At 72.2% G+C, this 94,553-nt stretch carries 69 protein-coding genes, 1 tRNA gene, 2 pseudogenes and 1 riboswitch; of the genes and pseudogenes, 14 read left to right on the plus strand and 58 right to left on the minus strand.

What is annotated here, in order from left to right:
- Positions 1–169: 169 nt before the first annotated feature.
- On the minus strand, positions 170–682 hold the full coding sequence (locus AB0E67_RS26670; RefSeq protein WP_362031226.1) for a CGNR zinc finger domain-containing protein: 513 nt from the start codon (positions 680–682) through the stop codon (positions 170–172).
- 150 nt (positions 683–832) lie between these two features.
- Between AB0E67_RS26670 and AB0E67_RS26675 the strand changes: the two genes are divergently transcribed.
- Entirely contained in the window at positions 833–1,195 is a 363-nt protein-coding gene (locus AB0E67_RS26675) for a VOC family protein (RefSeq protein WP_362031228.1), read from the plus strand.
- Between the two features lie 130 nt (positions 1,196–1,325).
- On the opposite strand, the gene AB0E67_RS26680 is transcribed toward AB0E67_RS26675, so the two are convergent.
- The 3 genes from AB0E67_RS26680 to AB0E67_RS26690 all read right to left on the minus strand — a co-directional run bounded on the left by AB0E67_RS26680 (position 1,326) and on the right by AB0E67_RS26690 (position 4,399).
- Positions 1,326–2,564: a dipeptidase gene (locus AB0E67_RS26680; protein WP_362031334.1), complete on the minus strand. Its 1,239-nt coding sequence runs from the start codon at positions 2,562–2,564 to the stop codon at positions 1,326–1,328.
- A 105-nt stretch (positions 2,565–2,669) separates the two neighbouring features.
- Complete coding sequence (gene purE, locus AB0E67_RS26685; protein WP_351525051.1) at positions 2,670–3,209, minus strand: 5-(carboxyamino)imidazole ribonucleotide mutase; 540 nt, start codon at positions 3,207–3,209, stop codon at positions 2,670–2,672.
- Entirely contained in the window at positions 3,206–4,399 is a 1,194-nt protein-coding gene (locus AB0E67_RS26690) for a 5-(carboxyamino)imidazole ribonucleotide synthase (RefSeq protein ID WP_362031230.1), read from the minus strand. The genes purE and AB0E67_RS26690 overlap by 4 nt, the downstream gene beginning before the upstream one ends.
- A gap of 298 nt (positions 4,400–4,697) precedes the next feature.
- Here AB0E67_RS26690 and AB0E67_RS26695 point away from each other — a divergent pair, with 298 nt between their 5' ends.
- The gene (locus AB0E67_RS26695; protein ID WP_362031232.1) at positions 4,698–5,264 is read left to right on the plus strand and encodes a GtrA family protein; all 567 of its coding nucleotides are present in this window, start codon (positions 4,698–4,700) and stop codon (positions 5,262–5,264) included.
- 119 nt (positions 5,265–5,383) lie between these two features.
- On the opposite strand, the gene AB0E67_RS26700 is transcribed toward AB0E67_RS26695, so the two are convergent.
- Positions 5,384–6,649, minus strand: a complete 1,266-nt coding sequence (locus AB0E67_RS26700; RefSeq protein ID WP_362031234.1) for an ATP-binding protein — start codon at positions 6,647–6,649, stop codon at positions 5,384–5,386.
- A 76-nt stretch (positions 6,650–6,725) separates the two neighbouring features.
- Positions 6,726–7,403, minus strand: a complete 678-nt coding sequence (locus tag AB0E67_RS26705) for a response regulator transcription factor (RefSeq protein WP_073791328.1) — start codon at positions 7,401–7,403, stop codon at positions 6,726–6,728.
- Positions 7,404–7,893: 490 nt separating this feature from the next.
- Here AB0E67_RS26705 and AB0E67_RS26710 point away from each other — a divergent pair, with 490 nt between their 5' ends.
- Complete coding sequence (locus AB0E67_RS26710; RefSeq protein WP_362031236.1) at positions 7,894–9,384, plus strand: oligopeptide:H+ symporter; 1,491 nt, start codon at positions 7,894–7,896, stop codon at positions 9,382–9,384.
- 226 nt (positions 9,385–9,610) lie between these two features.
- Here AB0E67_RS26710 and AB0E67_RS26715 read toward each other — a convergent pair whose 3' ends face one another.
- The 6 genes from AB0E67_RS26715 to AB0E67_RS26740 all read right to left on the minus strand — a co-directional run bounded on the left by AB0E67_RS26715 (position 9,611) and on the right by AB0E67_RS26740 (position 15,693).
- Positions 9,611–10,987, minus strand: a complete 1,377-nt coding sequence (locus AB0E67_RS26715; RefSeq protein ID WP_362031336.1) for a hypothetical protein — start codon at positions 10,985–10,987, stop codon at positions 9,611–9,613.
- A 35-nt stretch (positions 10,988–11,022) separates the two neighbouring features.
- Positions 11,023–12,132 carry a hypothetical protein gene (locus AB0E67_RS26720; RefSeq protein ID WP_362031238.1) on the minus strand — a complete coding sequence of 370 codons (1,110 nt, stop codon included), beginning with the start codon at positions 12,130–12,132 and terminating at the stop codon, positions 11,023–11,025.
- A gap of 62 nt (positions 12,133–12,194) precedes the next feature.
- On the minus strand, positions 12,195–13,298 hold the full coding sequence (locus AB0E67_RS26725; RefSeq protein ID WP_362031239.1) for a hypothetical protein: 1,104 nt from the start codon (positions 13,296–13,298) through the stop codon (positions 12,195–12,197).
- 200 nt (positions 13,299–13,498) lie between these two features.
- Positions 13,499–14,167: a peptidase gene (locus tag AB0E67_RS26730; RefSeq protein ID WP_362031241.1), complete on the minus strand. Its 669-nt coding sequence runs from the start codon at positions 14,165–14,167 to the stop codon at positions 13,499–13,501.
- 213 nt (positions 14,168–14,380) lie between these two features.
- Positions 14,381–14,896, minus strand: coding sequence for an ATP-binding protein (locus AB0E67_RS26735; RefSeq protein ID WP_362031243.1), 516 nt, complete (start codon positions 14,894–14,896; stop codon positions 14,381–14,383).
- Between the two features lie 428 nt (positions 14,897–15,324).
- Positions 15,325–15,693 carry an STAS domain-containing protein gene (locus AB0E67_RS26740; RefSeq protein WP_362031245.1) on the minus strand — a complete coding sequence of 123 codons (369 nt, stop codon included), beginning with the start codon at positions 15,691–15,693 and terminating at the stop codon, positions 15,325–15,327.
- A 298-nt stretch (positions 15,694–15,991) separates the two neighbouring features.
- Here AB0E67_RS26740 and AB0E67_RS26745 point away from each other — a divergent pair, with 298 nt between their 5' ends.
- Positions 15,992–16,999, plus strand: a complete 1,008-nt coding sequence (locus tag AB0E67_RS26745) for an RNA polymerase sigma factor SigF (RefSeq protein WP_362031247.1) — start codon at positions 15,992–15,994, stop codon at positions 16,997–16,999.
- A gap of 116 nt (positions 17,000–17,115) precedes the next feature.
- Here AB0E67_RS26745 and hutI read toward each other — a convergent pair whose 3' ends face one another.
- The 6 genes from hutI to AB0E67_RS26775 all read right to left on the minus strand — a co-directional run bounded on the left by hutI (position 17,116) and on the right by AB0E67_RS26775 (position 24,784).
- Positions 17,116–18,288 (minus strand): imidazolonepropionase, encoded by a 1,173-nt coding sequence (gene hutI, locus AB0E67_RS26750; protein ID WP_362031249.1) that lies wholly within the window; start codon positions 18,286–18,288, stop codon positions 17,116–17,118.
- Positions 18,289–18,566: 278 nt separating this feature from the next.
- Positions 18,567–19,961 carry a formimidoylglutamate deiminase gene (locus tag AB0E67_RS26755; RefSeq protein ID WP_362031251.1) on the minus strand — a complete coding sequence of 465 codons (1,395 nt, stop codon included), beginning with the start codon at positions 19,959–19,961 and terminating at the stop codon, positions 18,567–18,569.
- Positions 19,952–21,172 carry an allantoate amidohydrolase gene (locus tag AB0E67_RS26760; protein ID WP_362031338.1) on the minus strand — a complete coding sequence of 407 codons (1,221 nt, stop codon included), beginning with the start codon at positions 21,170–21,172 and terminating at the stop codon, positions 19,952–19,954. Before AB0E67_RS26760 ends, AB0E67_RS26755 begins: the two co-directional genes overlap by 10 nt.
- A 230-nt stretch (positions 21,173–21,402) precedes the next feature.
- Complete coding sequence (gene hutU, locus AB0E67_RS26765; protein ID WP_362031253.1) at positions 21,403–23,064, minus strand: urocanate hydratase; 1,662 nt, start codon at positions 23,062–23,064, stop codon at positions 21,403–21,405.
- A gap of 140 nt (positions 23,065–23,204) precedes the next feature.
- Entirely contained in the window at positions 23,205–23,741 is a 537-nt protein-coding gene (locus AB0E67_RS26770) for a hypothetical protein (RefSeq protein ID WP_362031340.1), read from the minus strand.
- 197 nt (positions 23,742–23,938) lie between these two features.
- Complete coding sequence (locus AB0E67_RS26775; RefSeq protein WP_073792104.1) at positions 23,939–24,784, minus strand: MurR/RpiR family transcriptional regulator; 846 nt, start codon at positions 24,782–24,784, stop codon at positions 23,939–23,941.
- A gap of 328 nt (positions 24,785–25,112) precedes the next feature.
- On the opposite strand from AB0E67_RS26775, the gene AB0E67_RS26780 reads away from it, so the two are divergent.
- Complete coding sequence (locus AB0E67_RS26780) at positions 25,113–25,532, plus strand: hypothetical protein (protein WP_362031255.1); 420 nt, start codon at positions 25,113–25,115, stop codon at positions 25,530–25,532.
- A 412-nt stretch (positions 25,533–25,944) separates the two neighbouring features.
- On the opposite strand, the gene AB0E67_RS26785 is transcribed toward AB0E67_RS26780, so the two are convergent.
- Entirely contained in the window at positions 25,945–27,351 is a 1,407-nt protein-coding gene (locus AB0E67_RS26785; RefSeq protein ID WP_362031257.1) for a cystathionine beta-synthase, read from the minus strand.
- A 167-nt stretch (positions 27,352–27,518) separates the two neighbouring features.
- Between AB0E67_RS26785 and AB0E67_RS26790 the strand changes: the two genes are divergently transcribed.
- From AB0E67_RS26790 to AB0E67_RS26800, 3 genes are all read left to right on the plus strand, one after another.
- On the plus strand, positions 27,519–28,613 hold the full coding sequence (locus AB0E67_RS26790) for an SGNH/GDSL hydrolase family protein (protein WP_362031342.1): 1,095 nt from the start codon (positions 27,519–27,521) through the stop codon (positions 28,611–28,613).
- A gap of 335 nt (positions 28,614–28,948) precedes the next feature.
- Entirely contained in the window at positions 28,949–30,169 is a 1,221-nt protein-coding gene (locus AB0E67_RS26795) for an acetyl-CoA C-acetyltransferase (RefSeq protein ID WP_362031259.1), read from the plus strand.
- A 592-nt stretch (positions 30,170–30,761) separates the two neighbouring features.
- The gene (locus tag AB0E67_RS26800) at positions 30,762–31,601 is read left to right on the plus strand and encodes a hypothetical protein (protein WP_362031261.1); all 840 of its coding nucleotides are present in this window, start codon (positions 30,762–30,764) and stop codon (positions 31,599–31,601) included.
- 155 nt (positions 31,602–31,756) lie between these two features.
- Here AB0E67_RS26800 and AB0E67_RS26805 read toward each other — a convergent pair whose 3' ends face one another.
- From AB0E67_RS26805 to AB0E67_RS26825, 5 genes are all read right to left on the minus strand, one after another.
- Positions 31,757–32,074 carry a hypothetical protein gene (locus AB0E67_RS26805; RefSeq protein ID WP_362031263.1) on the minus strand — a complete coding sequence of 106 codons (318 nt, stop codon included), beginning with the start codon at positions 32,072–32,074 and terminating at the stop codon, positions 31,757–31,759.
- A 156-nt stretch (positions 32,075–32,230) separates the two neighbouring features.
- On the minus strand, positions 32,231–33,118 hold the full coding sequence (locus AB0E67_RS26810) for a Bax inhibitor-1/YccA family protein (protein ID WP_362031265.1): 888 nt from the start codon (positions 33,116–33,118) through the stop codon (positions 32,231–32,233).
- 152 nt (positions 33,119–33,270) lie between these two features.
- Entirely contained in the window at positions 33,271–33,618 is a 348-nt protein-coding gene (locus AB0E67_RS26815) for a metalloregulator ArsR/SmtB family transcription factor (protein ID WP_362031267.1), read from the minus strand.
- Between the two features lie 247 nt (positions 33,619–33,865).
- Complete coding sequence (locus AB0E67_RS26820; RefSeq protein ID WP_362031269.1) at positions 33,866–34,915, minus strand: PP2C family protein-serine/threonine phosphatase; 1,050 nt, start codon at positions 34,913–34,915, stop codon at positions 33,866–33,868.
- 34 nt (positions 34,916–34,949) lie between these two features.
- Positions 34,950–35,035, minus strand: a tRNA-Leu gene (locus tag AB0E67_RS26825).
- A 721-nt stretch (positions 35,036–35,756) separates the two neighbouring features.
- On the opposite strand from AB0E67_RS26825, the gene AB0E67_RS26830 reads away from it, so the two are divergent.
- Both AB0E67_RS26830 and AB0E67_RS26835 read left to right on the plus strand, forming a co-directional pair.
- Complete coding sequence (locus tag AB0E67_RS26830; protein ID WP_351517204.1) at positions 35,757–36,527, plus strand: ABC transporter ATP-binding protein; 771 nt, start codon at positions 35,757–35,759, stop codon at positions 36,525–36,527.
- A gap of 154 nt (positions 36,528–36,681) precedes the next feature.
- Positions 36,682–39,210 (plus strand): FtsX-like permease family protein, encoded by a 2,529-nt coding sequence (locus tag AB0E67_RS26835; RefSeq protein WP_362031271.1) that lies wholly within the window; start codon positions 36,682–36,684, stop codon positions 39,208–39,210.
- A 191-nt stretch (positions 39,211–39,401) separates the two neighbouring features.
- Here AB0E67_RS26835 and AB0E67_RS26840 read toward each other — a convergent pair whose 3' ends face one another.
- The 15 genes and pseudogenes from AB0E67_RS26840 to AB0E67_RS26910 form a co-directional block, all read right to left on the minus strand.
- Complete coding sequence (locus AB0E67_RS26840) at positions 39,402–40,706, minus strand: cyclopropane-fatty-acyl-phospholipid synthase family protein (RefSeq protein WP_362031273.1); 1,305 nt, start codon at positions 40,704–40,706, stop codon at positions 39,402–39,404.
- 384 nt (positions 40,707–41,090) lie between these two features.
- A complete protein-coding gene (locus tag AB0E67_RS26845; protein ID WP_362031275.1) occupies positions 41,091–42,476 on the minus strand; it encodes an NAD(P)/FAD-dependent oxidoreductase in 1,386 nt (461 codons plus the stop codon).
- Between the two features lie 484 nt (positions 42,477–42,960).
- Complete coding sequence (locus tag AB0E67_RS26850) at positions 42,961–43,911, minus strand: Ppx/GppA phosphatase family protein (RefSeq protein WP_362031277.1); 951 nt, start codon at positions 43,909–43,911, stop codon at positions 42,961–42,963.
- Between the two features lie 118 nt (positions 43,912–44,029).
- Complete coding sequence (locus AB0E67_RS26855) at positions 44,030–44,563, minus strand: DUF501 domain-containing protein (RefSeq protein ID WP_360109787.1); 534 nt, start codon at positions 44,561–44,563, stop codon at positions 44,030–44,032.
- A 161-nt stretch (positions 44,564–44,724) separates the two neighbouring features.
- Positions 44,725–45,195 (minus strand): septum formation initiator family protein, encoded by a 471-nt coding sequence (locus AB0E67_RS26860; RefSeq protein ID WP_362031279.1) that lies wholly within the window; start codon positions 45,193–45,195, stop codon positions 44,725–44,727.
- Between the two features lie 162 nt (positions 45,196–45,357).
- Entirely contained in the window at positions 45,358–46,638 is a 1,281-nt protein-coding gene (eno, locus tag AB0E67_RS26865) for a phosphopyruvate hydratase (RefSeq protein WP_362031281.1), read from the minus strand.
- A gap of 334 nt (positions 46,639–46,972) precedes the next feature.
- Positions 46,973–47,713, minus strand: a complete 741-nt coding sequence (locus AB0E67_RS26870) for a transglycosylase family protein (RefSeq protein WP_362031283.1) — start codon at positions 47,711–47,713, stop codon at positions 46,973–46,975.
- 2 nt (positions 47,714–47,715) lie between these two features.
- Positions 47,716–47,887: riboswitch (cyclic di-AMP (ydaO/yuaA leader) on the minus strand.
- 303 nt (positions 47,888–48,190) lie between these two features.
- Positions 48,191–49,216 (minus strand): transglycosylase family protein, encoded by a 1,026-nt coding sequence (locus tag AB0E67_RS26875; protein ID WP_362031285.1) that lies wholly within the window; start codon positions 49,214–49,216, stop codon positions 48,191–48,193.
- Positions 49,217–49,333: 117 nt separating this feature from the next.
- Complete coding sequence (locus tag AB0E67_RS26880) at positions 49,334–50,731, minus strand: cytochrome P450 (RefSeq protein ID WP_362031287.1); 1,398 nt, start codon at positions 50,729–50,731, stop codon at positions 49,334–49,336.
- Positions 50,732–50,802: 71 nt separating this feature from the next.
- On the minus strand, positions 50,803–51,795 hold the full coding sequence (locus AB0E67_RS26885) for a nucleoside triphosphate pyrophosphohydrolase (RefSeq protein WP_362031289.1): 993 nt from the start codon (positions 51,793–51,795) through the stop codon (positions 50,803–50,805).
- A gap of 211 nt (positions 51,796–52,006) precedes the next feature.
- Entirely contained in the window at positions 52,007–52,669 is a 663-nt protein-coding gene (locus AB0E67_RS26890) for a SurA N-terminal domain-containing protein (RefSeq protein WP_362031291.1), read from the minus strand.
- A gap of 664 nt (positions 52,670–53,333) precedes the next feature.
- Positions 53,334–54,914: a serine/threonine-protein kinase gene (locus AB0E67_RS26895; protein WP_362031293.1), complete on the minus strand. Its 1,581-nt coding sequence runs from the start codon at positions 54,912–54,914 to the stop codon at positions 53,334–53,336.
- Positions 54,911–55,666, minus strand: coding sequence for a hypothetical protein (locus AB0E67_RS26900; protein WP_362031295.1), 756 nt, complete (start codon positions 55,664–55,666; stop codon positions 54,911–54,913). Before AB0E67_RS26900 ends, AB0E67_RS26895 begins: the two co-directional genes overlap by 4 nt.
- An 82-nt stretch (positions 55,667–55,748) precedes the next feature.
- Positions 55,749–56,297: pseudogene (locus AB0E67_RS26905) on the minus strand (transposase); the annotation flags it as partial.
- Between the two features lie 143 nt (positions 56,298–56,440).
- Positions 56,441–58,606, minus strand: a complete 2,166-nt coding sequence (locus AB0E67_RS26910) for an N-6 DNA methylase (RefSeq protein ID WP_362031297.1) — start codon at positions 58,604–58,606, stop codon at positions 56,441–56,443.
- 234 nt (positions 58,607–58,840) lie between these two features.
- Between AB0E67_RS26910 and AB0E67_RS26915 the strand changes: the two genes are divergently transcribed.
- Together AB0E67_RS26915 and AB0E67_RS26920 are read left to right on the plus strand one after the other, a co-directional pair.
- On the plus strand, positions 58,841–59,680 hold the full coding sequence (locus AB0E67_RS26915; RefSeq protein WP_362031299.1) for a DUF4190 domain-containing protein: 840 nt from the start codon (positions 58,841–58,843) through the stop codon (positions 59,678–59,680).
- Positions 59,681–59,720: 40 nt separating this feature from the next.
- On the plus strand, positions 59,721–60,350 hold the full coding sequence (locus AB0E67_RS26920; protein WP_362031301.1) for a hypothetical protein: 630 nt from the start codon (positions 59,721–59,723) through the stop codon (positions 60,348–60,350).
- A 112-nt stretch (positions 60,351–60,462) separates the two neighbouring features.
- On the opposite strand, the gene AB0E67_RS26925 is transcribed toward AB0E67_RS26920, so the two are convergent.
- From AB0E67_RS26925 to mfd, 3 genes and pseudogenes are all read right to left on the minus strand, one after another.
- On the minus strand, positions 60,463–61,224 hold the full coding sequence (locus tag AB0E67_RS26925; RefSeq protein WP_362031344.1) for an HNH endonuclease family protein: 762 nt from the start codon (positions 61,222–61,224) through the stop codon (positions 60,463–60,465).
- A gap of 549 nt (positions 61,225–61,773) precedes the next feature.
- Positions 61,774–62,007 (minus strand): annotated as a pseudogene (locus tag AB0E67_RS26930) (UTRA domain-containing protein); the annotation flags it as partial.
- Between the two features lie 428 nt (positions 62,008–62,435).
- Positions 62,436–65,969, minus strand: a complete 3,534-nt coding sequence (mfd, locus tag AB0E67_RS26935; RefSeq protein WP_362031303.1) for a transcription-repair coupling factor — start codon at positions 65,967–65,969, stop codon at positions 62,436–62,438.
- A 745-nt stretch (positions 65,970–66,714) separates the two neighbouring features.
- Here mfd and AB0E67_RS26940 point away from each other — a divergent pair.
- On the plus strand, positions 66,715–67,713 hold the full coding sequence (locus AB0E67_RS26940; protein WP_362031305.1) for a helix-turn-helix transcriptional regulator: 999 nt from the start codon (positions 66,715–66,717) through the stop codon (positions 67,711–67,713).
- 14 nt (positions 67,714–67,727) lie between these two features.
- Here the strand turns inward: AB0E67_RS26940 and AB0E67_RS26945 are convergent, their stop codons facing one another.
- Positions 67,728–68,015, minus strand: a complete 288-nt coding sequence (locus tag AB0E67_RS26945; protein WP_362031307.1) for a hypothetical protein — start codon at positions 68,013–68,015, stop codon at positions 67,728–67,730.
- The gene (locus AB0E67_RS26950; protein WP_362031309.1) at positions 68,012–69,364 is read right to left on the minus strand and encodes an amidohydrolase; all 1,353 of its coding nucleotides are present in this window, start codon (positions 69,362–69,364) and stop codon (positions 68,012–68,014) included. The genes AB0E67_RS26945 and AB0E67_RS26950 overlap by 4 nt, the downstream gene beginning before the upstream one ends.
- A 245-nt stretch (positions 69,365–69,609) precedes the next feature.
- On the opposite strand from AB0E67_RS26950, the gene AB0E67_RS26955 reads away from it, so the two are divergent.
- Positions 69,610–69,786, plus strand: coding sequence for a thiazolylpeptide-type bacteriocin (locus tag AB0E67_RS26955; protein WP_073790073.1), 177 nt, complete (start codon positions 69,610–69,612; stop codon positions 69,784–69,786).
- A gap of 155 nt (positions 69,787–69,941) precedes the next feature.
- Here the strand turns inward: AB0E67_RS26955 and AB0E67_RS26960 are convergent, their stop codons facing one another.
- The 14 genes from AB0E67_RS26960 to AB0E67_RS27025 all read right to left on the minus strand — a co-directional run bounded on the left by AB0E67_RS26960 (position 69,942) and on the right by AB0E67_RS27025 (position 94,380).
- Positions 69,942–72,116, minus strand: coding sequence for a TOMM precursor leader peptide-binding protein (locus AB0E67_RS26960; protein ID WP_362031311.1), 2,175 nt, complete (start codon positions 72,114–72,116; stop codon positions 69,942–69,944).
- On the minus strand, positions 72,113–72,868 hold the full coding sequence (locus AB0E67_RS26965) for an ABC transporter permease (RefSeq protein ID WP_360109845.1): 756 nt from the start codon (positions 72,866–72,868) through the stop codon (positions 72,113–72,115). The genes AB0E67_RS26960 and AB0E67_RS26965 overlap by 4 nt, the downstream gene beginning before the upstream one ends.
- A 291-nt stretch (positions 72,869–73,159) precedes the next feature.
- A complete protein-coding gene (locus AB0E67_RS26970) occupies positions 73,160–74,146 on the minus strand; it encodes an ABC transporter ATP-binding protein (protein WP_362031313.1) in 987 nt (328 codons plus the stop codon).
- A gap of 98 nt (positions 74,147–74,244) precedes the next feature.
- Positions 74,245–75,414 carry a M50 family metallopeptidase gene (locus AB0E67_RS26975; RefSeq protein ID WP_362031315.1) on the minus strand — a complete coding sequence of 390 codons (1,170 nt, stop codon included), beginning with the start codon at positions 75,412–75,414 and terminating at the stop codon, positions 74,245–74,247.
- Complete coding sequence (locus tag AB0E67_RS26980) at positions 75,411–76,544, minus strand: lantibiotic dehydratase C-terminal domain-containing protein (protein ID WP_362031317.1); 1,134 nt, start codon at positions 76,542–76,544, stop codon at positions 75,411–75,413. The genes AB0E67_RS26975 and AB0E67_RS26980 overlap by 4 nt, the downstream gene beginning before the upstream one ends.
- Positions 76,541–79,327 carry a lantibiotic dehydratase gene (locus AB0E67_RS26985; RefSeq protein ID WP_362031319.1) on the minus strand — a complete coding sequence of 929 codons (2,787 nt, stop codon included), beginning with the start codon at positions 79,325–79,327 and terminating at the stop codon, positions 76,541–76,543. The genes AB0E67_RS26980 and AB0E67_RS26985 overlap by 4 nt, the downstream gene beginning before the upstream one ends.
- A gap of 115 nt (positions 79,328–79,442) precedes the next feature.
- On the minus strand, positions 79,443–81,017 hold the full coding sequence (locus tag AB0E67_RS26990; RefSeq protein ID WP_362031321.1) for a nitroreductase family protein: 1,575 nt from the start codon (positions 81,015–81,017) through the stop codon (positions 79,443–79,445).
- Positions 81,018–81,123: 106 nt separating this feature from the next.
- The gene (locus AB0E67_RS26995; protein WP_362031323.1) at positions 81,124–83,157 is read right to left on the minus strand and encodes a TOMM precursor leader peptide-binding protein; all 2,034 of its coding nucleotides are present in this window, start codon (positions 83,155–83,157) and stop codon (positions 81,124–81,126) included.
- Entirely contained in the window at positions 83,147–85,489 is a 2,343-nt protein-coding gene (locus AB0E67_RS27000; RefSeq protein WP_362031325.1) for a TOMM precursor leader peptide-binding protein, read from the minus strand. Before AB0E67_RS27000 ends, AB0E67_RS26995 begins: the two co-directional genes overlap by 11 nt.
- Before the next feature lie 4 nt (positions 85,490–85,493).
- Positions 85,494–87,455 carry a BTAD domain-containing putative transcriptional regulator gene (locus tag AB0E67_RS27005; protein ID WP_362031326.1) on the minus strand — a complete coding sequence of 654 codons (1,962 nt, stop codon included), beginning with the start codon at positions 87,453–87,455 and terminating at the stop codon, positions 85,494–85,496.
- Between the two features lie 9 nt (positions 87,456–87,464).
- Positions 87,465–87,770: a hypothetical protein gene (locus AB0E67_RS27010; RefSeq protein ID WP_362031328.1), complete on the minus strand. Its 306-nt coding sequence runs from the start codon at positions 87,768–87,770 to the stop codon at positions 87,465–87,467.
- A 392-nt stretch (positions 87,771–88,162) separates the two neighbouring features.
- A complete protein-coding gene (locus AB0E67_RS27015) occupies positions 88,163–90,751 on the minus strand; it encodes an ABC transporter permease (protein ID WP_362031330.1) in 2,589 nt (862 codons plus the stop codon).
- A complete protein-coding gene (locus AB0E67_RS27020; RefSeq protein ID WP_360109878.1) occupies positions 90,748–91,536 on the minus strand; it encodes an ABC transporter ATP-binding protein in 789 nt (262 codons plus the stop codon). The genes AB0E67_RS27015 and AB0E67_RS27020 overlap by 4 nt, the downstream gene beginning before the upstream one ends.
- Positions 91,537–91,974: 438 nt before the next feature.
- Entirely contained in the window at positions 91,975–94,380 is a 2,406-nt protein-coding gene (locus tag AB0E67_RS27025; protein WP_362031332.1) for a DUF11 domain-containing protein, read from the minus strand.
- Positions 94,381–94,553 lie beyond the last annotated feature (173 nt).

The raw sequence follows: 94,553 nt of genomic DNA on the forward strand, positions 1-94,553 counted from the left end.
CGGGAACGTCCCGCTTCGCGGGACGTTCCCGAAAACCAGCGCCACCCCAGGGAACCGACCTGACAGGGTTGACGAAACAGATAGGGGCACCCCCCCCGCCCGGCCCCGTGCCGCATGACGCCCGGCCGCCGTCCGACGGCGGTGTCCGGGCCGCCGGAGCGGGCCGGGCTCAGCCCTGTCTGGCGCGGTAGGCACGCATCTTGGCGCGGGCGCCGCACACCGACATGGAGCACCAGCGCCGCCGCCCCGCCGGGCTGCGGTCGTAGTACGCCCACCGGCAGTCATCGGCCTCGCACACCTTGAGCCGGGCCCAGGCGCCGTCGGCCGCCGCCTCCGCGATGGCCCGCGCGACCCGGGCGGTCAGCCCGGCCGGTTCCTCTACGGGCCGCAGCGCCGCCGTGCCCGCCGCGTCCACCGTCACGCGCAGGGGCGCGGCGGCGAGGAGGTGGTCGAGTTCGGGGACTTCCGCGTCCTCGGCCGGGCGATGGCCCGCATGGGCGAGACAGGCGGCGCGAAGCGCCTCGCGCAGGGCGCGGGCGTCCGGGACGTCCGCTTCCACGAGGCCGAAGGCGGCGCGCCCTTCCGCCGTGTCGAGCGTGTCCGCACCGGTCTCGATGTCCAGCGTGTTGACCAGGGCCTCGATCAGCGCGAGTCCGCCGGGCGCGGCGTTCTTCGCGCTCATGGTGCGGAATCCTTCGCTTTCATGGTTGCGACGTTACCTCCGTTGAGGCAGCATGCAGTAACGGTTACCGGTTGAGCCGCCTTAGCGGTAACGACCGATGGTGACCAGCCGCTTTCAGCGGTGCCGAACCGCTTACGAGGAGGAAGTGTCATGGCTGTCGCCACTCTGGGTGCCGTCGTTCTGGACTGCCCCGACCCCGCCGCACTCGCGGGCTTCTACGCCGGGCTGCTCGGCGGAACGGTCGAGGACGACGGCGCCGGCTGGGTGGAGCTGACCGGGACCGGGGGCACGCTGCTCGCGTTCCAGGCGGCACCCGGTCACGTGCCGCCGCAGTGGCCGGGCGAGGACGGTGCGCAGCAGTTCCACCTGGACCTGACCGTGCCGGATCTGGACGCGGCGGAGCGTGAGGTGCTCGCCCTGGGTGCGACCGCACTGGACGCGGAGGACCGGAATCGGAGCTTCCGCGTTTACGCGGATCCCGTGGGGCACCCGTTCTGTCTGTGCAGGGGCTGACCGTCCGCACGGCGCACCGCCCGCGCGAGGTGCACGGGCGAAGGCCCTGGGCCCGAACGACGGCCCGGAGCCTGAACGACGAAGTGCGGGGCGCCCCCAGGGACGCCCCGCACTCGCCGGTTCCGGCCGCTCAGCCGGCCTGGGCCGGTGTGTCCAGCTGCTCGATGGTCGCGTGCGACGGGCCCCGGCGGGCGCTCAGGTCACGCGCCACGGCCTCGGCGTCGCGCAGGACCCGCACCGCGTTCCGCCAGGTGAGCTTGGCGAGGTCGGCGGTGGACCAGCCGCGGCCGAGCAGTTCCGCGATCAGGTTCGGGTAGCCGGAGACGTCCTGGAGGCCGTCCGGGAGGAAGGCCGTGCCGTCGTAGTCGCCGCCGATGCCGATGTGGTCGATCCCGGCGACCTCGCGCATGTGGTCGAGATGGTCGGCGATGGTCGCCGCGGTGGCCACCGGGCGCGGGTTGGCCGCCTCGAACGCGGCGTGGAGCTCCATGGCCCGCGCACTGGTGTCGAGGTGGTGCAGACCGTGGGCGCGCAGGTTCGCGTCCGCGGCCTCGGTCCAGGCGACGGCCTCCGGCAGGACGAACTTCGGCACGAAGGTGGCCATGGCGATGCCGCCGTTGGCCGGGAGCCGTTCGAGCACGTCGTCGGGGATGTTGCGCGGGTGGTCGCAGATCGCGCGCGAGGAGGAGTGCGAGAACATCACCGGCGCCACGGAGGTGTCGAGCGCGTCGCGCATGGTCGTGGCCGCCACGTGCGAGAGATCGACGAGCATGCCGGTGCGGTTCATCTCCCGTACGACCTCGTGGCCGAACGGCGAGAGACCGCCGACGCCCGGTTCGTCGGTCGCCGAGTCCGCCCACGCGATGTTGTCGTTGTGGGTGAGCGTCATGTACCGGACGCCGAGCGCGTGCAGCCCCCGCAGGGTGCCGAGCGAGTTGTTGATGGAGTGGCCGCCCTCCGCACCCATCAGGGAGGCGATGCGGCCCTCGGTCCGGGCCGCCTCCATGTCGTCGGCGGTCAGGGCGCGCCGCAGGTCGGCGGGGTGGCGGGCCAGCAGCTCGGCGACGACGTCGATCTGTTCGAGGGTGGCGCTGACGGCCTCGTCGCCCGTCATGTCGGACCGTACGTAGACCGACCAGAACTGGGCGCCGACGCCCCCGGCGCGCAGCCGGGGGATGTCGGTGTGCAGGTGGGCGGACTGGTCGGTGGCGATGTCCCGGGCATCCAGGTCGTAACGGACCTGCTCGCGCAGCGCCCACGGCAGGTCGTTGTGTCCGTCGACGACGGGGTGCTCGGCGAGGAGTTCCCTCGCCCGCTCCAGCTGCCGTTCGTCGGACCGACGCTCCGCCACGATCAGCTCCTCCACCATCAGCTCCTCCCCGAGCCGCCGCTCCACGAGCCGCCGCTCCTCCGCGCTCTGCTGTTCCTCTGTGCTCCGCGTCTTCTCCACGCCCTGCCACCGCTCCGCGGCGGGCTACTTCCCGAAGCCGAAGGAGTCGGAGCCCTCGACCTTGGCGCGCAGCCGCTTGCCCTTCTCCGTCGCCTGGTCGTTCAGCTCCTGCTGGAACTCGCGCATGCGGGCCAGCAGGTCGGCGTCGTGGGCGGCGAGGATGCGCGCGGCGAGCAGGCCCGCGTTGCGCGCGCCGCCGACGGAGACGGTCGCGACGGGCACACCGGCGGGCATCTGGACGATGGAGAGCAGGCTGTCCATGCCGTCCAGGTACTTCAGCGGGACCGGCACGCCGATCACCGGCAGCGGGGTGACGGAGGCGAGCATTCCGGGCAGGTGGGCGGCGCCGCCCGCGCCCGCGATGATCGCCTTGAGGCCCCGGTCGGCCGCCTCCTCGCCGTACGCGACCATCTCGCGCGGCATGCGGTGGGCGGAGACGACGTCGACCTCGTAGGGGATCTCGAACTCGTCGAGGGCCTTGGCCGCGGCCTCCATGACGGGCCAGTCGGAGTCCGAGCCCATGACGATGCCGACGACCGGCGCGGCGGTGGCGGGAGGGGTCATTCGGTGATCGTTCCTCGCAGGTAGTCGGCCGCGTGCCGGGCGCGCTCGCGCACGTCCGCCAGGTCGTCGCCGTAGGTGTTGACGTGTCCGACCTTGCGGCCGGGCTTCACGTCCTTGCCGTACATGTGGATCTTGAGCTGCGGGTCACGGGCCATGCAGTGCAGGTAGCCCTGGTACATGTCCGGGTAGTCGCCGCCGAGGACGTTGCACATGACCGTCCAGGGGGCGCGGGGGCGCGGGTCGCCGAGCGGCAGGTCGAGGACGGCCCGCACGTGGTTGGCGAACTGCGAGGTGATCGCGCCGTCCTGGGTCCAGTGGCCGGAGTTGTGCGGGCGCATCGCGAGCTCGTTGACGAGGATGCGGCCGTCACGCGTCTCGAAGAGTTCGACGGCCAGATGACCGACGACGCCGAGTTCGGCGGCGATCCGGAGCGCGAGCTGCTGGGCCTCGCCGGCCAGCCGCTCATCCAGCTCGGGCGCCGGGGCGATGACCGTGTCGCAGACGCCGTCGACCTGGATCGACTCGACGACCGGGTAGGCGACGGCCTGGCCGTGCGGCGAGCGGACGATGTTGGCCGCCAGTTCCCGTACGAAGTCGACCTTCTCCTCGGCGAGGACCGGGACCCCGGCCCGGAAGGGCTCGGCCGCGTCGGCCTCGGAGCGGACCACCCAGACGCCCTTGCCGTCGTAGCCGCCGCGCACGGTCTTGAGGACGATGGGGAAGCCGCCCGCCCGTCGCCCATCGCCGTCCTCGCCGGGGCGCGCTTCGTGCCCGCCCCTTTCGAGCTCGGCCGCGAACGCCGCGGCGTCCGCCGGGTCCGTCACGATGCGGTGGCGGGGGCAGGGCGCGCCGATCGCGTCGAGCTTCGCGCGCATCACCCCCTTGTCCTGGGCGTGCACCAGCGCGTCGGGGCCCGGACGCACGGGTATGCCGTCCGCCTCCAGGGCCCGCAGGTGTTCGGTCGGTACGTGCTCGTGATCGAAGGTGATCACGTCACAGCCGCGCGCGAAGGCACGCAGCGTATCCAGGTCGCGATAGTCGCCGACGACGACTTCGTTCACCACCTGGGCCGCCGAGTCCTGGGGGGTGTCGCTGAGGAGCTTGAACTTGATGCCGAGGGGGATGCCCGCCTCGTGGGTCATACGGGCGAGCTGACCGCCGCCGACCATGCCGACTACCGGGAACGTCACCCGTCCAGGGTATCCGGCGCCCCGGCGGTCGCCCGACGACGGCCTCCGCGCGCCCTGCCGACCGGGGTGCGCCGCTCCCCGTCGAACTCGTTTCCGCCCGTCCGGTGTGTTCGTCCCCACACCCGTCCCGTGCTCGGCACCGTCCGTCCGCCCGCCCGTCATCGTTCCTCTCCCTGCCCGTCGCCACCCGTCCCGTGCCCGTCCGACCACTTCTGTCCGGACATCCCCGGGCGCCCCGCGAAAGGGGTCGCTAGCATGACCGGGTTGACGTAACCGACAGACAGGCTGAGCGATCACCATGAGCGAACGGGGCGCACTGCGAACCCGGCTGGATCAACTGGCCCGGGAAGTCGCCAAGTTCGGCACGGTCGGCGCGCTCGGCCTGGTGGTCAACATCGTGGTGTCGAACCTGCTCTGGCGCACCACGGACCTCCAGGTGGTGCGGGCCGGACTGCTGGCCACGTTCATCGCCATCCTCTTCAACTACGTGGGCTTCCGGTACTGGACGTACCGCGACCGCGACAAGACCGGCCGGACCCGGGAACTGACGCTGTTCCTGCTGTTCAGCGGCGTGGGCGCGGTCATCGAGAACGGCGTGCTGTACGTGGCGACGTACAGCTTCGGCTGGGACACCCCGCTCCAGAGCAATGTCTTCAAGATCCTCGGCATCGGCATCGCGACGCTGTTCCGCTTCTGGTCCTACCGGACGTGGGTCTTCAAGGCGCTTCCCGCGCCGGAGCCCACCGAGCTTGCCGCGCCCACCGAGCCCGCGCCAGCGGGGGCGGAGACCCTGGAGGGCTTCCTGAAGCAGGAACGACGCAGCGAGCGGGCGTCGCGCGTCGAGGCGGAATCAGCACGCCGCTGACGTCACGGAGCCGGCAGGTCGCTGACGTCTCGGAGCCGGTACCCACCGGCCTCTTCATACGCCACCGACCTCCGCGTACGACTCGGCCCCCTTTGTGCGGTCCAGCCCCGCCGTACGGTTCAGCGCACCGGGCGTTCCGGCTGCTGCCGCTTCAGGGCCACCCGGCTGAGGAACAGCGCGAAGACCGGCGGCTGCTGCTGGAGCAGTTCGAGCCGACCGCCGTCCGCCTCCGCGAGGTCCCGTGCCACGGCGAGGCCGATCCCGGTGGAGTTGCGGCCGCTGATCGTCCGCTCGAAGATCCGGGCACCCAGGTCCGGCGGTACGCCCGGACCCTCGTCCGTGACCTCGATGACCACCTGGTTGCCGGTGACCCGGGTGCGCAGCGCGACCGTGCCGCCGCCGTGCATCAGCGAGTTCTCGATCAGCGCGGCCAGCACCTGGGCAACCGCGCCGGGGGTGCCGACGGCCCGCAGCCCCTGCTTCCCGGACCGGACGATGGCCCGGCCCTCGCCCCGGTAGGCCGGGCGCCACTCCTCGATCTGCTGCTTGACGACCTCGTCGAGGTCGAAGACGACGGCGGAGCCGGTACGCGGGTCGCGGGCGTTGGTCAGCAGCCGTTCCACCACGTCGGTGAGCCGCTCGACCTGGGCGAGGGCGATGTTCGCCTCCTCCTTCACCGTCTCCGGGTCGTCGGTGACCGAGATCTCCTCGATCCGCATGGAGAGCGCGGTCAGCGGCGTGCGGAGCTGGTGCGAGGCGTCCGCCGCCAGCCGGCGTTCCGCCGTCAGCATCCGGGCGATCCGCTCGGCCGAGGCGTCCAGGACGTCGGCGACCCGGTCCAGCTCCGGCACCCCGTACCGCTTGTGGCGCGGGCGCGGGTCGCCGGAGCCCAGGCGCTCGGCGGTCTCCGCGAGGTCGGTCAGCGGCGAGGCCAGCCTGTTGGCCTGGCGTACGGCGAGGAGCACGGCCGACACGATGGCCAGCAGCGCCACCGCCCCGATGATCACCAGGGTGCGGCCGACCTCACGGGTGACGGCGGAGCTGGACTCCTCGACGACGACGCGCTCGCCGTGCGCCCCCTCGGCCTTGCCGCTGATCACGCTGCCCGCCGGGCGGGTGCCCACCTCGATCGGGGCACGGCCGGGGATGTCGACCAGTGCGTAGCGGTTGCCGGAGAGCTGCTGGCCCAGCAGCTCGGGGTTGATCCGCTCGGCCCCCAGTATCCGGCTCTCGACGACGCTGATCAGCCGCAGCGCCTCGGAGTCGACGCTCTCCTGGGCGCTGTTGCTGATGGTGCGGCTCTCGACGATGACGAGGGAGACGCCGAAGACGGCGATCACCACGAGCACCACGGCGAGTGTGGAGTTGATCAGTCTTCGGCGCATGGGGGCCTCTGTGGTTCGGCTCGTCGTGGGTCGGCTGGTCGCGGGTCGGCTCGTCCCGCGTCAGCCCCGCCCCGCGTCAGCTCTTCTCGAAGCGGAAGCCGACGCCCCGTACGGTCGCGATGTAGCGGGGGTTGGCCGCGTCGTCGCCGAGCTTCTTGCGGAGCCAGGAAATGTGCATGTCGAGGGTCTTGGTCGACGACCACCAGGTGGTGTCCCAGACCTCGCGCATCAGCTGGTCGCGGGTGACGACCCGGCCGGCGTCCCGGACCAGGACCCGCAACAGGTCGAACTCCTTGGCCGTGAGCTGGAGTTCCTCGTCGCCCATCCACGCCCGGTGCGACTCGACGTCGATCCGGACGCCGTGGGTGGCGGGCTGCGGCGCGGGCTCGGCCGCGCCGCGGCGCAGCAGGGCCCGGACGCGGGCGAGCAGTTCGGCCAGGCGGAAGGGCTTGGTCACGTAGTCGTCGGCGCCGGCGTCCAGTCCGACGACGGTGTCCACCTCGTCGGCGCGGGCGGTCAGCACCAGGATCGGCACGGTGTGGCCCTCGGCACGGAGTCTGCGGGCGACTTCGAGGCCGTCCATCCCGGGCAGGCCCAGGTCGAGCACGACCAGGTCGATCCCGCCCTGGAGACCGGCATCGAATGCGGTCGGACCGTCCTCACGGACCTCGACCTCGTAACCCTCCCGACGCAGAGCGCGGGCCAGTGGCTCCGAGATGGATGCGTCGTCCTCGGCGAGCAGTACACGGGTCATGCAGTGATGGTAGTCCGCGCGGGACGGGTGTCGTCAGGTGATCGAGAAGCCCTGCGGGCCGGTCCGGAAAGCGAGCGCGAACCTTCGAATGTGAGAGCGTAATCCCGTCCTGGCCTGTGATCCATCTCTCAAGTCCATTCATTTCGGACTCTGTCGTGGCGTATGGTGGCTCGACGCCTGTTGCACGACTCAAGGACCCTTGGGCAGCTTTTAGCGCCGAGGGTCTCTTTTGTTCTGCCGGCTGGTACCCCGCCAGTCGTGACTTCAGTGAATGACCTGTGGCCGGGCCCGGAGCGACACATGCGCACCGGGCGTGGATCCCGATGCGGTCGGTCCCCGTCCCCGTCAGTCGGCTCCTCGGTGAGTCCGGCGCCCGGACGAATCCCTGTCAGGCGTGGGGTGGGACTCTCGGCCGGGTCGGTGCCGGCCTCCCCCCACCGGGCGCGTCACGCTCACGAGGCGTCGCGTCCCGAGCACGCAAGGATCGACCATGGCGTCCAGCCTGACGAAGGACCCGGCCAGTACTTCTGGATCCGAGAAGACCTTCTTCGGCCACCCCCGCGGCCTGGCCACTCTCTTCATGACCGAGATGTGGGAGCGCTTCAGCTTCTACGGCATGCGGGCCCTGCTTCCGCTGTATCTGGTCTCCGGCTCCGGCCTGGACATGAGCGTGACCACGGCCACTGCGATCTACTCCATCTACATGGCGATGGTGTATCTGCTGGCCATGCCCGGCGGCTGGTTCGGCGACCGGGTCTGGGGCCCGCGCAGGACGGTGACCGTCGCGGCCTCGATCATCATGGTGGGACATCTCACCCTGGCCCTGCCGGGTTCCGGTTCGTTCTTCGCCGGTCTGGCGCTGGTGGCGCTCGGCTCCGGTCTGCTGAAGGCCAACATCTCGACGATGGTCGGCCACCTCTACGACGGCCCCGACGACCCGCGCCGCGACGGCGGCTTCACCGTCTTCTACATGGGCATCAACCTCGGTGCCTTCGCCGCGCCGCTGGTCATCGGCACGATCGGCGAGAAGGTGAACTGGCACCTCGGGTTCGCCCTCGCCGCGGCCGGCATGGGGCTGGGCCTGATCCAGTTCCTCATCGGTACGCGCCACCTGAGCCCCCGCAGCAGCGTCGTGCCGGAGCCGCTGTCGGCCGCGGAGCGGGCCTCGACGCTGCGCAAGGGCCTGCTGTGGCTGGTCGCCGCCGTCGTCTTCTACGGCGTGCTGGTCGCCACCGATGTGTACACGCTGAACTGGGCGCTCGTCCCGATCACCGTCGCCGGTCTGATCATCCCGGTCGCCGTGCTGGTGCGGATCAAGCGCGACCGGGAGCTGACGAAGGCCGAGCAGTCGAAGATGTCCGGGTACATCTGGTTCTTCGTCGCCGCGGCCGTGTTCTGGATGATCTACGACCAGGGCGGTTCCACCCTCTCGCTCTTCGGTGAGTCGTCCACGACCAACAGCGTGCTGGGGCTGCACTTCCCGACGTCCTGGTACCAGACGATCAACCCCGTCATCATCATGGCGCTGGCCCCGGTCGTCGCCTGGATATGGCTGGCGCTGAACCGGCGGGGCAAGGAGCCGAGCACGGTCGTCAAGTTCGGCTCGGGTCTCTTCCTGGTCGGTGTCTCCTTCCTCGTCTTCATGCTGCCGCTGACCATGACGTCGGACGGCGACAAGGTCAGCCCGATGTGGCTGGTGTCGATCTACTTCCTGCAGACCGTCGGCGAGCTCTGCCTCTCCCCGGTCGGCCTGTCGGTCACCACGAAGATGGCCCCGGCGAAGTACGGCAGCCAGATGATGGGTGTCTGGTTCCTCGCCGTCACCGCGGGCGACTGCACCACCAGCCTGCTGTCCCTGGCGGGCGTCAACCTGAACAAGACCGGCATGGTGGGTCTGGAGGCGACCCTCGCGCTCGTCGCGGGAATCTCCATCTGGATGTACCGCAAGAAGGTCTCGCAGCTCATGGGCGACGTGCGCTGACACCGCGACCGCGGGTCGTCGGAGGGTGTGAGCACCGTCCGACGACCGCACGGCTCCACGACGAGGGCCGTCGCACCGCTGATGCCGGTGCGACGGCCCTCGTGTCGTACGCCGCCGCGGTGCGCGCACGACGTACGACACGGTCGTGTCCGCCCGCCGGAAGGTCGCGGCCGACGGGCCGGGTCATGTCCGGCGCGCGGTCACACCCCGTACCGTGCGGGGCGGCTCACCTGGTGCCGCGCAGCCTGCGCCACGGGGTGAAGGTGAACACGGCGCCGCCCAGCAGGATCGCCGTCCCCGCGACCAGACCGAGCGCCCGCAGCGTGCCCTGGTCCTCGGCCCCGGTGGCCGCCAGCCCGCCGCCGGAACCCGCGGCGCCGGACGTGGTGCCGGCGGAGCTCCCGGACCCCGAGGAGCCCGAGGTGGCCGAGCCGGAGACCCCGCCCTCCTGAGCCGCGGTGTCGAGTTCCAGCGACGGGGTCGCCGTCCCCTTGACCTCGCACGGGATGCTGATCTTCGAGGCTCCCAGGGTGACGTCGATGGTCAGGGTGCCGGGGGCGAGCGTGGACTTCCCGGTGGCGCCCGGCTTGTACGTACCGGTCATGTTCGGCAGGTCGACCGGCTTCCCCTGCTCCAGCGGTTCGGCGTTGGCGGGTCCCGTGACCTTCACCGAACCCTTGTCCGCGCCCGCGACGACGACGTCCATCGAGGGCTTGAGCGCACCGGCGGGCAGCGCGGCCGGACTGTCCATCACGCCCTTGGCGGTCCTGACCGTCAGCGCGTAGCCGCCGCCGTTCTTCCGGGCGTCGATCGTCACCTTGGAGGAGATGGCGGCGGGACCGGGGGACGTACAGGCGAACTGGACGGCGACCTCCTTGCCGGGGAAGTCCGTCTGTCCGCCGCCGCCCCCGGAGCCCGAGGTGGAGCCGCCCGCGGTGGACGTCCCGGCGGAGGTGCCGGAGGACGTCCCGGACGAGGTCGTGCCGCCCGCCGTGGTGGAGCCGGAGGTGGAACCACTCGTCGTACCGCTCGTCGTGCCACTGGTGGTCCCGCTCGTGGAACCGCTCGTCGTGCCGCCCGCCGTGGTGCCCGAGCCGCCGTCCGTGACCTTGATGGTCGCGCCCTGCCGCACCGTCTCCTCGGGGGTGCACTTGGTGTCCGTGGAGAGCGGCTTGGAGACGTTGATGTCGTACGCGTCCGGGGTGAGCGTGATCTCACCGGCCTTCTCCAGCTTCAGCGTGCCCTTCATGTCGGGCAGGATCATGGCGCTGTTCTTCGGGATCGGCGGGTTCTGACGCGGCCCCTCCATGTTCAGGGTGCCGGTGGCCGCGCCGCCCACCTTGACGGTGCCGGTCGGTTTGACCGTGTCCTTGTCCAGGTCGAGTATGTCGGGGTTCTTGGAGGCGGCCTGGACCGTCTTCCACACCACCTCGACGGTGTCCCCGACCTTGGCCTCCGCGGGCGCCGTCAGTCGCACCACGGTGGTGCCCTGCACGGGCGGCAGGCCGGAGATGGGCGGGGGTATGCACTCCGTCCGGTACGAGATGTCGGCGGCCCGGGCCGGACTCGCGGCCATCAGCATGCCCGCGCCGCCGAGCATCATCGCGACTCCCGCCGCGACCGTTCTCCGTTGCGTCCTCACGAATGTCCCTTCGTCGTCGATGTGTTCTCTGACGGTGCGGAATCCGGTGCGAACCACGGCAGCGCCGCCGTGGTGGTGGGCGAGGGCCCGGAGGCGGATGCGTGCTCCGACGCGGGCCCGGGCCCGGATGCGGGCGCGTCCGCGGAGTTCGGCCCGGGACCCGGCGCGCGGCGCGGCGCCCGTGCGCGCTTGGCCGGGCCGGTCGTACGCGCCGGGCGGTGCCGGGAGCGGGCCGGGGCGCGCGAGGGGCGGGGCCGTACCTTGTCGACGACCGCCATGCCGATCCGGAACACGGCGGCCGGCACCACGACGCAGAGCAGGACCCAGAAGAGGGCGACACCCCAGGGGCGGCCGACCCCCCACGGCTGCTCCGCCAGCACCTTGCCGCCGTACTCCAGCGAGATCTGGTAGTCGCCGTGGGCACCCGCCGCCAGTTCGACCGGCAGCTCGATCCGCGCCTTGCGGCCGGGCCCGACGGTGCCGCGCCACTCCCGTTCCTCCCACTGGGGGGCGAACACGCCGTGCGCGGTACCGATCCGGAAGACCGGGTCCTCGACCGGGGCGGTGCCGAGGTTGCCCACGGTGAAGACCAGGCGCCGGGCGGGCGGTGCGCCGAACCACGTGAGGATTCCGCTGTCGCCCTCCAGCCGGGTGGCGGCCAGCACCGCGAGCCTGCCGCCGGTCTCCTTCGGCAGCGCGGCGACCGGGTGCCCGGCCACGACGAACGCGGCGTCGGCGGCGGCCTGTTCACCGGTCACGGTGGCGACGTGCACCACGCACGGACAGGGCACGGGCGGTTCGGCCACCGGCAACTTCTTGGTGAAGCCGCCGTCGCTCCCGGTGGTGACGGCACGGCCCTCGGCGTTGGCACAGGAGTTGGTGCCGCCGATCACGCCGCGTTCCGGTGCGGACCGGCCGCAGATCAGCATCATCAGCAGTGCGCCGGGACGCCATCCGCTGCCCTTGACGGTGATGTCCCCGCCCTTGCCCGCCTGCCGCTCGGAGAGGGTGACCGCGGGTTTCGCCTCCGCGCTGCCGCCCGCCCCGGTCGCCGCGGAAGCCGTGGGGAGCACCAGCAGGACGGGAAGCAGCGCGAGGAGCGCCACGGCACCCCACCGGTGCCCGCCCCTCCGGTGATCCCCAGGTGTCGCCGGTCCGGCCCGTCCGGTCACGATTCCCCTCCCGTTCCCGTCTTCGTCAATCGGCGTGTGTCACAAGCCCGTCGGCCGCCCGGAGGCCGTCCGGGCGAACCGTCCTCGTACGGAGCCGGGGCCGGTGCGCCTCCGCGCTGCCGCCCGCCCCACGGACGCCGGTGCCCGCGTCGCCGCCGGTACGCGTACGCCGCCGCGGCCGCGGCGGCCAGGAGCGGCAGCGCCCCGCCCGTCAGCGGTGCCCAGGACACGAAGCGGGCACGCGCCGAGGCCTCGTCGTGCGCGCCGCCGGCCGCCGTGACGCGCAGCCGTACCGTCACCGAGTCGAGGGCCGGGGCGTCCCGCCACGGTTCGGTGAGCGTGACGCTCCGTCCGGGCGGCAGCTCCACCGGCAGCGTGCGGGTGCCGCGCCGCAGCAGCGGCCCGAACACCCCGTCGGCGCTCACGGTGATCCGCGGGACCAGAAGGGCGTTGCCGCGGTTGACCAGCGTGTAGTGGACGGCTTTCCCGGACACGGTGACGTCCTCGACGGTGAGCGCCGCCAGCGTCGGCCCGCCGACGCGCAGTCGCACCGGTACGCCCACCGAACGGCCCCCGTTCTCCACGACGATCGCACCGGAGCGTTCACCGGGCGCCGAGCCCGTCGGCACCGTGACGGAGAACGGCACCTCGGCGCGGGTGCGGGCGGGCACGACCACCTTCGCGGCGGCGGTCCGCAGCCAGGCGCCCACGCCGACGTGCGCGCCCGTCCCGGGCCCGCTTCCGGCGGTGGGCTCGCCCCCGTCGCGTACCGCACGGCCGCCGCCCTCGGCGCGGTAGGTGTCGACGCCGCGCAGCCGTACGGTGACCGGGGCCGTACCGGGGTTGGTGACGGAGAGCCGGTCCTGGAGGACGGCTCCGGGCGGCCCCTCCAGGTAGAAGTACGACCTGCCCGCGCTCTTCCCGGTGCCGCCCGCCCCGTACCCGCCCGCCACGGGCCGCGCCGTCCAGGCGGCGCCCGCCGGCGTGGTCGGCGGCGCGGCCGGTGTGCGCGGTTCCGCACCGGCCGCCGGGACCGTGGCGAGGGTGAACAGCACTACGGCGAGGGCGAGTCGGGCGGCGTGGCCGGTCGACGACGGCATGGCGGCTCCCTGGTGCGCGAAGGGCTGTCCCGTCATCCGTGGCGGATCAGCGTGCGGCGTCGGACGTGGTGCGTCGCAAGGCGGAGGATCGTCCTCGTACCGGACGTACGGGGGACGACTCCGACGGCACCGCGAGCGTGCCTGCCGGACGCCGCCCGGCAGGCGGCAGTTCGACGGGGCAAACGTTTCCGGGAGCGGCACTAGCGGCCGACGGCTCCCTGCCCGCGCCGGGTCAGCCAGAGCACCCCGGCCGCACCGGTCAGCAGCACGGTGCCGCCGAGCATGCCGAGCGCCGTCGCCGAGTCGAGCGGCCCGGTCTTCGGCAACTGGCCACCGGTGTCAGGGGTGTTCCCCGCGTTTCCCGCAGCCGTCACATCGAGCCGGAGCGAGGGCCCCGGGCTGTTGGAAGGTGTGCAGGTCGTGGTCGTACCGAGCGCCTTGATGGTGAGCACACCGGCGGTGAAGTCGACCTTGCCGGTCTTCTTCGGGGTGTAGGTGCCCGACAAGTCGCCGATCTTGATGGGGGAGTTGGCGGGGATGGCCGCGGCGTTCGGCGGTCCGGACATCTGGACCTCTCCCTGGTCGGCACCGCTCACCTTGACCACCGCGCCGGGGTTCATCGCGCCCTTGCCGAGTTCGACGGGACTGGACGAAACGCCCTTCTGGAAGGACATCGTGAGCCGGTAACCGCCGCCGCTCCTGACGCCCTTGATGTCGATGGGAGACACGGCCCCCTTGTCACCGATCGGGGTCTTGCACCGGTAGTCGACGTCGACGACCGTGGCGTGGGCGGCGGGTGCGGCCATCAGCACCACCGTGCCCGCCAGCGCGGACGCCAGCGCGAGAGCTGTTCGCTTCTGGTAGGACACCTTGTCTTCCCCTCCTGCCGGAAGTCGCCGCGCGTCGTCTCCGACTCGACGCAAGTTACTGACGACACATCAGATTGGCGCTCAAGGTACGCCGGGGGCCTTGCGGAGGGAAGACAAAGAGCGCGCCGATCCGGCGCGCTCTCGTAGTGCGGATGCGGGGCCCGTACCCTCGCCGAGACCTGACGCCCCGGCGGCTTCCGGCCCGTCACGGCTTCAGGCGGGGGCGGCCAGTTCCGCCCAGACGGTCTTGCCGGGCCGCCCCGGCACCCGCAGCACGCCCCAGTCCAGACAGAGCCGCTGAACGATGAACATGCCGTGCCCGCCCGGCCGTCCGGCCCGGTGCGGAGTGCGCGGCGCGGGCTGTCCGGCGCCCGCGTCGACGACCTCCACCCGCAGCACCTTCGCCGCGCAGGCGATACGGATCTCCTCCGGGCCCTCCGCGTGCAGGCAGGCATTGGTGACGAGTTCGGAGACGACCAGCAGGACGTCCTCGGCGGCGGCCCGTCCGTCCGCGCTCGACGCGGGCAGCCAGCCCCATTCGTGGAGGGCCTGGCGGGCGAAGTCGCGAGCCGTCGGCACGACGCCGGCCACCCCCCGCAGCGACAACGTGCGCCACTGCCGTCCGGCCGGATCGGAGGAAGCCACTCCGGCGCCCGCGTCCGCGTCCACGCCGGCGCCCTCCGGCTCGCGGCCGAGGTCGCCCGGCGGATGCTGCCGGGTGGTGCTCATCAGCGCTTCACCTCACCGATTCACCATGTCGCCATCGAACAGTTACAAGTACCGAGCACGAGCGGTCGCAGCACGTACGGATACAGAGAGATACAGCACGTAGAAATACAGCACCTACGGCCGCAGCACCTACACGTATGCCGTGCGCGAGGCCATGTACCGCTTCGCCAGGGGTCTTCTGCCCGGCCGAATCGCGACAACACCCATTTCGTCCACGCGGACCGCGTGACACTGGCAACACATGAATCCCCCCGAGGCCCCCGCGGCACGTATCACACCACGCGCTCCGTGGACAGGTACACCGCGGAACGGCACGCCGTGGAACACGGCACCGCGGAACAGGACGCCGCGGAGCGACACATCACGGAACGACACCCGGCGGAAGGACGTGCCAGGGAACACACTCCGCCGACGGCCCCGCCCCGCGGTCACTTGCCCAGGGCCGCATCCAGGGAGTCGTGGACGGTGAAGACCGCCTCGGCCCCGGTGATCTCGAAGACCCGCGCCACCACGGGCCGCATGCCGGCCAGATGGACCCCTCCCCCGGCCGCCTCCGCCTTGAGCCGGGCACCGAGCAGCACGTTGAGCCCGGTGGAATCACAGAATTCGAGTCGCGAGCAGTCGATCACCAGGCGCGCACGCCCCTGCTCGACCGCGCTCTCCAGGGGTTCCCGCAGCAGATCGGCCGTGTGGTGATCCAGCTCACCCACCGGCGTCACGATTTCGCTGTCTCCCTCGGTGCGGGTCTCGACCTGAAGCCGACCCCGGTTCGCACTGCCGACCGTCCCGCGGTCCATGCCCGTCCCTCTTCGCCGTTCGTCGCTGCCTGCGGTCACTGCTCGCATCTCCGCGTGCGCAGATTCGTCGTAGTCGTCGTCGACGTCCTTGAAACAGTACGCGTTCCGTACGCCACGTGGTAGCCGAAGACCTCAACAATTCGGACATATAGCATCATTTGGCGCTTGTAACTCTCCATCCGAACCGGGTAAGGGTAGAGGGACACCCGCAAACACGAACGGCTTCGGAGGCGCCGCTTCACCGCAGGAACACGTATGGGCATCGGCAGCCATATGCCGAGAACGATGGAGGAGACACATGTCACCCCGGCTCGACGAACCGCGTACCCCCGACGCGACGTCAGCACCTTCTGTGGGACCGACCCACTCAGACTCCCCTGCCGCGATCGCCACGAACGGCACGCGCGACGGCAGCACCGGCAGCACCGCGGACGCCGTCGACGGCAGCGGGACCGACCGCGTCGACCACCGGTCCGCCGCTCCCCACCGCGTCACCGACGGCCTCGAAGGACTTCCCGAGATCCCGCCGTTCGACGAGGTGGAGCCGCTGGACGCCAGGGCCCTGTCGAAGACGCTCTTCGAGCGGCTCGAATCCCTCGAAGAGGGCACCCACGAGTACTCGTACGTCCGCAACACCCTCGTCGAACTGAACCTGGCCCTGGTCAAGTTCGCCGCCTCCCGGTTCCGCTCCCGCAGCGAACCGATGGAGGACATCATCCAGGTCGGCACCATCGGCCTGATCAAGGCGATCGACCGCTTCGAGCTCAGCCGGGGCGTGGAGTTCCCGACGTTCGCGATGCCGACCATCGTCGGCGAGATCAAGCGCTTCTTCCGCGACACCAGTTGGTCCGTGCGCGTCCCGCGCCGCCTTCAGGAGCTGCGGCTCGACCTGGCCAAGGCGGGCGACGAGCTCGCCCAGCAGCTGGACCGCTCACCGACTGTGGGCGAACTCGCCGACCGCCTCGGCATCAGCCACGACGAGGTCGTCGAGGGCATGGCCGCGAGCAACGCGTACACCGCGAGCTCACTGGACGCCAAGCCCGAGGAGGACGAGCACGAGGGCGCGCTGGCGGACCGCATCGGCTACGAGGACCACGGGCTCGAAGGCATCGAGTACGTCGAGTCCCTGAAACCGATGATCGCCTCGCTGCCCCGCCGCGACCGCAGGATCCTCTCGCTCCGGTTCGTCGCCAACATGACGCAGTCGGAGATCGGTGAGGAGCTGGGCATCTCCCAGATGCATGTCTCGCGCCTGCTCTCCCGCACGCTGTCCAGGCTCCGGAAGGGCCTGACACTGGAGGAGTGAGCGGGCCCGTTCCGCGCGCGCCCGCACGGCGCACCGCGGCCCTCTTGCGGAAGGACCTGCCCGGCCACGGGCGGGTCCTTCCGCATGTCCGGCCCCGGTCACGCGGAGGGACCCGCTCAGACGACGCGTTCGCCGCGGCGCCAGACCGCGTGGGTCAGCGGGACGCCCGGCCGGTAGGCGAGGTGGACATGGCTGGGGGCGTCGAGGAGGACCAGGTCGGCGCGGGCACCTAGGGCGATGCGGCCGATGTCCGTACGGCGCAGCGCGGCGGCGCCGCCCGCAGTGGCGGACCAGACCGCCTCGTCCGGGGTCATGCCCATGTCGCGCACGGCGAGGGCGATGCAGAACGGCAGCGACGAGGTGAACGACGAGCCGGGGTTGCAGTCGGTGGAGAGCGCGACGGTGGCCCCCGCGTCGAGGAGCCTGCGGGCGTCCGGCCAGGCGGCGCGGGTGGAGAACTCGGCGCCGGGGAGCAGGGTGGCGACGGTGTTCCCGTGGGCGAGGGCGTCGACGTCCGCGTCGGTGAGGTGGGTGCAGTGGTCGGCGGACGCGGCGTCGAGTTCGACGGCGAGCTGGACGCCGGGGCCGTGCCCGAGCTGGTTGGCGTGGACGCGGGGGTGCAGCCCCCTGGCCCGGCCCGCGGTGAGGATCGCGCGGGCCTGGTCGCCGTCGAAGGCGCCCCGCTCGCAGAAGACGTCGACCCAGCGGGCGTACGGGGCGCACGCGTCGAGCATCGCCCCGGTGACCAGGTCGACGTAACCGGCGGGGTCGTCGGCGTAGTCCGCCGGGACGACGTGGGCGCCGAGGAAGGTGACCTCCTCGGTGTGCCGGGCGGCGATGCGCAGGGCGCGGGCCTCGTCCTCGACGGTGAGGCCGTAGCCGGACTTGGTCTCGAAGGTGGTGGTGCCCTGGCGCAGCGCCTCGGCGAGGTAGCGGGCGACGTTGGCGGAGAGCTCGTCGTCGGTGGCGGCGCGGGTGGCGGCGACCGTGGTCCTGATGCCGCCCGCGCTGTAGGGGCGGCCGGACATCCGGGCGTTGAATTCCTCGGTGCGGTCGCCCGCGAACACGAGGTGGGAGTGGGAGTCGACGAAGCCGGGGATCATGGCCCGGCCGCCCGCGTCGACCGCGTTGTCAGTGGCGGGTGCTTCGCTTGATCCACCGGTCCAGACGACCCGGTCGCCGTCGATGACGACGGCCGCGTCCTGGATCAGGCCCAGGGGGGAATCCGTACCGAGGGAGGGGTCGTTGGTGACCAGGCCGGCGATGTTGGTGATGGCGGTCGTCGTCATCGGGCGACTGTTCTCCTTCTGTATGGGTGTGCGGGTCGGCTCGTCGGGGGGTGTGCCGGGCGGGCGGGGGACCGAGCGGGACACCCGGTCGACGGGCGTACGGGGCGGCCCGCGCCGCGGTCCCGGGAGCGGCGGCGGTCCGGGGGGAGCCGCCGCCGTCCCCGCCGGCGGCGGTCCGGGGAAACCGGCCGCTCGCGGGGCCGCCGACGGTTCCGGGGGCAACGGCCCGGGGCCCGTGGCGAGCGCTCCGGGAGCCGCCTTCCCCGGGGTCGCCGGGCTCAGCGGTGCAGTGCGGAGATCGCCGAGGCGAGTGCCCCGGGGACGTCCTCGACCAGCGTGTGATGCCCGTCGCGGACGATGTGCCGGCCCGCCACGACCGTGTGTCGCACATCGGCTGCGGAGGCGGCGAATACGACCGCTTCGGCGGCCAGCCGCGGTGCCGGTCCCGCCGTTCTGACGGAGTCCAGGGCGACCGTCGTCAGATCGGCGGGGGCGCCGGGTTCGAGGACGCCCGCCTCGGGCCGGCCGAGTGCGGCGTGTCCGTCGGCGGTCGCCGCGCGCAACAGGGCCGCGGCGGTCCAGTGGCCGCGGGTCCGGGTGCGCAGGCGCTCGTCGAGTTCCATCGCCCGGGCCTCCTCGAAGAGGTCGATCACGGCGTGGCTGTCGCTGCCGAGGGAGAGCGGCGAACCGGCCCGCTGAAGGGCGACGGCCGGGCCGATTCCGTCGGCGAGGTCGCGTTCCGTGGTGGGGCACATGCAGGTGCCGGTCGCCGAGGAGCCGAGGAGGGTGATGTCCTCGGCGGTGAGGTGGGTGTTGTGGATGCCAGTGGTCCGGGGGCCGAGCACTCCGTGGTCGGCGAGGAGCCGGGCGGGGGTGCGGCCGTGGGCCGCGAGACACGCCTCGTTCTCCGCGGGCTGTTCGGAGAGGTGGACATGGAGCGGTGCCCGTCGTTCCTCGGCCCAGGCGGCCACGGTGGCGAGCTGCGCGGCGGGGACGGCGCGCACGGAGTGGACGGCCGCGCCGATCAGGGCGTGGTCGCCGTCCTTGAGGAGGGAGGCGCGTTCGGCCCAGGCGTCCGCGGTGGTGTCGGAGAACCGCAGCTGGTGCGGGTCGGGCTGCCGGTACCGCTCGGGCCCGTCGCCGAACCCGGCGGCGAGGTACGCGGTGTCCAGCAGGGTGATCCGGATGCCTGCCTCGCCCGCCGCCGCGATCAGTGCCTCCCCCATCGCGTTGGGGTTGTCGTAGCGGGTGCCGCCCGGCGCGTGGTGCAGATAGTGGAATTCGCCGACCGCGGTGATCCCGGCCAGGGCCATCTCGGCGTACACCGCGCGGGCCAGGTCGAAATACGAGTCGGGGGTGAGCCGGGAGGCGACCTGGTACATGATCTCGCGCCAGGTCCAGAACGTGCCGGAGCCGACCTGGACCGTGGAGCGAAGGGCGCGGTGGAAGGCGTGCGAGTGGGTGTTGGCGAGCCCGGGAAGGGTGAGCCCGCACAGGACGGTGGCGCCCGGCGGCGGGGTGGTGATGCCGGTGCGGACGCCCACGACGACCCCGCCGGACACGTCCAGCGCGACGTCCGGCTCGACGTGGGTGCCGAGCCAGGCGTGGGACAGCCAGTACGTCTCGGTGACGGATCCGCCCGTCGGCTGCGTCGGCCGTGTCGTCAGCGGCACGCGAGACCCTCCAGTACGTCGGCGAGTGCGATCACCCCGGCCACGCAGTCGTCCTCGGCGGCGTGCTCGGCCGGCGAGTGCGAGATCCCGGTAGGGTTCCGTACGAACAGCATGGCGGTCGGGACCGAAGCGGACAAAATACCCGCGTCGTGTCCGGCGCCGGTCCCGAGGACGGGCACGGCGCGCCCGGCAGCACGCCCCTGGCCGCCGCGCTCCACGAGGATCTTGCCGAGCTCGTCGCGCAGGGCGTGCTCGAACTCCACGACGGGCGTGAAGGACTCACGCACGACGTCGAGGTCGACACCGGCCCGCTCGGCGTGTTCCCGGGCGGCGCGCTCGATGCCCTCGACCACGGCGTCCAGGCGGTCCTGGTCGGCGGCGCGGGAGTCGAGCCAGCCCCGGACGAGGGAGGGGATGGCGTTGACCCCGTTCGGCTCGACGGCGACCTTGCCGAAGGTGGCGACGGCTCCGGCGAGTTCCGCCTCACGGCGGGCAACCAGCACGGTCTCGGCGTACGTGAGCATCGGGTCGCGCCGGTCGACCAGCCGGGTGGTGCCCGCGTGGTTGGCCTCGCCCCGGAAGTCGAACCTCCAGCGCCCGTGCGGCCAGATCGCGGAGGCGATGCCGACCGGGTCGCCGGTGAGGTCGAGGGCGCGTCCCTGCTCGACGTGGAGCTCGACGAACGCGCCGATACGGGCGAGCCGTTCGGGATCGGGGCCGATGGTGCCGGGGTCGTGTCCGGCCGCCTCCATGGCCTGCGGCAGGGTGATGCCGTCGCCGTCACGGAGCCGGTGCGCCGCCTCGACGGTCAGCTGCCCGGCGGCGAGCCGGGAGCCCACGCAGGCGAGCCCGAAGCGGGCCCCTTCCTCGTCACCGAAGTTGGTGACGGCCAGCGGCCGGGTGAACTCCACTCCCCTGCGGCGCAGTTCGTCGAGCGCGGCGAAGGAGGAGATGACGCCGAGCGGCCCGTCGAAGGCACCGCCGTCCGGCACGGAGTCGAGGTGCGACCCGGTGACGACGGCGTCCCCGGCCAGGGGGTCGCCGAGCCAGGCCCACTGGTTGCCGTTCCGGTCGACCTCGTAGGTCAGCCCGCGTGCCTCGGCCTGGGCCCGGAACCAGGCACGGCACTCGGCGTCGGCGCCGGTCCAGGCGTAGCGGCGGTAGCCGCCGCTGTCCGGGTGCCGGCCGACCGGCAGGAGCTCGCGCCACATGGCATGGAACGACGAGGCGCCGCCGGGAGCCGCACCCGGCGCCCCCGTCACGGCCGGACCGGAAACCGAACCCGTACCGGAAACCGAACCCGTACCCGTACCCGCGCCCGACCTCGTAGCGGAAACCGGACCCGCGCCCGTACCGGAAACCGGCCCCGCACCGGAACCCGTACCTGCGCCCGTGCCCGCGTCTCCCGTTCCCGTACCGGCTTCGGCGCCTGGGGGCCGGTTCACTGGTCGCCCTCCGTCATCGGCACGCGCACGCCCTTCTCGGCGGCGACGGACTCCGCGATGTCGTACCCGGCGTCGACGTGCCGGATGACGCCCATGCCCGGGTCGTTGGTGAGGACCCGGCGGATCTTCTCGCCCGCCAGCGGGGTGCCGTCGGCGACGGTCACCTGCCCGGCGTGGATGGAGCGGCCCATGCCGACACCGCCGCCGTGGTGGAGGGAGACCCAGGACGCGCCGGACGCCACGTTGACCATGGCGTTCAGCAGCGGCCAGTCGGCGATCGCGTCGGAGCCGTCGAGCATGGCCTCGGTCTCGCGGTACGGGGAGGCCACCGAGCCGCAGTCGAGGTGGTCGCGGCCGATCGCCAGCGGGGCGGCCAGTTCACCGGAGGCGACCATGTCGTTGAACCGCTCGCCGGCCCGGTCGCGCTCGCCGTAGCCGAGCCAGCAGATCCGGGCGGGCAGTCCCTGGAAGTGGACGCGTTCACCGGCCATCGTGATCCAGCGGCGCAGCGACTCGTTCTCCGGGAAGAGGTCGAGGATCGCCCTGTCGGTCTTCTGGATGTCGGACGCCTCGCCGGACAGCGCGGCCCAGCGGAACGGGCCCTTGCCCTCGCAGAACAGCGGCCGGATGTAGGCCGGTACGAAGCCGGGGAACGCGAACGCCCGCTCGTAGCCCGCGAGTCGCGCCTCGCCGCGGATCGAGTTGCCGTAGTCGAAGACCTCGGCCCCGGCGTCCATGAACCCGACCATCGCCTCGACGTGCCGGGCCATCGACTCCCGGGCGCGGGTGGTGAAACCCGCCGGGTCCTTGGCCGCGTACGAGGCCATGTCGTCGAAGTCGACCCCGGTCGGCAGGTACGAGAGCGGGTCGTGCGCGCTGGTCTGGTCGGTGACGATGTCGATCGGCGCGCCCTCGGCCAGCATGCGCGGCAGCAGCTCCGCCGCGTTGCCCAGCAGCCCGATGGACAGCGGCCTGCGGGCGTCGCGTGCCTCGACGGCCAGCTGGAGCGCGTGTTCGAGGGAGTCGGCGCGCACGTCCAGGTAGCGGTGCTCGATCCGGCGCTCGATGGCGCGCGGATCGCAGTCGACGCAGAGCGCGACGCCGTCGTTCATGGTCACGGCGAGCGGCTGGGCGCCGCCCATGCCGCCGAGCCCCGCGGTGAGCGTGATGGTGCCCGCGAGCGTTCCGCCGAACTTCTTCGCGGCGACGGCGGCGAACGTCTCGTAGGTGCCCTGGAGAATGCCCTGGGTGCCGATGTAGATCCACGATCCGGCGGTCATCTGGCCGTACATGGTGAGCCCGAGGGCCTCCAGCCGGCGGAACTCCTCCCAGTTCGCCCAGTCACCCACCAGGTTGGAGTTGGCGATCAGCACGCGCGGCGCCCACTCGTGCGTCTGCATGACGCCGACCGGGCGTCCGGACTGGACGAGCATCGTCTCGTCCTGCTTGAGCGTCCGCAGCGTGCGCACCATCGCGTCGAACGAGCGCCAGTCGCGGGCCGCCTTGCCGGTGCCGCCGTAGACGACGAGCTTGTCGGGGTGCTCGGCGACCTCGGGGTCCAGGTTGTTCTGGAGCATCCGGAGGGCGGCCTCCTGCTGCCATCCCAGGGCACTCAGTTCCGTACCGCGCGGTGCCCGTACCGGTCGGGGTCCTGACATGGCGACGCCTCCTCGTGACTTGTAAGCCTCCTATTCACATCCTGATGTTCTGAATACTCGTAGTCAACAGTCCCGCGTGGGCCCGGTCGGCGCGGCCCGGCGAGACAGCCCGGCGCTCCCGCCCCGTGCGGCGCGCTGCCTCAGCGGCGCCGCCGCGCCCCGCCGGGCCCGGCGTCGCCCGCCATCGGCCCGGTCGTCCGGTACTCCTCCACCTGCCTGCCCGCGGGCCGCCCGCGCGCCACCCGGTCGGTCCTGACCCAGTACAGGACGTCGTCGCGGTGCTCGCGCCGGCCGATCCGGAGGGCCTTGATCCAGAGCCCGGCACCCGCCCCGGCGAGCACCAGCCCACCTGCCCCGGGCAGCAGGAACGCGCTCGCCACCGCCGCCAGGAACGCCCCGAGCAGCCACCACCGGTGCCGACGCCGCCAGTCGCGCACGGTCACGGCCCGGTCCTGGAGGAAGTCGGACCGCCCGGCCCGGGTGGCACGCCCGGCCAGTTCCGCGTAGCGCCGACCGCGTACGAGCGCCACTGCGGCCGCCGTGATCAGGAACAGCGCCGCTCCGGCCAGCAGCCCGATCCGCCGCCCGGTGACCCCGGGCACCAGGGCGCCGACGGCCGCGGCGACCAGCCCCGGCCACCACAGCGGCGCCGCCCCGGCCCGTACGACCACGGCCACTCTCGCCAACGACCGCGCTCCGCGCCCCACGTCGTACCCCTCTCGCTCGCGGCTCCTTCTGGCCTCCGGGCCCGCAGGCTAGTGGCCGCGGATGAAGGGGGTCTGAGAAACCGGCACGGCCGACGGGGGCGTCAGCAGTACGAACATCACGCGATCGTCCGGCGCCCGGTGCGCACCGCGTCGGGACGGCCGGAACGTCACTCGACGAAGAGCCCCCGCGCCACCGCCCGCGCGTCGAACTCCTCCAGCCGTGCCTGCGCATCGGGCAGGTCGTCGCACATGGCCTCCAGCAGCACCCGGCCCAGCAGCATGGGCGCGCACGCGGTGTCGAAGGCGAGCCCGGTGCCGACGGCCGCCGGGATCAGCAGATCGCTGAACTTCGCGACGGGCGCGAAGGCGGAGTCCGCGACCGAGACGACGGCCAGTCCCTGTTCCCGCGCGTAGCCGAGCGCGTCGACGACCTCCTTCGGGTGCCGGGGCAGCGCGAAACAGATCAGGGCCGTGGCGCCCGCCCGGCGTGCCGCGTCGATCCGGTCGTGCAGCATGCTGCCGCCCTCGTCGAGCACCCGGACGTCGGGGTGGACCTTGGCCGCGAAGTAACCGAACCCCCGCGCCTGCGAGGAGGCGGCCCGCAGTCCGAGCACCGGCAGCGGCCGGGAGGCCGCCAGCATCCTGCCCGCGCGTTCGACGGGCGCGGGGTCGGCGAGCAGATCGGCCAGGTGCCGGAGGTTCTCGATCTCGCCCAGGACGGCCTGCTGGTACTCGTTGTACGTGTCGTCACCGCCGCCCGGACCGGGTCCGGCGGGGGCGACCTCCCGCAGGTGCTTGCGGAGCGCCGGATAGCCGTCGAAACCGAGCGCCACCGCGAACCGGGTGACGGACGGCTGACTGACCCCGGCGAGCTCGGCCAGCTCCACGCTCGACAGGAACGGGACGTCCCCGGCTCTGCGCACCATCCAGTGCGCGATCCGCCGCTGGGTGGGGGTGAGCCGACGCCCTTCGAAGAGCTGCTGCAACCGCGCGGCCGGGTTGCTCCCGCTCATGCTGTCCTCTCGGTAGTTCCGTCGCACCACGGTCCGGCGCCGACAAAACCATTCAGCCAGCAAGGCGCCTGCATGTCCATATGCAGCAGGGCCCGGACGGGACGCCGACAGCTGCGGTGGGACAGGATGGCGCCGCGCCTCGTAGCCGTCGCGTCCGGCTTCTACGACCGGTCCCGTTCCGGCCGGTGCTCCAAGTGGATGCCGGGCGTCGCCCGGGGCCAGTACGCGCGGTGGAACGGCCGGAGGAAAACAGCGGTGGAACGGCCGGAGGAAAACAGGGGGGATAGCCCCACTGCCCGCAAAGCCGCCGGTTCGTACCGTGAGAGTCATGGAAACCCGAGACCCGGAGCTCAAGACCGAACTCGATGCCGCCCTGCACGCCCGTAACGAGCTGGGTTCGGATTACGAGTCCGCGCTCGTCGAGTCCTTCCTGGAGAAGGTGGAGCAGCGGCTCGACACCACCCTGGACCGGCGCGTACGGCGTCATCTCGCCGAGCAGCAGGTGAGCGTCGCCAGAGGGGCGCGCCAGCCGCAGCCCCTGGGCGGTTTCGGGGAGCGCTACGGCTTCGGGATCATCTCGCTGATCCTGGCCATTCCTCTGTCGGCGATCGCCGCCGCGGCCTCGCACACCGAGGGCCTGATCATCGCCTGGCTCGGCATCATCGGCGTCAACGCCGTGCACGCGGCCCGCGACTGGCCCTGGTTCCGGCGTCGTTCCGGCCACTCGAAGTCCGACTGGGACGAATGAGCCCACCGCGGGACCGGACGGGCCCGGAGGGGCTACGGAAGCACGGGACCGGACGGGCCCGGAGGGGGCAACGGAAGAAGGAAGCACCAGGCACGAGGCACGAGGCACGAGGCACCGGCAGTGTCGCGGGGACCGCCGCACCCCCGGAGCCCGGGGGGCGGGACGGCGACGGTCCCCGCGAGGAACACGGTCCGGGTCGGGGCCGGTCACCGCGTCCGGGCGACGGCGGAGGTCCGGGAGCCGCTCCGTAGTCCGTGTCGCCGTATCGGGTGTCGGCCGGTTTCCCCGCCGACACCCCTCACTGTGTCGGACCCGTGTTAAGCCGGTGCTGCGCGCACGTGTCGCGCTCGTACCGTTTTCGCGAAGCCCGCACGGGCGCGTTCGCGAAGCCGTGCCCGGCGGGCCCGGAGTGCTACGCCTTGCCGCCCGCCGCGTCCTTGGCCAGGAACGCCAGCAGGTCCTGCCGGCTGACCACTCCCTTGGGCTTGCCCTCGACCAGCACGATCGCCGCGTCCGCCGCGTTCGTGCCGCCGAGCACCGCCATCAGGTCCTCGACCGGTTCGCCGGAGCCGACCTGCGGCAGCGGCGGCGACATGTGCTTCTCCAGCGGGTCGGAGAGCGAGGCTCGCTGCGCGAACAGCGCGTTCAGCAACTCCCGTTCCACCACCGAACCGACGACCTCGGCGGCCATCACGTCCGGGTGGCCCGCGCCCGGCTTCACGATCGGCATCTGCGAGACGCCGTACTCGCGCAGCACCTCGATCGCCTCGCCGACGGTCTCCTCGGGGTGCATGTGGACGAGCGCCGGAACCGGGCCGTCCTTGTGGTCGAGCACGTCCCCGACCCGGGCCGACGGGCCCGCGTCCTCCAGGAAGCCGTAGTCGGCCATCCACTCGTCGTTGAAGATCTTGCTGAGGTACCCGCGTCCGCTGTCCGGCAGCAGGACGACGACCACGTCGTCCGGGCCCAGCCGCCCGGCGACCTCCAGGGCCGCGACGACCGCCATGCCGCAGGAGCCGCCGACCAGCAGGCCCTCCTCCTTGGCGAGACGGCGGGTCATCTGGAAGGAGTCCTTGTCGGACACGGCGACGATCTCGTCCGTGACCGTCCGGTCGTAGGCGGTCGGCCAGAAGTCCTCGCCGACGCCCTCGACGAGGTACGGGCGCCCGGAGCCGCCGGAGTAGACCGAGCCCTCGGGGTCCGCGCCGATGACCTTGACCGCGCCGTCGCTGACCTCCTTCAGGTAGCGGCCGGTGCCGCTGATCGTGCCGCCGGTGCCGACACCCGCGACGAAGTGGGTGATCTTCCCGTCCGTCTGCTGCCACAGCTCCGGACCGGTCGTCTCGTAGTGCGAGCGCGGATTGTTCGGGTTGGAGTACTGGTCGGGCTTCCAGGCCCCCGGCGTCTCGCGGACCAGCCGGTCGGAGACGTTGTAGTACGAGTCAGGGTGTTCGGGGTCGACGGCCGTGGGGCAGACGACCACCTCGGCACCGTAGGCGCGCAGTACATTGATCTTGTCCGTGGACACCTTGTCCGGGCAGACGAAGATGCACTTGTACCCCTTCTGCTGGGCGACGATCGCCAGGCCGACACCCGTGTTGCCGCTCGTCGGCTCGACGATCGTGCCGCCGGGCCGCAGCTCGCCGCTCTCCTCGGCCGCCTCGATCATGCGCAGGGCGATGCGGTCCTTGACCGAACCGCCGGGGTTGAAGTACTCGACCTTGGCCAGAACCGTCGCCTGGATGCCGGCTGTGACGCTGCGCAGCCTCACCAGCGGGGTATTGCCTACAAGACTGATCATCGAATCGTGGAATTGCACCGTCTGCTCCGGGGTCTCCGTATGGGGTGCGGCAAGCGTATGCGCACAGGTGGGAGAACGGGCGGGAGAACGGACGGAGTGATTGAGCGACGGCCGCCGCGGGGCAATGAGATGTACGTACGGCGGTACGGCGACGAGAGGTGGACCGGACTGTGTCGAGAGCACGAGTGGCACGGCGGATCGCGGCGGGCGCGGCCTACGGCGGCGGCAGCGTCGGGCTGCTGGGCGCGGCGGCGGTAGGCGTCCTGCTGGCGGAGGTCCAGCTGGCGAAACGGCACGTGGGCGGCGGCACCGCACCGGTTCCGCCGAGCGCGGACGGGCGGTACGGGGTGGCGTTCGCCGGTCCCGCCGAACCGCTGCGGCTGGGGTTGCTGGGCGACTCCACGGCCGCCGGGCAGGGGGTGCGCCGGGCCGGCCAGACACCGGGGGCGCTGCTCGCCTCGGGGCTCGCGGCGGTGTCCGAGCGGCCCGTGGACCTGCGCAACGTGGCGCAGCCGGGCGCCCGCTCGGACGATCTGGAGCGGCAGGTCTCGTCGCTGCTGGCCGATCCGTGCGCCGTGCCCGACGTCTGCGTGATCATGATCGGCGCGAACGACGTGACGCATCGCATTCCCGCCACGCAGTCGGTGCGCTGTCTGACCACGGCGGTGCGCAGACTGCGTACGGCGGGCGCCGAGGTGGTGGTCGGCACGTGCCCGGATCTCGGCACGATCGAGCCGGTCTACCAACCGCTGCGCTGGCTGGCCCGCCGGGCGAGCCGACAGCTGGCGGCGGCCCAGACGATCGGCGCGGTGGAGCAGGGCGGGCGCACGGTGTCGCTGGGCGACCTGCTGGGGCCGGAATTCGAGGCGAACCCCCGGGAGCTGTTCGGCCCGGACAACTACCACCCGTCGGCGGAGGGGTACGCCACGGCGGCGATGGCGGTGCTGCCGACGCTCTGCGCGGCGCTGGGTCTGTGGCCGGACTCCGACCGGCTGGACGCGGACCGGCGCGAGGACATGCTGCCGGTGGCGAAGGCGGCCTCCCAGGCGGCCAAGGAGGCCGGTACCGAGGTCACCGGGGCCCGGGCGCCATGGGCCCTGCTCAAGCACCGCAGGCGGCGGCGCCTGCCCGCCGCGACGGAGCCCCACCCGCACCCGAGGACGGGCGGGGACACGGCACCGCGGAAGGCGGCCCCCGCGGAGGCGGCGGCCGAGTCGTACGGGGAGCCGCGAAAGGAGAAGGAACGGAGAAGGTCGTCGCGGGACCTCCGTACCAATTGACGGCGGCCCGCCGCAGGGCGGTCCGGCCCCAGCGAGTCGGCGACCGACCGGGCGCGACGGCGCGACGGCCGGACGGACGGCCCGGGTCGGCGAGCGACCGTACGACTCGGGGCGGCGACCGGCCGGGGCCGTACGACGGGCTCGGCGGCTGCCGGACAGGACGGCCCGGCAGCCTGCCGGACGGCCGGCGGGAACGACCGGGCCCCGGACTGAGCGAGCGCTTAGAAAAGAGGTCGGCGTCACATGCGCTGCCCGATGACCCAGCATCTACGTACAGGTAACTTCCAAGTCAGCACCTGCCCGAACCCGCCTTCCAGCCCTCATGGAGCCGCGTGATGCCCGAAGCCGTGATCGTCTCTGCCGTCCGTTCCCCCATCGGCCGGGCCTTCAAGGGTTCGCTGAAGGACCTGCGCGCGGACGACCTGACCGCCACGATCATCCGGACCGCGCTGGACCGGGTTCCCGAGCTGGATCCGAAGGACATCGACGACCTGATGCTCGGCTGCGGCCTCCCCGGCGGCGAGCAGGGCAACAACCTGGGCCGGATCGTCGCCGTGCAGTTGGGCATGGACCACCTCCCCGGCTGCACGATCACCCGCTACTGCTCGTCCTCCCTGCAGACCAGCCGGATGGCGCTGCACGCCATCAAGGCGGGCGAGGGCGATGTCTTCATCTCGGCGGGTGTCGAGATGGTCTCCCGCTTCACGAAGGGCAACTCCGACAGCCTGCCGGACACGCACAACCCGCTGTTCACCGACGCCGAGGCCCGTACCGCCGCCCGCGCGGAGCAGGGCGGCGAGGGCTGGCACGACCCGCGCGAGGACGGCCTGGTGCCGGACGCGTACATCGCGATGGGGCAGACCGCGGAGAACCTGGCCCGGCTCAAGGGCATCACCCGCCAGGACATGGACGAGTTCGGCGTCCGCTCGCAGAACCTCGCCGAGGAAGCCATCGAGAAGGGCTTCTGGGAGCGCGAGATCACTCCGGTCACCACCCCCGACGGCACGGTCGTCTCGAAGGACGACGGTCCGCGGCCGGGCGTCACCATGGAAGGCGTGCAGGGCCTGAAGCCGGTGTTCCGCCCGGACGGGCTGGTCACGGCGGGGAACTGCTGCCCGCTCAACGACGGCGCCGCCGCGCTCGTGATCATGTCCGACACCAAGGCGCGCGAGCTGGGTCTGACCCCGCTGGCCCGGATCGTCTCGACCGGCGTCTCCGCCCTCTCCCCCGAGATCATGGGGTACGGACCGGTGGAGGCGAGCAAGCAGGCGCTGAAGCGGGCCGGGCTGACGATCGACGACATCGACCTGGCCGAGATCAACGAGGCGTTCGCCGCCCAGGTGATCCCGTCCTACCGCGACCTCGGCCTGCCGCTGGAGAAGGTCAACGTCAACGGCGGCGCCATCGCCGTCGGCCACCCCTTCGGCATGACCGGCGCCCGGATCACCACCACGCTGATCAACAGCCTCCGGTTCCACGACAAGCAGTTCGGCCTGGAGACCATGTGCGTGGGCGGCGGCCAGGGCATGGCCATGGTCATCGAGCGGATGAGCTGAGCTGGAGCGGAGGGTAGGGGCCGCCCGAGGAACGAGGGCGGCACCTGCCCGCAGCGCAAGCGAAGCGAAACGCGACCACCGACACGAGCGGATGAGCTGAGCTGGAGCGGAGGGTAGGGGCCGCCCGAGGAACGAAGGCGGCACCTGCCCGCAGCACAAGCGAAGCGAAACGCGACCAGCAACACGAGCGGATGAGCTGAGCTGGAGCGGAGGGTAGGGGCCGCCCGAGGAACGAAGGCGGCACCTGCCCGCAGCGCAAGCGAAGCGAAACGCGACCACCGACACGAGCGGATGAGCTGAGCTGGAGCGGGACTCGGACCAAGGGCGAAAACGGAGCGCGGACACGGGTGCGAATGGGCCCGTCTCGGCAGGGCCTCCGAGAATGGCCGGTTTCCGAGCCCCAGCCGTGACCGAATCTCCCCCAGGATGTGACCTACGTCCCGGGGGAGAGCCATTCTCGCAGGTCGCACCGGTGTGACCTTAAACGCCGGGCCGAAAGACCTGTCCAATTCGTGACGTAATGCACTGACACCAGGCGCGGGCACAGGACAAGCTGAGGTAGGAAGTCGGGGAATCCATCGGAACCGGGAGTATGTCAGTGAGCGCCATGTCTCTTGCCCTGTTGCTGACGACCGCCGCCGCCACGGCCGTGGGCGCCGCTGCTCTGTACGCCGCTCACGGGCTGCGCAAGCAGATCACCGCCCTCCGTACCGAGCTGGCCACGACCCGCGCCGACGGCGCCGCGGTACCCCCTCAGATACGCGCGGCGGTCGCCGAGGCGCTCGCCGAGGAACGGGAGCGTGAGCTGGCCGAGGCACGCGCCTTCTGGGCCTCCCAGGAAGCGCGGGACGCCGCCGACGCCCCGTCACTGCTGGGTGGGCTGTCCGGAGTCGGCGAGGAGACGTCGCTGTACATGCCGCGCCAGGCGGACTTCGCGGGCCTGGAGGCGATGGACTTCGACTCCGCCGAGGCGTTCGAGGAGCTGTCGGAACTGGCCGAGGTGGCCGAACTCGCGGAGGTGGCCGAGGTGACGGAGACCACGGAGTTCGCCGAGGACTCCCCCGAGCTGGCCGCGGCCCGCCGCCGTCACCCCTCGCACCCCGACTTCGTACCGGTGCGGACCCCGGTGGTCGCCGACCACGAGCGCACCGTGAACCGCCTCGAACAGCTCGCCGACAGCCGTACGGAACTCGCCGATGTGCGTCCCGGCCCGCTCGGCACCCTCGACGTGTACGTCTTCGCCGACGGCACCACGCTCTGCATGACGCCCGGTCACCGGGAGACGGCCGAGCGCCTGGCCGCGTCGCTGCTCGCCGGTGAACGCCCGGTGCTGCTGGGTGGTTCCGGTGTCTCCGGCGCGTACGCCCTGACCTTCTCGTGCGGCGAGGAGAACGTCTACATACTGGCCGATCGCGTCATCGCCTCGTTCTAACCGGACCACTGCCCCGCCGAACCACCGAGCGCCGAACCACCGAACCACCGGACCAACGACCTCCGGCCGCAGCCCTCCGCCCCCGGCCTTCCGCCCCGGCCTTCCGGCCCAGGCCGTCGCCTCTGCGGCCCGTCGCGCCACGCGGACCCGTCGCGCTACGCGAACGCCCGCTCGGCCGCCTCCTCAACGAATCGCACGGCCTCGCCCAGTTCGGTCGACGAGGCCGTTTCCAATGCCGCCGCCAGGTCGTGCCCCGCCACGGCGAGTTGGTCACCGACGGCGAAGATCCCGGCGTCAGGCATGAGCCGCGGCTCCCTGTCCGGTGCCTCGACGCGCTGGGCCCTCGACGCGAGTTCCCTGGCCGTGGCGAGCCCCTCGGCGGCAGCGCCGCGCTGCAGACGGCTCTGCGGGGCGGCACGGAGCCGGTCGGCGAATCGGTCCACGGCGGTGATCAGCGCAGTCGTATCGAGCACCCCGCGACCCTACGCGCCCTCCCGTCCCGGCTGCCAACATGGATACGGGGAAACCAAGACGCGCATACGGGAACGGCCCGCAGGCGCGGTGCCTGCGGGCCGTTCCCGTACCCGTCACGGGGTCGGTGGGTCTCCGTGCGTCGGTCGTCCCGTGCGTCAGTCGTCGCCGCTGAGGATCGAGAGCAGACGCAGCAGCTCCAGGTAGATCCACACCAGGGTCATGGTGAGACCGAAGGCCGCCAGCCAGGACTCCTCGCGGGGCGCGCCGTAGGCGATGCCGTCCTCGACCTGCTTGAAGTCCAGGGCCAGGAAGCACGCACCGAGGACGACCCCGATGATGCCGAACAGGATGCCGAGGCCACCGGAGCGGAAGCCCAGACCGTCACCGCCGCCGAAGACGGCGAACAGCAGGTTGACCACCATCAGCAGCATGAAGCCCATGGCCGCGGCCATGACGAAGCCGTAGAAGCGGCGGGTGACACGGATCCAGCGCATCTTGTACGCCAGGAGCACACCGGCGAAGACGCACATGGTGCCCAGCACCGCCTGCATCACGACGCCGGGGCCGATGTACGTGCTGACCGCGCTGGAGATCACTCCGAGGAAGACGCCCTCGAAGCCCGCGTACGCCACGATCAGCGCCGGGACCGGCTTGCTCTTGAAGGACTGGATGAGCGAGAGGACGAACGCCACCAGGGCGGCGCCGATCGCGATTCCGTACGACTTGCCGAGGTTGGCCGGATCGACCGGCAGCAGGGCCCAGGCGAGAACGGCACCGAGCACCACGGTGCCCAGCGTGATCGCCGTGCGCGTGACGACGTCGTCGATCGTCATCGCGCCGGAGCGCGCGGGCGCCTGCGGAGCGCCGTACTGGGTGTCCGGCTGGGCGTAGGGGTTGGTGGCGTACGGGTTGGCGGCGGTGCCCTGGGCGTACGGGTTGGCACCCGTGACGGGGGCCCCGGCCTGCGGCGCCGCGTTGAAGCCCGCGTATCCGTTGTCGCGGCTGAAGCCCCGTCGCGAGAAGACCGGGTTGCTGCTCCTCATCTCACTCCTCCATGGCCACCCTGCGTGGCCTTCCCACAAGAGTAATGGGTAGGCAAAGGATTCAGACTAGTGCCTGAGGAGGATCTTTACCGAACCGAAGGACGACGCGCAGCTCTTTTCCCGCCCCCGTGTCCGAGGCCGCCGGAACCCGTTCAGTCCTGTGGCCTGTCCGGCCCGGTGGCGCGCAGGTCGGCCAGCAGTTCGGCCTGGCCGGCCAGGACCCCGGACAGGATGGTGCGCGCGACCCGCAGGAGCTCCGCCACCTGAGGGTTGGCCAGGGAGTAGTAGACGCCCGAACCCTCCCGGCGCGCGACGACGAGATTGGCCCGCCGCAACACGGCCAGCTGCTGCGAGAGATGGGCGGGCTCGACACCGATCCCGGCCAGCATCTCGGACACGGCGTGCTCCCGTTCACTGAGCAGTTCGAGCACCCGGATGCGCACGGGGTGCCCGAGCGTCTTGAAGAACTCGGCCTTCAGCTGGTACAACGGCGCGCTCATCGAACCGGCCTCGTGCCCTCGGCCCCGGCCGTCCGGCCGACCCACCGCGGCCATGTGTGTGCCCTGCATCGCGTCCACTCACAACTCTTCGCCATGGAGTCATCCTCGCGCGTCCACCCGGACGTGCTGACCTCGTGAATTATCGAAACCCGGAACCGGAGGCCCGAAAACGGAACCGGAGCCCCGAACCGGCGGCCGGAAGCCCGGAGACCCGGAACATTCTGACGGGCCGCCGCGGGGAGCGGCGTCATGGGGCTCCCACACCCCGCGGGGGCACGGTGACCCAGACACATTTGCCCTGGCCGTCCGGGTCCTCGCGAACGACCGCGGTGCCCGACAGGCCCCGGGTGAGCTCGCTGACCATGGCCAGACCGCCGACCGTTCCGACGGCCGGTCCGTGCAGCGCGGGCCGGTACGGGTGGCGGTCGTGCACGCCGAAGGCGAACGTGTGCAGCTCCAGGAGCGCGGTGCGGAAGGGGACGCCGCCGACGCCCAGCGGCGCGCCGGTGGGCAGGTCCAGGAGGCGGGGCGCGCGGCCGGGGTGGACAGAGGGCGGGCGGCGGATGACCGGCCAGGGCGACGCGGCAGGTGCGCCGACGGGGTCGACCACGGCGTAGACGCAGGTGGCGGTCGTCTCGTGCAGATCGGCGGTGACCCGGTCCAGGTGCCGGAGCACCTGATCGGGAGGGAGTTCGAGCCCGGCGAGTGCGCGGGTGGCGGTGCGCAGCTGCCCCATCGTGGCGGCGGCGTTGATCCCGTGACCCATCACGTCGCCGACGACGAGGGCGGTCCGGCCGCGCGGGAGGGGGATGGCGTCGAACCAGTCGCCGCCGATCCCGCGGGCCGCCTCCGCGGCCAGGACCCGGAAGGTCCGTGGCCCCTTGCCGACCGGGGTACTGGTGTCGGCCGCCGCGAGGACCGATTCGAGGACTTCGACCTCCGCGATGTCGCTACCTCGCCCGCCACCAACTCCGCCAGTTCGCGCTCCAGCGCGCGCACCGTCGCCTCTTCGCAGACGATGCCCAGGGCGTACGCGTCGCCCCGCTCGTCCAGGAGCCGCATGTCGCGGAACTCCATGCGGCGCGTCGAGCGGTGGCAAAGGCACGGCGAGCGGACCCCGGAGAGGGCGAGCGGCGACGGTGGAAGAAGACGGCGATTCGGGGGCAGAGGGCGCCGCGGGACTCGGAGAGAAGGGGCGGCGCAGGCCGGACGAGGAGAGACCGGAAGCAGCGACCCGAGGCGGTGGTGGCGGCGGTGCGGCAGGGGACGGAGGCCGAGGCCGTGGGAGACATGTCACCGGGCGAGCCGCCTCTCGGCCGCCAAGCGCGAAGTGGTGCCCGGAACCGGACTCGAACCGGTACGCCCCCGAGGGGCAGCGAGGTTTAAGCTCGCCGTGTCTGCATTCCACCATCCGGGCCTGGCGCGCGGCTCCGCGTTGGCACATGACCCTATCCGGGGGCTTCCTCCGATCAGCGGATGAGTGGCGCGATGTTGTCTTATTTTATTGACCGTTTGAGGGTGCGTCAGCACTTCGGGGCATGCATCGTCACATGCCTGGGCGGGGTAGTGGGTACGGCGGATGGCAATCCGGATTGACGTAAAGTCGCCGCACCCGGACGGGCGCTTTCGCCAGGTGCGCGCCAGTGGCCGCCACGGCCGCGCCACCGCACCGGCCGGACGGGCCCTCCGCGCGGGTCTGGACGGCCGGGTGGGCGGGGTCCCGTGCCGTGCGTCGCACGGCGGCGCACGGGGCCGCGGCGGGCGAGTCCCGGCCCGGTGGAGGGCGTCAGCCTCCGGCCCCTCGGCGTCCCCCGTAAGAGGACCGCCGCCGGGCCCGTACCGGCGCCCGGCCCCCGCGTCCACGACACGGAACACGGTGCTCCCGGGGCGGCGGGTTGACCCCCGGGTGCCACCCGGCCCGGCGGACCGTCTCGGGGTCGATGTCATACCGGAGGAGGACATCGCGCTCCGCCGATGCGACTCAAGACGACCCCGGGAACGGGCACGGGGACTGACGAAACGCGGCAAGGCAGCGGTGAGGATGAAGAGGTCCGAAAACGATCGGACACCTCGAACGCACCTCAGGCACACGACCCCGGACGAGACCCTCGTCCGGAGCCCCGGATCAGGAGATTCCCGTGACCACCACTTCCACCGCACACCGCGTCACCACGGTGGCTGCCCGCGCCACGGATCTGTCGAAGGTCTACGGCGAGGGCGAGACCAGGGTCACCGCCCTGGACCGGGTCTCCGTCGACTTCCCGCGCGGCGAGTTCACCGCGATCATGGGCCCGTCCGGTTCGGGCAAGTCCACGCTGATGCACTGCGTGGCCGGTCTCGACAGCTTCAGCAGCGGCTCGGTGCGCATCGGGGACACGGAGCTGGGGTCCCTCAAGGACAAGCAGCTCACCCAGCTCCGACGGGACAAGATCGGCTTCATCTTCCAGGCGTTCAACCTGCTGCCGACCCTGACGGCGCTGGAGAACATCACGCTCCCCATGGACATCGCCGGCCGCAAGCCCGACGAGGCGTGGCTGCGCCGGGTCATCGACATGGTCGGGCTCTCCGAGCGGCTGTCCCACCGGCCGACCCAGCTCTCCGGCGGTCAGCAGCAGCGCGTGGCGGTGGCCCGCGCCCTGGCCTCCAAGCCGGAGATCATCTTCGGTGACGAGCCGACCGGGAACCTGGACTCCCGTTCCGGCGCCGAGGTCCTCGGCTTCCTGCGCAACTCGGTGCGCGAGATGGAGCAGACCGTGGTGATGGTGACCCATGACCCGGCGGCGGCCTCCTACGCGGACCGGGTGATCTTCCTCGCGGACGGCCGGATCGTCGACCAGATGATGCACCCCACCGCGGACGGGGTCCTCGACCGGATGAAGGCGTTCGACGGCAAGGGCCGCACCAGCTGAGCCCCGCCCTCCCGCACGCCCGAGTCCCGCTCCTCCCGCACCAGCCCGGAGCCCGCCCCCGCCGCGCGGCCGGATCCCTTCCTTCCGCGCGCCCGGGGCCCGCCCGCGCACGCGCTCTCTGCCGGACCCCCTCCCTTTCCCAGGACTGACAGACATGTTCCGTACCGCCCTGCGCAATGTGCTCGCGCACAAGGCCAGGCTGCTGATGACCGTCCTCGCCGTGATGCTCGGCGTGGCCTTCGTATCCGGCACCCTGGTCTTCACCGACACCCTCGGCAACGCCTTCCGCAACCAGTCGGCGAAGAGCTACGACGACATCGCCGTCGCCATCACCACCCGGGCCGACCAGCGCGACCCGAAGGCGCCCGCCGGCGTCACCACCGCCGGCCTGGCGAAGATCCAGGGCCTGGACGGCGTCGACACCGCCACCGGCCGCGTCAACGGCTTCGCCGGGGTCGCCGACCCCGACGGCAAGCTGATCGGCAACGGCTGGTCCAACACCGGCGCCAACTTCTTCCCCGGCAAGGACGGCAAGGACGCCGCGTACACCTTCGTCGACGGCAAGGGCCCGGACGCGGCCGACCGGATCGCGCTCGACGAGCAGACCGCTAAGAAGGGCGAGTACAAGGTCGGCGACCGGGTCCGGGTCGCCACCAACGGTCCGGTGAAGGAGTACACCCTCTCCGGTGTCTTCACCACCGAGGACGGCGCCGTCAACGCGGGCGGCAGCCTGGTCCTCTTCGAGACCCCGGTCGCCCAGAAGCTGTACCTGCGGCCCGGCGAGTTCATGAACGTCGACATCTCCGCCGCGTCCGGCGCCTCCGCCGACAAGCTGCTGGCCGAGGTGAAGCCGCTGCTGCCGAAGGGCGCCGACGCCCGGACCGGCCAGGACCTCGCCGACGAGCAGGCCAAGAACATCGAGAGCGGCCTGAGCAGCCTCAACACGATGCTGCTCGCCTTCGCCGCGATCGCGCTCTTCGTCGGGATCTTCCTGATCGCCAACACCTTCACCATGCTGGTCGCCCAGCGCACCAAGGAACTGGCCCTGATGCGCGCCGTCGGCGCCTCCCGCCGCCAGGTCAAGCGCTCGGTGCTGCTGGAGGCCGCCGTGGTCGGCGCGCTCGCGTCGGTCATCGGCTTCGTGCTCGGTCTCGGACTCGCCGTCGGCCTGCGCTCCGCGATGAGCCTGACGGGCGGGAAGATCCCGGCCGGACCGCTCGTCGTCTCGCCCACCGCGGTCGTCGCGGCGCTGGCGGTCGGTGTGCTGATCACCGTGCTGGCCGCCTGGCTGCCCGCCCGCCGGGCCGCGAAGATCCCGCCGGTGGCGGCGATGAACAGCGTGCACGCGACCGCGACGGTCAAGTCCCTGGTGCTGCGCAACTCGATCGGCGGCTTCCTCACCGCTGTCGGCGCCGCGGGCATCGCGGCGGGCGCGTCCATGGGCTCGGACGGCCGGACGGTCATCGGGGCCGGCGCGTTCTTCGCGCTGATCGGTGTCATCGTGCTGATCCCGCTGCTGTCGCGGCCGGTCGTCGCGCTGGTCCGCCCGCTGCTGAAGAAGCTGTTCGGCGTCTCCGGCAAGCTGGCCGCGCAGAACGCGGTCCGCAACCCGCGCCGCACCGGCGCCACCGCCTCCGCCCTGGCGATCGGGCTCACCCTGGTCACCGGCATCTCGGTCCTCGGCGTCACCCTCGGCCAGGCGGTCGACCGGATGACGACGGACAACGTCAAGGCCGACTACATGGTCTCGATGGCGAACGGGGACACGCTCGACCCGTCGGCGCTCGCCGCCCTGGAGAAGGCGGACGGCGTCGAGGCCATCACGCCCCACCAGTACGCCTGGCCGGAGTTCGGCGGCGAGCACCTGCCGGCCTCCGGGGTCGCCGCCGACGACGTGTCCGAGCTCTTCGCCGTCAAGACGGTCTCCGGCTCGATCGACTCGCTGCGCGACGGCGAGATCGCCGTCACCGAGAAGGTCGCCAAGTCGAACGGCTGGAAGACCGGGGACACGCTTCCGGTCGTGTACGAGGACGACAAGAAGGAGAAGCTGAAGATCGGGGCGGTCTACGAGGGCAACGAGTTCCTCTCCTCCGTCCTGATGTCGAAGGACGTCCTGAACCGGCACGCCGACCACCCGTACATCCGCGAGGTCTGGCTGAAGATGGACGGCGGCGAGACCGCCGCCAACGAGAAGGCCGTGATCAAGGCGCTCGGTGACAACCCGGCGATGAGCATCATCGACCGTCAGGGCATCCGGGACATGTTCGGCGGCTTCGTGAACACCGCCCTGAACATCATGTACGGCCTGCTGGCGATGGCCCTGATCATCGCGGTGCTCGGCGTCGTCAACACGCTGGCCATGTCGGTCTTCGAACGCCAGCAGGAGATCGGGATGCTGCGCGCGATCGGCCTGGACCGGCGCCGGGTGAAGCGCATGATCCGGCTGGAGGCCGTGGTCATCTCGCTCTTCGGAGCGGTGATCGGTGTGGTGCTCGGTACGTTCCTCGGCTGGGCGATCGGGCAGACCCTGAAATCCTCCATCCCGGGCTACGCCCTGGTCGTCCCGTGGGACCGGATCGGCATCTTCCTGCTGCTCGCCGGGCTGGTCGGGGTCCTGGCCTCGCTCTGGCCGGCCCGCAGCGCCGCGAAGCTGAACATGCTGACGGCGATCAAGACGGAGTAGTCCGGAGCCGAACGGTTCGCGGCCGGACGGCTCATGACCGGACGGCTCCCCACCGAGAGGTTCGACGGCCGAGGGCCGGTACCCGCAGCCCACTGCTGCGGGTACCGGCCCTCGGTGCGTTCCGGTCAGGTCCTCGCGCGTCCCGGTCGGCACCTCGGTGCGTCCCGGGCCGCCCCTTCCCGCGGTCCCGGTCAGGCGGTGGCCGTCTCCGTCCACCGACGGGCCCGCAGCGGCATCCGGGAGGCCCCTCCCTCCGCCGGGCGCACCGCGAGGATCTGGTTGACGCCGATCCTGTTGTGCTCGAAGGAGAGCGCGGAGGCGGCCATGTAGAGGCGCCAGACCCTGGCCCGCCCGGCCGAGGTCAGCCGGACCGCGCGGTCCCAGTGCTTCTCCAGGTTGGCGACCCAGCCGCGCAGCGTCAGCGCGTAGTGCTCGCGGATCGACTCGACGTCCCGGGCCTCGAAGCCGGCCTCTTCGAGGATGGCCATGGTCCGTCCCACCGGGGCCAGTTCGCCGTCCGGGAAGACGTACGCGTCGATGAACTCGTCCACGTGGTACGCGGACTCGTCCTTCTCGGGGCGACGGGCGATCTGGTGGTTGAGCAGCCGGCCGCCGGGCTTGAGGAGTGCGTGGACGTCGTCGGCGTAGTCGCGGAAGCGGACCGCGCCGACGTGTTCCGCCATGCCGATGGACGAGACGGCGTCGTACGGGCCGTCCCGGACGTCCCGGTAGTCCTGGACCCGGATCTCGACCCGGTCGGTCAGGCCCTCCTCCGCGACGCGCTTCCTGGCGTACGCGGCCTGTTCGGCGGAGAGCGTCACGCCGGTGACCCGGGCGCCGTACTCACGGGCCGCGTGGATGGCCATCGAGCCCCAGCCGCAGCCGATGTCGAGGAGGCGGTCGCCCTCCTTCAGCGCGAGCTTGCGGCACACCAGGTCGAGCTTGTCGCGCTGGGCCTCCTCCAGGGTCCCGCCGTCCTCCCAGTAGCCGCAGGAGTAGACCATGGACGGGCCGAGGAACAGTTCGTAGAAGTCGTTGCCGACGTCGTAGTGGTGGCTGATGGCCGCCTTGTCGCGGCGCCTGGTGTGCAGGGTGCCGAAGCGGCTGCGCACCTCCTCGGGCGGCGGCGTCGGCGGGAGTCCGGGGCCGGCGAGGCGCAGCAGCCCCTTCGCGAAGGCCCTCGTCCTCGGGTCGCGGACCGGGTGGACGGCGTCCTCGGCCGCCACGTCCCGCTCCCAGATCAGCGAGGCCAGCCGGTCCAGGGCCTCGTACAGATCGCCCTCGATGTCGATGTCGCCCGCCACCCAGGCGCGGGCCAGGCCCAGTTCGCCCGGCTTCCAGAGCAGCCTGCGCAGTGCGCGCCGGTTGCGGACGGCGAGGACGGGGGCGCCGGGCGGTCCCGACTCGCTGCCGTCCCAGGCCCGGATCCGGACCGGCAGCCTCTCCCCCAGAAACTCCTCGACGAGAGCGGTCAGCCGCAACGCGGCGTCAGCCATGGTGCACACCTCCGTTGATGGTGTTCCCAATACGCCCAAACATGCCCAAACATGCCCGACAGGGGTCGGACACGCCTGGAACCACGCCGGGCGCACACGGCGCCGCGGCGAGGTGCATCACCTTCAACAGTCCGCCGAACGCACCCCATCCCGCTACAGCGCAACGGAACGGCAAAATACCTGTACGTCGCACACATTCGGTGGCGTGCCGCCCCGCCCGACGGCCGGCACGAGCCCGCGCCGCCCGCCGCGGAGCGCGTGGGGAGCCTCCCGCCCCCGGGCACGCCGAAGGGGCCGCCCGCACCACGGATGGCGGGCGGCCCCTTCGGGCGTCGTGCGCGTACTACGGCGTGCCGTGCGGGCGAGTGGACCCGCGACGGGACGTCAGGAGGCCTTGGCCTTCTCGCCCTCGGGCTTGGCGGCGGCCGGGGCCGGGGCCGGCTTGGCGGCCTCGTAGAACTCCTCGCGCGGCGACTCGATGGCGCCGAGCGAGACGACCTCGCGCTTGAGGAACATGCCGAGGGTCCAGTCGGCGAAGACGCGGATCTTGCGGTTCCAGGTCGGCACCGACATGCCGTGGTAGCCACGGTGCATGTACCAGGCGAGCCGTCCCTTGAGCTTGATCTTGATCTTGCCCAGGTAGATCATCGCGACGCCCTTGTGCAGCCCCAGACCGGCGACGGCACCCTTGTTGGCGTGGCTGTACTCCTTCTGCGGGAAGCCGCGCATCCCGGCGATGACGTTGTCGCCGAGGACCTTGGCCTGACGCAGCGCGTGCTGGGCGTTCGGCGGGCACCAGGCGTTCGGGTTGCCGGCCCGGCGGCCGACCATGTCCGGCACCTGGGCGTTGTCGCCCGCGGCCCAGATGTAGTCGGTGCCCTGCACCTGGAGCTTCTCGGAGGTGTCCACGTGACCGCGCGGGCCGAGCGGCAGACCGAACCGGGCGAGCGCCGGGTTCGGCTTCACACCGGCGGTCCACACGATGGTGCCGGAGTCGACCTCCAGGCCGTTCTTCAGCACCACGTGACCGTCGACGCAGGAGTCCATGGAGGTTCCGAGGAAGACCTCGATGCCGCGGGACTCCAGGTGCTCGCGGCCCCAGACACCCAGCTTCGGGCCGACCTCGGGCAGGATCTTGTCGGCGGCGTCGACGAGGATGAAGCGCATGTCCTCGCGCTTCACGTTCGTGTAGTACTTCGCCGCGTCGCGGGCCATGTCCTCGACCTCGCCGATGGTCTCCGCACCGGCGAAACCGCCACCCACGAAGACGAACGTGAGCGCCTTGCGGCGGACGTCCTCATCGGTCGTCGAGTCGGCCTTGTCCAGCTGCTCCAGGACGTGGTTGCGCAGGCCGATGGCCTCCTCGACGCCCTTCATGCCGATGCCCTGCTCGGCGAGGCCGGGGATCGGGAAGGTGCGGGAGACCGCGCCCAGCGCGATGACCAGGTAGTCGAAGGGCAGCTCGTACGCCTCGCCGACGAGCGGCGCGATCGTGGCGACCTTGCGGTCCTGGTCGATGGTGGTGACCCGGCCGGTGAGGACCTCGGCCTTCGGCAGGACGCGCCGCAGCGGGACGACGACGTGCCGGGGCGAGATGCTGCCGGCGGCGGTTTCGGGAAGGAAGGGCTGGTACGTCATGTACGAGCGCGGGTCGACGACCGTGACGGTCGCCTCTCCGTAGCGCATCTTCTTCAGGATGCGTCGAGCTGCGTACAGGCCTACGTACCCACCGCCTACTACGAGGATCCTGGGACGCTCCGTGGTGCTCATGCCATCGAGTATCCACCCCTCTCCGCGGGCCCCCTCGTGAGCCCCTTCACAAGGTTGTCTCCACCCTCTGCTACACTGCCCCGCCCGCGTGACCGAGGTCATGATCCCGACAGGGAACCAGAGGGCGCGGACGGACGTTGTACACCGCCTGTGAGCTGGCTCTTGTGCCCGAAAAGGCGGTGGACCACCGCCTTGGTCCACTCCACGGAAACACAACCGGAACAGTCCCGAACCGGCGCGGAACGACGCCCTGAACGGCTCCGGGCGCCCCTACGGACGAGAACCGCCCTTCACGAGGCCCAATTACTTGTGAAGAAGTTCACGAACTTTGTCGGGGGATGCCCCTCCGAACCCTCCCCGAACAGCTCACGGCGGCTCGGAAACGCAGCTCAGAAGTGCGGGCGGGAACGCGACCGGCGGGGGCGTCCACCGCGACCTGTGACACCCCGGCCCCGGCAGCGTCGTCGCCGCTCGTCGGCGACGATCAGTCGTTTCCTGCCGCGTACCACGCGATCCCGTCGAGGATGTCGTGCTCGCTGACGACGACCTCGCGCACCCCGGCCCGCCGCATCACGGCGAGCAGGATCAGCGCCCCGGAGGTGATCACGTCGACCCGCCCCGGGTGCATGGCGCCGATCGCCGCGCGCTCGGCGTGCGTGGAGGCGGCGAGGCGCGCGGTGATCGCCTCGACCTGTTCCAGGGAGATCCGGGAGTGGTGGATCGCCTCGGAGTCGTACGTGTCGAGTCCGAGGGCGATCGCGGCGACCGTGGTGACCGTCCCGGCCAGGCCGACGAGGGTGGCGGCCCCGGTGAGCGGGACGGTCTCCTCGGCGAGGTCCAGGGCCGCTTCGACATCGGCGCTGATCGCGGCGATCTGACCGGGGGTCGGCGGATCGGTCACGACGCCGTCGTGCACGAGGTGGCGCTCGGTCATGCGGACACAGCCCATGTCGACGGAGCGCGCCGCCCGCACGTGGTCGTCTCCGACGACGAACTCGGTGGAGCCGCCGCCGATGTCCACGACGAGGTACGGCTTGGCGAGGTGGTCGCGGCCCACGAGCTCCTTGGTGGCGCCGGTGAAGGAGAACTCCGCCTCCTGGTCACCACTGATCACCTCGGGCTCGACACCCAGGATGTCCAGCACACCGCGGACGAACTCGTCGCGGTTCTCCGCGTCCCGGGAGGCGGAGGTGGCGACGAAACGGATCCGCCGCGCCCCGTGCTTCTCGATCACCTCCGCGTACCGGCGGCAGGCGTCGAACGTCCGCTCCAGCGCCTCCGGGGCGAGCCGGCCGGTGCGGTCGACGCCCTGGCCGAGGCGGACGATCTCCATCCGGCGGTCGAGCTCGACGAACTCGCCGGTGGACGGGTCGGCGTCGGCGACGAGCAGACGGATGGAGTTGGTACCGCAGTCGATCGCGGCCACGCGGGTCATGGGTGCTCCTGTGGAGAGTCGGGCCCCGCCGGGGGACGAGGTCCGGGGCACGGCCCTCGTGACGGCCCCGGCGGCGGCCGAGGGGCGCGGGTCGGGGGCGGAGCCCCCGTGGGAACGGTCAGCCCTCGTCGTCGGGGGCGCAGGGCGTCACGCACGGCCCCTTGCGCCACCACTCCGGCAGCATCGCGATCGCCTCGTCGCCCAGCGGGTTCACACCGGGGCCCGCCGCCAGCGAGTGCGCGACCAGCACGTGCAGGCACTTCACCCGGTCCGGCATGCCGCCCGCGCTGGGGAAGCCCTCCAGCACCTCGATGGCGTCGCGCCGGGCGATGTAGTCCTCGTGCGCGGCCCGGTAGGCGGCGGCCAGCTCGGGGTCGGTGCCGAGGCGCTCGGTCATCTCCTTCATGACCCCGTTCGCCTCCAGCGTGCCGATCGCGGACGCGGCGCGCGGGCACGTCAGGTAGTACGTCGTCGGGAACGGCGTGCCGTCCTCCAGCCGGGGCTGCGTCTCGACCACGTCCGGGTTGCCGCACGGGCAGCGGTGCGCGATCGTGCGCAGCCCGCGCGGCGGGCGGCCCAGCTGCTGCTGGAACGCGGCGATGTCCGCCTCGGTGGGCTCGGTGGGCTCGGTCTGCGGAGGGGGGGTTTCCATGCCTGCCTAGGTTCTGGGGTTCTGACGGTTCGGAGGGGGCCGCGGGGATCCGTGGGCCCTAAGGACGAAGGTCCGAGGGACCGGAAGTCCGGGGGTCTGGGCGTCTGCGGGGCTGGAAGTCCGAGGGGCCGGCCTTCCCGGGCACGGGCGGACGGACGCGGTCAGCCGCGGTCGGCGCTGTCGACCCCGTCCCAGAGGTTCGCGTGCCACGGCCGGCCGGACCCGTCCGTCTCACCGTCGCGTTCCTTGGCCGCGTCCGGGTCGATCACCGTGTAGCCCGTCTCCCCGGGAAGAAGATAGTGCAGATGCTTGCGAGCCAGCTGCCTGACGTACGCGTCGTCCTGGAGCCGCGCCTTCTCGTCGCGCAGCTCCTCGGTACGGGCCCGGGCCTCCCGCGCCAGCCGCTCCTGGTCGGCGATCTCGTCCTGCTGCGACACGTACTGCCGTATCGGGTACGCGAGCGCGACCACGAGGGAGCAGACGACGAGGGCCAGAAAGGCGGCCCGGCCGGTGAGCCGGGAGCGGCGGTCCTGGCGACGGGTCTGCGACCGGTAGACACGGGCCGCGGTCTGCTCGCCCAGCAGTCGCAGCCGGGTCGCGGTGGAGAACCGGTCCCGGTCCTTCGCGGCCATGTCTCCGCCTCCCCTTCACACACGTCCGTCCCCGCACACGGTACGGGACCGCGTGCGGGGACGGACGGAGGCCGGAGCCTTCGGGCCCCTGCGGGCCGGGGCCGGCCGTGGGGCCCGAAGGGCCGGTCCGCGGGGGATCGGCCCCCACGGCGTCCTCGGTGCTCAGCCCTTGAAACGGGGGAACGCCGAGCGGCCGGCGTACACCGCGGCGTCGTCGAGGATCTCCTCGATGCGCAGCAGCTGGTTGTACTTGGCGACGCGGTCGGATCGGGCCGGGGCGCCGGTCTTGATCTGACCGCAGTTCACCGCGACGGCGAGGTCGGCGATGGTGACGTCCTCGGTCTCGCCGGAACGGTGCGACATCATGCACTTGAAGCCGTTGCGCTGGGCGAGCTCGACGGCGTCCAGGGTCTCGGTCAGCGAACCGATCTGGTTGACCTTGACGAGCAGCGCGTTGGCGGTGCCCTCCTCGATGCCGCGGGCCAGGCGCTCCGGGTTGGTGACGAACAGGTCGTCACCGACGATCTGCACCTTGCTGCCGAGCTTGTCGGTGATGATCTTCCAGCCGGCCCAGTCGTCCTCGTACAGCGGGTCCTCGATGGAGACCAGCGGGTACGCGGAGACGAGCTCCTCGTAGTACTCGGTCATCTCCGCGGCCGAGCGGGACTTGCCCTCGAACTCGTACGTGCCGTCCTTGTAGAACTCGGACGCGGCGACGTCGAGCGCGAGCGCGATGTCCTTGCCCGGGACGTAGCCGGCTTCCTTGACGGCCTCGATGATGAGGTCGAGGGCGGCACGGTTCGACTCCAGGTTCGGCGCGAAGCCGCCCTCGTCGCCGAGGCCGGTCGACAGGCCCTTGCTCTTCAGGACCTTCTTCAGCGTGTGATAGACCTCGGCGCCCCAGCGCAGGGCCTCGGAGAAGGACTCGGCGCCGATCGGGGCGATCATGAACTCCTGGATGTCCACGTTGGAGTCGGCGTGCGACCCACCGTTGAGGATGTTCATCATCGGGACGGGCAGCAGGTGCGCGTTCGGACCGCCGAGGTAGCGGAACAGCGGCAGGTCCGACGCCTCGGAGGCGGCGTGCGCGACGGCCAGCGAGACACCGAGGATGGCGTTGGCGCCGAGCGAGCCCTTGTTCTCGGTGGCGTCCAGGTCGAACATCGCCTGGTCGATCAGCCGCTGCTCGGTCGCGTCGTAGCCGACGAGCTCCGGGCCGATCTGCTCGATGACGGCGAGCACGGCCTTCTCCACACCCTTGCCCTGGTAGCGGTTGGGGTCGCCGTCGCGAAGCTCAATGGCCTCGAAGGCACCGGTGGAGGCGCCGGACGGCACGGCAGCACGACCCGTGCTGCCGTCGTCGAGGCCGACCTCGACCTCGACCGTGGGGTTCCCCCGGGAGTCGAGGATTTCCCGGGCTACGACGACGTCGATGGACGGCACGAGGCATCTCCTTCTGGGATATGACACTGGTTCTGCAGGGTCACTTTGGCCTTGCGACAAGAGCCTAACCGGCCCCGCCCGCTCAGCCCGACGACCGCCCGCCCCCTGGGACGAAAAAGGACCCGGGAGTGCACGATCCCGGGCAAATGGCCAGAATATTACGGATCAGTAACTACAACAGTTGAACGAACTGCGCCGCACACGAGCGGCGCACGCCCGGGTGCGGGACGCGCGGTGCCGCGTCGGCGCGCGGCACGCGCTCCGAGCAGACGCCCCGGCCCGGCGCGCGGGGGGAGCGCGCCGGGCCGGGCATCCGGAGAGGAGAGGGACCGGACTACTTCGTCAGGTGCAGCTGCTGACCCGGGTAGATCAGGTCGGCGTTCTCGACGATGTCCTTGTTCAGCTCGAACAGCCGCTGCCAGCCGCCCTCGACGCCGTGGGCGGCGGCGATCTTGCTGAGGGAGTCGCCGGAGACGACCTTGTACTCGCCGTCGCCCTTCTTGACCTTCTTGCCGGTCGGGGTGGTGACGGTCTTCTTCGACTCGGTCCGCGGGGCGGCGGGACGGTCGGAGCGGGAGGCGGGGGCCTCGGCGCGCTCGACCTGCTTCGGCTGGGCCTGCTGCTTGGGGGCCGTCTGGGTGCTCTGCTTCTTGGCGGCACCGGAACTCTTCGAGGAGGTGTCGACGCCCGGGTCGACGCCGTCGTTGCGCAGGTTGCCGGCGGAGGCGCAGCCCCAGGCACCCGGACCCTGCATGTCGAGGAGCCGCTCGGCGGTGGCGATCTGCTGGGCCTTGGTGGCCAGGTCGGCGCGCGGCGCGTACTTCAGACCGCCGGCGGCGGCCCAGCTGGACTGCGAGAACTGCAGACCGCCGTAGTAGCCGTTGCCGGTGTTGATGGACCAGTTGCCCCCGGACTCGCACTGGGCGACGGCGTCCCAGGTGGCGACGGAGGCGGCGGAAGCGCCGGTCGCGCCCAGCAGCGGGACGGCGACGGCGGAGCCGGCGACTCCGGCGAGCGTGGCGACACGGACGGCCTTGGACGGGCGGCGGTGCTTGCCCTTGCCGGAAAACAGCATGGAAGTCTCCTCACCGACGCCTACGAGGTGAGCTGTCGGGTTCGGGCCGAGTGAGTTGCCCGGTCGCACGTCCTAGCACGCGACTTCACCCCAAGTCGGTCCTGATGCGTCTCGCGACGATCGGGGCCGACGCCTACCTGGGTCCCCCGCTCCTGCCTACGGCGCTTGAACGCGTCTGTTCCCTCCGACCGACGGCAGGATTCGGCGTGACGGTCGGCGGGGCCCGCGGTGCGAGCGGTTCCGACCGTAAACACATATAAGCCCCATATTCAAAGAAGGACACATCGGGCAATCGTCTCTTACTTGCATCTGAGGAACCGTAGTTTTCGCAGGTGGGACGCGATACGGACGGGACCTCCGGGCCCAACACGCCAATTGACGCAAAGAGATCCATGTCTCACTCGCATGCAAGCCGACAAGAGCCTCCGATAGCATCCCGGCTCCTGAGGCCCCGTCAGCCGGCCACCGGGTCCGGCCTCAACGGGCCTCCGCGTCGACATCGAGGCTCTGGCCAGGAAGGATGAGGTCCGGATCGGAGCCCACGACCTCCTTGTTGGCCTCATAGAGCGCGGACCAGCCACCGGGGACGTTCCGCTCGTCGGCAATCGTCCAGAGATTGTCACCGGGACGGACGGTGTACGTGTCGTCGGCGACCGGGGAGGCCGCGTCGCGCCCCCCGCCGTCGCGCGAGGCGTGACGACCCGACTCGCGGCCGACGTCCCCGTCGGCACCCCACCCCTCCTCGGCGGCCGGTGAGCCACGATGCTTGCCGCCCGAACCGTCCGACGCTCCAGATCCTTCCGAGTCCCCGGGCGGCCCTGACGGAGCGACAGAAGCGCCCGAATCGCCCATATCAACCGATTCAGGCAAACGGTGCGCATTGTCGGATGAAGTGGCGGAACCGGTGGGCGAGGGCGTGACATCGGACCCGGTTCCGGCGTCCGGCTTCCCGGCACGGCCCGAAGGCGTGACGTCCTCGTCGGACGGGGACTCCGACGACTTGTCAGCCGGCTTCGCGCCCTTCTCCGCCCCGGTGCCGCCCGTCTTCTTCGCATCCTCCTCCGCCCCGGAGCCGCCCGCGGGCTTCTCCGAGGAGGTCTCCCCCGGGTCGACCCCTGGCAGCTCCCCACCCGTCGCGAGGCCAGAGAGGGGCGCACAGCTCGGCCACGCCTGCGGACCCCGGTCGCCCAGGATCTTCTCGGCCACCGCGATCTGCTGGGCGCGGCTGGCGAGGTCGGCGCGCGGGGCGTACGCCTCACCGCCGTACGCCTTCCAGACCTCCGGGGTGAGCTGAAGGCCGCCGTAGGAGCCGTTGCCGAAATCGGCGCTCCAGGAGCCGCCGCTCTCGCACTCGGCGACCCGGTCCCAGGTCGCCGAGTCGGCCGCCTGCGCGGCGCCCGCGCCGAGCAGCGGGATGGCGATGGCGGATCCGGTCACGCCCGCCGCGACGACGATGGCGGGTGCCTGACGAGGGCGACGGTGTCTGCCGTTCGCGGAGCCCATGAGGTTGCCTTCCGTGTGACGGACGAGTTCGGTCGAGCGACCCGGTGGGGTCGAACGGTGAACCTAACCGGACTCGAACGCGTGTCACAAGTCGATGCAGCGCCGATCACGCGCACATCACAGATGTGACGTAGCGTCAGAAACGGGTCGGGCGGGCCGGGGTCCGAACTCCACGGGAAGCGTGCGCAGTCCGCGCATGATGAGCCCGCCGCGCCACCGCAGATCGGCGGGCTCCACCGCGAGCCGCAGGTCGGGAAGGCGCCTGAGCAGCGTGGCGAGCGCGGTCTGTCCCTCCAGCCGGGCGAGCGGCGCGCCGAGGCAGTAGTGGATGCCGTGCCCGTATCCGAGGTGCTGATTGTCACGTCGGGCGAGGTCGAGCGTGTCGGGGTCCTCGAAGCGCGCCGGGTCGCGGTCGGCGGCGGCGAGCACGACCAGGACGGGGTCGCCGACCGCGATGTCCCGGCCGCCGAGCGTCAGCGGCTCGGTGGCGAACCGCCAGGTCGCCAGTTCCACCGGGCCGTCGTACCGCAGCAGTTCCTCGATCCCGGTCTCCAGCAGCCCGTTCTCCCCCGCGTCGAGGGAGCGTCGCAGCCGTTCGCGCTGGGCGGGATTGCGCAGCAGCGCGTACATCCCGTTCCCGATCAGGTTGACGGTCGTCTCGAAACCGGCGAAGAGCAGGATGAAGGCCATGGCCGCGGCCTCGTTCTCGGTGAGGTGCTCGCCGTGGTCGCTGGCCCGGATCAGCCCGGAGATCAGGTCGTCCCCGGGGTTCTCCCGCTTGCGGTGGATGAGTTCGGCGAGATAGCCGCGCATCTTCTTCACCGACCGGGCGACGCCGCCGCGCGGGCCGCCGCCGTGCCGGATCATCATGCCCGCCCAGTCCCGGAAGTCGTCCTGGTCCTCGCGCGGGACGCCGAGCAGGTCGCAGATCGCGTAGATGGGGAGCGGGAAGGCGAAGTCGTGGATGAGGTCCGCCCGGCCCTCGGCGGCGAAGCGGTCGATGAGCCCGTCCGTCAGCTCCTGCACGCGCGGCGCGAACGCGGCGACCCGGCGTGGGGTGAACGCCTTGGAGACCAGTCGGCGCAGCCGGGTGTGGTCGGGCGGGTCGATGTTCAGCAGATGCGTCATCAGCTCCGCCTTGCGCTCGCCGGGGATGCCGGTCTTCCCCTTGGCGTGCGCGGGCTCGGCGTGGTGCGCCGGGTTCTTGGAGAGCCGCGCGTCGGCGAGCGCCTGCCGGGCGTCCGCGTACCGGGTCACCAGCCACGCCTCGACGCCGCTGGGCAGCGAGGTGCGGTGCACGGGGCTGTGCTCGCGCAGCCAGGCGTAGGCGGGGTACGGGTCGGTGGCGAACTCCCACGTGAAGAGTTCGGGAGCGCCCGCGGGGCAGGTGGCGGGGGTCGCCGCGACCTGGTCGGCGGGGTTCTCCGCAGGGCGGTCGGCGGGGTCCTCCGCGACGTGGCCGGCGGGGCGGCCCACGGTCTGATCGGCGGGTCGGTCGGCGGGGCTGTGGTTCACCCTTTGACGTTATCCCCGTCTTTCGGGGGCGACCCCGGCACCCCGGAGGCGCCCGCCGACGTCCGGCCGGGTCAGGCGGTGCCCTCGGCAGCCCGGATGGCGTCCCGGTAGGCGCGGCCCGCGGCCCTCAGCGCCGCCTCGGGGTCCACGCCGTCCTTTTCGGCGTGCACGGCGAGGTCGAGGAGTTCGTAGCCGATGCCCCGGCCCGTGGGCAGCGGCACGTCGAGGCCGGCGGTACGGACCCGGGAGGCCAGCTTCGCCACCAGCGCCAGCCCGGGCTGGCCGAGCGGCACCCCGTCGGTGACGGACTCGCGCCGCTTCTCGACGGCCTTGGTCCGCAGCCAGTGCGCGTGCACGTCCTCGGGGGTCTCGGCGGTCTCGTCACCGAAGACGTGCGGGTGGCGGTGGATGAGCTTCTCGACGATGGTCGCGGCCACGTCGTCGACGGAGAAGGGCGCCTCCCCCTCCCCGGGGCCGCCCTCCTCGGCGATCCGGGCGTGGAAGACGACCTGGAGGAGTACGTCCCCCAGTTCCTCGCGCAGTTCGTCGCGGTCGCCGTCCTCGATCGCCTCGACGAGTTCGTACGCCTCCTCGATCGCGTACTTGGCGAGCCCCTTGTGGGTCTTCTGCGACGTCCACGGGCATTCGTTGCGGATCCGGTCCATGATCTGGACCAGGTCGAGGAGCCGCGCGCCGGGCAGATCGTAGGAGCCGGGCAGCAGCTCCAGGTCCGGCATGCTCACCCGCCCCGAACCGGCGAGCCGTGCGAGCCCGTCGGTCAGCGGCTGGTTCCCCTCGCCGCCGGTGAGGACGACGACGGTCCGGCCGCCCGCGCAGGCGTCGACGAGCTCCTGCGCGCTGGGCACGGTGTGCTCGACGGTGACGTCCGCCTCGCGCAGGTACGGCAGCTGCGGGTTGTCCGGCTCGGCGCAGAGCACCCGGTCGGCGGCGCGCAACGCCTGCCAGGCGGGCCAGGACAGGAGTCCGGGCGCCACGCGGTGGCTGGCGGTGAGCAGGACGATACGGCCGGGGGCTTCGGCGCGGCCGGGGGCTTCAGCGTTCACCGTTCGAATCTACCTCCGGTCGAATCCGCCGCCGGTCGGGTCCGCCACCGGGCCGATTCCCTCCCCGGCCGATCCCCGTCTCCGGCCGGGTCCCTCTTTGACCGGCCCCTCCCCGGTCGGCCCCGGGCGCCGTCGTGCACACCGTTCACGTAACGAGCGCCGCTGTGCACGTCGCTTCCGCGCCGCCCGCGCCGGTCGACCGGCCGCGCTCCTACGCGCCGGACTCCGGGAGCGCTCCGGCGGGCTTGGTGACCTGGCTGATCCAGGGAGCCTTGTAGTCGGCGAGCTGGGTCTGCTGGTCGTTCCAGGTGCCGTAGCGCGGGTTCACGTCTACCTTCAGCGCCTTCGACGCCTTGCTGAGGGCGTCACCGACGATCTTCTGACCCTCGGGCTGTCGCAGGTCGGCGCCGAGCGCCTCGGCCAGCTTCGACAGCTGGACCTGCTCCCGCAGGACGGCGTCGATCTGGTCCGGCGCGACCCAGCTCTGCTGGAGCATCGCCGCCCGCAGCCGCTCCTCTCCCCCGGACTGGGCGACCGCCGCCTTCCTCATCTCCTGGACCTCGCTGCGGTCGACGGTCACGCCCGCGTCCCGCGCGGCCCGGTCGAGGACCCGGTCGAAGATCAGACCGTGCAGCTTGGCCCGGCCGAGCTGGCCGGACTTGTCGATGAGCTGGTCGACGTCCCGGGACTGGCGCTGGGCCTCGCGCACCGCCGCCACCTGGCCCTGCACGGTGGACACCTCGATCCGGTCGCCGCCGACGAGGGCCGCGGCGCCCGGGTGGGCCTGGCTGCCGCATGCGGTCAGGAACGGGGCGCCTACCAGCAGGGCGGCGGAGGCGGAGACGGTGAGCGCGGTGCGACGACGGCGGTGCAAAGGAACCTCCCGGGGAGACTTTGTGCATCAGTGCACAAGACCTTGCGCTGATCGATGGTAGGCAGTGGATGTGATTGGGGCCACTGGTTCGACCAACGATTCGGGCGGAGTTGGAGATGTGGGGACCGCGTGCGGCTCCCCCACGGGTTCCTCGACTCCACGGATCGCGCGGCTTGTCGGGCTCCATGTCCCCGGCGGAACGGCCCTGTTCGATGACCTGTGGGTTTCCTTCAAATGAATTGCCCCGTTTTGCATAGGGTTTCAGGTGCGCGGCGCCGCGCGCGGCTGCGGTAGCGGGCGCGTTGGTCGCCCCACCGTGGACATCCGGGCCCAACCGGCCGCCATCGCGGCCGGGGCACCCCAGGCGTTCCGGTCGATCGCGCGTACAGCGGGACCGGCTTCCGGCTGATGGCGCTGACGGACTTCACCCAGGAGGTGGTAACGCGAGGGAGAAGAAGGATGAGGCCGACGGGGCAGGCGGGGTCGTCAGCCGCCCCGGCGGCAGCACACGATCTCACGCCACGTGGGCCACAGGGGCGGTCCGTGACATTCCGTTTGCGGAAGTTTGGCATGGCCATTACCCACAGGGCCTCGTGAAGACCCTGCTGAAGACTCCGATGGATCTGATGGATCTGATGGAGCTCCTGGCGAAGGGGGCAGGTCCTCAGCCGCCCTGGACCTCCGCCTGACGGTCGAGCCGTCGGCGCAGTTCCACCGGCAGCGGGTGGTGCGGACCGTAGGCCCGTTCCGCGTCGTACAGCAGCGCCTGGAGTTGTACGCGTGCGCCCGCGTGGTCGCCGAGCGCGAGCAGCAGATGCCCGATGCGGTTGCGGATCTCGAAGGCGCGGGCGGGATCGCCGCCAGTGGCCCGGTGGTTCTCGCAGTACGGGAGCACCGCACGGTACTCGACGAGCGCGGCGGCCGGTTCGCCGAGCTGCTCCAGGCACTGGGCCGCGTCCTGGCGGAACTGGAGCAGTTGGGCGTCGGCCGGTCCGGCCTGCGCCGCGCGCTCGTCGGCGAGGCGACGCAGCTCGGGCAGGGCGCGGCGGTACTGGCCGTCGTCCATCAGCGTCGCCGCGTACTGCTTGCGCAGGATGCGGACCACGGCGGAGTTCTCGCCGTGCTGTTCGGCCGCGACGGGGAGGAGGGACCCGAGGATGTCCACGGCCTGGGTGATACGGCCCTCGCCGAGCAGTCGCTTGACCTCGTCGACGGCGGCGGCGACATCGGGCCGGGCCGCCGCGCCCGTCGCCGTACCCGCCGGGGCGGCCGACGGAGGCGGGAACAGGGGCGCGGACACCGGCGCCGGGGACGGGACGGCGCCCCGGTCGGGCCACGGGGCGTGCGGGCGCAGGAAGGGGCGGGTCGGGTCGAGCGGGCCGGTGGGCAGCCCGGCGCCCCGGGCGGGAAGCAGCGGGGCGAGGTGTTCGTACACCTCCTGGGCGTCGGCCGGGCGGTGCTGCGGGTCCTTGGCGAGCAGGCGCAGCACCAGCGCTTCGAGCTGCCCGGGGATGTCCGGCCGCACCCGGCGGACCGGGGGCGGCGGTTCGTGGAGGTGGCGGTGGAGCACGCCCAGCGCGGTGGACCCGGCGAACGGCACGTCCCCGCTGAGGAGTTCGTGGAGGAGCGCGCCGAGCGCGTACAGATCGGTGTACGGGCCGACGGCACCGCCCATCGCCTGCTCGGGCGCCATGTAGGCCGGGGAGCCGATCGGCGAGCCGGTGTGGGTGAGACGGGTGGTGTCGGTGTCCAGCACCGAGGCGACGCCGAGGTCCAGGACGGTGACGGCGCCGTCCGGTCGCACGATCACGTTGCGGGGTTTCAGGTCGCGGTGGACGATCGGGACCGCGTGCACGGCGCACAGGACGGCGCACAACTGGGCGGCGACGGACACGGCCCACTGCCAGGGGTACGGGTCGTGCTCGGCGAGATGGTCGGCGAGGTCGGCGCCCTCGACGTACTGCATGACCAGGTACAGGTCCTCGCCGTCGCTGCCCGCGTCGTGGACCGTGACCAGTCCGGGGTGGTCGACCTGCGCGGTGATCCGGCACTCGCGGACGAAGCGGCGGCGCAGTTCGTCCGCCGCCTGGCTGTCGACGGGGCCGGTGACCCGGTCGGGGCGGAGCAGCTTCACCGCGACCCGGCGGTCCAGGCGCTGGTCGTAGGCCGTCCAGACCTGGCCCATGCCGCCCTGGCCGATGACGGTCGCGAGTTGGTACCGCCCGGCGACGACACGTCCGCTCACCGGCCGTCCTCCTTGCGGAGGTAGGCACTCAGCTCGTCCAGCTCGGCACGGACCTGATCGATGCGTCGCGGCTGCTGCTGCGGGGTTGACGGATCCGATGCCTGCGACGGATGTGACGGGCGCGGGGCGGGGCCGGGAACAGGGGCGGGGCCGGAGGCGACATGCGGATGCGGCGCGACGGGCGGCTGCGGCTGGTAGTGCGGCGGGTGCACGGGGGTGGGGACGGGCTGCTGGTGCCGCGCGGGGGCCGGGAAGGGAGCGGGCGCGGGCGCGGGTGTCGCGGCGGCGCCGGAAACAGGAGCGGCGGGCAGTGCGGGAGCGGCGGGCGGTACGGCCATCGGCGTCATGAGCGGGTATCCGTACCCCGGCACCGTCGGGTCCCCGTACCCGATCACGGGTGCCGGCCGTCTGAGCCGCTCGTAGTGGCGGATGTCCTCGACCAGGTAGTACCCGACCGCTGCCGCCAGCACCACCAGCAGCAGCGGTATGAGGACGTAGTCGATGCCGGTGGGATCGTCGCTCCCGTCCCTGCCGAGGATCGGCAGGAGCACGCAGACGAACAGGAAGCCCGCCCCGGCCAGCCACCAGTCGGCCTTCCGGCGGCGCACGATCGCGAGCCGGAGCAGCGGGGTCCACAGCAGCAGGCCGAGCGAACACACCGCGAGCGCGATGAACAGCACACGCATCGAGACGATCCAGGCCCTGCTGGGGACCCGACGCGGCGGCGTCGGGGGATGACCCGGGGCGTACATGGCTGCTCCTGGAGACCTGGTCGTGGGACGTCCGCGCACACTCCTCCATGTACGCGGATCCGAGCTTGACGTGCTCCCTGGCCTAAAGTCCAGGGATTCCGGCCCGGGTCGTCCGACCCTTCCGGGTGCTTCCTGCTTCGACGCGCTGTGCCGGGACTTTCGTCCTGGTCTTACCGGCGCTCCACAAGGCGTTTAGCGTCTCCGCCCGTCCGGCGGCGACGATACGGCGTCCTTCGAAGAGGACGTTGCGGGCAGCATTGTGGTCGCGGTCGTGCGCGGTGCCGCACTCGCCGCACAGCCACTGTCGGACGTGCAGGGGCTTGGGACCGTCCCGAAATCCGCAGACCGAACAGACCTGAGAGGACGGGAAAGCGCGGTCCACCTTGGCGAAGGTGCGGCCGTGCTTGACCGCCTTGTACTCCAGCATGCAGACGAACGCGGACCACCCCGCGTCGTGCACGGACTTGGCGAGCCGGGTGCGGCCGAGGCCGGACACCGCGAGGTCTTCCACATACACCGCTTGGTTGTCGCGGATGATCTGTGTGGATGCCTTGTGGTGCCAGTCCCCGCGCCGGTTGGCCACACGTGCGTGCTGGCGTGCGACCTTGATACGGGCCTTGGCCCGGTTCTTGCAGGTCAGAGCAGCCCTGAGACGCATTCATCCCTGGCGTGAACGCCGGGGCTTTCTGCAAGAGTCCCGGTAAAGGGCGACACCGACAATCGGCCCCGGGTTGTACGGAACCGTTGTGGTTCCGATCACTTCCGCACGGCCGCTCACTTCGGCGCGACCGTGCCGTCCGCCAGCCCGTCGTACATCCCCTGGACCAGTCGGCCGCCGAGGCGGCCGATCAGTCTGAGCGCCTCCTCGAAGTCGGCCAGCGCGCGGAACCGCTCCCCGTACCCGCGCTGTTCCGCGAGCGGCAGGCGGGGCAGCTGGAGGCGGCGGGCGTCGAGCCGGGTGGCGGTGGAGGCGTAGCTGCTGGCCTGGCGGGTGTTGGCGGTGCCGCGCAGGAACCCGGCGAGGAACCAGGGGTCGAGGGCGGCCGGGTCCGGGCGCAGCAGTTGGAGATTGCGGCCCAGGGCCGCCCCGGCGGTGGCGTCGTCGATGACACGGACGACGGAACCGCCCCCGAGCACGGGCACCACGACGTCGCCCGCTTCGACGAGGACCGGTTCCTCGGAGGGGCCGTCGGCGGGGAGGCTGCCCGAGGGGGCGGTGGAGCCGAGCACGTCGTGCTCCGTGAGGACGGGGGCGGAGCCGGGACCCGCGCCGGAGCCGCCGGTGTACAGCCGGAGCGCGCCGGCGCGGGCGAGTTCACCGACGGTGGTGAGCGGCCAGTGCGCCGGCTCGGAGGGGACCACGGGCGGCGGGGTGAGCGTGCCGGTGAGGCCGAGCGTCTCGGCCAGCCGTTCCCGTACGCGGATCAGTTCGGCGGGGCCGCTCGTGGCCGCCGGTGGCGGGAGATGGCGGGCGGGGGCCAGGTCGACGTCGTCGTCGAGGAGTTCGATGACGGGAACGACCCGGCGGCCCTCCCTCCAGCCCTCTTCCCGGCCGCGGGCACGGCCCCGGGTGTCGTCCGCCCGCCCCTCGGCCGCGCCGCTTTCGGCTCCCATCCCCTCGCCCACGAACGACTGCCAGGCATCGAGCACGACGGCGTGCACCGCCTGCCAGTCGAGCCGGTCGCGCCCGCCGGCCGGGGCGGTGGCCGACTGGCCCGGAGCGGCCGGTTCGGCCGGTTCGGCGGTGTCGACGAGCAGCACGTGCGGCGAGGGGCGCACTCCGCTGCCGGGCTTGCGCAGCACCCAGAGGTGGAGCGGGATGCCGTACGGGGGCGCGGCACCGGCCGGGAGCGCGATGACGGCGCGCAGGGCGCCGCGCCGCAGCAGATCGGCGCGGATACGGCGCCCGGAGCGGCGCGACGCGGCGGCGGGCGGCATCAGGAGCACGGCGGTGCCGCCCTCCCGCAGACGGGCCAGGGCGTGCTGGACCCAGGCGAGTTCGGACTCGGCACGGGCCGGGAAGCCGTACTCCCAGCGCGGGTCGTAGGCGAGTTCGTCGTGGCCCCAGTTGCGTTCGTTGAACGGTGGGTGGCAGAGCACCGCGTCGGCGGAGAGCCGCGGGAAGGCGTCGGCGAGGAGGGTGTCGCCCGTACGGACGCGGATGGTACGGCCCGTACCGGCGTCGTCGTGGAGGGCGAGGCGGAGCGCCGTGAGGGAGGCGAGGTCGGGGTCGGACTCCTGCGCGTACAGGGCGTCGCGGCGCTCGGCGGCGCACAGCAGGGCGCCGGTGCCCGCCGCGGGGTCGAGGACGGTGCGGGCGGGCCGTTCCCCGGCGTCCGCCAACGCGGCCATGAGCGCGGCGAGTCCGGGGGGCGTGAGGGTGTACTGACGTGGGTTCGCGTCCAGTTGACGTCCCAGCAGGAACTCGAACGTGTCCCGGGCGCCGTTCTCGGCGGCGAGTTCCGCGACACCCCGCAGCAGCGCGACGGACGGGAGCAGTTCCGCACGACCAGGGGTGTGAACCGCCCGTCCGCGTTCCTCGGCGGGCCCGAACCGTTCGGTGAGCACGTCGTCGAGGACGAGGGACAGCACACCGGCCATCGCCTCGTCGGGCACGGCGGCGATCTCCCGCCAGGCGGCGGGGTCGTTCCGCAGCACCAACAGGGCGCAGCCGGTGTGGACCAGGGCGGGGACCGGGCCGAGCGGATGCCCGGCGAGCTGCTGCCAGACCCGTTCACGGAGCGGGACTTCGGCGAGCTTCCCCTGGTCGCGCAGCCACTGCTCGACCTCGGACAGCGAGAAGGCCGGACTCGTCTCGGTGCCGCCGACGGGCTTGGGGAAGTCGGCGTGACGGCGCCGCCAGTTGCTGACGGCGGCGCGCCCCACACCCGCGAGTCGGGCGATCCCGGCAGCGGTCACCTCTGTCGAGTTCTCCGGCACTGACTGTCTCCTGGTCCTGGCCCTGGTCCTGGCCCTCGGCGTGGTGCGGTGACGGCGAGCATACCGATGCCGTTCACACGAAACCGATTCACAGCGTGCATCGACCTGTTCATTGTGAACCGCGTTGACTCGGTTCACAACCTCTGCTCTTATTGACCCGCCGCCGAACAACGGCGACGCATCGATCCGCTCACACCCCGCTTTTCGTCCCGTCTTTCGCCGGAGGGCACACCCATGTCCGAATTCACGCAGTCGCCGCAGTCCCCGCAGCCTCAGCAGCCGTACAGCCCCGCCCAGCAGCCGGGCGTGCGCCCGGCGCGCAACGGGCTGGGCATCGCCGCACTCGTCCTGGGCGTCATCGGTGCCGTGTCGGGCCTGATCCCGCTCCTGTTCTGGCTGGCGGGCATCCTGGGCGTCATCGGCCTGATCCTGGGCCTGTCGGGCCGGGGCCGGGCCAAGCGCGGCGAGGCCACCAACAAGGGCGTGGCCACCTTCGGCGCCGTGCTCGGCCTGGTCTCGCTGATCCTGGCCGTGGTCGGCGCGGTGATCACGTTCAAGGCCGTGGGCGACGCGGTGGACGAGATCAACAAGACGGTGTCGGACACCACGGCCTCCGCGAAGCCGAAGCCCGGCAGCGACACGGAGAACGGCGGCGCCGGCAAGGACGGCAAGAAGGACACCGGCAAGGCGCTGGAGGCCGGTGACTCGGCCGTGTACGACGACGACCTGACGGTCACGGTCGACGACGCCACCACGTACGCCCCGAACGAGTACGCCATCGGACACACCAAGGGCAACAAGGCGTACCGCGTCACCGTCGTCATCGAGAACGCGGGCAAGGAGAAGTTCGACGCCGCCCTCGTCGATGTCGCGGCCCGGGCCGGTGAGGACGGCGTGGAGGCCGAGCAGATCTTCGACGACAAGGTCGGCAAGGGCTTCAGCGGCACGGTCCTGCCGGGCAAGAAGGCCACGGTCGAGTTCGCCTTCGACGCCCCCGCGGACGCCAAGAAGCTGACCGTCGAGGTCAACCCCGGGTTCACCTACGACGCCACCCAGTGGGACCTGAAGCTCTGACCTCCCCTCCCCGTCCAAGACCCCCGCCCCCTTCGCGGACATGTCAGGTCCCGAGGTCGTCAACAAGGCCATCGAGACCACGGAGAAGGCGAAGTCCATGAACCTCGCCATCGAGACGAAGTCGGACGATGGCCCGGTCTCCGCGCGCCTCGCCGCCGCCCTGCCCGGCGACTGCGCGGGAACCATGTCCATCGGTCCGGCCGGGACCATCGAGATCCGCAAGATCGGCGGCACCGTCTACACGAAGTTCGACGAGGCGATGCTGCGCGAACAGTCCAAGGGCGGGCCCGCCGCCGACGTCGACGCGGCGGTGGACACGCTCGCGGGCCGCTGGATGAAGTCGAAGGCCTCGGATCCAGACAGCAAGGACATGCTCGAACTCTGCGAGCTGGCCACGATGTTCAAGGACTTCGAGGCCAACGACGACGTGGCCGAGAAGGCCGGCGAGACCACCGTCGACGGCAGACGCGCGCTGCGCCTCGTCGAGAAGGACGGCGAGGACACCTACACGATGCTGGTGGCCGCCGAGGGCGAACCGTACATCCTCCAGGTCGACGTCAGGAGCAGCGAGGAGCCGACGAAGATGACGCTTTCCGACTTCGACGAGCCCGTCGAGGCGAAGGCGCCCGCCCCCAAGGACATCGTCGGCCCGGACAACCCGACCGGCTGACCCGGCCGACCGTGCGTGCCCGCCGGTGGGCCACGGGGGACTCACCGGCGGGCACGCACGGGGTACGGGGCACGCACGAGGTGCGGAGGCCGACGCGCGGCACGTCGGCGCGTCAGCCTCCGCACTGCTCCAGCATGGCCTTCTTGTCGGCGGCGGTGACGGGCAGTTCGTACTTCAGCGACACCTGCGCGAACCGCACCGCGTACGAGCAGCGGACCGGCTTGTACGGCGGCAGCCAGGACGCGGGGCCCGAGTCCCGCTTCGCGTTGTTGGCCGGGCCGTCCACGGGCAGGAGGTTGAGCGGGTCGTTGGCGATCTGCTGCCGCTTGGCGTCGTTCCAGCGGGAGGCGCCCATCTGCCAGTCGTACGAGAGCGGCATGACGTGGTCGATCTGGACCTTGGCGGCCTTCTCCTTGCGCCAGTCCAGGGTGGAGCCGGTGTACGGGTCCTTGAGGGTCATCGACACGACCACGCAGTCCGAGCCGGAGCGGAACTTCAGCTCCTTGCCGTCCCGGGCGAGGAGGTCGTTGCGGGTGTCGCAGCCGTTACGGGCCAGCGGTATCCCGTCGACCGAGTCCTTCCAGGCGTAGCCGAACTTGTCGCGCGCGTAGCCGGTCTTCGGCCCCCGGCCCTTCGTCGCCACCTTCTCGATGAGCTTCCGGCCCGCCGCCCGGTCCGCCTCGGACGTGAGCGGAGCGAGGCCGGGCTTCGTGCCGTCGGGGTTCTCCAGCGGGCTCGCGCCGAATCCGCCGACCGCCCGGCCGCCACCGTCCGCCCCGCCGTCCTTCCGTCCGGTGTCGGAGGACGGCGACCCCACCTCGAAGTCGCAGCCCGCCAGGGCCAATACGGCCGCCACGCTGAGCGCGGGCAGCATCACTCGGTACGTACGGGGAGATCTCACGCGAAACCGTCCTGACAGGGAGAAAGTCAAACCAGTAAATCGTACAAATGACTCCCGTTTTGACGGGTATTCACACGCGCGTCGGCCAGGATGCGGCCTGAATCACACAGTTCGCGGCGCGGCACACCGAGGGAGCACCGCCCGCCGTCGGGGCCGGGTCAGGCATGGCGCCGCACACGGAGCCGGGCTTCTACGACCTCCGGTCGCCCGTAAGGCACTGCGCCCGGAGAAGCGACTGCCCACCATGAGACGACTTCCACTCGGAGGCATTCGACTACTGTCCGTAACACGCATCGATGTATGTCACGTCGATGTGTGCTGCGCCCGTGAGTGTTGCACTGGTGAGCGTTTCCAAGGCACCGCCGTCGCCCGGCCCGTAAACTTCCCTGATCAGCGGCATGCCCGCAGCTTCCGAACACGCTGCCTGGAGCACCCCACAGGGACGGAAACGCCGGACCGCCGCAGTCGAGTGCACCCAGAAGGCAGGCAGCGCATCTCCTTCACGTCCGCCGACGCGGACGGTCACTCCGCCGTGAACTCGTACTGCAGCTCGTACAGATGCCCCGCCTTGACCATGACGGTCGCTTCGACGGGGCGCCGCTCGTCGCTGAAGACCACGCACAGCGTGCGGAGCACCGGAAGATCACCGGGCAGCCGCAGGGCCTGGTACTGCTCCTGCGTGGGGATCCGGGCGGAGATCCGGCCCACGCTGAGCCGTGGTGGATAGCCCAGCTCGGCCAGGAGTGCCGACGTGCCGTCTCGCCCGCCCGGACGATCCGCTGGCTCCCCCGGCGCCCTTCCGCCGCAGCCTCCGCCGCCCACGCGTCGCCGCCTGTACCGGCAGACCCCGCGAGGTACGGCACCGAGGTGCTGACCCACTCAACACCGCCCATACCGACTCTCCCTTCGTCGCCCCCATACCGGTCTGTCGCATCACACCGTGGGCGAGCCGGGTCCCACAGATCAGGCCTTGCCGCTTTTCGCGCATAGCAGTGCGGTCAGCCTGCTCCGAGCGCGGGTTACATCTGGTGAGTGGAGTCGCCGACGACTTCGGAGTCGACCATCACGTCGTCGGCAAGACCATGTGGGCCGCGTTCAGAAGTCCCGCCGCGTCCCTCACGCCATGACGGCGCCTGGCCTCGCCGAACGCGTGCGGCGAGGCCAGGCGGCAGGGGCGTCCTCGGCTACGACCCCAGGATCGTCGTCAGGAACTCCCCCGTCCACGCCAGCAGTTCGCGGCCCACGACCGGCTTGCCGCCGATCCTTCCGGTGGTGGGGCGGGGGACCAGGATCTGGTGGACGGCCGGCTTGAGGACCGTCTTGGGGTAGAGGCGCTTCAGGCGCAGCTCCTGGGACTCGCGCAGTTCGACCGGGGCGAAGCGGATGTTCGGGCCCTGGAGCACGATCTCGCCGACGCCGCAGGCGCGGGCCAGCATGCGCAGGCCGGCGACCAGGAGGAGGTTCTCGACGGGTTCGGGGAGCTTGCCGTAGCGGTCGGTGAGCTCCTCGCGGACCGCCCTGATGTCGTCCTCCGTGGAGGCGGAGGCGATGGCCCGGTACGCCTGGAGGCGCAGCCGCTCGCCGGGCGCGTAGTCGTGCGGGACGTGGGCGTCGACCGGGAGCTCGATCTTGACCTCCGGCGGCGCCTCCTCCTCGACGCCGCCTTCGAGGGAGGCCCGGTAGTCGGCGACCGCCTCGCCGACCATGCGGACGTACAGGTCGAAGCCGACACCCGCGATGTGACCGGACTGTTCCCCGCCCAGGAGGTTTCCGGCGCCGCGGATCTCCAGGTCCTTCATGGCGACGTACATGCCCGCGCCCATCTCGGTGTGCTGGGCGATGGTGGCGAGGCGTTCGTGGGCGGTCTCGGTGAGCGGCTTCTCCGGCGGGTAGAGGAAGTACGCGTAACCGCGCTCGCGGCCCCGGCCGACCCGGCCGCGCAGCTGGTGGAGCTGGGAGAGGCCGAAGTTGTCGCCGCGCTCCACGATCAGGGTGTTGGCGTTGGAGATGTCGATGCCGGACTCGACGATCGTCGTGGAGACCAGCACGTCGAACTTCTTCTCCCAGAAGTCCACCACCACCTGCTCCAGGGCCTGTTCGGACATCTGGCCGTGTGCCGTGGCGATCCGCGCCTCGGGGACGATCTCGCGCAGCCGGGCGGCGGCGCGGTCGATCGACTCGACGCGGTTGTGGATGTAGAACGCCTGGCCCTCGCGGAGCAGTTCACGGCGGATGGCGGCGCCGATCTGCTTCTCCTCGTACGGGCCGACGAAGGTGAGGACCGGGTGGCGCTCCTCCGGGGGCGTGGTGATCGTCGACATCTCGCGGATGCCCGTCACGGCCATTTCGAGCGTACGGGGGATGGGCGTCGCGGACATGGTGAGGACGTCCACGTTCGCCCGGAGCTTCTTGAGCTGCTCCTTGTGCTCGACGCCGAAGCGCTGCTCCTCGTCGACGATGACCAGGCCCAGGTCCTTGAACTTCGTCTCGGAGGAGAACAGTCGGTGGGTGCCGATGACCAGGTCGACGGAGCCGTCGCGCAGCCCTTCGAGGGTGGCCTTGGACTCGGTCTCCGACTGGAAGCGGCTGAGCGCCCGTACGTTGACCGGGAACTGGGAGTAGCGCTCGGTGAACGTGCCGTGGTGCTGCTGGACCAGGAGGGTCGTGGGGACGAGGACGGCGACCTGCTTGCCGTCCTGGACCGCCTTGAACGCCGCCCGGACCGCGATCTCCGTCTTGCCGTAGCCGACGTCGCCGCAGATCAGCCGGTCCATCGGAACGGACTTCTCCATGTCCGCCTTGACCTCGGCGATGGTGGAGAGCTGGTCGGGCGTCTCCGCGTACGGGAAGGCGTCCTCCAGTTCGCGCTGCCAGGGGGTGTCCGGGCCGAAGATGTGGCCGGGGGCCGCCATCCGGGCCGAGTACAGCTTGATCAGGTCGGCGGCGATCTCCTTGACGGCCTTCTTGGCGCGCGCCTTGGTCTTCGTCCAGTCGGCGCCGCCGAGCCGGTGCAGGGTGGGGGCCTCGCCGCCGACGTACTTGGTGACCTGCTCCAGCTGGTCGGTGGGGATGTAGAGGCGGTCGCCGGGCTGGCCGCGCTTGGCGGGGGCGTACTCGACGAGGAGGTACTCGCGGGTGGCGCCCTGCACCGTGCGCTGCACCATCTCGATGTACCGGCCCACGCCGTGCTGTTCGTGGACGATGTAGTCGCCGGTCTCCAGCGTCAGCGGGTCGATCGTCTTGCGGCGGCGGACCGGCATCCGGCCCAGGTCCTTGGTGGCGGTGCGCTGGCCGGTGAGGTCGGTCTCGGTCAGGACGGCGAGCCGCAGCTCCGGGTCGACGAAGCCGTGGTCGAGGGCGCCGCAGGAGACGTGCACGACGGACGGCGAGACCTCGGTCAGGTCCGGGTCCAGCCGGGCCGGAACGCCCTCCCCGCCCAGCACCTCGACGGTGCGGGAGGCGAGCCCCTGCCCCTCGGTGACGTAGACCGTGCGCCAGCCGTCGGCGAGCCAGCCCTTGGTGTCGGCGAGCGCGCGGGCGGTGTCGCCCCGGTACGCCTCGGGGCCGTGCATGCCGAGCTTGAGCGTGTCGGTGTCCTCATCGGCTTCGTCGGCGGCGAACGGGGAGACCGACCACCACATCATGCCCAGCTCGCGGGCCCGGTCCCGGACGTCCGCGATGCCCCACAGGGAGGCCGCGCCGACGTCGATCGGGGCCTCTCCCCCGCCCGCGGTCGCCGCCCACGACGCCTGGAGGAACTCCTGACTGGTGGCGACGAGGTCGGCGGCCCGGGTCCGCACCCGCTCCGGGTCGCAGACCAGTGCCATCGCCCCGGCGGGCAGCACGTCGAGCAGCAGTTCCATGTCGTCGACGAGGACCGGAGCGAGGGACTCCATGCCCTCCACCGCGATGCCCTCCGCGATCTTGCCGAGCAGTTCGCCCAGCTCCGGGTGGCGCTCGGCGAGGGCGGCGGCCCGTTCGCGCACCTCGCCGGTCAGCAGCAGCTCCCGGCAGGGCGGGGCCCACAGGCCGTGCTCGGCGACCTCCAGCGAACGCTGGTCGGCGACCTTGAAGTAGCGGATCTCCTCGACGTCGTCGCCCCAGAACTCCACCCGCAAGGGGTGCTCCTCGGTCGGCGGGAAGACGTCCAGGATGCCGCCGCGCACGGCGAACTCACCGCGCTTCTCGACCAGTTCGACCCGGGAGTACGCGGCTGCCGCGAGCGCGTCGACGGTACTGCCGAGATCGGCGCTCCCCCCGGTGCGCAACGAGACCGGTTCCAGGTCCCCCAGGCCCTTGACCTGCGGCTGGAGCACCGAGCGGATGGGCGCGACGACGACCTTGACCGGGCCGGTCTCCGGGTCGTCGGCACTGGGGTGCGCGAGGCGCCGCAGCACCGCCAGGCGGCGGCCCACGGTGTCGGAGCGGGGCGAGAGCCGCTCGTGCGGCAGGGTCTCCCAGGACGGGTACTCGGCGACGGTGTCCGGCGGCAGCAGGCCGCGCAGCGCCGCCGCCAGGTCCTCCGCCTCGCGGCCGGTCGCGGTGACGGCGAGCACGGTCCGGCCCGACTCACGGGCCAGGGCGGCCACGGCGAAGGGGCGGGCGGCGGGCGGCCCGACCAGGTCGACGTGCATCCGGTGACCGTCGTCGGCGGCCTTCACCGCTTCGGAGAGTGCCGGGTCACGTACGACGACATCCAGCAGACCGTGCAGACTCATGAAGGCTTCCGTCCGGGTAACGAGGTAACGAGGTCTAACGAGCCCGGGGACCCGGCAACCGGCTGCTGTCGGGTCAGGGGCAACGCGAAGGACCCGACACGTACGGGGGGCGGCCTCCGGCCCGGCGTGATCCGGGAGCCACCCCCGGCGGGCCGGGGATCCCAGCCTACGACTCCCCCGTGACAGCCGCGCCCGCAATCGCCCGGGACCGCGCCCGGTATCGCCCGTGATCGTGGTCGACCGGGATCGCGATCGGCCGTGGTCGCGGTCTCTCCACCCGGGTCCGCGACCGCCCGGAGGCGCCGTCGCCCGGAGTCGGGGCGCGCGGCCCGCCGGTGGCCGGGGCGCGGCCTGATCGCGTCGGCGGCGGGGCGGGCCCGTCACGACGGACGCGACGGAAGCGGGTGGCGCGATTCCGGCGGCCGGACGGCGGGGCACCGCATCCCGATCCGGCCGGGCGGCGGGGCCCATGTCCCGGTCCGGCCGGGCGCGGCAGGGCCTCGTATCCCCGGTCCGGACCATCCGTCGCGTATGCCGGGCCGCTCGTCGCGGGACGCACACCGTTCATCTCCGCATCGCACACAGTTGTGTCCGGCCCCCTCACAGAAATGATCTCAGCGTCTACTCTTTGGCCGAAAGATTCCGCAAAAGTTGCACAGGCAGTCAGTACGGCAGCCGTGGAACAGCGCTCACGGGCGACCGCCGGGAGCGCACGGCCGACAGGGACCAGGCAGCGGGGGCGCGCATGGGCGAGAACGAGATGTCCATATTCGGGGTCTCGGAGGCCGAGGAAGAGGTCTACCGGCACTTCCTCCGCAACCCCGGCACCGCCACCGACGATCTGCACCTCCTGCTGCGCACGGACCCGCGGGCGGCGCGCACATGCGTCGACCGGCTCCAGGAACTCGGGCTCCTCCACCCCGAGGGCCCCGACCTGCGCGTCTTCCCGATCGACCCGGAGGTCGCGGTGGCCAGGCTCATCGATTTACGCCTGCACGCCCTCCACCAGGAACTGCAGCGCGTCACCCGGTCACGCCATGTGATCGACGGTCTACGCGCGGAGCAGGGGGCGCGCAGACCCCCTCCGCCGGGCATCGAGCAGCTGGAGGGCCTCGACCAGATCCGCGACCGGATCGACGACCTGGCGTTCTTCGCCAGGGACGAGATCCTCTCCGTGGAGCCGTACACGAAGCTGTCGGCCGAGAACATCGCCCGCTCGCGCCCGCTGGACCTGCGGTGCCTGCGGCGCGGTGTGAAGATCCGGAACGTCGTGATCCGGGCGGCGCTGCACGATCCGGCGACCGCCGCGTATCTGCGGGAGCTGGCCGAGAACGGGGCCATGATCCGGGTGACGGAGCACAGCGCCGAGCGGCTGCTGGTCTACGACCGCAAGGCCGCCCTCGTCCCGCTGGACCCGCACGACACCTCGCGCGGGGCGCTGCTCGCCCACCGCGGCGGCCTGGTGCGCAACATCATCGCCCTGTTCGAGAAGATCTGGGACCAGGCCGAGGACCTCTCGCGGGCGAGCGGTGCGGACGGCGGGACTCCGGACGACGGCCTGTCGGAGATCGAGCGGCGGGTCCTGGTGTCCATGTGCACCGTGGGCAAGGACGAGGCGGGCGCCCGCGAGCTGGGGGTCTCGGTGCGGACGTACCGGCGGCACGTCGCCGATCTCCTCCAGACCCTGGGCGCCGCCAGCCGCGCCCACGCCGCCCTGCTGGCCCGGGAGCGCGGCTGGATCTGACGCACGGCCCCGCCTCACGGTTCCTGCGCCCAGCCGTCCAGTGCCCGGTCGGCGAGGGCACGGGCGACGGCCCGCCGGACCGTGCCGTCGTCGACGGTACGGCTCAGGGCGATGCGCAGGGCGATCCGGTCGGCCCCCACGGACCGGGGGGCGCAGGCCCAGTGGGCGGGGAGCAGGCTCAGCAGCCGTACGACGGTGGTCTCGCCGGTCGGGGCGGTGCTGTCGCGGCGGACGGTCACCAGGTCGATGTGGCCGCGGTCGCGGCCCGTCCCGTATGCCGCCTCCCCGGTGGGACGGGTCACGGGGTGCCCCCTTCCGGCTCCAGTAACCGCCGGGCGGCCGACGCCATGGCCGCGATCCCGGCCGGCAGGGCGGTACGGACGTCCGGGGCGAAGTCCGGCGCGTGGTTGGACGGGACCGGCGGTCCGCCGTCCCGGGCCGCGCGCCACTGCCGTGCCCCCGTGACGCCGAGCAGCCAGTACACCGTAGCCACGCCCCCGGAGCCGAACCACGCGAAGTCCTCGGTGGCGGTGAGTGTGCCGCAGTCGCCGACCCGGTGCGGGCCGAACGACTCCTCGTGCGCCCGGCGCACGGCGGCCGTGGCCGTCGCATCGGTCAGCAGGGCGGGCGAGCGGGCGGTGATGGTGAAGTCCGGGTCCCTCGGGCAGCCGGACGCCGCGCATTCGGCCCGCACGATCCGCCGTGCGGCGGCCGTCATCCGGTCGACCGCGTGCTCGCTCGACGCCCTTACGCACAGGGAGAGTTGTGCCGTCTCCGGGATCACGTTGCCGGGCCCTCCGGCGCGCAGCGCGCCGACGGTCAGCACCGCCTGCTCGGCCGGGGCGGTCTCCCGCGAGACGACGGACTGCAGCCGCAGCACCGTGGCCGCTGCCGTGAGGACCGGGTCGACGGTGAGGTGCGGGGTGCCGGCGTGGCCGCCGCGCCCGTGCAGGGTGATGTCCGCCATCGCACCTGCCGCCATCAGCGGCGTACGGAACTCCGCGGCGTGCGCGAGGGTGCCCGCGGGCGCGGGCGAGGTGTGCTGGGCGAGGACCGCGTCCGGGGTGCCGAACCGCTCGTACAGGCCGTCCGCCAGCATCTCCCGCGCACCGGTCAGGCTCTCCTCGGACGGCTGGCCCGCGACCAGGACCGTGCCGCGCCACGCGGAGCGGGTCCGGGCGAGTTCGGCCACCGCCCCGGCGACCGCGGCGAGATGGAGGTCGTGGCCGCAGGCGTGCATCACGCCCGGCACGGTGCTCGCATAGGCGAGGCCGGTGCGTTCGGTGACCGGAAGGGCGTCGAGCTCGGTACGGAGCATGACGGTCGGGCCGCTGCCGTTGCGCAGCACGCCCACGAGGCCGTGGCCGCCGCCGACCTTCCGGGTCACCTCGCAGCCGCTCGCCGCCAGCCGGGCGGCGAACAGGTCCGCGGTGCGCCGCTCGCCCCCGGACGGTTCGGGGTGGGCGTGCGCGTCGAGGTACAGCTCCAGCGCCGGGCGCAGGACCTCGCGCGGTACCGCCGGGGCCGGTGGGCGGGACGGTGCCTGCCGCCCGTCCGCCGGGGCGGCGGGCCGGGTGCCGGGTGGGCACGGGGCGTCGGGAGAACCAGGTGTGGGTGGGGCGCCAGGAGGGGACGGGAGGTGCTCCCGCATGTCAACTCACCTCGTTCCGCTGGGCGGGCCGGTCGTGATCCGGGCCCGCCGGGCACGTGTGGGGCCGGCGTCGACAGCCTGCGCCGCCCCGTCTTCAGGATTCCCGCGTTCCGCTGTCATGGGGTGCCAGCGATCTGACAGCGAAACCGCGGCCGATCTGACAGCGGTTCCCGCTGCAATGGCGTCAGAGCGGGGGAACGGTGCCGGAGCCGCCGGCCCGTCCCCGTGGACCAAGGGAGAAGACCATGGCCCCCAAGACCGAGCTCGCCACCCTCGCCGACGAGATCCTGGAGCTGGAGTCGGAGACCTTCGAGATCTCGGACTACTCGGACGCCGCGGAGGTCGTGCTGGCCGGTTCGACGTCCTGCTCCTCGACGTCGACCTGCTCCAGCACCACCAGCACCACCTCCTGCTGCGCCTGATCGACTCACCGATCGCGCACGCTCCGCACGTCCGCAAGCCCTCTTCGCGCCCGGGGCGCGAAGGGGGCTTGCGTGCTGCGGTGGCCGTTCCTCGGCCGGCCTCCGGCCGGCGCCGCGGCCACGAGGTGCCTCGTGCGGGGCGTTGTGAAGGGGCATCACGGGAAGGGGTGCGGGACGCGCTTGATCTCGGACTCCGGCAGGTCGTCGGCCCGTCGCCCGGCCACCCGGAGCGCGGTCCGCAGCCGGGGCATCAACAGGGCCCGCTGCCGGGTCCAGCCGAAGTCGAGCGGCAGCAGGCCGGGGACGACGGCGGCGATGGTGTGCAGGCCCATCCGCCGTTGTTCGGGGGTGGTCTGGTCGACGGCGATGACGTCGTGCCCGGCGGCGACGAGCTGGTCACGCAGCAGGTTCAGGTCGTCGAGGAGGTCTCCGGTGCGGGGGCGCCGGGGCTCCCAGTCGGCGAAGGCGTCCGCCGACGGGAGCACGGCGACCGGTTCCAGGTACTCCTCGGCGTGCACGGCCATCTCCGGCAGCCCGTAGAGCTGGGCGTGGTCCTTGAGCTGCCGAACGAGCGTGAAGTCGGCCGCCATGGCGGTGAGTTCGGTGTGCCGCTCGGCGACCTGGTAGGGCAGGTGCGGGATGTACGTGAGGACTTCGGACAGCGCCGACTCGACGGTGGCCTCGGGGTCGAACCCGGCGGCGGCGGCGAACGACAGCGTCCCGTGTCCGCCGTCCCGGCGTACCGCGAGGGCGGTGACGACGGGGACGGCCAGGTCCATCCGGGTGTCGAAGGCGTGGACGTCGTAGCCGTGCAGCGCGGCCCGGTCGATCATGCTGCGGACGGCCGGGGAGCGGCAGGTGCCGAGGTCGATCGCGGTGAGCGGGGTGCGGCCGTGCCAGGCCAGCAGGAAGGCGTCGCGTTCGACGATCTCCAGCAGCCCGTAGAGGATCGCCTCCTCCAGGCTGCCGCCGGTGGCGCAGCCGTTGGAGCATTCGAAGACGAAGTTGTCGGCCTCGACCCCCGCGCTGTAGTGGGCGAGCCGGGCGGGCACCAGGACGGGGCGGTCGTCGCGCAGGGAATGGCCCCACACCCAGGGGATGGGCCGGTCGGGGTCGAACGGGGAGACCATGGGGTCGGTCGCGTAGGTCTCGGGGGCGTAGAGGCCGCAGGCGGCCGGGTCCAGGGCGCGGTCGGCCAGTTCGTGGTAGCTGCCGATCACGGGCGAGGTGCCGCGTCGGCGTTTGGTGCCCGCGTACCGTTCCAGGCCCTCCAGCTGGGCGAGGAGGCGGCTGGTGTCGTAGCCGTTGGCCTGGCCGCTCCAGGTGACGTCGTTGAGACCGGCGTAGCCGCGGACGAAATGGGTTCCGGCGGCCGGTGCCGTGGTGGTGGACGTCGGGTTGATCCAGAGGTCGGAGCCGAGGGTGCCGCACACCGGGTTGACGAGCGCGGCGGTCGGCAGCGGGTACGAGGACAGGGGCCGCAGCCGGTAGCCGTCGGGGTCCGGCTTCGGGGCCGGGCCGAGGTCCATCCGGGCCGCGTCGGCGGTGTCGGGGACCTCCTGGACGCAGGAGGGGCAGAGGGGTTCGGGCAGGATCGGGAACGTCGCGGTGGCGAGGGTCACCAGATCGATCCGGGTGACGCGGGGCAGCGCGCGGTCGGCGGCGGTGGCGTCGGTCAGGTCGTGCGTGCCGCCCAGGGCGTGTTTCGAAAGCGGCGTCGTCCGCCCGAAGGGCGGGGTCCGCGGCGTCCGGTGCGGTGCATCGCAACGCGGAGGGTCGTCCTCGTACTGGGCGTACGTGGACGATCCCGACAACGTGGCGAGGGGCCGTGCCGGACGCCGCGGGCCGGACGGGACTTTCGAAACACGCCCCAGTGCCGGGAGGGGCACGAGGACCGCGCGGTAGACGGCCCAGACGGCGTCGGCCGCGTACGGGGTGAGGACCGGCCAGTGGACGGCTCCGTTCGGGCGGTGGCCGAGTTCCAGGGCCTCGCGCTCCGAACGGCTGCGCAGCCGCTGCCAGCGCATGGCGAGGCACTGCCCGCATGCGGTGGCGTCCGGTCCGCCGCCCCAGGGGCCGATCAGCACGGCCCGGGAGGTCAGTTGGACGTTGGCGGCCGGGCGGACGTCGGCGTACGGGTCGGGGCTGCCGTGGCCGAGCGTGTCGGCGGCGCCGAGCGGCACGACGAGCGGCGCGGGCAGGCCCTCGGCGGCCGTCGTCTCCCGGTACCGGCGGCCGAGTTCGGCGTGGAGCCCGGCCCGGGCGGCCTCCAGCGGGGTCTCGCCGGGCACGGGCGGCACGGCGGGGGCGGGGGCGATGGCCGTCGTCATGACTTGTCACTCCAGCGGAAGGTCTTGAGCGCGATCGCGCACAGGACGACGGCGAATCCGGCGAGCACCGCGCAGGCCAGCCAGATGTCGCCCGTGGTGCCGCCGCCGGTGAGGGCGCCGGAGATCCCGTCGTTGAGGTAGCGCAGCGGCAGCACGCGGGAGAGGTTCTGCATCCAGTCCGGCATGGCGTCCAGCGGGAAGAACGAGCCGGACAGGAACGCCATCGGGATCATCAGGCAGTTGGCCACGGCGGCGACGGCCTCGGGGGTCTTCGCGTAGCTGCCGACGATGACGCCCAGGGCGAGGAAGGCGGTGATGCCGATGACCAGGACGGGCAGGGCGAGCGGCCAGCGGCCGTCGAGCTGGAGCCCGAACGAGGGCAGCAGCGCCACGGACACGAACAGCACGGACTGCACGGCGCCGATGCCGAGCGCCAGGACGTAGCGGGAGGCGAGGACGGCGGAGACCGGCGTCGGGGTCATCCGGATGAGGCGCAGGATGTCGTCGCGCCGCCACTGCATGAGGACGAAGCCGACGCCGAACACGGCGGCGTTGCCGACGCCCCAGGAGAGGACGCCGGGGGCGATGTAGTTGATGTAGGGCTTGCCGCTCTGCTCGACCGTCTGGCCGTGGAAGATCAGCCCGAAGACGACGAGGAAGATGAGTGGGAAGGCGAAGGTGAAGAAGAGCGTGGTCTTGTCGCGTGTGTAGGCCCGGTATCCGGCCTGGCTCAGCGCCGTGTATGCGCTCATCGGGGTGTCTCCGTATCACTGCTGGGGGCGCGGGGTCGCGCTGCGGGGTGCGCGGGCGCGTCGCGGGGCGCGCCGGGGGCGGGGGCGGTCCGGTCGGATCGCGGGCGGAACGGGCTGGGGCGTGTTTCGGAAGTAGCGTCGCCCGCCCGAAGGGCGGGGCCTGCGGCGTCCGGTGCGGTGCATCGCAAGGCGGAGGGTCGTCCTCGTACTGGGCGTACGTGGATGATCCCGGCAACGTGGCGAGGCGCCGTGCCAGGCGTCGCGGGCCGGACGGGACTTTCGAAACACGCCCTACGGGCGCGCGGCGCCGTCGGCTCCGGCGGCCTCGGCGGCGCCGGTGAGGGCGAGGTAGACGTCCTCCAGGTCGGCGGTGCGCGTCTGGACGCCCCGGAGTCCGGCCAGGGCGTCGATCGCGGCCAGGACCTTGCCGGATTCGAGGGTCTCCAGCACGAGGGCGCCGGGTTCCTCGGTGACGTTGTCGACGCCTTCGATGGCACGTGCCTGGGCGGGGGTGAGCCGGTCGTCGGGGACGACCAGCCGGGTGGTGGGGGCGGCGGCCGCGATGAGGTGGGCCGGGCTGTCCAGGGCCACGACGGAACCCTCGACCATGATGGCGACCCGGTCGCACAGCGCCTCGGCCTCGTCGAGGTGGTGGGTGGTGTAGATGATGGTGCGGCCCTCGCCCTTGAGATCGCGCAGCACCTGCCACAGGGCGCGCCGGGCCTGCGGGTCGAGGGCGGCGGTCGGCTCGTCCAGGAAGATCAGCTCGGGTTCGTGGACCAGCGCGGAGGCGATGGCGAGGCGCTGGCGCTGACCGCCGGACAGGTCGTCCACCCGGGTGTCGCCCTGCTCGGTGAGGCCGACGGATTCCAGCGCCCGCTCCGCCGCCGCGTGGTCGGTGCGGTAGAGGGCGGCCATGGTGCGCAGGTGCTCGCGGGCGGTGAGGCGGACGAAGAACGCCGAGGTCTGGGTCTGCACGCCGAGCCGGGGCAGCAGCGAGGGGTTGCGCGGCCAGGGACTGGCGCCCAGCACGGTGACCGTGCCGGAGTCCGCCTCGCGCTGGCCCTCCATGATCTCGACGAGGGTCGTCTTGCCCGCCCCGTTGGGGCCGAGCAGACCGAAGAACTCGCCGCGCGGCACGGTGAGGGACACCCCGTCGACGGCGTGCCGCTCGCCGTACCTCTTGTGCACGGCGTCGAGGACGACGGCCGTGGCGGCCCGGGCGTCGTCCGGACCGGGCCGGTTCCCCGGGGAGGGGGTGGGGGTGGTGGGGCTCATGGGACTTCTCTCCTTGTCCGCCGCTGATCGGCGGGTCGGACTGGTCGGGACGGTCGGCAGGGGACACCGAGCGGGGGCAGGCGGTGAGCGGACGGCGGTCAGGCGGTGAGCAGGTGGTGGGCGGCCGCCACGGCGGCGGCGAGGATGCCCGCGAGGGCGAGCACCGCGCTCAGCGCGTACGCGCGGTACGCGGTCCGGGCGTGGCGCGGATAGTCACCCGCGGCGGGATCGCGGCGGGCGGCGAGTCTCAGGTAGGCGCCGGTCGATGCGGCCAGTTCGGTGGCCCCGCACAGCTGGCTCGCGATCCGGTACCCGTCGAGCGGCGGCAGCGGGACCAGCATGGCCAGCGCCTGCACGCTGCCCAGGAGCAGCAGTGCGCCGAGCGCGTGGTGCGTGGCGGCGTCCAGCGGGGCGAACAGCCAGAGCGCGCAGAACGGCAGCAGGAACAGCAGGTTCATCACCGCGCCGGCCAGTGCCGTCTGAATGCGTTGCCAACGGGAGCCCAGATAGAGGTAGTTGTCGACCGTGCAGTACATGATGACCACAGGCAGCCGCCAGCGCAGTCCGATTTCGGCCACCGTGCCGCCGTAATGCCGGGCGACGACCCCGTGGGCCAGTTCATGCAGCGCGGTGCTGAACCAGAGCAGTGTCGCAGCTCCGGTCAGCAGCACCGGATTGGTGAACAACTCCCTTGTATGGACGAGTAGTTCACCTGCCCGGAGGGCGACGACGACCTCCATCGCGAGCACGAGCGCCAGCAGCGGGACCAGCAGGCCGGGGGCCAGCAGGAAGCCGACCGCCCGGTGCAGCCGGTCCGTGGTGGCGTCCGCGTCGGCGACCAGCCGCACGCTGCCGCGCAGCACCCCGCGCGCCGGCCGGCCGTCCCCGCCGAAGGCCCCCGCCCCCACCCCGGCCCCGGTCCGGGCGCCGGGCCCGGTGGCGGTGGCGGGCCGGGCGGGGGCCCCGGTCAGCAGCCCGCGCGTACCGAGCATCCGCAGGATCTGCTGCCAGCGCGCGGCGTCCAGCCTGCGCCCGTACTCCCGCGCGTACTCCTCGCCGATCTCCGTCAGGCTGCGGCGCCCGTCCATCCGGGCGATGAGGAAGTGCTCCTTGGGGCCCACCCGGAAGGAGCCGCCGCTCGTGGTGTCCTTGATCAGGTGCACCGTCGCCGCGCCGTGCAGCATGGCGTCGCTCAGCAGCACCCCGGGCCGCAGCTCGGGCCGGTACTCGGCGAGGCCCTCGACGGCGCCCGGTGGGGCGGCGCTCATCCCGTCTCCCGCAGCGCCCGGCCCAGGACGTGCGAGAGGTACGCCTCGTCCCGGATCGTCACGTGCAGCCGGTTGTTGGTCATATGCATGTACGGGGAGAGCAGCAGCGGCAGCGAGGCGGCCGGATCGGTGACGAGTTCGTCGCGCTCACCGTCCCAGGAGCGGAACACGAGGTCGCCGTTCATCGTCAGTTCGACAGCCCGCTCCCGCAGTTCGGCGCAGTGCTCGGCCCATCCGGCGAGGAATCCGGGCAGCCGGGCAGCATCGTCCCCGCCGTTCCGGTCCGCGCTCCCGTCCCCGAGCGGGCCGCCGGTCCCGAAGCCCTCGCCGGCCCGGTCCGCCACGGCGGCCACGGCGGTGCGGACCCGGGCGAAACGGGCGGCCAGACCGGGGGCCATGGCGGCGTAGTTGCGGTCGTACTCGTCGCTGCCGATGAAGCCGGTGCCGGGGAACGCCCGGTGCCAGAATTCGTAGTAACTGTCCAGGTAATCGGCCAGTTCTTGACGGTCGGGCAGGAACGCGGCGGACATCACCATCATCAGCTGGGCCGAGGTGCCGAGCAGCACGGTCCGCAGATGCAGGTTCTTCGTCCGGAACGCGTCGATGACCAGGTCGCTGGATTTCCGGAAGTGCCATTCGGCCAGCTCGATCCCGGCGGGGCCGCCGTACTTGCCGTACTCCGGTTCGTACGGTTCGGCGCTGCGCGAGTTGTTGGGGCGCAGCCGCATCCGGCCCTGTTCATCGGTGTAGTGGCCGCGTTCGGCGCCGGGGAACTCGATGTCGAAGAGGGTGTTGTAGAAGTCGTTGAGGAACCCGGAGTCCACCTCGTACAGGGCGGGCCGTTCGGTGAGGAACGCGTCGACGGCGGCCTCCGTGCGGCGCCGGACCTCGGCCTCGGCGTCCGGGGCGGCGGGCTTGATCCGCAGCCGGACGTGCGGTCCCTCCAGCCAGTAGTTGATGAAGAAGTAGCCGTCGATCAGGCCGTCCGCCTCCAGTTCCTCGATCAGCGGGCGGACGCACTGGGTGAGCATGGGCCGGGGGTTGGCGGCGTAGAAGATGTGCGTGGCCTGCCAGGCTCCGGCCTCGCGGGTGCGCGCGGCTGCCGTCGTCGTGGGTGGGGCTGCACTCATGACTCGTTGCTCCTTCGGGCGGGGGCGGCGGTCTCCACCGCGAGTTCGGCGACGTGGCGGCCCCGGCCGGAGACGGTGTGCAGTCCGTCCTCGTCGGGCAGCATCTCCCGGAACACGACCCGCGCCCCGGACGTCTTGATCAGGGCCTCGAACGCGGCCAGCGAGAGCGGGCTGTCGAAGTCGACGTAGGCGGGCTTGCCGCCGGTCGCACCGCGCGCCCCGCTGTCGGCGACGGTCGCGAAGACCCGGTCGGGCATCCCGTGGGCGCGGCGGAACGCGTGCCAGCCCAGGAACCAGGCATCGTCTCCGCCCCCTCCTGTCCCGCTCCCGGTCGTGCGCAGCGGCAGCACGGCGGCGGGCGCGCTCCAGCTGCGCCGGCTGAGCACCACGCTGCCGTGCCGGACGCGCGGCCGGGTGGTGACCCCGTCGACCGGGGCTCCCTCGGGGACCCCGCCCCACACGTTCAGCGGGGACATCGAGGTCGGGGACAGCAGCAGCAGGGTGCGGGGCAGTTCGGGCAGGGCGAGGGGGACGAGGTAGCCGAGGTAGACCGGTACCACCTCCTTGCCGAGCCGGGTGGAGCGCAGGACGAGCCGGTCCGCCTCGCGGTCGTGGACGAGGTGGAGGTCGTCCAGGTGGATCCGGTGGGTGGCGGGCAGGGTGCCGCGCTCGCCGGGGCAGACGATCTCGTACGCGGTGAGCCGGCTGTGCAGGTTGAGGTTGCTGGTGACGGGTCCGCCGGTGACTTCGGCGAGGACGGCGTCGTCGGGCAGCAGGTCCTCGGTGGCGGCGAGGAGCTGTTCGTCGAGGCCGTCGAAGAGGTGGGTGAACCTGCTGAACGGGAAGGACACTCCGCCGTAGGAGCGGTTGAGCACGACCAGCGGGTCGCCGGGCCGGTCCGCGATCTGCACATGGTGCGCGAGCGGGGCGAATACGCCGCGCAGCGTGTCCAGTTCGGCGGCGACCTCGTCGAGGAGCTCGCCGTCCACCCGGATCTCCGGGGCGGCGGGGTCGGCCCAGGCCGCCCACAGCGCGCGCATCCGCTCCACGAAGGTCTGCCGGGCCGTGTCGAGGGCCTTGAGCTGCGGCAGGGAGAGCCAGTTCTCCTCGGGCACGTAGTTGCCGTCCTCGTCGAACGTGGTGCGCTTCGCGGTGAACGACATGTACTGGTCGAAGAAGTCCTCGTGGAAGTCGTGGACCAGCTTCAGCAGGTCGTCGCAGCGCCCGCCCTGCCCGTGGCGGGCGAGGAAGAACCCCTTGAACGTGACGCGTTGGGGCAGCGTCAGGTCGAAGGCGGGCAGGACGCGTTCGACCGCGCCGAGCGGTTCCGCGGCCAGCCGCTCCCAGGCGGGGGCGGAGAGTTCGGTGCGGTGCCCGGCCGCCACGTCCTCGTAGAGCAGGGTCTGCGGGACGCGCGCCCGCTCCGCGCCGAGCTCCTCCTCCTGGAGGGCGCGCAGCGAGGCGCGCAACTCGCCGATGAGGGAGCGGCGTTCGGCCGGGTCGGCGGCGGCGAACCCCTCGATGTGCGAGGCGGGCGCTTCGAGGCGGTCGGCGAGCCGGTCGGCCCAGGGGCGGCCGAGGTCGCGCAGCGAGTCCTGGAAGGCGCGCAGCGGGTCGGTGTCGTGGACCTCGGTGCGCAGGCACGGCACCTGCACCATGCCGACGTCGAGGAGCGCCTGGAGGTACTGGGCGCATTCCTCCGGGTCCGCGCCCCGGTCCTCGGCGAGCCAGTCGGCCAGTTCCCCGTAGCGGAGGGTGTCGCTGCTCTCGAACAGGCCGAGGAGGCGTTCCAGGGTGCCGCTGCGGCGCAGGAAGAACAGCCGGTCCTTCACCGCGTCGAAGGTGACGGCGGTGTCCTCGTCCCCCTGCGTGACCCAGCGGCGCACGTAGCGGACCCGGTCGTCGTCGCGCCCCCAGCCGGAGGCGGGGGCGACCGGCAGGTCGGCCCGGCGGACCGGATCGGCGATCAGGGTCTCGGCGAGCCTGCCGACGGCGGCGACGTTCAGCCGCAGCCGCCCCTGCCACACGTCGTCGACCCGGGCCCGCAGGCCGTGGCCCGGCCCGCCCTCGCCGTGGTCGTCGTGGTGACTGTCGTGGTCGCCGTCGACGAAGGTGCCCGCGGCGACCCCGGTGAACGTGGAGAACGGGCTGGTCTTGCACGCCGTGCGGTAGAGGTAGGAGAGCAGCGAGCGCTCGATCTTGCGCTGCTTCTTGTCCGGGGGCGCGGCGGAGTCGGCCCGTATGTACGCGTCGAGCTGGGCGTCCAGGGCCGGGGAGGCGAGCAGCAGGCCCTTGCGCAGCCGCTCCTCGCCCGCCAGCCGGCGCAGCGCCTCGCGGGCGCGGACGGTCTCGGCGGCGAGCAGGCCGGCGCCCGCCGCCCGGTGCTCCTCCAGGCTGCGCCGCCCGGTCAGCCAGTCCGCGAGCGCGGTGCCGACGGCCTCGTCGAGTCCGCGCACCAGGGCCAGGGCCCGGTCGGCGGCGTCGGGGCGCGGCAGCCGGTTGTTGAAGATGTCGCGGCGCAGGGTGAGCAGGGTCCGGCGCAGGGCCTCGTCGTCGCTGCCGCCGACGAGGTCGTGGAGCAGGTCCCCGAGCCGTTCGCCGTCCGCGCGCAGCAGCTCGGTGGCGCGCAGGACCTCGTCGGCCCAGCGGCGGCTGTCCGGGCAGCGCAGCCCCCGCACGCTGTCGACCGGCAGCCCGGCGACCCGCAGCATGAAGCGGGGGCGGGTGACCGCCGCGGGGGCGGTCGCGGGGGTGGGGGCGGGGGCCGGGTGGTCCGGCGTCATGTCGGGTTCTCCCCTTCTCGTTCCGGTCGTCGTCTGGTCGTCGTCACGGGGTGGCTGCGCTCGGAGCCTGTCGGGTGACCCTCGATCGCCCGATCGGAGGCCGCTCGACGGGCGCTCAGGCGATCTCGTACCGGAAGTCGGCCGGGGCGGGCCGCTCGTTGCCGATCATCATGATCAGCAGCGGCGCCTCGCCGGTCCCTTCGAGACCGAGTTCCTCGATGTACGAGATGTTGTCGAAGCCGAGCGCGACCCCGCAGCCGATGCCGACGGCGGACGCGGTGGTGTAGGCGGTCTGGGCGATCGCCCCGACGGCGGCGTTGACCAGGCGGTATCCCCGGTCCCCGACGGCGTCCAGGACGGCGTCGGTGCGGACGGTGGGCACCAGGACCGCGGCCGCCTGCTCCAGGTTGTAGTTGGAGAGGAAGTAGTTCTTCTGGAGGAAGGCGCCCGGGTTGCCCGCCTTCACCAGACGCAGGCCGTGCGCGTCCGGGTCGTACTCGTACGCGCCGGGCTCGACGCCCTCGACGTGGCAGACGAACGCGTAGAGCTTCGCCAGCCGTTGTGCGCCGGTGTCCCCGCCGATCCGTGAACCGGCCACCGAGGCCGCCAGGCAGGACGCCAACTGCTCGGCGGTGATGGGCTGTTGGGCCTCGAAGCGGCCGAAGCTGCTGCGGCGGGAGCGCAGCGCGGTACGGACGTCCGTGTCGAGCGGCGGACAGGCGGGCAGCGGCGTCCCGGGCCGGTCCCGGTCGGCGGGGTGCGCGACGGCGGGGTCGAGCGCCTCGGGGGCGGGGCGTTCGGCGGCATCGGCGGCGGTGACGTTCTGCATGCGCCTCAGCGCGTCGAAGGCGAGGACGGTGCGCGAGCGTTCCTGGTCGCGGTGGTGCACGGACACCGGGGAGGGGGACGGCGCGGGGGCGGTGGCGCCCGCCCACCTCAGCGGGACGACGGCGAAGACGCCCTCCGCCTCCGGGTCCACGCCGAGCAGCCGCCCGAGCCGTTCCTCGTCGAACCACAGCGCGGGCTCGACGGACAGCCCGCGCGCCCCGGCCCACAGCCGCCAGGTCTGGACGCACGCACCGAGATCCATGGACACGGCGTGGAAGGAGAAGTTGTTGTACTTGAAGGCGTTCTGCCAGTACTTGATGGTCAGGACCAGGTACTGGTCGGTGTCCGGACCCGGCGCCCCCTCGCCCAGCGCCGCCCGCACCTCACCGGTCACGTCGCCGGTCAGCAGCCGCCGCATCGCGTGGTGCCGGGTGGAGTAGTAGTGCACCCCGGGCGGTACGGGACCGCTCGGCCCGGAGACCCAGTGCACGGCGACCGGGTAGAGGCCGCCGCCGGACGCGGTGCCCCGGGACCAGTTGGCGAGCGGGTAGTGGGGCAGGGCGCTCAGGTCGGTGTTGGCCTGGACGCCGAGGCGGCGACCGGTCAGCCCGTAGGAGTCGCGGAGCATCCCGGAGAGCAGCGCGAGGTCGAACGCGCCGTCCGTGCCGGCGTCCTGGGCCAGCCCCCGGTCCAGGTCCGCGTGGGCCGGGTAGTCGCAGTCGGGCAGCGGCAGGCTGTCGGTGCCGGGGTAGAACTTGGTCTTGCGCGGGCCGTCCGCCCAGTTGGGCACGTAGTCGGCGGGGTCCATCGGGACCCGGCCGCGCTGAAGGATCGCGGCGGCGTATTCATGGGCGTACCCCATGGCGGGCTCCTCGGTCACGGGAAGGGGTGCGGAACAGGGCCGGGTGCGGCCCCGGCCGGGGCGGGTGCGGGACCGGCGGTCGTCGGAAGGGGTGCGGGGCCGGCGGTCATGGGAAGGGGTGCGGGGCCGGGTTGAGGTCGGCGTCGGTCAGGTCGTGCTCGCGCAGCCCGGCCACGCGCAGGGCGGTGCGCAGCCGGTCCATGCCGAGTGCCCGCTGACGGCTCCAGCCGAAGTCGATCGGCAGCAGCCCCGGCACCAGGACGCTGACCGTGGTCAGTCCCAGTTCGCGCTGCTCCGGCATGGTCTGGTCGACGACGATCACGTCGAACCCGGCGGCGGCGACGGCGTCCACGCACCGGGTCAGGTCCTCGCGCAGGTCGTCGGAGACCGGCAGCACCGAACCGTTCCCGTACAACGCGTCGAAGGACCGTTTCGGGGGGCGGGGCTCGCCCGGTCCGCCGAGCAGGAAGCGCGCGTGGTGGCCCATCTCGGGCAACCCGTAGACCAGCGGGTGGTCGTGCAGCGCCTCCACCCGGTCGAAGTCGGCGGCCATGGCGCGCAGCCGTTCCAGGTCGCCTTCGGTACGGCGGCGCAGGTTCACCGCGTCCGTGGCGATCTCGCACAGCGCGCCCGCCAGCGCCGCCTCCGGGTCGAGCCCGGCCCCGGCGCCGAAGCACATGAGGCCCGGTCCGCCGTCCCGGCGCACGGCCACGCCTGTGACGACGGGGATCGGGAAGGAGATCCGGGTGTCGAAGAAGCGGGCCTCGTAGCCGTACATCTCCAGCCGGTCGATCATCTGCCGGGTGGCCCGGCGGCGGCTGGTGGCCGCGTCGATCTCCGGCAGCGCGGCCCGGCCGTACCAGGCGAGCAGGAACGCGTCGCGCTCGACGACCTCCATCAGCCCGAAGTAGACGGCCTCTTCGAGGCAGCCGCCGGAGGCGCAGCCGTTGGAGCTCTCCTGGACGAACCGGTTCTCCAGACCGGGCGCGTGGTAGTACGTGAGGACCTCGGGCACCAGGACCGTGCGCCGGTCGCGCAGGGACCAGCCCTGCACCCAGGGGATGGGGCGGTCCGGGGCGAACGGGACCACCCGGGGGTTGGCGCGGTGGAAGCCGTCCGAGTACAGCCCGCACACCCTGGGGTCGAGCGCCTGCTCGCCACGGGCCCTCAGGGCGTCCAGGGAGTCCGTCGTACCGGCCCGTTTGGCCCGGGACCGCATGCCCGCGTACCGTTCGAGGCCCTCCAGCACGCCGATCCGCATGCTCTCGGCGAACGTGTCCGCGTGGCCGCCCCAGAACGTCTCGCGCAGGTACTCCCCCGAGCGCATGGAGAAGCAGCCGATGGTGGCGGACGTGGAGGTGGAGGAGACGTCCTGGACCACGGACGGGCCCAGCGACCCGCACACCGGGTTGGCGTACGGCTCCATCGGCAGGTCGTACGTCCCGATGTCCCGCACCCGGAATCCGCCGGGGCGGCGCTTGGGCGCGGGGCGCAGGGTGAGCGCCGCCGCCTCGGCCGTGTCGGTCTCCGGCACCGCGCAGCGCGGGCACTCCGGGTCGGGCACCAACGGGTAGTGACGGGCCGTCAGGGTCTCCAGGTCCACCAGGTGCACGACCGGGCGGACGCCGGTTTCCGGCCCGTCGCCGGCCAGCCGGGCGGCGATCAGCCCCGCGAGGGCGTGCGCGGCGAACGGGGTGACGTACGGGGACTCCCCGGCGGCCCTGGTGCCGGAGCCCAGCTCCAGCGCCTCGCGCAGCGCGACGGAACGGACCGCCTGCCAACGCCGCTCCAGGCAGTGGACGCACGTCCGGCCGCCACCCTGCCCGCCGCTCCCCCGGGGCGCGAAGGGACCGACGACCGCGTGCCGGCCGTAGAACCGGACGGGCACGGCGGGATCGAGGGCGCCCTGAACGGCCGGAGCGGCCGGAGTGCCCGCGCCGACCTCGGCGACCGGGCCGGGCGGCTCGTCCGACGCTCGGTCCGGCGCCCCGTCCGCGAAGGCGTCGCGCACGCCGAGCGGCGCCACGTCCAGCGGGGGCGGCGTCCCGTGCCGGGCCAGCGCGTCCCGCAGCGCCGCCGCGAGGGCGCGCGCGGAACGGACCGGCGGGGGGTCCTGCCGGACCGGGGTCTCAACGGACATCGGGCCCGCCCTCGCCGTCCGCCGCACCGTCACCGGCCGTGCTCGTCGCGCCCGGGGCCCCCGGGGCCGCCGCGCCGCCGTCGACCGTGAGCAGCACCCGGGCGGTGCTGATGCCGCCCCCGGCGAGATCGGCCGGGGTGGTCGGCACGTACAGGGCGTCGCGCCCCGCGTCCGCGAGCCGGTCGAGGATCGCGTCGAACGTGGTCCCCGGCCCGTCGACCGCGACCGGGCCGCCGGTCACCGCGATGGATCCGGCCGCCAGGTCACGGACCAGCGGGTCGCCCGTGTCGACCGGGGACTCCGGGTCCTCGGCGGCCAGTTGGGCCTGCCCGAGCAGGTCCCGCAGCGCCGCGCAGGCCGCCGCACGCCGCGACAGCCCCGCTCCGGCCGCCCAGCGCCCCCGGCCGTCCCCGCCGTCGGCCTCCCGGGCCAGCACCACCTGCGCGGAGGTGCGCCCGCCCTCGCCCAGGTCCAGCAGTTCCACCGAGAGGTCCAGGTTGGCCGCGGACTTCAGCAGGAACACCAGCTCCGGGTCGTCCCCGTCGGCGGCGACCGGGCAGACCTCCGTCGCACCCCGGAGCGCCCGCAGCAGCGCGTCGTGCGCCAGCGCGGACATCAGACCGGTGCCGGCCGCCTCCCGCTCGTCCGCGCCCGCGCCCGCACCGGCGGTCGTCGCGAGATGGACGCGCTCCCGGTTGTGCGCCCCGAAGGTCCGTACGGCCGCGGCGGGCACCCGGACCGGCTCCTTGCCGATCAGCGAGGTGGCCACGGTCCAGGCGTCCGGGAGCGCCCCGGTGCCGCCGCCGGTGGTCAGCGCGTCCGGGCCGAGCACCCGGTCCGCCACCACGTCCCCGGCCGCGCCGAGCGGCACCACGTGTTCCACGTACGCGGTCGCCGCCGCGTACAGGGCACGCATCCGCGCCCCCGCCAGGTGGTGCACGTCGAAGGCGGCGATCCGCCGCCGCTCCCCGGCCCCGAGCGCCACCTCGACCCGGCTGATCTTCAGCGGGGTCTGGGTCAGCGCCTCGTCGTCCCAGCGCCGCAGGATCCCGGTGTGCGGACGCACCAGCGCCGCGCTGTACCGGTTCAGCTCGTCGACCATGGCCTCCGCGTCACGGGCGGTCTCCACGGTCGGAGTGACCGGCAGCGCCAGCCCCTCGGGCAGGGCGGCGGCGGGCTCGCGGTCGTCCAGGGCGGCACAGCGCCCGCAGCGCGGGTGCGGGCGGACCGGCTCGGCCATCACGTCCAGCGACGCCAGGTCCTGGATCAGGACCTGGCGGTCCGTCTCGGCGGGCAGGGCTCCGGTGGTGAGGCGGAAGACCTCGTAGCCGAGGAGGTTGCCCACCATCGCGGCGACCGGCCCGGACAGGGTGTCCCGGGACTCCGGGGCGGCGCCCGCCGCCTGGCTCCACAGCTCGGCGGCCTCCCCCGCCGCCACGTTGCCACCCAGTCGCAGCACGGCGCAGGACCAGCAGCCGGTGGAGGCCGAGGTGGCGAGCGGCCCCACCACCAGGCGCTCGCCGAACAGCCAGGCCGGAACCAGGGTCCGGCCCTCGGGCACCCCTGCGGTCAGCAGCCGGTGGGTGCGCGGCCCGGCCCCGGCGCCGGTCACCACCACGACGTCGTACCCGTCGAGCTCCGCCCAGCCGGCCCCCGCCCCGGCGGGGATCCGGTCCGCGCGGGCGGCGGCCCGTCCCGCCTCGGCGGTCACGTCGGCGAACTCCGTGGTCGTGCCGATCCGTACGCACCCGTTGCGCAGCAGGCTCAGCGCGCACCAGCGGGCGATCTCGTCGTCGCCGAGGACCGCGACCCGGGTGGCCCGGAAGCGGGCGAAGCGTTCGGCGGCGCCGTCGGCGTAGTGGTCGACGTAGGCGATCTGCGCGGCGAACCGCTCCGCGACCTCGTCCGGCACCGCCTCGGCCCCGGTGCCGGGCTCGGGCACGTCGCGGGCGAACTCCCGCTCGTACAGCGTCTTGACGAGCTCCGCGGCCATCGCCCGCTGGGCCGGTCCGAAGCCCGCGCAGAGATCGGCGAGCCGGTGGTGGCCGGTCAGATGGGGGACGACGAGGGAGGCGAAGCGGTAGGCGGTGCGACCGGCCAGGTGGAACCCGCCGTCGGCGTTGTGGAAGAGCACCCCGCCGGGGGTCTCGGTGAACAGCACGTCCCGGCGGACGCGCGGCCGGGTGGCGGCCAGCGCGTCGAACGTGGCGGTGGACACGGGAGCGGGCGACGCGGGGGCGTTCGCAGCGGTCCCGCCGGCGCCGCCGGTGGTCCCGGGGGTGCTCCCGGCGGTCTTCTGGGTGCTCTCGGGGGTCTCGGGGGTCTCGGCCATGGGGTCACACCTTCTCTGTGCGGCGGATGCGTTCCTGGTCGGTTCTTCGTGCGTGGGCACGGAGCAGTGAGTGGATCCGGTACGGGCCCGGCGGGCCGTCCTCCAACAGCCCGGCGTCGGCGAGCCGTTCCAGGACCGCTTCGGTGACGGCGGGGACGTCCTCGGGCCTGAAGCCGTCCCCGGGGGTCGCGGCCACCCGGAGGAACGCCTCGGACAGCCTGGGGTCGAGCCGGTTCAGCGCGCCGTCGAGGACGGCGGTCACGGACAGGCCCGGAGTGTCGGTGAGCGTGAGCCGGGCCAGCGGGTCGTCGCCGAGCCAGTCGACGGCGTCACCGAGCCGCAGCGCCGGCCGGGTCAGCAGACGGGCCGTCAGAATCCTTAGCGCGAGCGGGAAATGGCCGCACAGCCCGGCCAGTCGACGAGCGGCGTCCGGTTCCGCCTCGACGCGCTCGGACCCCAGCACGGACCGCAGCAGCGCGTACGACTCGGCCCCGGTGAAAGCGGACAGCCGCTGCACCCAGCCGCCGTGCGTGGCGACGAGTCCGGCGAGCCCCATCCTGCTGGTGACGATCACCGCCCCCTGGGCCCGCGCGACGGCGGGCAGCAGCGGGCGCACCTGGTCGGCGTCCACGACGTCGTCGAGGACGAACAGGACGCGCCCGCCGTCCGGTGCGGTACGCAGGGCCGCGGCCACCTCCGCACGGACCGCGGCGGGGTCCCGGGGCTCGCCGTCCGGCCGGGTCATCCGCACCAGCACCCGGCCCCCCGGGAAGTGATCCCGTGTCAGGTGAGCGACGTGGTGGGCCAGCGCCGACTTGCCGATGCCCGGAGCGCCGGACACCAGCACGGTGGGCGGGTGCTCGGCGGCGTCCCCGAGCGGGGCGGTGAGCCGGGCGGCCGTCGCGGCGGTCCCGGCCTCCCGTCCGGTGAAGTTCGGCACCGGCGAGACCGTGGGCGGCCCGGCCGCGCCGACAGCCGCTCCGGGCAGGTCCGCGCCGGTGACCGTTCCGGACGGGTTCGCGCCGGTGGCCGCTCCCGACGGGGCCGTACCGACGGCCACCGCTCCGTGCGGGGTCGTACCGGCCTTGAGCACGGCGGCTCCGGCCGCTCCGAACCCGGCCGCGGCGCCGGCCGGCGGCAGCGCTGCGGGGCCCGCCGCGGTGACCACGGGCCCTTCGAGGATCCGCGGGCCCGCACCCGTGCCCATGGCGGCAGCGGCGGCACCGAGATCCTCACCGCGCAGGATCGCGAGTTCCAGCTGCTGGAGAGCGGGCGAGGGATCGACGCCCAGTTCGTCGAGCAGGAACCCCTTCACCCGGCGGTACTCCGCGAGGGCCTGGGTCTGTCGGCCCGTACGGTACAGCGCCTCGATCAACTGCTCGTGGAGCCGCTCGTGGCCCGGGTATACGCGCGTAGCAGTCCATAGTTCGACGAGGGCCTCGCCGTACCGTCCCAGCACCAGCAGCAGGTCGCAGACCCGTTCCACGCTCCGCAGCCGCTCCTCGGCCAGGCGCGGCACCTCGTCCCGGTGCAGCACGTCGGAGCGCACGTTGGCCAGCAGGGAGCCCTGCCACAGCGACAACGCGTCCTTCAGCTCGCACAGCTCCGCCTCCGGATCGCGCGACAGGACCTCGGCCCGCCGCACCTGCTCCCGGAAGCCGAGCAGATCGAGGGTGTGCGGTCCGGCGGTGATCCGGTAGCCGCCCGGCACCGCCTCGATCGACGTCTCGGTCACCCCGTGCTTGCTGAACAGCCGACGCAGCCGCAGTACGCAGGTCTGGAGCGCGGCCTTGGCGGTGGCCGGCTGCTCCTCCCCCCACACGGCCTGCTGGAGGTAGTCGGCGGACACGACGGTGTTGGCATGCAGAAGGAGCGCCGCCAGCAGGATCGTCGGCTTCGACGGCTGGAGCACGACGGCCTCGGGGCCGTCCGTGAGGGTCAGCGGACCCAGCAGCTGAAACCGCATCACCGCGGTCTAGTCCCAGCCGTTGACCAGCTTGCACACCTGCGCGGGTGCGGAGGACACGGGCAGCTGGGCCACGATCGCCTCCAGCTCCGTACAGACCCGCTGGACGAGGTGCGCGGGAAGGCTCTCGACGCCCCCGGCCTGGGGGAAGGCGGCCTGTGCGGTGGCGGTCCGCGGGGCGGCGGACCGCTCGGCGGGGACGGTACCGGCACTGGCCGTACCCGCGGTGAACCCGAAGGCGGCGAGGGCGATTCCCGAGACGGCGGCGGTACGTGCGAGGGCGGCCGGCTTCCGTGAAAGCGAAGAACTGAACACGTTTTCCCCTTCGGCTGGTACGTCCTGCCGGGGGTCCCCGGCAGGACGACGATGCCAGCGGGGAAGGGGCGCGAACGGGCCCGGTCGTGTCAGCTTGCTGCACCTCCCGCGGCAGCTTCGTGCAACCGCCGCCCCGCGCATGGGGAACATCCGGGCGGCACGGGCACGGCGCGATACCGCACGACACGGCGCGATACTTCATGACACGGCATGACACGACAGCGGCCCCGGGGTGTTTGGAGGAACACCCCGGGGCCGGTCAGTCATCCTACGTCGACCGCGTACACGGCGATCGCACCACTCGGTGACGGTGCGACCGGTCCATGCCGCCCCGGTCGATCCGTGCCGGTTCCGCCAGTCGGTGGCGGTTCCGTCAGTCCATGACGGTCCCGTCAGTCGGTGGCGATCGCGTTCAGGACGTTCATCCTGCCCGCCCGGAACGCCGGGACCAGGGCCGCGAACAGGCCGACGAAGGCGGATCCGACGAAGACCGTGAGGATCGTCGGCCACGGGATCTCCAGGACACCGAGCCCCTCCAGGGCCAGCAGCTTCTGGGCCGCCGTGCCCCAGCCCATGCCCAGACCGAGGCCGAGCAGGGCGCCGAAGACCGCGATGACCACGGACTCCAGCCGGATCATCCGCCGCAGCTGGCGCCGGGAGAGACCGATGGCGCGCAGCAGGCCGATCTCACGGGTCCGCTCGACCACGGACAGGGCCAGGGTGTTCACCACCCCGAGCACCGCGACGATGATCGCGAGCGCGAGCAGACCGTAGACGATGTTCAGCATCTGACCGATCTGGTCCTCCATCATCTCCTTGAAGTCCGCCTGGTTGCGCACCTCGTACTGCGGGTACGGGGCGAGGGCCTTCTTCAGCCCGTCGTACGCCTCCTTCTCCTTGCCGTCGACGGCCTTGGCGAACATGAGCATGTTGTCCGGCAGGGCATCGGCGGGCAGGTACCGGGCGGCGGTCGTGATGTCGACGTACATCGAGTTCCTGTCGACGATCGCCTCGTCCGAGGTGATCGCGGCGACCTTCAGCTTCGCCGTCTCGCCGCCCGTGAACGCGACGGTGATGCGGTCGCCGACCTCGATGTGGTGCTCGGCGGCGAACTTCTCCCCGACCGACATGGCGTCCGGGCCGTACGCGTCGGCGATCTTCCCGGCGACCGTCTCGCGCCGGACGACCTCCGGGTACGTGGGGTCGGTGGCGGACAGCCCCGACCCCTTCTCGACCGCGCCGTCCGGGGTGGTGAGCCGGGCGCCGACGAGCTTGTACGAGGTGAAGTGCTCGATGCCCGGCGCGGACTCCAGGGCCTTCACGGCCTGGTCCACCAGGAGCGCGCCCGAGCCCCCCTTCGGCTGGACGATGAAGTCGGCACCGACCGACTTGTCGAGTTCGTCGGTGGCCGAGGCGACCAGTGAGGAACCGACGACCGAGAGGCACGCCACCAGGGCCAGGCCGATCATCAGCGCGGCACCGGTCGCCCCGGTGCGGCGCGGGTTGCGCAGGGCGTTGCGTTCCGCGAGCCGGCCGACGGAGCCGAAGACCCGCAGCAGGACCGCACTCAGCGCCCGGACCACGAACCCGGCCAGCAGCGGCCCGATCACGATGAAGCCGACCAGGCTGAGGACCACACCGACGCCGAGCCACAGCGCGCCGGTGCCCGACTCGTCGGCCCGCGTCGCGGCGTACAGCGCGGCGCCGCCGCCGAGGGTGAGGACCAGACCGATCACGGCCCTGACCCGTCCGGCGCGCCCGTCGGCGGAGTTCCCGGCGTCGCGCAGCGCGGCCATAGGGGAGATCTTCCCGGCGCGGCGGGCCGGGACGTACGCGGCGACGACGGTGACGACGACACCGAGCACCAGCCCGGCCACCGGGGTCGTCCACACGACGGTGAGGTCCTGGGTGGACAGCTCCATGCCCACGGCGCCCATGACCTTCATCAGCCCGACGGCGAGGCCGATCCCGGCGCCGACCCCGAGGACGGAGCCGACCAGACCGAGGAGCAGCGCCTCGATCAGCACGGAACGGTTGACCTGCTCGCGGCTCGATCCGATGGCCCGCATCAGCCCGATCTCGCGGGTGCGCTGGGCGACCAGCATCGAGAAGGTGTTGACGATCAGGAAGATGCCGACGAGGAAGGCGATCCCGGCGAAGCCGAGCATTGCGTACTTCATGATGTCCAGGGAGGAGGCCATCGAGTCCTTGCTGGCGTCCATGGCCTCCTTCTGGGTCTGGAGCTCGTACCCGGAGGCGCCTCCGAGCGCGGCGGCCACGTTCTTCTTCACCTCGGTGTCGGCGACGCCGGGTTCGGCGGTCACGAAGACGACGCTGAAGACTCCGGGCGCGCCGAGCAGCTTCTTCTGCGCGGTGGCGGTGTCGAAGTAGACGGCCGCCGCACCGGGGTTGGTGACCTTGAACGTGACGATGCCGCTGATCCTCGTCACGAGGTCGCCGTCGGCGGTGATGGTGCGCAGCGTGTCGCCGAGCTTCAGATGGTGCTTGTCGGCGGTGTCGGCGTCGACCATCGCCTCGGACGGGCCGCGCGGCACGTGGCCGGAGGTGATCTCCATCGAACGCAGGTCGTTCTTCGTCCAGTTGCGTGCGATGGTCGGGGCGCCCGTGGTCGAGCCGATGTTCTTGTCGTGGCTGTCGACGACGGTGACGGAGGTGCTGACGACGGCACCCTCGGCGTGCCGCACACCGGTGGCCCGGGCCGCCTGCTCGACGGCGGCGGCGGGCACGGTGGCGGGCCTGCCGTTCCCCTGGGGCGGGGCGTCGTCCTCGGGCTTCTCGGGCCTGACGGTGACATCGGCCGCGGTCGCGGCGAAGAGCTTGTCGAACGTGGTGTTCATGGTGTCGGTGAAGACGAGCGTGCCGCACACGAACGCCACCGACAGCAGGACCGCGACGGCGGAGAGCGCCATGCGTCCCTTGTGCGCGAGGAAGTTGCGTCTCGATGTCTTCCAGACCGTCATGACGTCCGCCCGCGCGAGTCGAAGTCCTTCATCCGGTCCAGGACCTGGTCGGCGGTCGGGTCGCGCATCTCGTCGACGATCCGCCCGTCGGCGAGGTACAGCACCCGGTCCGAGTAGGACGCGGCCACCGGGTCGTGCGTGACCATGACGATGGTCTGGCCCAGCTCGTCGACGGACCTGCGCAGGAAGCTCAGCACCTCGGCACCGGCCCGCGAGTCCAGGTTCCCGGTGGGCTCGTCACCGAAGATGATCTCGGGCCGGGCGGCGAGCGCCCTGGCCACCGCGACCCGCTGCTGCTGGCCGCCGGACAGTTCGGTCGGCCGGTGCTTCAGCCGCCCGGCGAGACCGACCGTCTCCACGACCTGCTGGAGCCAGGCCGCGTCGGGCCTGCGCCCGGCTATGTCCATGGGCAGGGTGATGTTCTCCATCGCGTCGAGCGTCGGCAGCAGGTTGAACGCCTGGAAGATGAAGCCGATCCGGTCGCGGCGGAGCTGGGTGAGCTTCTTGTCCTTGAGCCCGGTGATCTCCGTCTGATCGAGGAAGATCTGGCCGGAGGTCACGGTGTCCAGCCCGGCGAGGCAGTGCATCAGCGTCGACTTGCCGGACCCGGACGGACCCATGATGGCGGTGAACTGCCCGCGGTCGATGTCGACATCGACGTGGTCGAGCGCGACGACCCGGGTCTCCCCCGCCCCGTACGCCTTGACGACCTGTCGTGCTCGTGCGGCGACGGCCGTACGCCCTCCAGTGCCCCCATGCCTGGGAATGGTCACAGCCGTTGTCACGGTTTGTCTCCTATTTCGGTTGGTGTTCGGGATGTCGCGGCGTACGAGGTATCGCGGTGCTCGGGATGTCGCGATGGTCGCGGCGTACGTGTACAGCCTGCTGTTCTCGCGGGTCCGGCGCGCTGGTGCACGGCCCCGTCTTCGGGTGGGGTTTTCCCCACCCCGCCCTCGTGGCCGGTCGCGTCCGCGGTGGCGGCACGCTGCGGAAACACGCTACGGAACGACCCGTGACCGCCACGTCGTCCGCCGGGACGAAACGTCCCTCCGCAAAAGTGGGGGGCGGCCCTTAAGGGCTCTCCCACCTCGGGCGGAGCCCTCCGGGAAACGTGGAGGCGCCCGCCGGGCCCACGGTCGGTTCCGTGAGCTCGGCGGGCGCCGGTACATGCGGTTACGGGGCCGGTCCTGGATCAGTCCCGTCTCAACCCTTCAGGGGTGCGGTCAGTTGGTGCGGCGTCGGCGCTTGCTGACACCGAGGACGAGTCCTCCGGCGATCAGCTGTGCGGCTCCGGCTCCGGCTCCGGCTCCGGCTCCGGCTCCGAGGAGGGTGAGTGCCTTGGCACCCGTGGAGGCCAGCCAGCCGGAGGACTTGTCGGCCGGCGGGTTCGGTCCGGTTCCCGGGAGGTACGGGGTGCCGGGCCCGTTCGGGGTGCCCGGTCCGGCGGGCTTGTCGCCCGGCGTGGTCTTCACCGTGGCACCGGCCTCGGGAGAGAAGACGCCCTTGTCCCCGGACGTTCCGGAGGCGCTGGCCTTGTTGACGACCTTTCCATTCGCCATGTCCTTGTCGGTGATGGTGTGCGCCGGGGCGGTGCAGTCCATCGAGGCTCCCGGTGCCAGGCTGGTGGCCGGGCAGGTCACCTGGCCCGCGGTGGGGTCCGACACCATGATGTCGGTGACGGTACGGGTGCCCTTGTTGGACACCTTCAGCGTCCACTCGATGCGGTCACCGGCGTCGGTCCTGCCGTTCTTGTTGACGTCGACCGGCTTCGCGGTCTTGACCAGGTCGAGCCGTCCCTCACCATTGGGCGGAACCGTCACCTTCGACGGCGGTGACACCGGGGGCTCGGTACCGCCGGGCGGGGTGCCCGTGGCCGTCGCGGAGTTCTCGATCGAACCGGCGTCGACATCCGCCTGCGTGACCTCGTACGACGCCTTGCACGTCACACTCGCGCCAGGCGCGAGGTTCGCGGCCTCGTCGGGGCAGACCACCTCGGACAGCTTTCCGGTGCCGGTGAACTCGCCCTCGTTCACCTTCACGTCCTTGATCGTGACGTTGCCGGTGTTCGTGACGAGGAACGCGTAGTCGACCTTCTCACCGGCCACCAGCTCACCGGGCTTCTCCGCGAAACCCGTCTTGACGACGGTCAGCGCGGGCTCCGAAGGTGCCGGAACCTCGACCTCCGACGGGGGCGACACCGGAGGCTCACCATCGCCGGGCGGAGTGCCCGTGGCCGTGGCCGAGTTCTTGATCGAACCCGCGTCCACGTCCTTCTGCGTCACCTCGTACGACGCCGTACACGTCACGTTCTCACCGGGTGCCAGCGACGCGATCCCGGCCGGGCAGACGATGTCGGAGAGCTTCCCGCTACCGGTGAACTCGCCCTCCTCCACCTTGACGTCCTTCAGCGCGACGTTGCCGGTGTTCGTCACCACGAACGCGTAGTCGACCGTCTCGCCCACCACCAGCTCGTCGGGCTTCTCGCTCTGTCCCGACTTCACGACCGTCAGGCCGGGCTCGGGCGGTGCCGAGACCTTCGCCTCGGACGGGGGCGACACCACGGGCTCGCCCCCGATCGGCGGGGTGCCGGTGCCGGTGGCGGTGTTCTCCAACGAACCCGCGTCGATGTCCTTCTGCGTGACCGTGTACGTGGCGGTGCAGGTCACGCTCTTACCCGGGGCCAGCGGGCCGTCCGGGCACTGGGCCTCCGGCGCGGTGCCGGTGCCGGAGAACGAGGTCTCCTTGACGGCCAGGTCCTTCAGTTCCACGTTCCCGGTATTGGTCAGCACGAACGAGTACGTGATCTTCTCGCCCGCGGCCTTCACGGTGTCGGGGTCGGCCGTCTTCTTCACCGACAGCCCCGGGACCTGGGGGGTGCCCTCGGTGGAGGACTCGTTGTTGCCCGGGGTCGGGTCTTCCTCATTGGCGATGACCGTGGCGGTGTTGGTGACCGGTTCGGTCATCGAGGCCGGGCTGTCCGCGGTGATGGTGATCTTGTTCTCGGCGCCGGCGAGAGTACGGCCACCGACGCAGGTCACCTTGTTGTCGGCCACCGTACAACCAGGCGTCGACGTCTTGACGTTGGTGAGCGGTGCCGGAACCACGTCCGTGACGGTGTAGCCGCTTGAATTGCCGGGCCCGTTGTTCTTCACCGTGAGGGTGTAGGTGACGGGGCTCCCCGGCTTGAACGTCTCGGGGCCGTTCTTCACAACCGAGAAGTCGGTGGGCAGACCGGGAGAGGCCGCGCCGTCGTTGTTGCCGCTCGCGGGGCCGGGCGCGGAGGAGACGAGGGTGAACGTCGGATTCGCCGACGCCGGGTTGGTGATCTTGATCTGGTAGACGGAGCCCGAGGCGTTGTCGGAAACGCCGATGTTGCCGTTGCCGAACGTCCAGTCCGCACCGAAGCCGAGGGCGCTCGCCGGAACCAACGTGCCGAAGGTCGTGACCGTCTTGGTCGCGCCCAGGAGATCGACACGGACCACCTTGCCAGTCGGTTCGACGCCCCAGAAATAGCCGTCCGCGTACGTGAGGTCGGGGGTGGGCGGCACCATGGGCAACTTGATCGTCGAGGTCACCTTGCCAGTGGCGGGATTCACCCGGTAGGCCACGTCCGTGGCACTGGAGCCCACGTAGAAACCGCCGTCGGGGCCGAACTCCCCCAGTTCGCGGAGCCCACCACGGCCTCGTTGCCCACGCGGGTGACGACGCCCCGTTACCTTTTTCGTGGCCCCGCAATGGGGTGCCTGGCCCCCGGGTCCGGTATGGCTGTGTGCCCCCTGTCGAAGTGGATGACCTGGGGGGT

It is taken from the genome of Streptomyces sp. NPDC032161, from assembly GCF_040636995.1.
GTDB lineage: Bacteria > Actinomycetota > Actinomycetes > Streptomycetales > Streptomycetaceae > Streptomyces.

What these genes read in the sequence shown, in the direction of transcription:
- AB0E67_RS26670 (WP_362031226.1), bottom strand. Translation starts at nt 682, where the DNA reads ATGAGCGCGAAGAACGCCGCGCCCGGCGGACTCGCGCTGATCGAGGCC.
- AB0E67_RS26675 (WP_362031228.1), top strand. Translation starts at nt 833, where the DNA reads ATGGCTGTCGCCACTCTGGGTGCCGTCGTTCTGGACTGCCCCGACCCC.
- AB0E67_RS26680 (WP_362031334.1), bottom strand. Translation starts at nt 2,564, where the DNA reads ATGGTGGAGGAGCTGATCGTGGCGGAGCGTCGGTCCGACGAACGGCAG.
- purE (WP_351525051.1), bottom strand. Translation starts at nt 3,209, where the DNA reads ATGACCCCTCCCGCCACCGCCGCGCCGGTCGTCGGCATCGTCATGGGC.
- AB0E67_RS26695 (WP_362031232.1), top strand. Translation starts at nt 4,698, where the DNA reads ATGAGCGAACGGGGCGCACTGCGAACCCGGCTGGATCAACTGGCCCGG.
- AB0E67_RS26700 (WP_362031234.1), bottom strand. Translation starts at nt 6,649, where the DNA reads ATGCGCCGAAGACTGATCAACTCCACACTCGCCGTGGTGCTCGTGGTG.
- AB0E67_RS26705 (WP_073791328.1), bottom strand. Translation starts at nt 7,403, where the DNA reads ATGACCCGTGTACTGCTCGCCGAGGACGACGCATCCATCTCGGAGCCA.
- AB0E67_RS26710 (WP_362031236.1), top strand. Translation starts at nt 7,894, where the DNA reads ATGGCGTCCAGCCTGACGAAGGACCCGGCCAGTACTTCTGGATCCGAG.
- AB0E67_RS26715 (WP_362031336.1), bottom strand. Translation starts at nt 10,987, where the DNA reads ATGATGCTCGGCGGCGCGGGCATGCTGATGGCCGCGAGTCCGGCCCGG.
- AB0E67_RS26725 (WP_362031239.1), bottom strand. Translation starts at nt 13,298, where the DNA reads ATGCCGTCGTCGACCGGCCACGCCGCCCGACTCGCCCTCGCCGTAGTG.
- AB0E67_RS26735 (WP_362031243.1), bottom strand. Translation starts at nt 14,896, where the DNA reads ATGAGCACCACCCGGCAGCATCCGCCGGGCGACCTCGGCCGCGAGCCG.
- AB0E67_RS26740 (WP_362031245.1), bottom strand. Translation starts at nt 15,693, where the DNA reads ATGGACCGCGGGACGGTCGGCAGTGCGAACCGGGGTCGGCTTCAGGTC.
- AB0E67_RS26745 (WP_362031247.1), top strand. Translation starts at nt 15,992, where the DNA reads ATGTCACCCCGGCTCGACGAACCGCGTACCCCCGACGCGACGTCAGCA.
- hutI (WP_362031249.1), bottom strand. Translation starts at nt 18,288, where the DNA reads ATGACGACGACCGCCATCACCAACATCGCCGGCCTGGTCACCAACGAC.
- AB0E67_RS26760 (WP_362031338.1), bottom strand. Translation starts at nt 21,172, where the DNA reads ATGTGGCGCGAGCTCCTGCCGGTCGGCCGGCACCCGGACAGCGGCGGC.
- hutU (WP_362031253.1), bottom strand. Translation starts at nt 23,064, where the DNA reads ATGTCAGGACCCCGACCGGTACGGGCACCGCGCGGTACGGAACTGAGT.
- AB0E67_RS26775 (WP_073792104.1), bottom strand. Translation starts at nt 24,784, where the DNA reads ATGAGCGGGAGCAACCCGGCCGCGCGGTTGCAGCAGCTCTTCGAAGGG.
- AB0E67_RS26780 (WP_362031255.1), top strand. Translation starts at nt 25,113, where the DNA reads ATGGAAACCCGAGACCCGGAGCTCAAGACCGAACTCGATGCCGCCCTG.
- AB0E67_RS26795 (WP_362031259.1), top strand. Translation starts at nt 28,949, where the DNA reads ATGCCCGAAGCCGTGATCGTCTCTGCCGTCCGTTCCCCCATCGGCCGG.
- AB0E67_RS26800 (WP_362031261.1), top strand. Translation starts at nt 30,762, where the DNA reads ATGTCAGTGAGCGCCATGTCTCTTGCCCTGTTGCTGACGACCGCCGCC.
- AB0E67_RS26810 (WP_362031265.1), bottom strand. Translation starts at nt 33,118, where the DNA reads ATGAGGAGCAGCAACCCGGTCTTCTCGCGACGGGGCTTCAGCCGCGAC.
- AB0E67_RS26815 (WP_362031267.1), bottom strand. Translation starts at nt 33,618, where the DNA reads ATGAGCGCGCCGTTGTACCAGCTGAAGGCCGAGTTCTTCAAGACGCTC.
- AB0E67_RS26835 (WP_362031271.1), top strand. Translation starts at nt 36,682, where the DNA reads ATGTTCCGTACCGCCCTGCGCAATGTGCTCGCGCACAAGGCCAGGCTG.
- AB0E67_RS26840 (WP_362031273.1), bottom strand. Translation starts at nt 40,706, where the DNA reads ATGGCTGACGCCGCGTTGCGGCTGACCGCTCTCGTCGAGGAGTTTCTG.
- AB0E67_RS26845 (WP_362031275.1), bottom strand. Translation starts at nt 42,476, where the DNA reads ATGAGCACCACGGAGCGTCCCAGGATCCTCGTAGTAGGCGGTGGGTAC.
- AB0E67_RS26850 (WP_362031277.1), bottom strand. Translation starts at nt 43,911, where the DNA reads ATGACCCGCGTGGCCGCGATCGACTGCGGTACCAACTCCATCCGTCTG.
- AB0E67_RS26855 (WP_360109787.1), bottom strand. Translation starts at nt 44,563, where the DNA reads ATGGAAACCCCCCCTCCGCAGACCGAGCCCACCGAGCCCACCGAGGCG.
- AB0E67_RS26860 (WP_362031279.1), bottom strand. Translation starts at nt 45,195, where the DNA reads ATGGCCGCGAAGGACCGGGACCGGTTCTCCACCGCGACCCGGCTGCGA.
- AB0E67_RS26870 (WP_362031283.1), bottom strand. Translation starts at nt 47,713, where the DNA reads ATGCTGTTTTCCGGCAAGGGCAAGCACCGCCGCCCGTCCAAGGCCGTC.
- AB0E67_RS26875 (WP_362031285.1), bottom strand. Translation starts at nt 49,216, where the DNA reads ATGGGCTCCGCGAACGGCAGACACCGTCGCCCTCGTCAGGCACCCGCC.
- AB0E67_RS26900 (WP_362031295.1), bottom strand. Translation starts at nt 55,666, where the DNA reads ATGTACGCCCCGGGTCATCCCCCGACGCCGCCGCGTCGGGTCCCCAGC.
- AB0E67_RS26915 (WP_362031299.1), top strand. Translation starts at nt 58,841, where the DNA reads ATGTCCGAATTCACGCAGTCGCCGCAGTCCCCGCAGCCTCAGCAGCCG.
- AB0E67_RS26920 (WP_362031301.1), top strand. Translation starts at nt 59,721, where the DNA reads ATGTCAGGTCCCGAGGTCGTCAACAAGGCCATCGAGACCACGGAGAAG.
- AB0E67_RS26925 (WP_362031344.1), bottom strand. Translation starts at nt 61,224, where the DNA reads ATGCTGCCCGCGCTCAGCGTGGCGGCCGTATTGGCCCTGGCGGGCTGC.
- mfd (WP_362031303.1), bottom strand. Translation starts at nt 65,969, where the DNA reads ATGAGTCTGCACGGTCTGCTGGATGTCGTCGTACGTGACCCGGCACTC.
- AB0E67_RS26940 (WP_362031305.1), top strand. Translation starts at nt 66,715, where the DNA reads ATGGGCGAGAACGAGATGTCCATATTCGGGGTCTCGGAGGCCGAGGAA.
- AB0E67_RS26950 (WP_362031309.1), bottom strand. Translation starts at nt 69,364, where the DNA reads ATGCGGGAGCACCTCCCGTCCCCTCCTGGCGCCCCACCCACACCTGGT.
- AB0E67_RS26955 (WP_073790073.1), top strand. Translation starts at nt 69,610, where the DNA reads ATGGCCCCCAAGACCGAGCTCGCCACCCTCGCCGACGAGATCCTGGAG.
- AB0E67_RS26960 (WP_362031311.1), bottom strand. Translation starts at nt 72,116, where the DNA reads ATGACGACGGCCATCGCCCCCGCCCCCGCCGTGCCGCCCGTGCCCGGC.
- AB0E67_RS26965 (WP_360109845.1), bottom strand. Translation starts at nt 72,868, where the DNA reads ATGAGCGCATACACGGCGCTGAGCCAGGCCGGATACCGGGCCTACACA.
- AB0E67_RS26970 (WP_362031313.1), bottom strand. Translation starts at nt 74,146, where the DNA reads ATGAGCCCCACCACCCCCACCCCCTCCCCGGGGAACCGGCCCGGTCCG.
- AB0E67_RS26975 (WP_362031315.1), bottom strand. Translation starts at nt 75,414, where the DNA reads ATGAGCGCCGCCCCACCGGGCGCCGTCGAGGGCCTCGCCGAGTACCGG.
- AB0E67_RS26980 (WP_362031317.1), bottom strand. Translation starts at nt 76,544, where the DNA reads ATGAGTGCAGCCCCACCCACGACGACGGCAGCCGCGCGCACCCGCGAG.
- AB0E67_RS26985 (WP_362031319.1), bottom strand. Translation starts at nt 79,327, where the DNA reads ATGACGCCGGACCACCCGGCCCCCGCCCCCACCCCCGCGACCGCCCCC.
- AB0E67_RS26990 (WP_362031321.1), bottom strand. Translation starts at nt 81,017, where the DNA reads ATGGGGTACGCCCATGAATACGCCGCCGCGATCCTTCAGCGCGGCCGG.
- AB0E67_RS26995 (WP_362031323.1), bottom strand. Translation starts at nt 83,157, where the DNA reads ATGTCCGTTGAGACCCCGGTCCGGCAGGACCCCCCGCCGGTCCGTTCC.
- AB0E67_RS27000 (WP_362031325.1), bottom strand. Translation starts at nt 85,489, where the DNA reads ATGGCCGAGACCCCCGAGACCCCCGAGAGCACCCAGAAGACCGCCGGG.
- AB0E67_RS27005 (WP_362031326.1), bottom strand. Translation starts at nt 87,455, where the DNA reads ATGCGGTTTCAGCTGCTGGGTCCGCTGACCCTCACGGACGGCCCCGAG.
- AB0E67_RS27015 (WP_362031330.1), bottom strand. Translation starts at nt 90,751, where the DNA reads ATGACGGTCTGGAAGACATCGAGACGCAACTTCCTCGCGCACAAGGGA.